General features: G+C 56.8%; 95 protein-coding genes and 12 pseudogenes (1 of these 107 running past the window's edge). 49 read left to right on the forward strand and 58 right to left on the reverse strand.

The window, feature by feature from the left end:
* A pseudogene (locus ACTJK5_RS21305) lies at positions 1-122 on the forward strand (AraC family transcriptional regulator); the annotation flags it as partial.
* An 11-nt stretch (positions 123-133) separates the two neighbouring features.
* Here ACTJK5_RS21305 and ACTJK5_RS21310 read toward each other — a convergent pair.
* Positions 134-481, reverse strand: a pseudogene (locus ACTJK5_RS21310) (LysR substrate-binding domain-containing protein); the annotation flags it as partial.
* A 363-nt stretch (positions 482-844) separates the two neighbouring features.
* Positions 845-1,989, reverse strand: a pseudogene (locus tag ACTJK5_RS21315) (IS3 family transposase).
* A gap of 61 nt (positions 1,990-2,050) precedes the next feature.
* Here ACTJK5_RS21315 and ACTJK5_RS21320 point away from each other — a divergent pair.
* A pseudogene (locus ACTJK5_RS21320) lies at positions 2,051-2,800 on the forward strand (magnesium and cobalt transport protein CorA); the annotation flags it as partial.
* Positions 2,801-2,927: 127 nt separating this feature from the next.
* Here the strand turns inward: ACTJK5_RS21320 and ACTJK5_RS21325 are convergent.
* From ACTJK5_RS21325 to ACTJK5_RS21375, 11 genes are all read right to left on the reverse strand, one after another.
* Positions 2,928-3,815, reverse strand: coding sequence for a ribokinase (locus ACTJK5_RS21325; RefSeq protein WP_153312677.1), 888 nt, complete (start codon positions 3,813-3,815; stop codon positions 2,928-2,930).
* On the reverse strand, positions 3,812-4,687 hold the full coding sequence (locus tag ACTJK5_RS21330; protein WP_153312678.1) for a MurR/RpiR family transcriptional regulator: 876 nt from the start codon (positions 4,685-4,687) through the stop codon (positions 3,812-3,814). Before ACTJK5_RS21330 ends, ACTJK5_RS21325 begins: the two co-directional genes overlap by 4 nt.
* On the reverse strand, positions 4,684-5,661 hold the full coding sequence (locus ACTJK5_RS21335; protein WP_153312679.1) for an ABC transporter permease: 978 nt from the start codon (positions 5,659-5,661) through the stop codon (positions 4,684-4,686). The genes ACTJK5_RS21330 and ACTJK5_RS21335 overlap by 4 nt, the downstream gene beginning before the upstream one ends.
* Before the next feature lie 16 nt (positions 5,662-5,677).
* On the reverse strand, positions 5,678-7,204 hold the full coding sequence (locus ACTJK5_RS21340) for a sugar ABC transporter ATP-binding protein (protein ID WP_440613167.1): 1,527 nt from the start codon (positions 7,202-7,204) through the stop codon (positions 5,678-5,680).
* Positions 7,205-7,264: 60 nt separating this feature from the next.
* Positions 7,265-8,329 (reverse strand): sugar ABC transporter substrate-binding protein, encoded by a 1,065-nt coding sequence (locus ACTJK5_RS21345; protein WP_440613168.1) that lies wholly within the window; start codon positions 8,327-8,329, stop codon positions 7,265-7,267.
* A gap of 77 nt (positions 8,330-8,406) precedes the next feature.
* Positions 8,407-9,378, reverse strand: coding sequence for a sugar phosphate isomerase/epimerase family protein (locus ACTJK5_RS21350; protein ID WP_440613262.1), 972 nt, complete (start codon positions 9,376-9,378; stop codon positions 8,407-8,409).
* A 231-nt stretch (positions 9,379-9,609) separates the two neighbouring features.
* On the reverse strand, positions 9,610-10,530 hold the full coding sequence (gene rbsK, locus ACTJK5_RS21355; protein ID WP_440613169.1) for a ribokinase: 921 nt from the start codon (positions 10,528-10,530) through the stop codon (positions 9,610-9,612).
* An 8-nt stretch (positions 10,531-10,538) separates the two neighbouring features.
* Positions 10,539-11,399 carry a carbohydrate ABC transporter permease gene (locus ACTJK5_RS21360; RefSeq protein WP_440613170.1) on the reverse strand — a complete coding sequence of 287 codons (861 nt, stop codon included), beginning with the start codon at positions 11,397-11,399 and terminating at the stop codon, positions 10,539-10,541.
* A gap of 68 nt (positions 11,400-11,467) precedes the next feature.
* The gene (locus ACTJK5_RS21365) at positions 11,468-12,583 is read right to left on the reverse strand and encodes a carbohydrate ABC transporter permease (RefSeq protein WP_440613171.1); all 1,116 of its coding nucleotides are present in this window, start codon (positions 12,581-12,583) and stop codon (positions 11,468-11,470) included.
* A gap of 100 nt (positions 12,584-12,683) precedes the next feature.
* Complete coding sequence (locus ACTJK5_RS21370; protein ID WP_440613172.1) at positions 12,684-14,345, reverse strand: ABC transporter substrate-binding protein; 1,662 nt, start codon at positions 14,343-14,345, stop codon at positions 12,684-12,686.
* 59 nt (positions 14,346-14,404) lie between these two features.
* Positions 14,405-15,466, reverse strand: a complete 1,062-nt coding sequence (locus tag ACTJK5_RS21375; RefSeq protein WP_440613173.1) for an ABC transporter ATP-binding protein — start codon at positions 15,464-15,466, stop codon at positions 14,405-14,407.
* 359 nt (positions 15,467-15,825) lie between these two features.
* Between ACTJK5_RS21375 and ACTJK5_RS21380 the strand changes: the two genes are divergently transcribed.
* A complete protein-coding gene (locus tag ACTJK5_RS21380) occupies positions 15,826-16,266 on the forward strand; it encodes an RbsD/FucU family protein (protein WP_440613174.1) in 441 nt (146 codons plus the stop codon).
* A gap of 337 nt (positions 16,267-16,603) precedes the next feature.
* Here the strand turns inward: ACTJK5_RS21380 and ACTJK5_RS21385 are convergent, their stop codons facing one another.
* Positions 16,604-17,359, reverse strand: coding sequence for a response regulator transcription factor (locus tag ACTJK5_RS21385; RefSeq protein WP_440613175.1), 756 nt, complete (start codon positions 17,357-17,359; stop codon positions 16,604-16,606).
* A gap of 491 nt (positions 17,360-17,850) precedes the next feature.
* On the opposite strand from ACTJK5_RS21385, the gene ACTJK5_RS21390 reads away from it, so the two are divergent.
* From ACTJK5_RS21390 to ACTJK5_RS21410, 5 genes are all read left to right on the forward strand, one after another.
* Positions 17,851-19,806: an autotransporter domain-containing protein gene (locus tag ACTJK5_RS21390; protein ID WP_440613176.1), complete on the forward strand. Its 1,956-nt coding sequence runs from the start codon at positions 17,851-17,853 to the stop codon at positions 19,804-19,806.
* Between the two features lie 255 nt (positions 19,807-20,061).
* Positions 20,062-22,158 (forward strand): sensor histidine kinase, encoded by a 2,097-nt coding sequence (locus ACTJK5_RS21395; RefSeq protein ID WP_440613177.1) that lies wholly within the window; start codon positions 20,062-20,064, stop codon positions 22,156-22,158.
* A 185-nt stretch (positions 22,159-22,343) separates the two neighbouring features.
* The gene (locus ACTJK5_RS21400; RefSeq protein ID WP_440613178.1) at positions 22,344-22,790 is read left to right on the forward strand and encodes a DNA-binding protein; all 447 of its coding nucleotides are present in this window, start codon (positions 22,344-22,346) and stop codon (positions 22,788-22,790) included.
* Complete coding sequence (locus ACTJK5_RS21405; protein ID WP_440613179.1) at positions 22,780-23,358, forward strand: PIN domain-containing protein; 579 nt, start codon at positions 22,780-22,782, stop codon at positions 23,356-23,358. Before ACTJK5_RS21400 ends, ACTJK5_RS21405 begins: the two co-directional genes overlap by 11 nt.
* A 147-nt stretch (positions 23,359-23,505) precedes the next feature.
* The gene (locus tag ACTJK5_RS21410) at positions 23,506-25,866 is read left to right on the forward strand and encodes a hypothetical protein (protein ID WP_440613180.1); all 2,361 of its coding nucleotides are present in this window, start codon (positions 23,506-23,508) and stop codon (positions 25,864-25,866) included.
* Between the two features lie 160 nt (positions 25,867-26,026).
* Here the strand turns inward: ACTJK5_RS21410 and ACTJK5_RS21415 are convergent, their stop codons facing one another.
* Positions 26,027-26,449, reverse strand: coding sequence for a type II toxin-antitoxin system VapC family toxin (locus tag ACTJK5_RS21415; protein WP_144622943.1), 423 nt, complete (start codon positions 26,447-26,449; stop codon positions 26,027-26,029).
* The gene (locus ACTJK5_RS21420) at positions 26,446-26,700 is read right to left on the reverse strand and encodes a type II toxin-antitoxin system Phd/YefM family antitoxin (protein ID WP_440613181.1); all 255 of its coding nucleotides are present in this window, start codon (positions 26,698-26,700) and stop codon (positions 26,446-26,448) included. The genes ACTJK5_RS21415 and ACTJK5_RS21420 overlap by 4 nt, the downstream gene beginning before the upstream one ends.
* A gap of 483 nt (positions 26,701-27,183) precedes the next feature.
* Here ACTJK5_RS21420 and ACTJK5_RS21425 point away from each other — a divergent pair, with 483 nt between their 5' ends.
* Positions 27,184-28,089, forward strand: a complete 906-nt coding sequence (locus tag ACTJK5_RS21425) for a diguanylate cyclase domain-containing protein (RefSeq protein WP_440613263.1) — start codon at positions 27,184-27,186, stop codon at positions 28,087-28,089.
* Positions 28,090-28,397: 308 nt separating this feature from the next.
* Here ACTJK5_RS21425 and ACTJK5_RS21430 read toward each other — a convergent pair whose 3' ends face one another.
* Positions 28,398-28,601, reverse strand: a complete 204-nt coding sequence (locus ACTJK5_RS21430; RefSeq protein WP_440613264.1) for an alpha-hydroxy-acid oxidizing protein — start codon at positions 28,599-28,601, stop codon at positions 28,398-28,400.
* A gap of 636 nt (positions 28,602-29,237) precedes the next feature.
* Between ACTJK5_RS21430 and ACTJK5_RS21435 the strand changes: the two genes are divergently transcribed.
* Both ACTJK5_RS21435 and ACTJK5_RS21440 read left to right on the forward strand, forming a co-directional pair.
* On the forward strand, positions 29,238-29,633 hold the full coding sequence (locus ACTJK5_RS21435) for a cupin domain-containing protein (protein ID WP_296020266.1): 396 nt from the start codon (positions 29,238-29,240) through the stop codon (positions 29,631-29,633).
* A gap of 94 nt (positions 29,634-29,727) precedes the next feature.
* Positions 29,728-30,173: pseudogene (locus ACTJK5_RS21440) on the forward strand (carboxymuconolactone decarboxylase family protein).
* Between the two features lie 64 nt (positions 30,174-30,237).
* Here ACTJK5_RS21440 and ACTJK5_RS21445 read toward each other — a convergent pair.
* Positions 30,238-31,161: an SDR family NAD(P)-dependent oxidoreductase gene (locus ACTJK5_RS21445; RefSeq protein WP_440613182.1), complete on the reverse strand. Its 924-nt coding sequence runs from the start codon at positions 31,159-31,161 to the stop codon at positions 30,238-30,240.
* 61 nt (positions 31,162-31,222) lie between these two features.
* Here ACTJK5_RS21445 and ACTJK5_RS21450 point away from each other — a divergent pair, with 61 nt between their 5' ends.
* Positions 31,223-32,167: a LysR family transcriptional regulator gene (locus tag ACTJK5_RS21450; protein ID WP_296020253.1), complete on the forward strand. Its 945-nt coding sequence runs from the start codon at positions 31,223-31,225 to the stop codon at positions 32,165-32,167.
* A gap of 195 nt (positions 32,168-32,362) precedes the next feature.
* Here the strand turns inward: ACTJK5_RS21450 and ACTJK5_RS21455 are convergent, their stop codons facing one another.
* The 7 genes from ACTJK5_RS21455 to ACTJK5_RS21485 form a co-directional block, all read right to left on the reverse strand.
* Positions 32,363-34,405 (reverse strand): SUMF1/EgtB/PvdO family nonheme iron enzyme, encoded by a 2,043-nt coding sequence (locus tag ACTJK5_RS21455; RefSeq protein ID WP_296020256.1) that lies wholly within the window; start codon positions 34,403-34,405, stop codon positions 32,363-32,365.
* 2 nt (positions 34,406-34,407) lie between these two features.
* Positions 34,408-34,788 carry a VOC family protein gene (locus ACTJK5_RS21460; protein WP_296020259.1) on the reverse strand — a complete coding sequence of 127 codons (381 nt, stop codon included), beginning with the start codon at positions 34,786-34,788 and terminating at the stop codon, positions 34,408-34,410.
* Between the two features lie 12 nt (positions 34,789-34,800).
* Positions 34,801-36,180 carry an ABC transporter substrate-binding protein gene (locus ACTJK5_RS21465; RefSeq protein WP_296020260.1) on the reverse strand — a complete coding sequence of 460 codons (1,380 nt, stop codon included), beginning with the start codon at positions 36,178-36,180 and terminating at the stop codon, positions 34,801-34,803.
* 8 nt (positions 36,181-36,188) lie between these two features.
* On the reverse strand, positions 36,189-37,028 hold the full coding sequence (locus tag ACTJK5_RS21470; RefSeq protein ID WP_440613183.1) for an ABC transporter permease: 840 nt from the start codon (positions 37,026-37,028) through the stop codon (positions 36,189-36,191).
* Between the two features lie 4 nt (positions 37,029-37,032).
* On the reverse strand, positions 37,033-38,043 hold the full coding sequence (locus tag ACTJK5_RS21475; RefSeq protein WP_440613184.1) for an ABC transporter permease: 1,011 nt from the start codon (positions 38,041-38,043) through the stop codon (positions 37,033-37,035).
* Positions 38,044-38,146: 103 nt separating this feature from the next.
* On the reverse strand, positions 38,147-39,709 hold the full coding sequence (locus tag ACTJK5_RS21480) for an ABC transporter substrate-binding protein (RefSeq protein WP_440613185.1): 1,563 nt from the start codon (positions 39,707-39,709) through the stop codon (positions 38,147-38,149).
* 233 nt (positions 39,710-39,942) lie between these two features.
* Positions 39,943-40,800: a sulfurtransferase gene (locus ACTJK5_RS21485; protein ID WP_440613186.1), complete on the reverse strand. Its 858-nt coding sequence runs from the start codon at positions 40,798-40,800 to the stop codon at positions 39,943-39,945.
* Positions 40,801-40,941: 141 nt separating this feature from the next.
* Between ACTJK5_RS21485 and ACTJK5_RS21490 the strand changes: the two genes are divergently transcribed.
* Positions 40,942-42,735 carry an ABC transporter ATP-binding protein gene (locus ACTJK5_RS21490; RefSeq protein WP_440613187.1) on the forward strand — a complete coding sequence of 598 codons (1,794 nt, stop codon included), beginning with the start codon at positions 40,942-40,944 and terminating at the stop codon, positions 42,733-42,735.
* A 122-nt stretch (positions 42,736-42,857) separates the two neighbouring features.
* Here the strand turns inward: ACTJK5_RS21490 and ACTJK5_RS21495 are convergent, their stop codons facing one another.
* Positions 42,858-43,556, reverse strand: a complete 699-nt coding sequence (locus ACTJK5_RS21495; protein WP_246666465.1) for a GntR family transcriptional regulator — start codon at positions 43,554-43,556, stop codon at positions 42,858-42,860.
* A 197-nt stretch (positions 43,557-43,753) separates the two neighbouring features.
* Here ACTJK5_RS21495 and ACTJK5_RS21500 point away from each other — a divergent pair, with 197 nt between their 5' ends.
* Genes ACTJK5_RS21500 through ACTJK5_RS21520 form a run of 5 tightly spaced genes read left to right on the forward strand, consistent with a single transcriptional unit; the run spans position 43,754 to position 48,636 of the window.
* Positions 43,754-44,416 carry an aspartate/glutamate racemase family protein gene (locus ACTJK5_RS21500; RefSeq protein ID WP_113327685.1) on the forward strand — a complete coding sequence of 221 codons (663 nt, stop codon included), beginning with the start codon at positions 43,754-43,756 and terminating at the stop codon, positions 44,414-44,416.
* Positions 44,413-45,777 carry a dihydroorotase gene (locus tag ACTJK5_RS21505; RefSeq protein ID WP_440613188.1) on the forward strand — a complete coding sequence of 455 codons (1,365 nt, stop codon included), beginning with the start codon at positions 44,413-44,415 and terminating at the stop codon, positions 45,775-45,777. Before ACTJK5_RS21500 ends, ACTJK5_RS21505 begins: the two co-directional genes overlap by 4 nt.
* Positions 45,778-45,788: 11 nt before the next feature.
* Entirely contained in the window at positions 45,789-46,715 is a 927-nt protein-coding gene (locus tag ACTJK5_RS21510; protein WP_440613189.1) for a dihydrodipicolinate synthase family protein, read from the forward strand.
* The gene (locus tag ACTJK5_RS21515; RefSeq protein ID WP_440613190.1) at positions 46,715-47,473 is read left to right on the forward strand and encodes an SDR family oxidoreductase; all 759 of its coding nucleotides are present in this window, start codon (positions 46,715-46,717) and stop codon (positions 47,471-47,473) included. The genes ACTJK5_RS21510 and ACTJK5_RS21515 overlap by 1 nt, the downstream gene beginning before the upstream one ends.
* A gap of 5 nt (positions 47,474-47,478) precedes the next feature.
* Positions 47,479-48,636, forward strand: coding sequence for a MalY/PatB family protein (locus tag ACTJK5_RS21520; RefSeq protein WP_440613191.1), 1,158 nt, complete (start codon positions 47,479-47,481; stop codon positions 48,634-48,636).
* Positions 48,637-48,892: 256 nt separating this feature from the next.
* Here ACTJK5_RS21520 and ACTJK5_RS21525 read toward each other — a convergent pair whose 3' ends face one another.
* The 9 genes from ACTJK5_RS21525 to ACTJK5_RS21565 form a co-directional block, all read right to left on the reverse strand.
* Positions 48,893-49,654, reverse strand: a complete 762-nt coding sequence (locus ACTJK5_RS21525) for an SDR family NAD(P)-dependent oxidoreductase (RefSeq protein ID WP_440613192.1) — start codon at positions 49,652-49,654, stop codon at positions 48,893-48,895.
* Between the two features lie 4 nt (positions 49,655-49,658).
* On the reverse strand, positions 49,659-51,341 hold the full coding sequence (locus ACTJK5_RS21530; RefSeq protein WP_440613193.1) for an SMP-30/gluconolactonase/LRE family protein: 1,683 nt from the start codon (positions 51,339-51,341) through the stop codon (positions 49,659-49,661).
* The gene (locus ACTJK5_RS21535; protein WP_440613194.1) at positions 51,338-52,321 is read right to left on the reverse strand and encodes an NAD-dependent epimerase/dehydratase family protein; all 984 of its coding nucleotides are present in this window, start codon (positions 52,319-52,321) and stop codon (positions 51,338-51,340) included. The genes ACTJK5_RS21530 and ACTJK5_RS21535 overlap by 4 nt, the downstream gene beginning before the upstream one ends.
* Entirely contained in the window at positions 52,318-53,400 is a 1,083-nt protein-coding gene (locus ACTJK5_RS21540; protein ID WP_112360068.1) for a sn-glycerol-3-phosphate ABC transporter ATP-binding protein UgpC, read from the reverse strand. The genes ACTJK5_RS21535 and ACTJK5_RS21540 overlap by 4 nt, the downstream gene beginning before the upstream one ends.
* 2 nt (positions 53,401-53,402) lie before the next feature.
* Positions 53,403-54,233 (reverse strand): carbohydrate ABC transporter permease, encoded by an 831-nt coding sequence (locus ACTJK5_RS21545; RefSeq protein WP_440613195.1) that lies wholly within the window; start codon positions 54,231-54,233, stop codon positions 53,403-53,405.
* A gap of 10 nt (positions 54,234-54,243) precedes the next feature.
* Positions 54,244-55,170, reverse strand: coding sequence for a carbohydrate ABC transporter permease (locus ACTJK5_RS21550; RefSeq protein ID WP_440613196.1), 927 nt, complete (start codon positions 55,168-55,170; stop codon positions 54,244-54,246).
* A 69-nt stretch (positions 55,171-55,239) separates the two neighbouring features.
* Entirely contained in the window at positions 55,240-56,511 is a 1,272-nt protein-coding gene (locus tag ACTJK5_RS21555; protein ID WP_440613197.1) for an ABC transporter substrate-binding protein, read from the reverse strand.
* Between the two features lie 24 nt (positions 56,512-56,535).
* Positions 56,536-57,702, reverse strand: coding sequence for a mandelate racemase/muconate lactonizing enzyme family protein (locus ACTJK5_RS21560; protein ID WP_440613198.1), 1,167 nt, complete (start codon positions 57,700-57,702; stop codon positions 56,536-56,538).
* Positions 57,699-58,607, reverse strand: coding sequence for a dihydrodipicolinate synthase family protein (locus ACTJK5_RS21565; RefSeq protein WP_440613199.1), 909 nt, complete (start codon positions 58,605-58,607; stop codon positions 57,699-57,701). Before ACTJK5_RS21565 ends, ACTJK5_RS21560 begins: the two co-directional genes overlap by 4 nt.
* 89 nt (positions 58,608-58,696) lie before the next feature.
* Between ACTJK5_RS21565 and ACTJK5_RS21570 the strand changes: the two genes are divergently transcribed.
* Together ACTJK5_RS21570 and ACTJK5_RS21575 are read left to right on the forward strand one after the other, a co-directional pair.
* The gene (locus ACTJK5_RS21570; protein WP_440613200.1) at positions 58,697-59,635 is read left to right on the forward strand and encodes a 2-dehydro-3-deoxygalactonokinase; all 939 of its coding nucleotides are present in this window, start codon (positions 58,697-58,699) and stop codon (positions 59,633-59,635) included.
* A 66-nt stretch (positions 59,636-59,701) separates the two neighbouring features.
* Positions 59,702-60,328 (forward strand): GDSL-type esterase/lipase family protein, encoded by a 627-nt coding sequence (locus ACTJK5_RS21575; RefSeq protein ID WP_440613201.1) that lies wholly within the window; start codon positions 59,702-59,704, stop codon positions 60,326-60,328.
* Between the two features lie 2,384 nt (positions 60,329-62,712).
* Here the strand turns inward: ACTJK5_RS21575 and ACTJK5_RS21580 are convergent.
* The 6 genes from ACTJK5_RS21580 to ACTJK5_RS21605 form a co-directional block, all read right to left on the reverse strand.
* Entirely contained in the window at positions 62,713-63,078 is a 366-nt protein-coding gene (locus ACTJK5_RS21580; protein WP_440613202.1) for an HVO_A0114 family putative DNA-binding protein, read from the reverse strand.
* Complete coding sequence (locus ACTJK5_RS21585; protein WP_440613203.1) at positions 63,075-63,209, reverse strand: toxin-antitoxin system TumE family protein; 135 nt, start codon at positions 63,207-63,209, stop codon at positions 63,075-63,077. The genes ACTJK5_RS21580 and ACTJK5_RS21585 overlap by 4 nt, the downstream gene beginning before the upstream one ends.
* A gap of 255 nt (positions 63,210-63,464) precedes the next feature.
* Positions 63,465-64,205: a hypothetical protein gene (locus tag ACTJK5_RS21590; protein WP_440613204.1), complete on the reverse strand. Its 741-nt coding sequence runs from the start codon at positions 64,203-64,205 to the stop codon at positions 63,465-63,467.
* A 123-nt stretch (positions 64,206-64,328) separates the two neighbouring features.
* Positions 64,329-65,468: a site-specific integrase gene (locus ACTJK5_RS21595; protein ID WP_153312715.1), complete on the reverse strand. Its 1,140-nt coding sequence runs from the start codon at positions 65,466-65,468 to the stop codon at positions 64,329-64,331.
* Positions 65,458-65,877 carry a type II toxin-antitoxin system VapC family toxin gene (locus ACTJK5_RS21600; protein WP_246666467.1) on the reverse strand — a complete coding sequence of 140 codons (420 nt, stop codon included), beginning with the start codon at positions 65,875-65,877 and terminating at the stop codon, positions 65,458-65,460. Before ACTJK5_RS21600 ends, ACTJK5_RS21595 begins: the two co-directional genes overlap by 11 nt.
* On the reverse strand, positions 65,874-66,113 hold the full coding sequence (locus ACTJK5_RS21605; protein ID WP_296017710.1) for a type II toxin-antitoxin system Phd/YefM family antitoxin: 240 nt from the start codon (positions 66,111-66,113) through the stop codon (positions 65,874-65,876). Before ACTJK5_RS21605 ends, ACTJK5_RS21600 begins: the two co-directional genes overlap by 4 nt.
* A 1,301-nt stretch (positions 66,114-67,414) precedes the next feature.
* On the opposite strand from ACTJK5_RS21605, the pseudogene ACTJK5_RS21610 reads away from it, so the two are divergent.
* Positions 67,415-68,001: pseudogene (locus tag ACTJK5_RS21610) on the forward strand (RHE_PE00001 family protein); the annotation flags it as partial.
* A 104-nt stretch (positions 68,002-68,105) separates the two neighbouring features.
* Here the strand turns inward: ACTJK5_RS21610 and ACTJK5_RS21615 are convergent.
* Both ACTJK5_RS21615 and ACTJK5_RS21620 read right to left on the reverse strand, forming a co-directional pair.
* Positions 68,106-70,448: a methyl-accepting chemotaxis protein gene (locus ACTJK5_RS21615; RefSeq protein WP_440613205.1), complete on the reverse strand. Its 2,343-nt coding sequence runs from the start codon at positions 70,446-70,448 to the stop codon at positions 68,106-68,108.
* A 759-nt stretch (positions 70,449-71,207) separates the two neighbouring features.
* Positions 71,208-71,516, reverse strand: a complete 309-nt coding sequence (locus ACTJK5_RS21620) for a hypothetical protein (RefSeq protein WP_440613206.1) — start codon at positions 71,514-71,516, stop codon at positions 71,208-71,210.
* A gap of 364 nt (positions 71,517-71,880) precedes the next feature.
* Between ACTJK5_RS21620 and ACTJK5_RS21625 the strand changes: the two genes are divergently transcribed.
* From ACTJK5_RS21625 to ACTJK5_RS21635, 3 genes and pseudogenes are all read left to right on the forward strand, one after another.
* Positions 71,881-72,453: a cupin domain-containing protein gene (locus ACTJK5_RS21625; protein ID WP_440613207.1), complete on the forward strand. Its 573-nt coding sequence runs from the start codon at positions 71,881-71,883 to the stop codon at positions 72,451-72,453.
* An 81-nt stretch (positions 72,454-72,534) separates the two neighbouring features.
* Positions 72,535-72,729: pseudogene (locus ACTJK5_RS21630) on the forward strand (RNA polymerase sigma factor); the annotation flags it as partial.
* A gap of 170 nt (positions 72,730-72,899) precedes the next feature.
* Positions 72,900-73,086 (forward strand): annotated as a pseudogene (locus ACTJK5_RS21635) (aldehyde dehydrogenase family protein); the annotation flags it as partial.
* Between the two features lie 1,029 nt (positions 73,087-74,115).
* Here the strand turns inward: ACTJK5_RS21635 and ACTJK5_RS21640 are convergent.
* Positions 74,116-74,578: pseudogene (locus tag ACTJK5_RS21640) on the reverse strand (transposase); the annotation flags it as partial.
* Between ACTJK5_RS21640 and ACTJK5_RS21645 the strand changes: the two are divergent.
* Positions 74,570-75,963 (forward strand): annotated as a pseudogene (locus ACTJK5_RS21645) (IS3 family transposase); the annotation flags it as partial. The pseudogenes ACTJK5_RS21640 and ACTJK5_RS21645 sit on opposite strands and share 9 nt — an antisense overlap.
* A gap of 120 nt (positions 75,964-76,083) precedes the next feature.
* Here ACTJK5_RS21645 and ACTJK5_RS21650 read toward each other — a convergent pair.
* A complete protein-coding gene (locus tag ACTJK5_RS21650; RefSeq protein ID WP_440613208.1) occupies positions 76,084-76,980 on the reverse strand; it encodes a LysR substrate-binding domain-containing protein in 897 nt (298 codons plus the stop codon).
* Between ACTJK5_RS21650 and glaH the strand changes: the two genes are divergently transcribed.
* The 3 genes from glaH to ACTJK5_RS21665 are packed head-to-tail and all read left to right on the forward strand — an operon-like array spanning position 76,979 to position 80,549.
* Complete coding sequence (gene glaH / locus ACTJK5_RS21655) at positions 76,979-78,028, forward strand: glutarate dioxygenase GlaH (protein ID WP_440613209.1); 1,050 nt, start codon at positions 76,979-76,981, stop codon at positions 78,026-78,028. The genes ACTJK5_RS21650 and glaH overlap by 2 nt on opposite strands.
* An 18-nt stretch (positions 78,029-78,046) precedes the next feature.
* The gene (gene lhgO / locus ACTJK5_RS21660; RefSeq protein ID WP_440613210.1) at positions 78,047-79,243 is read left to right on the forward strand and encodes an L-2-hydroxyglutarate oxidase; all 1,197 of its coding nucleotides are present in this window, start codon (positions 78,047-78,049) and stop codon (positions 79,241-79,243) included.
* 46 nt (positions 79,244-79,289) lie between these two features.
* Complete coding sequence (locus ACTJK5_RS21665; protein ID WP_440613211.1) at positions 79,290-80,549, forward strand: Glu/Leu/Phe/Val family dehydrogenase; 1,260 nt, start codon at positions 79,290-79,292, stop codon at positions 80,547-80,549.
* Between the two features lie 292 nt (positions 80,550-80,841).
* Here the strand turns inward: ACTJK5_RS21665 and ACTJK5_RS21670 are convergent.
* From ACTJK5_RS21670 to ACTJK5_RS21685, 4 genes and pseudogenes are all read right to left on the reverse strand, one after another.
* Positions 80,842-82,276: pseudogene (locus ACTJK5_RS21670) on the reverse strand (aldehyde dehydrogenase family protein).
* A 3-nt stretch (positions 82,277-82,279) separates the two neighbouring features.
* Complete coding sequence (gene gabT / locus ACTJK5_RS21675; RefSeq protein WP_440613212.1) at positions 82,280-83,632, reverse strand: 4-aminobutyrate--2-oxoglutarate transaminase; 1,353 nt, start codon at positions 83,630-83,632, stop codon at positions 82,280-82,282.
* Between the two features lie 129 nt (positions 83,633-83,761).
* Positions 83,762-83,908 carry a cupin domain-containing protein gene (locus ACTJK5_RS21680; protein WP_440613265.1) on the reverse strand — a complete coding sequence of 49 codons (147 nt, stop codon included), beginning with the start codon at positions 83,906-83,908 and terminating at the stop codon, positions 83,762-83,764.
* 84 nt (positions 83,909-83,992) lie between these two features.
* Entirely contained in the window at positions 83,993-84,256 is a 264-nt protein-coding gene (locus tag ACTJK5_RS21685) for a helix-turn-helix domain-containing protein (RefSeq protein ID WP_440613213.1), read from the reverse strand.
* A 279-nt stretch (positions 84,257-84,535) separates the two neighbouring features.
* Here ACTJK5_RS21685 and ACTJK5_RS21690 point away from each other — a divergent pair, with 279 nt between their 5' ends.
* The 7 genes from ACTJK5_RS21690 to ACTJK5_RS21720 all read left to right on the forward strand — a co-directional run bounded on the left by ACTJK5_RS21690 (position 84,536) and on the right by ACTJK5_RS21720 (position 92,749).
* Positions 84,536-85,906 carry a PAS domain-containing protein gene (locus tag ACTJK5_RS21690; RefSeq protein ID WP_440613214.1) on the forward strand — a complete coding sequence of 457 codons (1,371 nt, stop codon included), beginning with the start codon at positions 84,536-84,538 and terminating at the stop codon, positions 85,904-85,906.
* Positions 85,906-87,285, forward strand: a complete 1,380-nt coding sequence (locus ACTJK5_RS21695) for a sigma 54-interacting transcriptional regulator (protein WP_440613215.1) — start codon at positions 85,906-85,908, stop codon at positions 87,283-87,285. The genes ACTJK5_RS21690 and ACTJK5_RS21695 overlap by 1 nt, the downstream gene beginning before the upstream one ends.
* Before the next feature lie 27 nt (positions 87,286-87,312).
* A complete protein-coding gene (locus ACTJK5_RS21700) occupies positions 87,313-88,371 on the forward strand; it encodes an ABC transporter substrate-binding protein (RefSeq protein ID WP_440613216.1) in 1,059 nt (352 codons plus the stop codon).
* Positions 88,372-88,444: 73 nt separating this feature from the next.
* On the forward strand, positions 88,445-89,557 hold the full coding sequence (locus ACTJK5_RS21705; RefSeq protein ID WP_440613217.1) for an ABC transporter ATP-binding protein: 1,113 nt from the start codon (positions 88,445-88,447) through the stop codon (positions 89,555-89,557).
* The gene (locus ACTJK5_RS21710; RefSeq protein ID WP_440613218.1) at positions 89,554-90,423 is read left to right on the forward strand and encodes an ABC transporter permease; all 870 of its coding nucleotides are present in this window, start codon (positions 89,554-89,556) and stop codon (positions 90,421-90,423) included. The genes ACTJK5_RS21705 and ACTJK5_RS21710 overlap by 4 nt, the downstream gene beginning before the upstream one ends.
* 10 nt (positions 90,424-90,433) lie before the next feature.
* On the forward strand, positions 90,434-91,222 hold the full coding sequence (locus ACTJK5_RS21715; protein ID WP_440613219.1) for an ABC transporter permease: 789 nt from the start codon (positions 90,434-90,436) through the stop codon (positions 91,220-91,222).
* Between the two features lie 21 nt (positions 91,223-91,243).
* On the forward strand, positions 91,244-92,749 hold the full coding sequence (locus tag ACTJK5_RS21720) for an aldehyde dehydrogenase (RefSeq protein ID WP_440613220.1): 1,506 nt from the start codon (positions 91,244-91,246) through the stop codon (positions 92,747-92,749).
* 172 nt (positions 92,750-92,921) lie between these two features.
* Here ACTJK5_RS21720 and ACTJK5_RS21725 read toward each other — a convergent pair whose 3' ends face one another.
* Positions 92,922-93,464 carry a hypothetical protein gene (locus ACTJK5_RS21725; protein ID WP_440613221.1) on the reverse strand — a complete coding sequence of 181 codons (543 nt, stop codon included), beginning with the start codon at positions 93,462-93,464 and terminating at the stop codon, positions 92,922-92,924.
* A gap of 71 nt (positions 93,465-93,535) precedes the next feature.
* On the opposite strand from ACTJK5_RS21725, the pseudogene ACTJK5_RS21730 reads away from it, so the two are divergent.
* A pseudogene (locus ACTJK5_RS21730) lies at positions 93,536-94,454 on the forward strand (nucleotidyltransferase and HEPN domain-containing protein).
* 121 nt (positions 94,455-94,575) lie between these two features.
* Here ACTJK5_RS21730 and ACTJK5_RS21735 read toward each other — a convergent pair.
* The 4 genes from ACTJK5_RS21735 to repA form a co-directional block, all read right to left on the reverse strand.
* Entirely contained in the window at positions 94,576-94,896 is a 321-nt protein-coding gene (locus tag ACTJK5_RS21735) for a hypothetical protein (RefSeq protein ID WP_440613222.1), read from the reverse strand.
* Between the two features lie 187 nt (positions 94,897-95,083).
* Positions 95,084-96,298: a plasmid replication protein RepC gene (gene repC / locus ACTJK5_RS21740; RefSeq protein ID WP_440613223.1), complete on the reverse strand. Its 1,215-nt coding sequence runs from the start codon at positions 96,296-96,298 to the stop codon at positions 95,084-95,086.
* A gap of 200 nt (positions 96,299-96,498) precedes the next feature.
* Positions 96,499-97,533: a plasmid partitioning protein RepB gene (gene repB / locus ACTJK5_RS21745; RefSeq protein WP_440613224.1), complete on the reverse strand. Its 1,035-nt coding sequence runs from the start codon at positions 97,531-97,533 to the stop codon at positions 96,499-96,501.
* Entirely contained in the window at positions 97,530-98,753 is a 1,224-nt protein-coding gene (repA, locus tag ACTJK5_RS21750; protein ID WP_162746234.1) for a plasmid partitioning protein RepA, read from the reverse strand. Before repA ends, repB begins: the two co-directional genes overlap by 4 nt.
* A 636-nt stretch (positions 98,754-99,389) precedes the next feature.
* Here repA and trbB point away from each other — a divergent pair.
* The 13 genes from trbB (at position 99,390) to ACTJK5_RS21815 (ending at position 110,217) form a co-directional block, all read left to right on the forward strand.
* Positions 99,390-100,355 (forward strand): P-type conjugative transfer ATPase TrbB, encoded by a 966-nt coding sequence (gene trbB / locus ACTJK5_RS21755; protein WP_113327748.1) that lies wholly within the window; start codon positions 99,390-99,392, stop codon positions 100,353-100,355.
* A complete protein-coding gene (locus ACTJK5_RS21760; protein ID WP_296081864.1) occupies positions 100,345-100,722 on the forward strand; it encodes a TrbC/VirB2 family protein in 378 nt (125 codons plus the stop codon). The genes trbB and ACTJK5_RS21760 overlap by 11 nt, the downstream gene beginning before the upstream one ends.
* Positions 100,719-101,003: a conjugal transfer protein TrbD gene (locus ACTJK5_RS21765; RefSeq protein ID WP_113327750.1), complete on the forward strand. Its 285-nt coding sequence runs from the start codon at positions 100,719-100,721 to the stop codon at positions 101,001-101,003. The genes ACTJK5_RS21760 and ACTJK5_RS21765 overlap by 4 nt, the downstream gene beginning before the upstream one ends.
* A 10-nt stretch (positions 101,004-101,013) precedes the next feature.
* Entirely contained in the window at positions 101,014-103,470 is a 2,457-nt protein-coding gene (locus ACTJK5_RS21770) for a conjugal transfer protein TrbE (protein ID WP_440613225.1), read from the forward strand.
* On the forward strand, positions 103,442-104,245 hold the full coding sequence (gene trbJ, locus ACTJK5_RS21775; RefSeq protein WP_440613226.1) for a P-type conjugative transfer protein TrbJ: 804 nt from the start codon (positions 103,442-103,444) through the stop codon (positions 104,243-104,245). Before ACTJK5_RS21770 ends, trbJ begins: the two co-directional genes overlap by 29 nt.
* Entirely contained in the window at positions 104,242-104,445 is a 204-nt protein-coding gene (gene trbK, locus ACTJK5_RS21780) for an entry exclusion protein TrbK (protein WP_440613227.1), read from the forward strand. Before trbJ ends, trbK begins: the two co-directional genes overlap by 4 nt.
* Positions 104,439-105,617: a P-type conjugative transfer protein TrbL gene (gene trbL / locus ACTJK5_RS21785; RefSeq protein WP_440613228.1), complete on the forward strand. Its 1,179-nt coding sequence runs from the start codon at positions 104,439-104,441 to the stop codon at positions 105,615-105,617. The genes trbK and trbL overlap by 7 nt, the downstream gene beginning before the upstream one ends.
* A 21-nt stretch (positions 105,618-105,638) precedes the next feature.
* Positions 105,639-106,301 carry a conjugal transfer protein TrbF gene (locus ACTJK5_RS21790; RefSeq protein ID WP_062597696.1) on the forward strand — a complete coding sequence of 221 codons (663 nt, stop codon included), beginning with the start codon at positions 105,639-105,641 and terminating at the stop codon, positions 106,299-106,301.
* Between the two features lie 16 nt (positions 106,302-106,317).
* Positions 106,318-107,130, forward strand: coding sequence for a P-type conjugative transfer protein TrbG (gene trbG, locus ACTJK5_RS21795; RefSeq protein ID WP_440613229.1), 813 nt, complete (start codon positions 106,318-106,320; stop codon positions 107,128-107,130).
* A 2-nt stretch (positions 107,131-107,132) separates the two neighbouring features.
* A complete protein-coding gene (gene trbH / locus ACTJK5_RS21800; protein WP_112360123.1) occupies positions 107,133-107,570 on the forward strand; it encodes a conjugal transfer protein TrbH in 438 nt (145 codons plus the stop codon).
* Positions 107,571-107,584: 14 nt separating this feature from the next.
* Complete coding sequence (gene trbI / locus ACTJK5_RS21805) at positions 107,585-108,883, forward strand: IncP-type conjugal transfer protein TrbI (protein WP_440613230.1); 1,299 nt, start codon at positions 107,585-107,587, stop codon at positions 108,881-108,883.
* 368 nt (positions 108,884-109,251) lie between these two features.
* Positions 109,252-109,875, forward strand: coding sequence for a DUF433 domain-containing protein (locus ACTJK5_RS21810; RefSeq protein WP_440613231.1), 624 nt, complete (start codon positions 109,252-109,254; stop codon positions 109,873-109,875).
* Between the two features lie 81 nt (positions 109,876-109,956).
* Entirely contained in the window at positions 109,957-110,217 is a 261-nt protein-coding gene (locus ACTJK5_RS21815) for a hypothetical protein (RefSeq protein WP_440613266.1), read from the forward strand.
* 84 nt (positions 110,218-110,301) lie between these two features.
* On the opposite strand, the gene ACTJK5_RS21820 is transcribed toward ACTJK5_RS21815, so the two are convergent.
* The 4 genes in view from ACTJK5_RS21820 to traA are tightly spaced (at most 32 nt apart) and all read right to left on the reverse strand, a layout consistent with a single transcriptional unit that may run on beyond the window.
* Positions 110,302-110,898: a TraH family protein gene (locus ACTJK5_RS21820; RefSeq protein ID WP_440613232.1), complete on the reverse strand. Its 597-nt coding sequence runs from the start codon at positions 110,896-110,898 to the stop codon at positions 110,302-110,304.
* A gap of 14 nt (positions 110,899-110,912) precedes the next feature.
* Positions 110,913-112,079 carry a conjugal transfer protein TraB gene (locus ACTJK5_RS21825; RefSeq protein WP_440613233.1) on the reverse strand — a complete coding sequence of 389 codons (1,167 nt, stop codon included), beginning with the start codon at positions 112,077-112,079 and terminating at the stop codon, positions 110,913-110,915.
* Entirely contained in the window at positions 112,069-112,599 is a 531-nt protein-coding gene (traF, locus tag ACTJK5_RS21830; protein ID WP_440613234.1) for a conjugative transfer signal peptidase TraF, read from the reverse strand. Before traF ends, ACTJK5_RS21825 begins: the two co-directional genes overlap by 11 nt.
* Before the next feature lie 32 nt (positions 112,600-112,631).
* A protein-coding gene (gene traA / locus ACTJK5_RS21835) for a Ti-type conjugative transfer relaxase TraA (protein WP_440613235.1) crosses the window boundary here: on the reverse strand, positions 112,632-115,343 show its 3' portion. 609 nt of this gene lie beyond the right edge of the window; the window shows 2,712 of its 3,321 coding nt (coding positions 610-3,321); its start codon lies off the right edge, out of view — the gene reads right to left on this strand; it ends in the stop codon at positions 112,632-112,634.

Here is a 115,343-nt window from a genome sequence, read left to right on the forward strand (position 1 = left end):
CCATCGCCGACATCGCCCAGCGCGTCGGCTATGGATCGACAAGCGCCTTCAGCGTCGCCTTCAATCGGCATATGGAGATGCCGCCTGGGGCGTATTCTTGCGCAGTTGTTGCTGCGGCTTAACGGGCCCATCCTTACCCACCGATATAGGCGGCCAGCTCTTCAGGTGTTCCCTTGGGAAAAGCCTGTATGAGGAAATCGAGGAAGGCAGAGACCCGCGCGCCCAAGAGACGCCGCGACGGGTAGAGCGCCCAAAGCGCGATCTCGGAATTCTCGACGTCTCCCTAGTGCATCAAGGTGCCGACGGCGAGATCGTGGCTCACCAGCGAGATCGGAAGGCGCGCAGCCCCGACGCCTGCCCTCACCGCGTCGCGAACCATGATGAGGGACGACAGGACAAGGACGGGATCGATCCTGATCTTCGCGGGCCCTTTGGTGGTCATGATGTTCCAGGTCTCTGGACCTGCCCCTCCTCGAACTACCCTTGTTCACATACTTAACGAAGTCGTCGTTCCGAGATATCGTTCGAATTTGCTTGAGGAACCGATCAGCGGTCGCCAACCGCCTGCGGCGCACATCTCCCGTGAGAAATTCAAGGTATCTATACTCGTTGGACATAAGCTTATACCCAAGCCTGTACTTGAGCCTTTCTGCTTATGTCAACGTTCCGGTCGGGATGGGGGTAGTTCAGCTATCCTATGGCAAAAATTTATGCCCGTACCCGATGGCCGGCACAGAAAAAGGATTCCTTAAGTATCAATCAAGTTTGTCCTACTAATGCGACCTAACTGGGTCAATGTGTTTACTTGCAGGAATGGCCTGCTTCCGGTTTTTCGGACGCCGAGTTAAGCTAATCCCACCTTTGTTTCAAAGTCATTGGGGCTGATATAGCCTAGTGTCGAGTGGCGGCGCTTCGGATTCTAGAAGCGCTCGATGTAATCGAACACATCCGCTCTTGCATCATTCCTCGTGCGATAAACCCTCCGTGCTGTTCTCTCCGTTTTCAGTGATGCGAAGAAGCTTTCCATTGCAGCGTTGTCCCAGACATTTCCAGAGCGGCTCATGGAGCAGGTGATGCCGCGGTCGCTCATGAGACGCTGGAACTGCTCGCTCGTATATTGGCTTCCATGATCGGAATGATGCAGTAGCGCGTCTGGTTTGCCTCTGCGCCAGATCGCCATAATCAGCGCATCAGTCACGAGTTGGGAGGTCATGCTGGCATTCATCGACCAGCCAACGACAGGGCGTGAGAACAGGTCAATGACGGCCGCGACATACATCCAGCGTTCTGATGTCCAGATATAGGTGAAGTCGGCCACCCATTTCTGGTTCGGTCGCTCTGCCATGAACTGACGGTCCAGCACGTCGATATGATCACGGCACGGTCACCGGCATCTTTCGGCAAGCCACGCCGTCTCGGTCTGGCCCTGAGCGCATTCAAGCGCATCAGCCGCTCGATACGATGGAGGCCACAGGATAATCCTTCTTCCAGCACGTCATGCCATACGCGGCGAGCACCATAAGTGCGGTCGCTGATTTTGAAGCTCTGCCTGATCTTGTCCAGCAGAACCTCATCATAGCGAGCGCGTTCACTTACAGAACGATTGACCCAGGCATGGAAACCTGAACGAGAAACCCCTAGCGCTTCGCAGAGCCATGCCACCGGCCAGATCGAACGGTGCTTTGCAATGAACGCGAACCTCATATCGCGTCCCTGGCAAAGTAGGCTGCGGCCTTTTTTAGGATGTCGCGCTCCGCCTTCAACTTGGCGACTTCACGACGGAGCCGATCAATCTCAAGCTGCTCCGGCTTCATCTGGCCTTCCAGGAAAGGATTGGCTGGGATCGCCGCCGTATTCGCGAACCCATTTGCGCAACACATTCTCGTGGACATCAAGGTCACGGGCCGCCTGGGCAACAGCGACCCCACGCTCCTTGACCAACTTCACCGCCTCAAGCTTGTACTCGCGGCTGAACTTCCTTCTTTGCATTAATGCTCTCCGGTTCAGGAGAAACACCTTAACTCAGTGTTCATGAAACCGGCAGCAGGCCATCTACCGCGATCAGCTCCTCGTCGTCGCCAAGACCGCCCATCTGGAAAACGACAAGATCATTTACGGTGAGACCTGCATCTTCGTTGGCCAGCAGCACGTCATCACAGTCCGGCACGGATTGGCAAGATCGTACCAGAAACTACGCGAGCAACTCGAGCAGGCGCCGCAGCTCCTCTAGCACGGTCCCGACTATGTTCTCCACGGCATCCTGGATTTCATCGTGGACGGTTATCTGCCACTCGTCGAAACGATCGAAGATAGGGTTCTCGAAATGGAGAAGCATGTTCTCATTTCCTTCCTCGAACGGGAGCAGATTCGCAGGATTTTCCGGATGCGCAGGCAGGTCATCAAGTTTCAGAGGGTCATTGGTCCGATGGCGGAAGTTGCCAGCAAACTTACCCATCTTGAACTGCCGTGCGTCGACAACAATGCAAGGCCGCTCGTCAGGGACGTTCATGATCATGTTCGTCGCGTCGAAAACATTGTGATCGGGCTGCGCGATATTATGACATCCGTCTTCGAAGCCGGAAATCTTCTCGAGCAACAGCGGCAAGGCGCTATCACCCGGCAGCTTGCTGCATGGGCGGCGATCCTGGCGGTGCCAACTGCAATCGCCGGCATCTACGGCATGAACTTCGAAAACATGCCTGAACTCAAAACCTAGTATGGATACTGCGTCGTACTCGCGACCATTCTGGTGCTTTGCGCCATTCTTTACTACCGTTTCAAAAAAGCAGGCTGGGTGTAAAAATCTTGATTGGAACTGAACCTGCGAAACCCACAGCGTCCGCGGTAAAGTACTATTTTTACAAGTATTTTCGATGTACTTCGCGTTTATACGTGATCCTCATTTTAGACAGACTGATGGAGCGACCTCAAATGCGGTCAGCTTCTGGTGTTCCAACAAGCGTTGCTGCGGCTGCATTTGCCTTTTGAAGTGCATTTTTCATCGTTCTGCCGGACGCAATTTCTGCGGCGAGGACGCCAATGAACTCGTCTCCCGCTCCATGCGTACTTTCCACTATCACCTTGACTGCTTCGATCGCAATTTCCTCTCCGCTGCGACCGACATAGGCGACGCCTGAACCACCAGCGGTGACGACTACTTCTGGGTAGATTTTCGCCAGCTTTCGTGCAGCCTCCAAAGCGCCTTCGAGTGTCTCAACCACAGGAACACCCGCCAGCATTTCTGCCTCGATAGCGTTCACGACGAGTATATCGATGAGCGGCTGGATGTCGATGGAGAGAGCTCTGGCGGGGGCAGCATTGAGCAGAACACGGCCACCGGCCTGCTTAACGGCCCTTGCACCAACGACATTGGCCGCATCAGGAATTTCGTTCTGAAGGACGAGCAGCGTCGTCCTGGACAGCAGTTCATGTGCCGCGTTTACATCGGCTTCACCGAGAATTAGATTGCTACCCGAGACAATAACGGCACCGTAATCGCCCTCCTCGTCAAAGATTGCAACACTCATTCCCGTTGATTGGGAGGCGTCGCGCCGAACGAAGTGATGATCGACACCTTTGCGTTTCAAATTGGCAAGCAGGAAACGCCCGAAATCATCATCAGCGACGGCTCCGATCATCGAAGTGGCCACGCCTGTGCGGGCTGCCGAAACTGCCTGATTTCCGCCCTTGCCGCCGCTTTTGGGATGCCATGACGTTCCGGTCACCGTCTCGCCTTTCCGTGGCCGTGATGGCCCCATGACGGCAATATCGTAGTGCAGACTGCCGAAAACGGTGACGAGAGGCAAGGATGTCATGAAGGTTTATCTTTCCGCTTGGATTTGACGGCAGACATGGTCCGGTCAAGATTTCGTTCAGCCGATTGGTAGTCGCGTTGCGCAACCGCCATGAACACGGCATCGAGGATATTCAACTGTGCAATCCGGGCAGCTGCATTCTCGCCCATCAGGGGAGAGCCCTGCGCCGTAGAACAGAGGACGACATCTGCGGCTTGCGCCAAGGCAGATGAGTTGTAGTTGGTGACTGCGATGGTTTTCGCGCCATTCCGCTTGGCGACTTGAAGTCCTTCGATAATCGCCGTCGTGTTGCCAGAATGAGAAAAGCCAACGGCGATATCGCCCTCAGACAACAGGGCTGCCGACATAAGCATCATGTGCACGTCGTCAACCACGCTGGCACGCACGCCAATACGCAGAAACTTATGCGCGACGTCCCGTGCGATCTGCGCCGAACCGCCCACACCGTAAAAGTCCCTATGCTTTGCACTGTGTATAAGGTCGGCGGCCTTATCGAAGGCAACCATATCCAAAATGGAAAGTGTTTCCTCCAGTGCATTGATGGAAGTGCGGAAAACCTTCTGCACAATCTCCATGGACGTATCATCTACAGAAAGTTCCTGATGCATTTCTGCGGTCGGCTGGCGGTTATACTGGCTGACTGCCGTGCGAAAATCACGATAACCGGCAAAGCCGAGCTTCTTGGTGATCTTGACCACCATCGCTTCAGAAACACCGGCATCGTCTGCAATCTGTTTCAGCGACGTATCGTCGCTGAAATCACGCATGGCGAACACGGTATCGACAACCTTCGCTTCGAGTGGCGTCAGCAATGGCATCATCATGCGGATGCGTGGGCCGACGGCCTTAGTGTCGAAGCTTTCGGAATTCATTCTCTTCCCCTTGTCGCACGATCAATCATCATGGCAACGAGGATTATAAGACCAGTGGCGAGCAGTTGATAGAAGGCCTGAACATTCATCAACGTCAAACCATTGCGCATTGCCCCCAAGATGATTGCGCCCAGAATAGTACCAAGAATGCTGCCCTTGCCGCCCATAAGCGATGCGCCGCCGATAGCCGCTGCCGCGATGGCATCCAGCTCCCACAGATTGCCAAGAATGGGTTCAGCTGCGCCAAGGCGACCGATGAGGATGAGCGAGGCAAGTGAAGCCAAGACACCGGAAATCACATAGGCCGTGATTTTGGTGCGCGCGATGGGAACACCGGCGACATAAGCCGCCTCTTCATTGCCGCCAACTGCCATCAGATATTCGCCAATCGGCGTCTTCTTGAGCAGAATCCATGCAGCAATAGCCACGACAGCGACGATCAAAATAGGAGTTGGAATGCCGAAGAGAGTACCATTAAAAAGGGTGCGGAACCCTGCGGGAATACCGAGAACGGGATTGCCGCCCGTGTAGATCAGAGCGATGGCGCGGTAGGTGCTGAGCGTGCCGAGTGTGACGATAAAGGGTTGCAGGCCGACATAGGCAACGAGCGCGCCGTTGACAAAGCCGCAAAGCAAGCCCACGCCGAGGCCCGCGAGGATCGCCAACGGTATCGGTGTGCCCGCGACGAGCAGACTGGCGGTGATAACCGCCGAGATCGCAGCCGTTGGGCCAACCGAGAGGTCGATGCCGCCGGAGATGATGACGAGCGTCATGCCAAGCGCCAGGCAGGCATTGATGCTGGACTGCTGGAGAATGTTGACGAGGTTTCTCTCGGAAATGAAGCCCGGAACCAGTGCGGCAAACACCGCCATAATGACGATGAGGCCGATCAGCGTTCCCGCATCGCGCAGAGAAAACGAGAAGCGGCGGAACGCCGGAGCGGAGGTTGCGGGAGCATTTGAAGTGCTGGTCATGACTTGTCCTGTAGGTTCACACGGGTCGCGCAACGCGCGCCTCATCCGCATCCGCATTCGCCCCTGGAATGGCATGCGCGACAATCGCGCTTTCGCTTAGTTGATCACGTTCAATGGTCGCGGCGATCCGCCCTTCGCGCATCACCAGCACACGGTCAGACAGACGGATGACTTCCGGGAGTTCGGACGAGACGACGATGATGGAATGCCCCTCGCGGGCGAGGTCTTCGATCAGATGATAGATTTCCGACTTGGCGCCGACATCGATCCCGCGGGTCGGTTCATCAAACAGCAGGATTTGCGACTTGGCGGCCAGCCAACGCGCGATAATCGCCTTTTGCTGATTGCCACCGCTAAACAAGCGGATCGGGCGATCCAACTGGAAGGGTCGAAGATTGACACGCTTCAGCAAGTCCTTCGCGGTCGTTCGAAGCTTGGCATTGTTGATCATGCCGCCGGACGAAAAACGACTGAGGGAGGCCAGCGCCATATTGGTGGCGACGGGGCGCAAGGGAATGATGCCCTCACGCTTGCGCTCTTCCGGCACCAGTCCGATACCGGCAGCGATCGCATCGCGCGGGTTGGCGAAACTCTGCTCCTTGCCGTCGATGCTGATCGATCCTGCGCTCAGGCGGTCTACACCCGCCAGCAGACGCAAAAGCTCCGTGCGGCCAGAGCCGACTAGCCCGGCAATGCCGAGAACTTCGCCCTTACGCAAGGTGAAGGACACATCGCGAATTCTTGTGGCCGAAGAGAGGTTTCTAGCCTCGAGCTTGACGGTATCCTTGACGAAGGAATTATGCTCTTCCTGCATCAATTCGCGACCGACCATCTTCGCGATCACGTCGGTTTCCGAAACCTCGGCAAGATTGACAATGTCCACCAACTTGCCATCGCGCATAATGCTGGAGCGCTGGCAGATGCGGAAGACCTCATCCATCTTGTGCGACACATAAATAATAGAAACGCCGCTTTGCGACAGGCTGGCGATGACCTCGGCCAGACGATCGAACTCGCTGGGGGTCAGGCTCGATGTCGGCTCGTCCATGGCGATGACCTTCGCCTTGTCGAGAAGCGCGCGACCGATTTCAACGATCTGGCGCTGCGCGACCTTTAGCGACGATATTGGTGCCGAGGGGTCGATTGTTTTGTCGATCTTCGCAAGAGCTTCGGCGGCGCGGGCTTCCTGTTCGCGGCGGGACACGAACATGCCGCCCATATGCGTCAGCGAATGTCCGAGAAACATATTCTGGGCAACACTCAGGTGCGGCACCTGCTGAAGTTCCTGGTGTATCATGGCGACGCCGGCGGCACGCGCATCCATCGGCTTCTTGAAGGCGACAGCCTCCCCATCAACGAAGACGGTGCCTGATGTCGGGCGAAACACGCCCGACAGAATGCGCAAAAGCGTGGATTTGCCGGCGCCGTTTTCACCGAGAAGTCCATGGATTTCGCCGGGAGCGACGTCAAACGAAACGTCCGTCAGCGCGTTGACGCCGGGAAAGCTCTTGGAAATCGTCTCAAATCTCAGTCGTGGCGTCATGTTCCACCTCTCAGGCTGGATGGAGATGCCGGGTTTGGTCGGCACCTCCTTGAGCATTGATCACTTGGCAGTCTTGGCGTCTTCCATCAGCACGGCGCGCACATCGACGCCCTGGCCCTGATAGCGGCTAAGATTGTCTTTGGTGATGAGAGCCTGCGGCGTGGCGACAACGCGGGGCAGTTTCTGTCCGGCCACCAGACGAAGCGCTGTCTCAAGCGCAACTTCGCCGGTCAGAACTGGGAAGCTGTCAACGGTGCCCGTCAGTTCACCCGCCTTGATGGAGGCATAGGCATCGGAAATGCCATCCGTGCCGAAGACTGCGACCTTGCCAGCAAGACCCGCGGCCTTGACAGCTTCAACGATGCCAAGCGCCATGCCGTCGTTGTTGGCGTAGAAACCAATCAGATCAGGATGCTGGTTGAGGATGTTGGTGGCAGCATCATAAGATGTCTGGCGATCCCAGTTGCCGGGAACGCTGGCAACGACCTGGAACTTGTCGTTTTTAGTAATTGTGGATTTGAAACCGTCCGTGCGTTGCACAGCAGCGTAAACACCGGCCTGACCTTCGACAATGGCAACCTTGCCGCCCTGCGGACGGTTCTCGATAAACCATTTGGCCACGCGCACACCGTTGTCACGCTGGACGTTGCCGACATAATGTTCAGCCTGTGGAATGACGGCATCGTTGACGTTGACGACAGGAATATTGGCGGCCTTGGCCTGCTCTATAACCGGCTGGAGATTGGCATCCGTCTGCGGCGAAACGAGCAAAACATTGTAGCCCTGCGTGATCATGCCTTCGGCAATGGTGAGCTGACCCAGTTGGTCGCCTTCGCTCTGTGCGGCCTGATAGGCGACGGGAACGCCGACCTTCTTGCCGAAAGCTTCATATCCCAGACCCAGCGAGCGCCAATATTCATTGGTCAGCGTCTTGGACACCGCACCTGCCTTGGTGCCCTCAGGTAGTTTCGGGAAAGGCCCGAGCTTGGCTTCCAACTGAGACCAGTCCATGCGATCCTTTTCCGTATCGGAATTCAGCGGCGCAAGTTCCTGCGCAAAGGCTGCGCTGAACAGGAAGCTGGCGGTAAGCCCGGCAGCGAGTGTTGTCTTCAAAAAGGTCTTCATCGGTTTCCTCCCAGATAGAATATGTCCGCATGCCTTCGGCATGCGTTGTGACAAGGTTTTGGATTTTCGTGTGCAGATCAGCCGAGCATCAGTTCCTGAATGACGGCCTGCGCGGAAACGGCATCCTGACGTTCAACCGCACCGGACAGGCGATTGTCCTGCTCGATACGATCCACCACTTTCAGCATCCGCTTGACGGTCTGAATGTTGACTTCGCATTCGTGAACCGGGTCGAGGCCGGTCATGTCAGGGAAGGTGTCGAAATAGATAGCGCCATCATAACCGTCCTTGCGGATCTGGCGCAGAAGCTCGACCGTCTGCTGGGTATGCACGGCGCCCACCATCAGGCCGTCGTCACGCTTGGCGTAACCGTCATTGAGGTGAACGCCGAGAACGCGGCTGTAGCGAGCAATCAGGGCTGCAGCGAAAGCAGGCTGCTCGTCGGCATAAAGCACATGAGCAAAGTCGAGCGTCACACCCAGGTTGGGCATGTCAACATCCTTGATGGCCAGCAGCGTGGTCGCGCAATCTGGCATAAGGCTGTAGGAACGAGGCTCGTTGGGCTTGTATTCGATGCTGATGAGGCAATCCGGATCATGGGCGCAAACTTCACGAATTCCATCGATCTCGTGTTGCCACAGAGTGTGGTAGTCAGCCTGAAAGGCGTAATCGAAGCCATCCTGCCCCAGCCACAGCGTCATCAGGCTGCTGCCAGCGGCACGCGCAGCGTCGATACCCTTCTTCGTGAGATTGATCGCTTCCCGGCGCACAGCCGCATCAGGGTTGGTGAAAGCACCGATCTTGAACGCCGGATTAGTATAGTAGCGCATGGCAAAGCCATTAATCGCAAGTCCAAGATCGCCTATCTGGCGGGCAAGAAGCGCTGGATCATCGCCAACATGGTCGGGATAATTCAGATCTAGATCCGTCAAACCATCAACCTTCGCAGCACGCTTTGCCATCTGCAACATGGTCGGCTTGCCAGAAATATCAGGCCACTCGGCAGCAGGCTTCGAGGCGAAGGAATTCAGTCGGGTGGCGAATTTCAATTGGGTCACTGGTCTTGCTCACTTCAGTCGCTGTTGACACAACTTCACAAATTAAATTCATTTTGTAAAGCTATATATGTTGTGCATAGCATCAATTCGTGTCGGAGATAGAGTTTCATGACGATATTCCGTGCGTCAGGACGCGCGAAGTCAGCCGCCGGAGCTTTTTACAGCTATGGTGGCCTGACATGAGAAGAAAGGCCGCGAGGTGCGCAGCCAAATCTGATGGCGTCAGCGCGCCATCACTGCTTCGATTTCGGCAAGCATCGGCATTGCTGGGGCCGTCCCACGCCGGGTCACGGCGATACCGGCGGTCGTGCAACCGAGCCGCACCGCCCAGAGCGGCTCTGCACCACGCGAAAGCGCAGCCGCTAATCCACCCACGAATGCATCCCCCGCGCCAGTCGTATCGATGGCCGGACCGCAGGAGACGGCAGGCACATGAACGGATTGGCCCGGCGCATGAAACAACACGCCCCGCGCGCCAAGCGTGATGATGGCCGCGCCAACGCCGCGAGAAAGGAAAATATCGCCAGCGCGCTTGGCATCATCAAGCGTATCGATTGGAAAGCCGACAAGCGCGGCAGCTTCCGTTTCATTCGGAATAATGAAGTCACAAAGGCTGTAGACGTCCTCCGGGAAGGTCTCCGCTGGTGCCGGGTTGAAAATCGTTGTGACACTGGCGTTGCGCGCAATTTCCAGTGCATGCCGCGCGGCCTCCACAGGCTGTTCTAGCTGGGTGACGAAAACGGCGGATTGCGCAATTGTGTCGCGTGCCGCTTCCACATCGCCAACACCGATCGTTCCTGCTGCTCCCGCATAAACGATAATGGCATTGTCGCCGGTGCTGTCATTGACGTAGATGAAGGCGGCACCGGTTGGCTGATCGTCCATGACCGTCAGCTTTGCCGTCACTCCGGCCTCTTCATATGTCTTAAGAGCCAGATCGCCAAATGTGTCGCGGCCAATCTTGGAAATGAAAGACACTTGCGCACCGGCACGCGCCGCGGCGACGGCCTGGTTGGAACCTTTGCCGCCAGGACCGACTGAGAAGCCGCTGCCAGTAATGGTTTCGCCCACAGTAGGCATGCGGGGCGCAAGATAGGCGGTATCAGCAACGAAAATACCGAGAATGGAAACGCCTGACTTCATTCCAGACCTCATTTTACGGCGCCTGCGGTGAGGCCCTTCACGATATAGCGCTCAAGAAAGATGCCGACGAGAACGAGCGGCATTATGGCCGCCGTAGCAATCGCGGCCATCGACCACCAGTTGATGCCCTGTGAACCTGTTTGGCTGGCCACCATCACCGGTAGCGTCTTGGCATTCGAACTCGTTAGCAGCGCGGCGAAGAAATACTCGTTCCAGCATAGAATGACCGAAAGGATGAAGGCCGCAACCATGCCGGGCAAAGCGATGGGCAGAACGATGCGCAGAAAGGCACCCCAGATCGAACAACCATCCACCAGTGCTGCCTGCTCAAGCTCGACAGGTATCGTATCGAACTGATCGCGCATGATCCATATGACGATGGGCAACACCATCAGCGTATAGACGAGGATAAGGCCGACCAGCGTATCGAGCAGCATCAGATGTTTGTAAAGAACCAGAAAGGGCATCGCCAAAACGACAGGCGGCAATATGAGTTGGGACAAGAAGAAAAAGGAAATATCCTTATTCTTCATCCAGAGAAATTTGTAGGAAAACCGGCTGAGGCCGTAGGCCGCCAGCGAGCCGATCAGTACGGCCAGAAACGATGCGCCAGCCGAGGCTACGATACTGTTGAGAAAGCGGCGGATAAATTCGTCACGAACCGTCGATTGCGCAAAAATCGTATCGGGAGAAAGACCCAGTGAGCGCCAGCCTTTCCAATCCGGCGTGAAGTCAACGAAAGGAACGAGATGCCCTTGCGTCACATTGACTGCCGTCTTGAAGGACGTTGTGATGGTCCAGTATATTGGAAACAGCGACACGAAAGCCCAGAACACCAAAGCCGCATAGATCAGCAGACTGCTGGTCATGAACTGCGGTCGGCGGGACCAAAAGCTTAATTTAGGGGTGGACATTTCAACATGTGCTGCCATGGGCTTCAGCCTCGATTGTCCCGTTGCATCCAGCGGCTCGCCCCTTTCAGGATGAGCGCGACGAAAATGACGATGATGACGAGATAGAATTCCGCAAGCATGGTGCCGTAGCCGACATTGGAGCGGTCTCGGTATTCGCGGAAGATGAAACTGGAAACGGTATCGGTCGCTCCGCCCGGTCCACCTGCAGTTACGTTGATGACGATATCGGCCAGTTTCAGCTGAAAAATGATACGCAGAATGATGACCGTTATGCTGACTGGCAGCATCAGCGGAAAGGTGATTTCCTTGAAGCTCTGCCAACCGGACGCCCCATCCACCTTCGCCGCTTCCTTGATTTCGGAGGGCAAGGCCTGAAGACCCGCAAGCAGCAGGATCATCATGAAGGGAATGGAGACCCAGGCATCCATGGCCATGATCGAAGTCCGCGCCACCCATGGCGTCGAGAAGAATGCCGGATTGTCCCAACCGAGGTGGCGCGCAAGCGTCGCCGCCGGGCCGAAACGATATTCCATCAACGATTTGCCGATCATCCAGCTCACGGCAACGGGGCTCAACATCAACGGCAGCAGGAACGCGACACGAAAGAATTTACGCGCTTTGATCTCCGCGTTCAGCAACAATGCGAGCCCGAAGGCGATGGCATATTGCACCAGAACCGACAGAACATAATAGACCATGTTCAGCAGCGCGTTCCAGAAGTAGCGATCTGCAAACAGTGTTCTCAGATTATCAAGCCCGTTGAAACGGCGGCCCGCCACAGCGCTCAGGTTCCAGTCGGTAAAAGCGATGTAGAGGCCGAAGACCGTGGGAAAAACCACCATGGCCACGGTGAAGAGAACGGCTGGCAAAACGAAAGCTGCGCGCTGCCCCGCCTCCCCGCGGATCATGACTTGCGCCGCGCAAAGCGCTGCAGCCCATATGATGTAGGCAAACAGCAATGGTTGCCAGCTGACGAAACCAAAGGTCGTGATGCCGGCTGCGTCAGCTATCTGCGCAAGCAGGGCGCCAAAGAGCAGCACCGTCGCGGCCATGAGCAACAGCTTTCCACGCCGCGCGGAGCTTCGTGGAACGACGGTCCGCCGTACAGGGCTGATGGTTTGCGTGATCGTATGCGACATAAACAGACCTCTGGGCTGGTAAGCCGAACGGAAGACTTGGCGACTCAGGCGGCAAAACCAACCGCCTGAGCAATTGCAAACTAAAGATTTGCACCACGCATCATGCCCCGAGCGAGGCCTTGTAAAGTGCAATCTGCTTGTCGCGCCCGAGCTGATCCGTCAGCTTTTCCCACGCCGCAGCGATGGCGTCCGCTCCGGCCTGTGCGCTGGCTTGTCCTGCAAAAACCTTGGCAAGCTCGTCTTCCGCGATGCTGTAATATTGGAAGATACCGGGAATACGCGGCTCGATGGCAGCGTTGGGGTGATTGTAGGAGTTGGACTGCGAGGCGAGGTAGTTCGAGATGAAAGCCTCGTCATAACCCGCCGTCACCCATTCCTTGATGTCGAACTGGCTCTTGCGATAGCACTGGAAGCCGGATGGATAGGCCGCCGTCCAAAGCGCGATGTCCTTGCCACCCAGATGGGCCGCCGCGCTCCAGGCCGCCTTTTTCTTTTTCTCATCGCTGTCGACCCGCGACATGACGTAAACGCCCCACCCGAGATAGGCCATGTTCGGGGCGTGGTTCGGACCGCTCGCCAACTTCTCCCATTTGCCGGTTTTCGAATTATAGACATCGTCAGAACCCGGCAGGATATCGAAACCAATGGTGTCGCCCACAACAGAACTATCGCTGGTGCGTGCGGCAGCACCGACATCACCCCACCACGAGACCATCGAGCCGGTTCCAGCAAGAAACTGCTGGAAGGCCGTAGTGCCGGGGTCGGCATTTAGCTGGTCGCCCGCTTCAGATGGCAGAGCATCGATAACGTCCTGAATGGCACGAACCCAGGCAGGATTGTTGATGCGCGGTTTCATCGTGTCAGCGTCGAACAGCCAAGCCTTGTCATCCGGATGCTTGGCATATGCCGTTGCACGGCTGCCGAGGAAGTAGAAGCCGAAACCACCCCAGGCCTTTGGCGCATCGAGATAGCCAAGAGCATCACCGCCAGCGACGGTCTTGCCCTTGAGGAATTTGGTGACTTCCTGCACCTTCTGCCAGGTTTTCGGCACGCCCCACTCGCCCTCATGGCCCTCGTCCTTCCAGGCTTTGGCAAGATCGGCGTCGGTGAAGTAATCGGTGCGATAATTGAAGTTGTGGCAGTCGCCATCGACAGACACGCGGTAGGTCTTGCCATCCCATGTGCCTACGGGCGCTTTCAAGTAATCTACATAGTCGTCCATATCGATCTGGGCCTTGACCCAATCCGGCATCTCGGAGGCCAGCCCCTTGCCGCAAACATCTCCCTCGAACGGCGCACCCATCTCGAGGATGTCGAAATCGACTGTGCCAGTGGCGATGGCCTGTTGCAGACGCGGATTATAATCCGCCTGCGCCAGATCGATCCATGTGATCTTCGCGCCGGTAAATTCCTCCCAAGGCTTCAGGAAGCCGCGAAACAGAACATTGTGAAGGTTCTGGTTGTTGAGGCCCATGAAGGAAAGCTCGACACCGGCGAATTCGCCCTGCTTGACGTTTTTCTTCGTCGCCCCCAGACACATTTCCCCGACCTTCTGCCAGTCAGCATCAGTTGGAGAGCCCTTGCCGACGCCCGGCACCTGTAATATCTGACTGCGCAAGGATGCGTCCTGCGCATAAGCTGCTCCGAACGGACCCATCATACTGCCTGCAGCTGCCACGGCACCCAGGCTTGCACCGGTTTTCAAGATGGCACGGCGGCTCAGGCCGATAGCCATCATTCTCTCGAAATCACTGACTTTCATGCGGTTCTCCTCCCGTTGATTTGCTATCGTCGCTTTTCTCCTCACGGCGACGACCAGATTCACTCCAGCCTCAATCCGCTTTCCCCATCGAAAAGATGGACCAGCGCAACATTCGGCGTCATTGCAATCGTGCCGCCCGCGGGCTCTTCCACGCGCTCGCGAAACACGCCGATGATCTTCTGCTGACCAAGCTTGGCAAAGACTTGCGTTTCAGAGCCAGTCGATTCCGCTACCGTCACCTGCGCGCTGACAGTTCCGCCAAGCGTGAAATGCTCTGGCCGGATACCATAAAAGGCAGACCTTCCCTCAGAACCGGCAGGCGCACTTGATAGGGGCAAGCGAATGCCATCATCCGTTTCGAAATAGGGCCCAGCGGCATTGCAAATATGGCCTTTGATGAGGTTCATGGATGGAGAACCGATGAAACCGGCAACGAAGGTATTTGCGGGCTTATCATAAAGCGTCAGCGGCGAACCGATCTGTTCCACGCGCCCGTCTCGCAGCACGACAATACGGTCGGCCATGGTCATGGCCTCCACTTGATCATGCGTCACATAGATCATGGTGGTTGCCAAACGTCGCTGCAATTCCTTGATTTCAGCCCGCATCTGCACGCGCAGCTTGGCATCGAGGTTGGATAATGGCTCGTCGAAGAGAAAAACTTTGGGATCGCGAACAATCGCTCGACCCATAGCCACACGCTGGCGCTGGCCACCAGAAAGCTGGCGCGGGTAACGGGCCAGATAAGGTGTAAGATCGAGTATCTCTGCGGCCTTACGGACGCGGGAATCGATATTCACCTTGGCCTCTCCACGCATTTTTAGCGCAAAGCCCATATTCTCCGCGACTGTCTTGTGTGGATAGAGCGCATAGCTCTGAAACACCATGGCAATATCGCGATCCTTCGGAGGCAGGTCGTTAACCACTTTTCCGTCGATCTGGATATCCCCAAAAGTGATCGGCTCAAGCCCAGCGACCATCCGCAACAAAGTCGATTTTCCGCAGCCGGAAGGCCCCACCAGGACGACGAATTCGCCGTCAGGTATTTCAACGGTAACGCCATGGATCACTGTCAAGCTTCCATAGGCTTTCCCGACATTGACGATGTTCATCGATGCCAATAGCTGTTCTCCTCCACCGGCATCGCGCACTCCTCGCGATACTGCGCCTCCCCTAAATGAGCGAGTACAGCCCGCCAGCTGCACTCGCCATCATCATGTGATCCTTGGGAGGACACTTCCGTTGACCGAACTTCACACATATTTATATTTTTGTAAATTAGTGTTTCGCTGACTTTTTTATAATCCTTCAAACTAGCTTGAGAACAGAGGTTTTATCAGAGAATGAACGGGAAATATTTGTCACGCAGCGCGATATTACGAGTCTTGCATATACCCCCTTGAACGGAAATAATTGCAGACATTACAAAAATCAAATACCTCGTGAAGATTAAATCTGCTGTTCCTGGGAGGAGAAAGCGGTGCTCAAAGGTATCGACCCCATTATCAACGCAGAACTGATTCATGCCCTGATGTTGATGGGACATGGCGATCAGTTGGTTTTATGCGATATCAATCATCCTGCACAAACCATCGCGCGTCAAACGACTTACGGCCGCCTGATCGATGTTTCCGGCTGCGGCCTGGAGCGCGCCGCACAAGCGATTTTAAAGCTTTTCCCGCTGGACACATTCGTCGATGCACCAGTCAAACGCATGCAGTTTGTCGGCGATCCCGACCGCCAGGTTCCGATATTCGCAGCCATGCAGGCGGTTATCGACCGTTCCGAGGGCCACCCCGTTTTGGTAGAACCACTGGAACGCTTCGCGTTCTACGAAGCCGCCAAGAAATCCTTCGCAATCGTCAGAACTTCTGACCCCGGGCCGTATGGCTGCTTCATTTTGAGTAAAGGAGTCGTATGACTGTCAGCCGGCGGCGCGAGAAGCAGTTGTATGTTCTTCCTTTAACATAAACCGGGGACTGGCAATGTGTCCGCGCGGAGCGGTTTGGATAACATCAGTGGGCTTCCACACCATATGTCATCAAAAATGAATTTTGGCCGTCGAACTAGAACTATAGCTCTTGAAAGGAATCGAACCTGCGACACCGTAGTGCTCAGCGCTGCACCTTAATCGCCGAAAACGCGGGTAGCCCTTGGCTCAAAATCAGGGACCGCCTAAGATTGAATATCCCACGGGGCATGGTCGGTACTGACCGCGCGGCCGTATATGAGATCAAGCTAACTGATAGGATACGCCTCTAGGTGACACGTATGTTGCCTAACAGACGATACCCTACGTTGCGCACAACTTGTAGCGGCAGTTCCACACCCGCCTTACGCAGCCGGGCTCGGAGCCTGGCAAGCGCAACGTCCGTCACCCGGCTCGAAGGCAACAATTGATCTTCGCCAAAAATCTTAGCTACGTGTGAGCGCGATACAACATCGCTTGAGTGCGTAGCGATGTATTCGAGAAACGCAGCTTCTCTTGCAGAAACCTTAAGATGCACTCCGTCCGGCGTGATCACGACCTGACGTCTTTGATCCAGCGTCAACTCTCGTAAAGCACTTGATGTATCTGGTGATCCGGTGGGACCTGGTACGGAGCGCCTCCGTCTGGCCAAGTTCGAAATCGCAAGCCCTAGTTCCTCAACGTCTACCGGTTTGACCAGGTAGATATCTGCCCCCTTACTGTAACCTCGCACCCGATCATCTCTCGCCGTGCGAGCAGATAGGATAATTATACCAGCATCGCTCCGCCGTTTCGCGAGTTCAGCAAGCTCAAAACCCGAGATATCTGGTAGGTTGACATCAAGTACGATAACATCATGAGAATTGGACGCGACGCCTGATCGAAAGGCCGCTCCCGAGTCAGCCTCGGTGACTGACATTCCGTTTTGGCTCAAGTAATCGGCGAGGCTCTCTCTCAAGAGCTGGTCATCTTCCACGAGCAGAACGCTTATTCCATTTCGATCCGCCTTGGCGGAGAGACTGGTAATTTGAACACTTTGCTTCATCCGTGTGAGCTTCAATTTCCATTCAGAACAAAGCGGAAGGCGACCAAATAGACGTTGGGAGTGTCTCCTTGCTAATCGGTGCCTCGCTTCTAGGTGACAATTGATATCTTGTAAGAACCAATAGCGCTCTCAGCAGCTTTTGCCAATCCTTTGCAAACTAAGTTGCGGAATTGTCACGGTATTTTGCAACTCTTGCAACGTTGGTAACATTCGTTACATTTCATAACTAACGCCATCAGCGTAGACACACTACTCGTCCGTAGAGGTTTCATTCCGCGAGTCGCGGTTAACTCAGACGAGGCAAGTTCATGTTAAATTCGAGGGCAATATCGCGTCTACTGCGATCTAAAGTTTCCGTGTTCGCCATACTGGCGAGTTTCGTTACTGGAGGCGCGTTTGCTGCTCCAGTTGGGAACATACCAGTTGGGCTGAGCACAGACGGCAACACATACCTTGAGGCCGTAGACGATAGCACAGGTTATTATTTTCGGTTGGTTGATACCGCCACTGGATCCAGCCGTATAATCAAATCTCCAGTCTATGGATATAATTTTGACAGTGCTGTACTGAGTAGCAAAGGCACATACTTTGCCGGGGTCTACTATGACCAGGTCGACAAAATTTACAAACTCTCGATCTCCAGCACCGATGGCCAAGACGGATCCGGATACGCGGTTCCGGATACGTTTAGTCTCTCCGCGATATCTGACACCGGCGTCGCGGTCGGACACACCTATCAAGGCCAGGGGATGGTCTTCGACCACGGATATCTAAAGATCCTAGCGGACTATTCGAGGGGTTCGCAGCCTTTAGCGATCTCGACTGCTGAGAATATCAGCCGCGACGGTACTACTGTTGTCGGTTCATTTGCCAGAGACGTCACTCAAAACGTTCATGCTGCAGTTTGGAACCTCGCTTCGCAGAAGTTCTTAGAGGTTGATCCTGGACTGTTCAATCACTCTGTTGCAACGCTAGTAAGCGCCAACGGAGATGTAGTCGCGGGCCAGGGAGCTACTATTTCCAATCCGCAGATTGCATTCAGGTGGACTGAAGCAGGCGGCCTCATCGAAATTCCCGGCTTAAATACGGACAGCAATACCGTCCTTAAATCAATGTCAGCGGATGGCAGCGTTCTGGTGGGTTATAGCTTGGTCCCGGGCGGCGCCCATGCAATTCGTTACGTGGCGAAGTCCGATCCCGCTGCTGTGGGTACGACGACGGATTTAGGAACCCTTGGGGGCGCTTACTCGATCGCTAACTTCGTCAGCTCGAATGGCAATTATGTTGTCGGGACTTCCGGTGACTCGGAAGGCGCCAGACGCGGGTTTCGTTGGACTGAGAACAGCGGGGAAATGTTGTCTATCGAGCAATGGCTCGCAAATGCTGGGGTAAATGTAACCTACGAGACGGCTAACGCGCTCTCGGTATCAGACGATGGAAACATCGTTGTTGGTCAAACACAGAATGAGAAAACCTACCTTGCCCGTGTGGGTAGCGGAAATGATTCCAGCGGCATCATTCAAGAAGAAGAGTTCTTTCCCACTGTGGCTGCGGCCAACACAATTATCGTGCAAAACAGCGTGTCTGGCGCTAACACGATCATGTTTGGAGCACAGGGCAACCCAATGCGAAATCTTCTTTCTGAAGGGCAACGCTCAGCTTGGGGTACGGTCGATAGTGGTTACGACAACAACGACGCCGCAGCGGGTGGTTTGGCTCTAGGCGAATTCGGTCTAGGCTACGGCCTCGCTGATGGCGTAACAGCGCGTCTTTCGGTCGGGGGCACGTTTACAGATCAAGATCTAGATAAAGGCGGTTCCGTCATACAGCGAGGTTTCTACATTTCTCCCGAAATGTCGGTGGATGTCGGCCGAGACCTTTACCTGACTGTCGGCGGATATTGGGGCCGTTCAGCGATTGATTCCAGTCGAGGGTATCTCAACGGTGGTTCACTGGACTATTCCAGCGGAGCTACCGACGCGCAGACCTGGGGCGCAAAATTCCGTTTCGACTGGTTGAACGCCTTTATTGTTAGCAATACGAACATTACGCCATATCTAGGTTTGTCCTATGCCCATACGACGGTTGATGCCTACACCGAAACAGGTGGGTCCTTTCCTGTGAGCTACGATGAGAGCAAAGACCACTCGACAATTGCCCGGATAGGTGCTGATTTCGTTCATCCACTTTCAGACGAGGTACGGATCCTTGCTAAAGCAGAAGCCGACTATCAATTTGAAGATCAGTCCGCTGCAGGCACCGGGACATTAATCGGAATCAACAGCTTTACTCTCTCTGGACGAGACCTGAAGCAGTTTTGGGTTCGGGGAGGTGTCGGCGCCGAGTTCGAAGTTGGCCCAGGCACTGCTTCGGTTATGGTAAATATTACTACGCAAGGCCAAGATCCAGATGTATGGGTTCGGACCAATTATACGGTAAAATTTTAAGAGTGAGTTTCGTCGGATCCGCTAAGCGTCCTCAAGGCGAACCCGCGCCTTGGGGAATCTAGATTACCGAGATACGTGTCATCGAAGAGCGTGCGCCGTCGAGTGTAACCGCAGCAAGTTGCCCGGAGGGCAAAGCCCTAGTCCGAACTCGGGATCGCCTCCAATCCTTAGGAGAGGCTAACACGTGTGAGATCGAGCTTGACAAGCTATAGGACGAGGTCGCTCCAGGGCGCCATCCTACTCTTTACGAGAGCATTGGGTGTCAAAATTATCAAGTCGACGCATTTGGTTTATCTATTCCTGGTCACGGCGCTTTCGCTCGTTATAAGTGCCACCTCAATTTCCGCTGAAGCTGAGCGATCATCTGCACCGCTACTTAGCCTCAATTCGCCGGTCGACGGCGCGGTCTCGCTGGACGGTTTTATCGACGTTGCTACCACCAATGAACGTCTTGAGCTACGGGACGTTTTTCGGCTCAAGACGCGTTTCCACCGCATACCTGGACACGACTTAAATCTTGGCTTTGTGCAAACCTACGTCTGGCTGCGCTTTCGCGTTTACGTTCCCGTGGGCTCTAAGGCTCCAAGAGACCTGCTGCTATCAATCAAGCCAAACTTCACCGATGAGCTGACGGTCTTCGTTAATAACGTGAGAGACAAGGCGTCAGGGCAGGAGCTGAGGAGTTATGAAATGGGGGATCACGCTCCCAACTCCGAGGCCGGCTTCGACACCTCGACGAACGTGGTTCCATTGCAACTGTTGCCTGGTCAGACGACCACCGTATATGTCCGTGCTCGAAATCAAGACGCAAGCTTGAACGTCTCGTTAGAATTGATATCTCCCCATTATTACAGGCATTGGTCTCTTACACAAAATGCGATGCAGGGCGCGTGGTTCGGGGGAATGACTATCCTCTTAGTAATCCAGTTCTTCTTCTACTATTTCGACAGAAAGCGATTCTATATTTTACTCGCTGCGGACATCTTCGCGGTTTGTTGCACATATTTTGGGAGTTTGGGTTTCGCGCGCATAGCCTTTTTTGATCAGGGCGGACTTGGAAATGACTATTTCACAAGTTCGTCGTCCTGGCTCGGACTTGCCGCCGGCTCGATGTCCATCGCGTCAATATTGGCATTACGTGAGCGGTACCAGGTTTTACACAAATTCTTTATTTTTGCGGCTTGCCTTGGGGTGGTTGGGGTGGCATGCGTCTTCCTAGGTGTAAACCGTCACTTCGTTTTAATTGCAGGTCCGACGATTTTTTTGCTGACATCTTCAGCTGTCTTAGTTGCAACACTCGATTTCCTCAAAAGACCATCGGCCCAACAAGCACTTAATTTTTCGGCCTTCGCGATATTGTGGGGCGGACTAGCTGCAACAAACGGCCAGCGATACGGCCTTTTTTCGCTACCGAGCTGGGTGGCGAACTCTTACGCGGTCACGAGCATTATCTATTTTACTCTGTTGACAGGCTCGCTGGCGGTACGCTTGCGAAATGCTGAAGCTTTTGCACGCGAAGCCGACCGTAGAGCTATGCACTCAGCTTATAATGCAGAGCAACGCGCAAAAGAATTGGTCAAAGAACGAACAAAGGAATTGGAGGCGGCGAAACTCATTGCTGAGAGAGCTTTGCTCACTGAACTGGAAGCACAAGAGCAGCAAGTCCGCTTTATGGAGGTCATCTCACACCAGTATAGAACGCCGTTGGGTATAATTAAGACTAACCTGGAAAGTGTGCGGCAGACTCTTCCCGAACGCGATGAACGCAACAGACAACGTCTTGACAGAGCAAGTACTGGGATTTTCCGATTAGTCGAGCTTCTTGAGGTGAACCTTGCAAGAAGCAGAGTTCAAGGACTTGCCTACAGTCCGTCGTTTGAACAAATCGTCGTGGGTGAACTCATTTCAGCCGCCGTGGCCAGTTTGCGAGATCTCATTCAGGGGGCATCAATTATTGCCTCCGTGAGTCCTGAGGCGGAGCAGGCCAAAATTTTCGCAGACGGAGAAATATTAAAACTGGCGATCATAAATCTGTTGGAAAACGCTGTAAAATTCTCTGCGCCTATCGGCGCTTCTTCCGTCTGGTTGGCTGTTACCATATCAAACAACGAACTAAAGATAGAAATTACAGACGAGGGGATCGGGATACAAGGCGAAGACATGAAGTCTCTTTCGCAAAAGGGAACACGCAGCGAGCGCGTATCACATATCGATGGCACAGGAACGGGTCTTTATCTAGTCCAGCGCGCTGTGGACTTACACAGTGGCCGAATAAGCTTTAACAGCGTGCCCCAAGGCGGAACGCAGGCAACGGTCCTTCTTCCGCTCAGTGTCGCTAAAGACATCGGTTAAGCTGCTAACTTCCTATACCGGACATCGTAATCGTGACGCCGTACGCGGGGATTTTTATCGCCTTGATGGGAATCGAACCAGCGTTCCGAAAACCACCCCCATTACACCATTGCAACCAACCCGCACTTTCAGTTATTGCAGTTAGAGGCCTTATTCGCTATATTGGCGACTAAGGAGATATCGTCATGGCCAGCCAGATTGTTCATTTCGCCAGACTGTCAGATCGCGACCGAAAAATAGCAACGCCCTTGCCAAAGCTGGTTGCAGGCGACAGGCTGGAACTCCACGTTCGGGATGCAGGTGGCAAGGAGCAGACGCTTCCGATCCCGCCCTCGGCCGCCGCGGCTGTTGAAGCCCTTCTGGCGCACATGCTGCGCGGAGAGCGCGTTGCCGTGCTGGCCGAGGACCAGGAACTGAGCCCGAGCGAAATTTCAGCCATTCTCGGCATCTCCCGCCCGCTCGTCGTCTTGCGCATGGACCGGGGCGATCTGCCATTCCGCTACGTCGGCAAACACCGCCGCGCCCTCTTTAAGGATGTGCTCGCGTTGAAGTCGAAGCTCGACAAACGACAAACGGCGATGGAAGCGTTAGCCGAGGACACAGAGGACCTGATCGAGACCTATGGCCTCTGATCCGCCCGTCGCGGTCTACGATGCCTGCGTCCTCTACCCCTTCCACCTGCGCAACATCCTTATCCAGTGCGCCTTCGACGGTCTCGTCGAAGCGCGCTGGACCGACGATATACATGATGAGTGGATTCGCAATCTCGCCGCCAACACACCAGGTTTATCGATCGAACGCCTGGAAGCCACGCGCGACCGGATGAACGCGGTCCTCCCAGAGGCAGCGGTGGCGGACCATCACCCGCTTATTGCGGATCTCACGCTACCGGATCCCGACGATCGACATGTCCTCGCGGCAGCCATCGCGGGCAAAGCCTCCGTCATTGTTACCTGGAACCTGAAGGACTTTCCCGCTAGAAACCTTGTCGCCCATGATGTGACCAGCAAGTCGCCAGATGATTTCCTAACCGATCTCCATGCGGCGTTTCCGGAAGCCCTCATCTCCAGTGTTAGAAGTGCGAAGCATAATCTGCGTAGGACAATCCCATCGGTTGAGGCGTTCATCGACGTGCTTCAACAAGGCGGGTTGAAGAAGTTTTCAGGGGTGCTCCGCCGGAACATAACCGGATTGAAGTAAGCCGGCGCAATCCTCGAAAAATTGACGAGAACGTCCGATGGCTTCCCAGGGTTATCGTCGCCCTCGCCAGCTTCACGGATTCTTAACTATCTGCCCCTAATTCCGCACGCCCTCGGCCTGAGGCCCCGAGAAACTGCGGAATGACACATGCCAAACGAAGACCTTTCCAGACTTCATTTTCAGAAAAAGATTTCGACCTACTGTGATGTCCGTATTGCGCCCGTCGCGCCGGATTGGGTCGTAGAGAACATTCGGCCGTACCTTCTGGGTTTGATCACTTTTCGAAAGACACCTGCGCTTGTGAGTAACCGGTATGACTGGCGGCAGATCGCACACGATTGTGGGATCGATGAAGCGCTAACGATAACGTTGAAGAAGCAACTGCGACCAGCGCTGGATGCGATCATGCGTTGGCTGAAGGAGCCGCCTGTAGAAGACGACGCCCGAAAAGGCAGAAGACTGCAAGCGGCGCCGAAAGCCGCTGCCCCGCGAAAGTTTGCCCCCTCCCCAACGAACCAGCATCACGAAGTCGAAGAGGTCGAGAACTCGCCCTCCCCTGGTCGCCCCGGCCCTAAGCCGAGGCCAGCTTCTGACAAACCAGAACCATTGTTCGAGGTGAACGAAGACCCGAGTTCATTCGCCGATGCACTCGCCTATCAAATGCGCCGCTTTGGCGAGAGTTACTGGCAACTCCACCGGGCGGTCGTTCGGCTAGACGAAACCTTTGACGCGAAGACCTTGCTGTCGTGGATTGAGGGCCAGCGTGTGCCTCGCTCGGTGGCAAGCTTCGATATCCTTTGCCGGATCGAGCGTAAATATGGCTTGGAGCGAGGCTACTTCAAAGCGAAACTGCCACATCAATCCAGATCGCTGTATGGCCACGATCTGCAAGACATCAGTCCGGCGGAACGGCGCCGGCTTGCCTGGCATCTTCCCGACGACTTCGGCAGCCTGCCTTTTTCAAAGCGCGAAGAGATCCTCGAATGGGTCCGGCGCGTCATCATCTCGGGGTCGACGGATTACAGACGGTTCCAGGCGGCAGCGACGAAGCAGCGCTACGCGATCCGGTTCCCTGGGGTCACATATGGCGGGAGTGCACTCACTCCTCGACTAGCGGCTTCTAGCTGGCTGCGAGATGAGGACGAAAAAGGGCTGTCGACCGAGGCGCTCGAGGATCCAGATCTGCTCTCCGGTGTCGTTGATGCACCCCCTCGGCTTGCGATGGAGATGGCGGACCTGATCCGCTTCAAGACGTCGACACTGACCGAGATAGGCTACCGCAGGAATGGCGTCTGGAATGAGGAGACAGCCAGCCAGAAGATCGAACATCTCGGGCTGATGTTTGGGGCACTTGCGGCGTCCCCGAACGGGGTTGTCAAAGGTCGAGGCGTGCCGCTCAGCCAACTCACCTTCGGTCTCCTGATCTTCCCTGGCGTGTGGGACTGGTATTTGCAATGGCGGGAGCGCCGCCGCGGCTTCTTCACCAAATGGGAGGAAGACATGCTGATGGTGGCCATGGCCCTCACTCGCGCTCAAGTCGGCTGGATCCGCCAACATCCCGAACTGTTGCGCAACGTGAAGCCGATCGAAGGACTGATCACGACAGACGAGATTGCAGCTGCTCGTCGAGATTGGCACAGTGCGTGCGAGGACTTCCATCGCCATGCAGCCAATCGATCAAAAGAAATCCAGCGGGTGATGCGGGTCCACCGCGATCCGTTCGAGCCTATCATGTGCGTGCTGGAGGCAGATAGCCCGCTCGCTGAATATCGCAAGATCACCGAGGAGATCTTGAAGCGAATGCCCGATGAGCACCGTTACCCGAGAGCAGCCGCTGAGGCCGTCCGTTCGTTCCTGATGCTAAGGCTTGGCTTACATCTCGGCCTCAGGCAGAAAAACCTTCGGCAATTGCTGCTCTGCCCGCGCGGACAATTCCCGACGGCAGAACGCCGGCTCGAAGACACGAAGCGCGGCGAACTGCGTTGGAACGAACGAGAGCGTGGGTGGGAGGTCTTCATCCCGTCCAACGCGTTCAAGAACTCGGGCTCATCTTTTTTCGGGCAGAAGCCGTTTCGTCTGGTGCTGCCGGATCTTCTTGATCTCTACACTTATCTCAATGCCTATATCGAGCGGCATCGGAAGGTACTCTTGGGGTGTGCACCCGATCCCGGCACGCTTTTCGTCAAAACCGTCAAAACGACCAGCATCGATGCGGCGTACAATCAGACAACATTCTACGAGGCTTGGCGGTTGGCGATTCAGCGCTACGGCATATACAATCCATATACCGGCCGCGGCGCGATTAAAGGTCTGCTACCGCATGGCCCCCACAATGTCCGAGACGTCCTCGCCACACACATCCTAAAGCAGACAGGATCCTACGAGCAGGCAAGTTATGCCATCCAGGACACGCCAGACGTCGTGCAGCAACACTACGGACGCTTTCTGCCGCAGGACAAAGCAGCATTGGCAGCGCGGATCCTAAACCAGGTGTGGGAGGCAGCCTAGTGAGCTGGAAATTTCGCTTAGCATATTGCAGGGAGATGCCAATAACTTCCGCGTCCGTCTGGGCCCTGCCGGTCGCTTCCGCCTTGAAGGGATATGAACCGGCGACACGTCAGTTACTGCCCACCTCGCCGCGACGATCCGGGCCCCTGCGGTCCTGGTCTCAGACGTTCCACGGGTCCACAAGGACTACCCCTGTTCCCTGGAAATCCTGAATGTTCCGCGTCACCACCGCCAGCCCGTGGACGAGCGCCGTGGCCGCAATGATTGCATCAGCTTCATTACGGCGATCTGGTATGTGCAAATGGGCGCAACGAGTAGCAACCGCATCATCGATTACAATGGTACGCTCAGCAAACTCTGGACGAACACGGCCATCCATCCATGCGCGTAAACGAGAGCCCTGCGCAACGTCGCGGCGCTGAATGCTGAGTATCCCGCGCTCAAGCTCTAAAACTGTTATCGCAGAGATGCACATATCACGGGCATCGTGCGCAACTATCCAAGCAGTTACGTTCGGATCGGCTTTACCGTCGCCCACCTTTCTGAGTTCGGAAACAACGTTTGTATCGAGCAAATATTTCAAGACAGATCAATTTCGCGGGCTGCTATGCTCGATCGAGGAGGATCGAAATCGATGGCCGACAAACCCGGCATTGATAGCGTATCGACAAGATTATGGCGTTTCCCTGTCAGACGCTCAAACTCACTGTAAGTCATCAAGACGTGCGATGGCCTGCCCCGATCAGTAATAACGACAGGTCCAGCCTCAGCAGCCTTCTTTGCTCTGCCGACATCGTGGTTCAATTCGCGGCTAGTCAACCTGATGGTACCCATACGAAACTCCATGTAGAAACGTACCTACATATATGACTCGCGCCCTCAATACGCAATGTCCCGTGGGAAATTAGGTTCTTCTTCAGGTTTTAGCTCTTGGAAGGTATCGAATCCGAGATTTTCGCTACAAAAGCTGTAAAGGGTTGCAAGTGCTGTTGCGTGTCGCACGAAGGGACGGAGAGCGCTCTCCCCCCACCAGAAGCGTAAATTGAGACGCTAAAACCGAAATTTTAAAGTTTCAGGAGTACATAGTGGCTCATTAACAGTAATTCATTCTGTTATGTTCATGACAAACAACATAAAATATTGATTCTAAATGTACCTCTAAATTAGTTAGTATTGATGATGCGGTATTCTCGATATTTACGATCATAATTGACCGGTAATTCCTCCACTATGTTTGGCAGAGAGATTGATTTGGGTGTTATGCCAAAAGAGCAATTCGAAGAAGCCACGGACTCGCATGACGGCGTCCTTGGCAACATGACCGTTTTCACCAATGAGCTAATGGCACTCTTGGCATGTTCGCAACAGGGCTACGCCTTGTTCGACAGCGATGATGTGTTGCGCTTCGCCAACAACGCCTTTCGGGCAGCCCTTGGCATGGAGGTCGGTGAGTTCCCGAGCTGGTTGGAACTGATGAGGAACGGGTACCGCTCGGCGACAGGCACGTCTATCGAGACGTCAGATTTCGAATTATGGCTGCGTTCAGCGAAGTCGCGGCGCGGAAAGCTTCCCTTCCGTACGATCGAAACGGTACTTAAGGACGGACGCTGGGTGTTAACAACGGAGACGACCGTCGCCGGCGGGTGGATGCTCTGCGTCGTCACCGATATATCCGAACTCAGTGTCGAACTGCGCGATCTCCGCCAGGAACGCGACGGGGCGATGAAAGCAGCTTTGAGCGACGAACTGACGGGACTGGGTAACCGACGTTTCGCGATGGAAGGACTCAACCAGATACTTGGGCCAAACAAGGCAGAGGCGCTTGCCGTCATCATCTTGGACATTGACCACTTTAAGGCTGTCAATGATCGATTCGGGCATGCTTACGGCGATGAGGTTTTGAAGCACTTCGCCTCGAAGCTATCTGCAGTTTCAAACCGCGATGATCTTGTGGGGCGGATCGGTGGAGAGGAGTTCTTGTTGGTGCTGCGTGGTTCGCGAATGTTGAGTGCAGAAAGTGCGCTTCAGCAACTCTTGGCATCGCTAGCAGATCGCTCGCCATTCGCCGATAGACCGGCCTTCCGTTACAGTTGCTCTGCAGGTGTTGCAATCGCCCGCCCAGGAGAAAGTGCCAGCGATATGTTACTTCGCGCAGACGCCGCGCTCTACCAGGCCAAGAGTGACGGGCGCAACCGCTACGTGATTTCCCAAGCGCAGGTTTGAGCGTCGCTAATGCCTAATTATCCGCGCTTACCTCACACATAATCGTCTTATCTTTGCGTGTTTCTGCGCCAACAATTAGCACGTTCGAAAGAAACGCAATAAGAACGTTTTCTGTGGATGTCTGCGACTGAGTTGATCCCCATTGATCTGCGTGCTGACCGACTCTCGTGGACATCGCCAAGGCTGGCTCTCTGATATTTCTCAAGCTCGACAAGCGACTGCTTGTCGGTCATGAGGTGCCGGAGTTTCTTGTAGAGAGAGTTTATCACCGCGAACACGCCATCTGCACCTGCGTCAATGCATCTGTGTCAAGCGATGAAAGGCGGAAAGGGAACGCCAGCCTTTTCTGCAGCGCAAGCCAACGCTACTTCGCCGTCCGACCAGAAGCAGCCGTTGAGGCCGTTAGCCGCGACCATAATTGACCGACTGATTCTTTCGGACAGTTCGATCGATAGGTCTCTTCTTTCGACATCGGTCAGCCGTTTGGGCTGTAAATTGATGCGATCGAAGATCGATCGGTAAAGCTCGCGGCAACATGGTGACGATCACACCGGCGATATTTCGGGGAACGAAACCCGTGGATTCATGGTTATATATGTCACGGTCTGGGCAGCGCTTGGAAGGCGGCTTGTTTTCGTGGTAGGTGATGACTATGATGCACCATTCTCCCGCTCCCGGTGATATCGGCTAGTGCATTCATGAAGCGGAACTGGATATCTTGTCCGCTCCCACGCACCCTCAACCGCATTTTTGGAATATTATGGAGGTCTTCCCTACCGAGAGAAGAGGCTCCATCTTAACCTCAGCAACCGCCCGTCGATGGCCCGCATCGCGTTGCCGCTATGGGCATTTCGCCTTGAGCCGAATCGAACTTACGACAGCGCTGTTGTTTTACGTCGATCTCATCCAGACTCTTCAGGTTGTCAGAGACTTAGAATCCCAGTTCTTAATCGCGTTCGTCGGTGCCTCGTCAATCATAAGAGGACCGCCTCGAATTTCGGAATGCTGTTGTCCTCGCATATCTTCTTTCGTCTCGCTGCAAAAGTGTGGGTCTGCACAAGGTGAAAACAGCAGTGTAGTAGCTCACGATCAACCCGCAGACCTGACAAGCTCTGCCCTTCTATCCCGCTACGGCACTTGCGGTCTCTCTGGCCACAGCTTCCGCTCATGACGTCGTCAAGCCTGGACTTGCGTACCACACGAAGAATGCAAAGGTGACGCTGGTTTACGAGCATCCCCTCCCGGACGTTTCCGGCAAGAGCGTGAAGGGCGTCCTCGTCGAATACGGCCCCGGCGGCTACAGTTCGGCTCATACGCATGCAAAATCCGCCTTGACCTATGCGACGGTTCTCGAAGGCGCCATCCCAAGCGCCGTGAACGGTGGCGAGACGAAGACCTTCATCGCCGGGCAGAACTTCACCGCGCTGCCGGGCGACCGCCACAACGTCAGCGCCAACGCCAGCAAGACCGAGCCGGCGAAGCTACTCGCCGTCTTCGTAGTCGACACCGATGACGACGCCCTGACGACGCCGCGCAAGCCGTAGCGCTAGCTACCAGATCTACCTCCTCGACTACTGCACAAGCAACGACGGTTTACCCGGCGAACGGAGAACCGTGTCCACGAGAAAGGAAAACGATATGACCCGCATGAACTGGTCCGAAGTCGCCCCCGACGGCGCAAAGGCGCTCTTCGACGTCCATCACTACGTCACCAAGAAGACGAACCTGCCTGAAGAGCTGATTCATCTCGTCTTCCTGCGCGTGTCGCAGATCAACGGCTGCGCCCATTGCATCGACATGCATCGTCGCGATCTGCGCAAGATGATGTTCGTCAATAAAATCACCTCGTCCCGGTGTGGGACGAGGTGCCTCACCTGTTCAGCGACCAAGAACGTGCCGCTCTCGCCTGGGCCGAGGAGGTGACCAACGTCAGCCAGACCCACGCCTCGAACGAGGCTTATGCCGCGGCCGCGACAGCCTTCGAACCGAAGGATCTCGTCGATCTGACAATCACGATCGCCGCGATGAACGCCTTCAACCGCTTGGGCGCGCCATTCCGGCGTCCGGTGGCGGCCAAGGCCTGATCAGCGTCCGGTCATCGCTCGACAAGCACCCTGCCGTTCCGGACAGGTCGACAGGGTGTTCCGCTCACAGAGGCAATCCCAGTAACCGCGTCGCCATCTCCCAGAGCCGGACCGCGTTGTCCTCATCAACCGCGTATCTCGCCACGCCTTTGAAGGGCCCAGGTCCCCGCTCGTCAACGACCGAGGCCTCCTGGCAATCGTCGAAATATCGACCGGAAATGCCTTCAACGAGCGGCGAACCCGCCAGCAGCACCGACGTGGCTGCCCCCTGCTCTATTGTCTTGCGCAAATGCTCGGGGGTTCGCAGGCCTCCGGTGTGCTTCTGGAGCCCCGTGGCAATCGCTCCGGGATTGAGCGCGTTGGACGTTATCCCGTCGCGGACCCAGTTCTTGGTGATCCCAACGGACAGCAGGATGCAGGCTGTCTTCGATTGCCCATAAGCAAGCAGCGGATCGTATGGAATGAAGCGGAAGTCCGGATCGTCCCAGAACACGGGCGCGAACAGGTTGCCGGTCGAGGCGACGGAAACGACACGGGCACCATTTGCCTTGGCCAGATGCGGCCGCAGGCCAAGGGTCAGCGCGAAATGCCCCAGATAGTTCGTGGCAAACTGCATCTCCCGCCCTTGCGCAGTCCGCTGCAATTCCGGAATGGCCATGACGCCCGCATTGTTGATGAGAAAATGCAAAGGCTCGTTCCAGTTCTCCGAGAATTGCTGCACGGAAGACAGATCCGCGAGGTCGAGGCGCCGAACGCGCAGTTGAGCCTCGGGCATACTCTTTTTCAGCTCAGCGACTGCCTTCTCCGCCTCATCCGGGCGGCGGGCTGCAATCGTCACAGCAGCTCCCGCGGCCGTCAGAGCGCGGCTCGTCTCCAGCCCGATGCCAGCGGCGCCACCGGTTACGATGACGTTCCGGCTGGCGAGGTCGACGCCGTCCAGAACGTCGGCGGCCGTAGATGAAAAGCCGAACTGTATCGGTAAAGTCATGGTTGTACTCCTTCAGTAATCGACTTGTCCCGAAGATAAGCGCATGGCATTCATGAACTAGATGACCACCGTTATACGCAATGATGAGATAATTCGAACAGTGGGCTTGCTCCCTCCTGGCGAGCTAGCGGCCTTCCTTGCCGTCGCCGAGCACGGAGGTTTTCGCGCTGCGTCCCGAGTTCTGGGCCAGACGGCGTCGGCGTTGAGCCATGCAGTCGCCGGACTCGAGAGACGTCTCAAGGTAAAGCTCTTCCACCGTTCGACGCGGAACGTATCGCTGACTGAACCGGGCCGAAGGCTTGCCGAGCGGCTTTTGCCCGCGATCGGGGAAATAGGACGGGCCGTTGAGGAGCTTCACGACCAGGCCGCCTCGCCGTCCGGGCTTGTGCGGATCAACTGCGACGCCAACGCCGCCGAGCAGGTGCTAATGCCGCTGTTGACCCGCTTCATGAAGCTGCAGCCCGCGATGCGGTTTGAGATCCGGTCCGAGGGAAGACTGGTCGATATCGCTGAAGGAGGATTCGATTGCGGCGTCCGCGCGGCCGAACTGGTTCCTGGAGAGATGGTTGCCATCCCGATCGGTCCGGACCAGCAACACATAGTGGTGGCATCGCCCGCGTATCTCGACAATGCGCCACCCGTGGAGAGTCCGTCCGACCTAGCACTTCACCAATGCATCCAGCTCCGCATGGCAGGCGGGTCGATCTACCGCTGGGAGTTTCAGCGGCGCGGCGAAAATGTCGTCGTGGCGACAACCGGCAACCTCGTCGTCGACCAGTCTAGACTTCTCCTTGCGCCGGCTTTGGACGGTTGCGGGCTTGCCTATGTGACGCGGTGGATGGCGGCTGACGCACTCGCGGACGGAAGACTGCGGCAGGTGCTTGCCGACTGGACGCCGCCCTATCCTGGCCTCTGCCTGTACTACCCGAGACATCGCCACCTCGGTACGGGTATGCGCGCGTTTCTAGATTTTCTGAGATCCTCGCAGTCAGATTTAAGCTCTTGATGGGATATGAACCGTCGACACGTTCCTGCGCACCTTGAGGGCGCGAAGAACCGCACACTCGTCTGCTTAATCTAGGAAGTGGTGACGCCGTAGTTCACGCGTGCCGGCGATTCCCACCGAAGGAAGTTGAGCAAACGACCCGTGGAGGGTACTTTCCGCTCATCTCTTAACATAGTTTCCGTTGGGTGCGGACCGCTAATGGCTCTTGTTGCTGACGACAATGCGAAAGCCGTTGCCGCGCCAGAAACCGTCCGGCTCCAGACTGCCGCGATAGGTGCAGCACGCTTTCAGCTTTCCGCTGGAAAAGCACCCGCCTCGCAACACCCGCCTGATGGATGGAGCGGCGTCGCGGTCCTCGCGCCCATCATTTAACCAATACGGATATCGGAAGCTCGGCGTCGCCATATCATCGCCCCATAAGGTGGTACACCATTCCCACACTTGGCCAGCCATGTCGTAACAGCCATATGGCGAGCGGCCTTTTGGAAAAAGACCTACAGTACAGGTATCGTTGAAACCGGTTTCTTCGGAGTTGGCGACGTCATCTGCCCAGAGATGGCCCCACGGATAGACGACCGCCGCCCCTTCTTCCATCTGGTCGCCCCGCGCGGCACGTTCCCACTCAGGTTCGGTTGGAAGGCGCACGATCTCGTCGGTCCCGATACGCCCATGAGATCGCCACTTTCCGGTGAGCCAATCGCAGTAAGCTCGCGCATCGCGCCACGTCAAATCCGTTGCCGGGGCCGATTGCCTCTCCGCGTTGGAGCGATCTTGGCTTTGCCACAGGCGCCCGGTCTCTTCTATGAAGCCCGCATAGGCACGGTTCGTAACGGGATAAAGACCGATCTTGAATCCCGCCACCTCGACGCAGTGTGGCGGAGCGGAGTTTGGATGCGTTGAAGAGCCGAAGGTGAATGTGCCGCCCGGAACGTCCGCCAAAGCTTCTAGATCCCGGGTATCGCCCCAACGCGAAACGATGCGGCCTGCCACCTCCCGCTCTGCCGCGCTGAGAAGACCCCGCTCGATGATATCGAGAAGATGCGGCATGATCTTCTGTTGCAACGGGCTCTGCCCACTCAGCAATCCGGCTGACAAAAGCACACCGCGGAGATCGCCACTGGCGACCAAGGCTTCGATAAGACTGCCACTCGTGAATTTTGCATTGAGACGCGCCGCAAGGCTTAGAACGACCGGCGTCCACAGATCAGGGTCCTTAGTGAACTGCGAGGCGGCGATCTCGGGCGCCTTCTCGGCGAGATATCGTGCGGCGAGCAATTGTCTGGCGCGAACAACCGGGAAAAGGCCTCCATCATCTGAGTGGCCAGCCACGGAGTCGTAAGCCAGACCGCACAGTAAATCTGCGGTCTTTTCGTCCTCTGTGAGCTTTTCGAGCCAACGATCAACGATGCCTTCAGTTGTATCCTCTTGCCCGCCGCCCTTCATTGCCATGACGAACTGAGCAGGGTTGGCCGCCCCTTTTGATAGCACGCTTGCATTTCCAGCCGGAGCACATCCGGTGAAGCGGGTCACAGCCTGAAGTCTCTGAGTCTTGAGAAAGGGAAGCAGTTCGTGGCGGGCAAATACCGAGGGAAGCGAGATGCGTTTTGCAGCCTGCGATTCGATCAATGCGAGAATGCGCGTCTTCGGATTATGCAGCTGAAAAGCGGCTGCGTCTTCCAGAATGACAGACGCTTCCCGCCCTGCCGCCTCTACACCATCGAGAATGATGAGCAGTGCCTCATCCGGTTCCTGCAAGGCGCTCAAATCCGGCGCGGCGTGAGCAAGCTGAGTGTAAAAACTCAAGCCTGCCGTGACCTTGACGAAAATCGGCAGGACTTTCCCTATGCCCCATTCTTCAGGGTGAACCGCGCCCTGATCGTTACGGACAACATCATTTTTCGGGATGTCGCCTTGGGCAAGGGAGAAGGCCAGATGCTTGGCGAACGTGCTCTTGCCGCTCCCCGTCTCGCCGATCAGCGCAAGTGTCGCGTTATCGCGCACAAGTTCCAGCGCAGAGAAATAGACGGCAGGCTCGGGCTCGGCTTGATCCTTCAATTTGCGTAAGCCCTTCGCGGCCTTGTCTTCAAAGCTGAAGTTCACGAGCAATGGGATATAGCCTTGCTCAAGGGTCGCGACTGCGCCATTCGGCAACGATAGAAGCGGCTCCTCCCCGAAGGCTTTCGTGTTTATCAGCAGTTTCGCGCGTAAAGAGGCTTTGTCGTCTTTTGTATCGGTCATAATCAGAACAGCTTTGCAATATCCGGGCTATGAAAGCGCTGGATTTCGATGGCGTAACCAGCGGGATCTTCGAAGAAGAAATGGTCGCAGAACCGACCGCGCAACAGTTCAGACTGGCCTTTGACGCCGGCTTCCGTCAACCGCTGGTGCCAGCCTTCGACATCCTGCGCGACGATCGTCAGTAGAACAGCACTGTTTGCCTGATGCTTCAGGTGGCCACGATTACCGTCAACGATGCCGAAATAGCACTTGCCCGCGATACGATATATCCGCGCCAGTCCCTGATCGAGCACCAGTTCGAAGCCGAGAACATCTTCATAGAATGGCACAACGGACATGATGTCATCGTAATAAAAGAAGGTGATCGAGTAATTTTTTTCCAAGTCATGCGTCCTTTAGAAAATGTTGAGTGTGCCTTTGTGGTCGATTGACAGGCCACGCTGATTTTTTCGCGCTGCAAACACATCGACCGGATGGACGAGATAGAGCCAGGGCGGATTTTGCTGCAGACGCCTGAGGCACCTGGCATAGGCCCGGGCCCGATCAGAATTCTCGGCCGTCTCGTTTGCGGCGGCAATCAGGGCTTCTGTCTCGTCGTCATGATATCCCTGCCACCAGACAGCCTTGGTAGCGCTTGAAATCTTGTCGTTCAGAATGCGGTAGGTGCTATGTGGCGAGGAGTCAAAAATCGCCATGTCGCCCATCTCCTTGCGTCCGATCTGACGGGCATATTCAGGTCTGTCGAGTTCTGTTTTAATGCTCACCTTCAAGCCCACTGCCTCAAGCGACTCCGCGACAAATCGACTGATTTCAGGTGCTCTCTCGGGCATGAAGGTGGGCGTTCGCAGCTCGATTTCGGCACTTGTATCCAGACCGTCTAGCAGGCGTCTCGCCTTTTGCCGATCGAACGGAATGGGCGAAAGGTTGGCTTGGACGGCTCCCATATGAAAGGGACTGACGACTGTGGATGATGGAACTGCGAGGCCATGGAAGATACCATCTGCAATCGCTTGGCTATCCACCGCATGATTGACGGCGAGCCTAGCTGCGGGCGACTGAAAAATGCCCTTGCTGCAATTCAGGTAATACATCACCGACAGAGTGTTGACCGCTTTGCCCCACTGATAGTCCGGAGAAAAATCCAGAGCTTTGTCAACGCGCTCCAGATTGGAGGCAGCATCGACGTAGCCCGAGCGCAATTGCTCGTAGCGCATATCGGCGTGTTTCTCTGCCAGCGCGAGGATACGATCAGGGCCGCTTGCGCCATTGGTCTTCTCGAGAAGGACGTTTTTCTGCGGCTCATAGTCGGACACACGATAACGGCCCGTACCAAGAACCGGACGGCCATTTGCATCGAGCCGGCAGATATAGAACTCGGAAAAAATATCGACAATGTCGGCGATGGGCTTCGGATTGCTGACACACAGGATGGCATCGCTATCGGCAGAAATGCGCGCATCTTTCAGGTAACGGGCGTAGGACCATTTCATTCCAAACGTATCGACCGCATCCAGGATACCATTGAGGAAGGAGATGATATCTTCTGCCACACATCGCTTGCCGTCATGGAAGACCGCACCTTCGCGAATGTGGAAAGCCCAATTACATCCGTCTTCCGTATGGGTCCAATGCGAAAACAGGCCTGGCGAAACGGACCCCTTGTCCCATCGCAACAGGGGCTCGAATACCAGGTTCTTCAGCGTCAGCACGCTGGTGTCGTCCGTCACCCGCGTCGGCGGCAGGAAGTCGATTTTTTCCAGACTTATGGTCAACATGGCTGGCTCTACTCAAGCTCACTGCGGCGGCGTGGGTTGAACCAGTCCGCCAGACTGTCACCGATCAGATTGAAGGACAAAACCGCAAACAGGATTGCCATGCCCGGTGCTAGCGCCACCCATGCCGCACTTCGCACATATTGAAGATTGGCGGAGACGTCGGCGCCCCACTCAGCCATAGGGGGCTGTGCACCAAGGCCAAGAAAACCCAGGCTTGCCGTCTGCAGGATTGCGCTCCCAAGCGCCAGGGTCGACTGCACCAAAAGCGGACCCAGTCCGTTGACGAAGATATAGCGAAAGAGGATGCGCTGAGGCGGCAAGCCCAATGAGACGGCGGCTTCGACATATGGCTTCACCGAGACGCTCAGAGCCTGGCTTCGCGCAACGCGCGCGAACTGTGGCGCCAGCGTGATCGCTACAGCAAGCATGGCGTTTTGCAGGCTTGGGCCGAATGCCGCAGCGAGCGCAATGGCCAACACCAAGGCTGGAAAAGCCAGAATGGCATCGACAATGCGCATGATGATGCTGTCCACCCAGCCCCCAGTAAACCCCGCCAGCATCCCGAAGACCACGCCGATCACGAAGGCAACCGCCACCACGCCGACCCCGATCGTAAGCGTTGCCCGCCCGCCATACATGATCCGTGTCAGCACGTCCCGACCGAACGCATCGGTTCCGAGCCAATGAGCGAATGTCGGACCTTCAAGCTTGTGCAGGATATCTAGTTTCGTGGGCGTATATGGCGTGATCCATGGGCCGATGGTAATGGCAACGACCAACAGCAGCAGTATCAGGAGACCGACGAGCGCCAGCGTGTTGCTTTTCAGAAATAGTAAAACGTCTCGCATGGCTCTACTTCATTTTCTTGCGCACACGCGGATCCAGAACGCCAAACAGCAGATCCACTACGATGGATGTCAGCACAAAGAGCAGCGCAAAAACGAGCGTGGTGCCCTGAATGACAGGATAGTCCCGGTTCTTGATGGCCTCGAACATGTATCGTCCGATGCCGGGCCAGGCGAAGATTGTTTCGGTCAGGATGGCGCCGCCAAGCATTTCTGCAAATTTCAGACCTATGACGGTAATGGCAGGCAGCAGCGAGTTGCGCAGGCCATGCCTGAGAATGACATCGCTGCGCCTCAAGCCCTTGGCTTTCGCCGTGCGGATGAAATCCTCGCCCATGACATCCAGCATAGTGTTGCGCACGAAGCGACCAAGCGTTGCGGCGAGGAAAGCGGCGAGAACGGCTGTCGGCAATACCAGGTGCTGGATGGCGCTCCATGCCGCGTCAACGTTCCCGGTCACGATACCGTCCAGAACAGCAAACCCAGTTATGCGCTCAGCCGTAATGAACGAGCTCGTCCGACCCGAAACAGGCAGCCACCCGAGATAAGTGCCGAAGATAAGCTGTAAGATCAGAGCCAGCAAAAAAGCTGGCATCGAAACGCCGACAAGCGACGCAATGCGGGTGACGTGGTCGAAGATCGAGTTTGGCTGTGTGGCGGACAGGACGCCAAGCGGAATACCGACGATGATGGCCACAATTACCGCGAGGACCGAGAGCTCGATGGTCGCGGGCAAACGGGAGAGAATTTCGTGTGCAACCGGCTGGCCAGTCTTGAGCGAGATGCCAAAATCGCCTCGAAAGAGCCCCAAGACATAATGGACGAATTGAAGAAGGACAGTCTGATCGAGGTCGAGTTGGGCACGCAGCGCCAAAATCTGCTCCTGCGTCGCACCAGGTCCAAGGAGTGTGACTGCCGGATCGCCCGGTATCATGCGAACGAGCGAAAAAACGATGACCAGCACAATACACATCACAGGTATCAACGCGATCAATCTGCGTATGATGAAACTCGCCATCTTCTCGCTTCACTCAATATTGGAGGACGTCATTCCAGACGCTCGACGTCATTTAGGCGTGATCAGAAGGCGGACACCCGCAGCGCCCGCCCCCTGCTCTTCGTTAGTTCTTGTAGACCGACCAGTATTCATTCAGGGGCGGTGCACTGTTGACGACAAGTCCTTCGACGTTCGCGCGCGCAAACACGATCAGCTTGGGGCTGAAGAGATAGGCTGCAGGCACGCGCTTGGCGATTTCCTCCTGAACCTGGAAGTAGAGCGCCTTGCGGGCTTCCATATCCGGCGTCTGCTGTGCCTTGAGGATCAGGTCATCGAGTGATTTGTCCTGCGGCATGCGGAAGGTCATGGCCGTATCGGCAAGCGATGACAGATAGCCGATGGTGATATGTGCGTCAGGATCATTGTACCAGGGCTGCCGTCCATCCAAAGCCACGTCGAACTGACCGGAGGTCTGCAATGCGCGAAGAGCCGGGAATTCGGTCTGCTCAATCGTTGCATTGATGCCGATATCTGCGAGGTTCGCCTGGACGAAGGTTGCGACTGCGCCCCAGAGCGGGCCTTGGAAGCTGTAGAGTTTGAGAGAGATGGACGATGGATCGACATTCGCCTCTGCAAGCAGCTTCTTTGCCAGTTCCGGATCGTAAGTCGGGGCCAACTCTTTCATTTTAGGATTGAAGGCCCAACTGTTCGATGTCAGCGGTCCATAGACCCGCTCCGCTGTACCCCCGAAAACGCCCTGCAGGAGTCCGTCATAATCAATTGCGTGGGTGATCGCCTCACGAACCTTCACATTGGCGAAGGGTCCACCAGTCTTCTTGTTGTTGAACTCAAGCTGACGGATGATCTGACTGGGGCTTTCAATGACCTTCACGTCCTTGTTGGACTTTAGCGCTTCTATATCCTCGGCTGCGATGGCCGAGAGCTGACCTTGCTGCTGAACAATGTCGACGCCGCCGCTTTCCAGCTCCAGCCTGCGCGTGGAGGCATCTGGAATGACGCGGTAGATGATCTTCGAAAGCTTTGGCGCGCCACGGAAGTAATCGGGATTGGCTTCGAGCACGACATTGGTATCCGCTTGAGCCGCCTTGAAGACGAAGGGGCCAGTGCCGACCGGATTTGACGCGAATTTATCACCGAACTTTTGAACTGCGGTCGGGCTTACGATGGCCGCCTGAGGCTGCGCCAGAATAGACAGAAACGCCGGATAAGGCGCCGATAGCGTGATTTTTACCTCCGTCGGCGAGACGACGGCAATATCCTTAATCAGATCAAATGTGGCTTTTACGTAAGGGTTAGAAGCTTTGGTACGCTCGAGCGAGAACTTCACAGCGGCAGCGTCGAACGGAGTTCCATCCTGAAACTTCACGCCATCGCGAAGCTTGAAGCTGAACTCCTTGCCATCAGGCGACACCGTCCAATTGCTCGCAAGTCGGCCTTCGAGTTTGGTGAAGTCAGGCGCCGTCCAAGCGACCAACGTGTCGAACACATTCAGGATAATTTCACTGCCAATGGGCTCGGCCTTATTGGTACCTGGCTCAAGACTGACCGGGTCGGATGGCACAGCCACCACCAGGGTTTTCAGTTGTTCCTGCGCATTTGCGGCAGCCGCACCCGCCAAAATCGGCAAAGCCACGGCCGCTGCTGTAAATCCCTTCCAGATCTTCATTCGCCTGCCCTTTCCAAGCATGGAGCACCAGCCCCGTTCCCGCGTTGAGCGCGTTCAATCGCGCCTTATCCATGTAGTATACTACGAGATATATCAGCACGAGCTCAGCATGTAAAGTAATCCGCCTCGACTTTAAACAGAGAGAAAATTCGCCTATTTTTTACGCATGGGTGAGAATATCCTGCCCAGATTTCTCAGTCTTCCGTCGCAATCCTGCTCATAAAAGCGGGACGTCAGACCGGAGATGCACCCGAGGTGACGGGCCGGGCCGGGTCCGCGACCCACGCCGACCAAGACCCAGGATACATGGAGGCACCGACCCCAATCGCTGCCAGCGCCAGCACCGTGTGGGCAGCAGACATTCCCGCTCCACAATAAACGCCCACGTCCCTAGAGCCATCCACACCAAGTGCACGGTACATTTCCGTGAGCGTCGCACTATCGGCGAAATTGCCGTAGTCGGTGACGTTATCCGGCGCGGGCGCACTGACCGCATGGGGAATATGCCCTCTCGGTGGTTGCCCTTCGACAGATGGACCGCCGATGTAGTTTGGACGGATGCGTGCATCCAGGAGAACCGCACGCCTCGCGAGCGCAAGAGAGCCATCGGCATCGAGTTCCGGCATGTTGCCAGCAGAGAGGCTGATTTCACTGGCGACGGGCGTCGCAATCGCTTCTGTCACGGGAAGTCCGGCGACCTGCCAAGCCCGAAAGCCACCATCCAGAACCCGGACGTCCGGTAGCCCTGCCCATTTCAGCACCCACCAGGCGCGCGCGGCCGTCATGCTGCGATCGCCATCATAGACGACGATCGTGCTCTCCCTGCGCAATCCCCACTTGCGCGCCTTCTGCTCCAGGACCGTGATATCGGGTAATGGCCGCTGGCCACCCTCGACCGTCGCGGGCGATTGGAAATCGGTGTAGGCTTGGGTATCGATGGCGCCTTCAATCCGAAGGCCCTTGAAAGACGGCTCACTTGTATAGGGATTGATGGAATGGACGGCCAGAATCGTTACGTCGTTGCCTGCCTCTCTAAAAGCTTGAAGCTCGACAGGTGTCAGAAGAACGGATTTGCGGATATCATCTGCCATGCCGCGTTTACTCCTCGTGATATCTGACGTCTCAAGATCCTCCCCCATAAGAACGCGCTTGGCAAGCTCAAATATCTTACGTAGTATATTACAAAAGCTGGTTTTCGTCCGGCATATCATTTCTCGTTTGGAGCAGCTTGCGTGTCCATTCTGACCGTTGAAAATCTCACGACATCCTTCCGGCGAAATGGCATCTGGACGCCGGTCGTCAACGATGTGAGCTTTATGGTCGACGCTGGTGAAACGCTGGCTATTGTCGGCGAGTCGGGTTCGGGCAAAAGCGTCACTGCCATGTCGATCATGCGCCTCCTGCCTGAAAAGACCTCACGCGTCAGCGGCAGCGTCAAGCTCGGTGATCGTGAGCTTTTGACGCTCTCCGAGAAGGAGATGCAGGACGTTCGCGGCAATCAGATTGCCATGATTTTTCAGGAGCCGATGACGTCGCTCAACCCTGTCATGACCGTAGGCAGGCAAATAGCCGAAGCCATGCGACGGCACCGTCAGATCGGGCCGAGCGAAGCGAAGGCAGAAACGATCAGGCTTCTGGACCGTGTTCGCATTCCTTCGTCTGCGAAACGCTTCGATGAGTATCCACACGAACTTTCGGGTGGCACACTGCAGCGCGTCATGATCGCCATGGCGCTTTCTTGCCGTCCCAAACTGCTCATTGCCGATGAGCCGACGACTGCGCTCGACGTGACCGTGCAGGCTGAAATCCTGGAACTGATAAAGCTATTGCAGGCCGAAGAGAACATGGGCGTGCTGTTCATTACGCACGACATGGGCGTCGTTGCGGAAATCGCGGACCGGACGCTGGTCATGTTCCGCTCCAGAGCATTGGAGACTGGCCCCACGAAGGAAATATTCGACAGCCCCGCTAATGGCTATACCCGCGCTTTGCTTTCTGCAGTGCCGAAGCTCGGGTCTATGGCGAATCATCCACAGCCCGCCACCTTCCCCCTGGTCGATGTCGAAACTGGCAAGGTGATACCGGAGAGGCTGACCTCGCTGCCGCTAGAAACGCCAATTTTGGAAGTTCGCAATCTGGTAACGCGATTTGCGGTCAGAACCGGAATTCTTGGTCGCGTCACGTCCCGCGTCCACGCGGTAGAAGACGTCTCGTTTGACCTGAAAGCGGGAGAGACACTGGCTCTGGTCGGTGAATCGGGCTGCGGGAAATCCACGACCGGCCGTTCGGTCCTGCGCCTCGTGGAACCCGTCAGCGGCACGATCAAAGTGGATGGTGAAGATGTGAGAGCGATGCCGAGAAAGCGCCTCACACGAGCCCGTCGCCAGATGCAGATGATCTTTCAAGACCCGTTTTCAAGCCTTAACCCGCGCATGCGCATTGGCGACGCCATTGCGGAGCCGATGATTGCCCACGGCATTGCCAGAAGGCGGGAAGCGCATGAGAGGGCAATCAACCTTCTGGAAAAGGTTGGACTGAAGCCCGATATGGCAAACCGCTTCCCGCACGAATTTTCAGGTGGCCAGCGTCAGCGCATCAGCATCGCTCGCGCGCTGACGCTCAATCCCCGTCTCATCGTCGCCGATGAGGCCGTTTCGGCTCTCGATGTCTCCATCAAGGCGCAAGTTGTGAACCTGATGCTCGAGATACAGGAGAGACTGAATATCGGCTATCTCTTCATCTCTCACGACATGGCTGTCGTGGAGCGTGTCAGCCATAGCGTGGCCGTCATGTATCTAGGAGAGATCGTGGAAATTGGCTCCCGATCGCAGATCTTCGGCAATCCACAGCACGATTATACCAGGCGGTTGCTGGATGCCGTACCGGTCGCGGATCCCGACAGACGCCAGCAACGCAAACTCAGGATCGGCGCTGAAATCGGGAGCGCTGTTCGGCCCGTCGATTATGTGCCGGTGAAGTCCATATATCGCGAGGCCGCACCGGGGCATCTGGTCAAGCAAAACTGACGCATCGCCAGAACATCGGCCTCGATGCCGATAAGCTCGATGTTCCACTTAACGGTTCCAGCACATCGCGATCACTGCGTATCGTTATCGCTGAACCACCTCTCGCTTTCGCGCGCCATGCCTTACAGCGTCAGTCTGACCTGCGAATTGGAGATCAACGCATCCAGCAGCCCTTTGCGCGTGTTTTCATTGTGATCCAGCATAGCCTGCTTGGCGTTCTCGCCATCACGCTTGCGCAGGAATGCGACGATGCGCAGATGGTCCGCCTCCGTCTCAGGATTAAGGTCGCGCACCCGCGTGCCCATATAGAAGAAGCGGGCACATTCCTCGAGATGGCTGATGACCAGCGAGGCTAGGCGCGTGTTGCGTGATCCTCTCGCGATAGCAGCGTGAAACAACTCGTTGGATGTCACGAATGTCTTGGTGCTGTTATCCTCACCGACAACATAGTTTGCCTGCGCCAGTTGATCGAGTGCACCCAATTCCTGCTCCGTCAGGTTCTGAGCGGCAAGCGCGGTGGCTGTCCCTTCCAAAACACCACGAATAGCGAAAAGATCGTTCACGTCCTTCAGTGTTACAGGCGTGACACGATAACCGCGCCTTGGGAACGCCTCCATCAAACCTTCTACACAAAGACGCCCCAGCGCTTCGCGCACCGGCGTTTTGCTCATCTGAAGCTGTTCGGCTAGCTCCGGCTCGGAAACCTCGACGCCTGGAGCAAGTTCACCGACAATGATGCGCTCGCGCAACGTGACGTAAGCCTGCTCAGTCAGCGATTTCGCCCGCTTTTCCTGAGGGGCAGACCTTTCAGAAATGTTCAAACATGCCTCCATGCGCAAAGCGCGCTGTTTCGTCTTTGTCAGTCATGTGCAGCCTGCGAGTCAAAGCTTTTCAAATCTAGGTTCGTTTTTCCACATCGTGCGAAAGTCGCTTTGACAAGCGTGAGATGCGTAATATACTACGTGGTATATTTTAAATCTGCAACACCATCACGGTGTGCCATGTCGCGGGTGTAGGCGTGTCAGAAATCCTCATCATCAATCCGAACAGCTCGAAGGGCGTCACGCAATCGATGGAGGCGTGCCTTGAACCTGTCCGGGCGCGCTCCTCTCACGCGCTTCATTGCGTTGAGCTGGCAAAATCGCCGGCGGGTATCGAAACTGACGATCACGTTACCCAAGTGATACCGAACATCATTGAAGCCGTATCGACATCGCAGGCTGACGCCTTCATTCTGGCCTGCTTTTCCGATCCCGGCATTGCTGAGGTCCGCAAGCATGTGGACCGCCCGGTCTATGGCATCGCGGAATCGGCTTATCTTGCCGCGCACGCACTGGGCAACAGCTTTGGGATCATCTCGCTTGGACAATCCTCGATCGACCGCCACCTTCGCTACTTGAAGACTCTGAAACTGGATCAACGGCTGGCGGGCGACCGTTCGATCGACAGGACGGTCAGCCAGCTTGTCGCCGCGAACGTGGTCGACATCGTCTCACAAACCGCGCGTCTGCTGCGGGACGAAGACGGCGCAGATGTCGTCATTCTCGGTTGTGCGGGTCTCGGCGGTTACAGAGATGCGCTTCAGCAGAACCTTGGGATCCCGGTCATCGATCCGGTTCAGGCCGCAGCCACCCTGGCCGTCACCCACCTTGATTTGGCATATGGAAGGACAAGACGATGAGCTTCGACCTTATTGTACGCGGCACCGCAGTACTGCCTGAGGGCCCGCTAGACCATGCCTGGATCGGCATCGGCGACGGCAAGGTCCAAGCCATTGGAACCGGCGATGCTCCACCATCTGCCGAACTTCATGACGCGGGCGGCGACCTCATCATTCCCGGCGTTGTAGACGGCCAGACCCACGCATGCTCCTATGGCGGGCTTCCGGGCATTCGCTCCACGACGCGATCTGCAATCGCTGGCGGTATCACGACCATCGTGGATATGCCCTATGACAACCCTGCTCCCCTCAACACAGTCGAGCGCTTGAACGACAAGGTCGAGGCAATACGCGAACACGCGCATGCCCATGTTGCGCTATATGGAACGATTTTGCCGGAGCAAACCACCGACGACATCAAGCCTTTGATCGAAGCAGGTGTGGTTGCTTTCAAGATTTCGACATTCGAAAGCAGCCCGACCCGTTTCCCGCGCATCGCCGCACAGCAGATCCTTGCGACATTTCAGGCATTGTCCGACACGGTCATCCCGCTAGGCGTGCATAATGAGGACCAGGAAATCGTTCGTGCCCATATCGCTCTGGCGAAAGCTGCCGGTCGCGATGGCATTGAAGCTCATTCGGAAAGCAGGCCGCCGGCCGCAGAACTGGCGGCAACTGCGCAGTTTCTCGAGCTGGGGGCGGCTGCCGGTGCTCATGCCCACATCGTTCACCTGACAACGGCGCGTGGTTTTCAACTTGTCGACAATTATCGGGCAGATGGCTACGCGGCGACCGGTGAATTATGCGTGCATTATCTCTGGTTCGACCCGGACAGGGACGGCCCTGAGCTTGGCGCCAAGATGAAGGTGAACCCTCCCATTCGTCCAGGCCAGATAGATGCGCTATGGGACGAAATCATCGCTGGCCGCGTCGCCTTCGTCAGTTCAGATCATTCCAGTTGGCCAATCGACAATAAGTTCACACCCTCCATCTTCGACGCAGGCGCTGGCGTTCCAGGTCTCGAAACACTTCTTCCCGCCTTCTACACGGCGGCAGAAGCGCGGGGACTGGACGCGCCGCAGATGACGGTCGAACAGCTTTGCGAACGTCCTGCGCGCTTCTTCGGCCTTTGGCCAGAGAAAGGCGCGATCCGCGTCGGCGGCGATGCAGACCTTACTATCCTGTCGCGCGAAAAGACGATCTGGGATTCATCCAAGGCTCATGACGAACTGAACTGGAGCCCCTTCGATGGCCGTGAATTTTCGGTCAAAGTCGTGCGCACCTATCTTTCAGGCCAACTGGCCTTTGATGGTAACGACGTCGTCAATCAGCCTGGCTCGGGCCACTATGTCCGCCGTGGCCAATCCAACTGGTTTGAATAGGATTCCTGACCATGCCCCTTATCAATTCTTCAACCAAAGGCGTCTTCGTCATTGCCGTTACCCCATTCAACGAGGACGGTTCGCTGGATCGTGCCAGCGTCGATCGAATGGTCGATTTCTATTATGAAAAAGACGCAGATGGTCTGACGATCCTTGGCATGATGGGTGAAGCGCCGAAGCTCACCCAGGCGGAGTCGATAGAGGTAGCACGACAGACGATAAAGCGCTCCGCGGACAAAGCGGTCGTCGTCGGCGTGTCAGCCCCCGGTCTCGCTGCCATCGGCGAATTGACCAAGGCGGTCATGGATCTGGGTGCTGCGGGTGTCATGGTTGCGCCGCCGTCTTCGCTCAAAACGGATGAGCAGATCATCGGCTATTATCGCAACGTCGTGCAAACGGTTGGCGCCGATGTTCCGGTTGTGCTGCAGGATTTCCCGCTTTCGACCGGCATACAGATTTCATCCAAAACGCTTGGGGTCATTCTCGAGGCACATCCGAGCATTGTGATGGTGAAGCACGAAGACTGGCCGGGACTTCAAAAGATTACCGATCTTCGCCAGGCCGAAGCCAACGGACGCCGACGCACCTCTATTCTCTGCGGCAATGCCGGTGTCTTTCTCACCGAGGAAATGCAGCGAGGTGCAGACGGCGCGATGACCGGCTTCCCCTACCCCGAGATGATGGTCGGCGTCTGCCGTCTCAGCCAGGAGGGCAGGTTCGACGACGCCCAGGATCTGTTCGACGCCTACCTTCCGCTTATGCGCTACGAGCAGCAGCCGGGCCTTGGCCTTGCTGTGCGCAAATACATTCTGATGAAACGCGGCGCGATCGCAAGCGCCGCGCAGCGACGCCCGGGCGCTGCGCTGAGCAAGACCGCGATTGCGGAAGTTGAAAAGCTGATCGAGCGTCAGACGAAAAAACTGGAGTTGTTGAACTAATGGATCTCGGAATCTCTGGAAAAACCGCTCTCGTGCTCGGTGCAAGCCGCGGCCTCGGCGCCGCAATCGCCGCCAGCCTCGCTGCTGAAGGCGTGAAGGTCTATGCTGCCGCGCGAAACGCGGACAAAATTGAGAATTTGGAAAACGTGGCGCCTCTGACGGTAGATCTTTCAGACAAGGCATCCGTTGGTGCGCTGATCGAGAAGCTTCGCGCAGCCGGCGGCGTTGATATTCTGGTCAACAACAGCGGTGGTCCAAAAGCCGGTCCCGCATTCGGTCAGAGCGCCGATCATTGGGTATCTGCCTTCGAGACGATGGCAACGTCTATTTTTACCATTACCGACGCCATGCTTGAGGGCATGATTGAGCGCAAATGGGGACGCATTATCACCATCGGCTCATCCGGGGTCGAGCAGCCCATTGCTAACCTCGCGCTATCCAACGGCGTTCGCGCAGCCGTCGCAGGTTGGTCGAAGACGCTCGCGGCCGAGGTGGGTCAACACGGGGTCACGGTCAACATGATCTTACCCGGACGCATCGACACAGATCGTGTTCGGGAACTCGACGGCATCAAGGCAAAAAACACCGGTGCCGATATCGAAGCGGTGCAAAATGCATCGAAAAATGACATTCCGATCGGTCGTTATGGCAAGCCCGAGGAATTCGCGTCAGTCGCAACGTTCCTTGCCAGTACGAAAGCCAGTTATGTGACAGGCTCCTCCATCCGTGTCGATGGCGGGATGATCAAGGGGATTTAGTGACGATGACCGATTTCGATCTGGTGCATGACCGTCTAGGCACCGGCAGCTCCAAATGGAGTAAATATCCCGCCGATGTTTTGCCCATGTGGGTTGCGGACATGGATTTTCCAGCAGCTCCGGAGATCATTGAAGCCATCAAGCACAGGCTGCAACATCCAATCCTCGGATATGGTGTTGCGAAGGACGAATTGCGCACTGCCATCGTTGAAGACCTTGAAACCAAATATCAATGGACAGTTGCTCCCGAAGAGATAGTTTTCCTTCCAGGTGTAGAGCCTGGTTTCAACATGGCGATGAAGGCGTTTCTGGAGCCTGGCGATGGGATCACTGTGCAGACACCAGTCTATCGCCCTATCCTCAGCGCTCCAAGTCACTGGGGCCTCATGCGTCGCGATGCAGCTCTGACCTCCGGTGTGCGCGGGTGGGAGTTGGAGCTAGAGCCATTCAAAACTGAGCTTGGAAAGTCAAAGGCATTCATCCTTTGCAATCCACAAAATCCCACTGGCAAGGTATTTAGCCGAGAAGAACTCACATCAATGGCTGATGCATGCCGGGAACAAGACGTCTTGGTCATTTCTGATGAAATTCACTGCGAACTTCTCTTCGATAGCCGCCGCCACATTCCATTTGCCTCACTGTCGGATGACGCTGCCCAGCGTACCGTTACACTCATGGCTGCAAGCAAAACCTACAATATTGCCGGTCTGAAAACCGCCTTCGCCATTATAAAAAATAGGCGGATGCGCGAGACCTTTTCAGCCTCACGGCTTGGTATGGTGGACAGCGTCAATATTATCGGACTTGAAGCCACGCTTGCGGCCTACACGCAAGCTGGTGAGTGGAAAACTGCGATGCTTCGATATCTCGAATCTAACCGAGACTTCCTGTCGGATGAGATCAACCGCCGCTTCCCATCGATCAATGTGATCAAGGCCGAAGGCACGTTTCTCGCCTGGCTGGACTGCACTGCCCTTAAGCTGGAATCTGATCCACAAACCTATTTTCTCGAGAATGGCAAAGTCGGCTTTAGCGCCGGTTCCGAATTTGGTCCCGATTATGCCAATTTTATTCGGCTGAATTTCGCCTGCCCACGCGCACTTCTGGTAGAGGGTTTGGATCGCATCGAGAGGGCGTTGAAAGCTACCAACAGTCGACCCTAACGCCGAGACACTTATCCGGAGGGGACTTCTCCCTCGTCTGGTCCAGCAAGCCAAGCACCGACCGCTGCTCATGGTGCTCGACCTCAGCGAGACGGTCAACGTCCGATACACACCTCTAGAAGAACCAGCCTGCAAGTTCGTCGCAACATATGCGACAATCATGAGTTCGGCGGAAGGCATCGACGCGAAGCAGCGTCGGCTCTTGTCAAGGCCAAGGAGTGTCCATTTCGTAAAGGTTGCCGTTGCCGGCAATCAGTCAATATCCCCCGGTTAGTAGAATGCTCTCTCCGGTCATAAAACTGCACGCCTGAGATGAAAGGAAGATGGCGGCGCCGACTAGTTCCTCCGCCTGTCCTGCACGCCCCATCCAGTTCAGCGTCCGCACGTAATTTTCCCAGCCTTCCGGATCCTCGTCACGACGGTGGGCGTTGCGGTCGGTGTCGATAAGACCAGGGGCAAGTGTGTTGAGCAAGACATTATCACGCGCGTAATCACGCGCCTGGCTTTGAATCAGATTATGCTGCGCAGCCTTTGTCGCTGCGTAGGCGGTAACGATACCTTTTGGTCGAACTTGATTGACCGAACCAATAGAAACCACCCTGCCCCATTTGCGAGCCGCCATACGCGGGAGAACGGCTTGCAGCATCTCCACTGTCGAGCCCAGATTGACCGCCAGCTGAAAGGCAAGATCTTCGGACGTCAGTTCTGAGAGCACGGCGTTGATCTGCGCGCTGGCATTGATCACTAGAATATCGATAGGAGCAATTGCTTCGGCCCGCTCAACCAGATCACGACCGGCACCGGGCTCGGAGAGGTCGCCTGCCAGTTCATGCACTGCACCGCCGCTTGCGGCGATCTGGCGTTGCATGGCTTCAGCAGCTCCTGGCTTCACGCCATGGAGGATGACGCGAGCGCCCGCTCCCGCCAACCCCTGCGCAATGGCGGCGCCGATGCCGCGGCTCGAACCCGTGACGAGTGCCGTACGGCCTTTCAGTCCAAAGACACTTTCGAGCTGCATCTATTTATCCTTTGAAGACAAATACGCCGGCGCCGGTGGTTCCGGGGCGGCAGGAGAATAGTCCGCCGGAGAGCGGCGCGTCGGCAAGTGTGGACGCAGGCAAGCGCGTGCGTGCACTTGTGATGAACAGCGTCGACAAATCTGGACCGCCGAAAGCGATGCTGGTGGGGCGTGGCACCGGCATATCGATCACCTGATCCAGCTTCCCGCTAGGAAGGTATCGGCGCACCGACCAACCGTCCCAAATCGCGCACCAGACGCCTCCCTCTGCATCGACAGCAAGACCGTCGGGCCGACCGTCAGCGACAGGGATGCGCGCGAACTCGCGACGGTTCGACAGCGACCCGGTCAATGGGTTGCAGTCGTAGGCATGTATCAAACCAGGGACAGTGTCAACGAAGTAGAACGTCCCCCCATCGGGGCTCCAACCGAGGCCGTTGGAAACTACGATTCCGCTCTCTTTTGGTTCGAAAGCTCCATCAGAATTAATACGATAGAGCGCACCCGTGGGCTTCGATGCATCGATGCGCATCGATCCGACCCATATTGCCCCATCGGGCCCGCATTTTGCGTCGTTCAGACGATTGTCGGCAATGTCCGCCTCCGGGCTGACAAATGGCGTCAGCCGTCCGGAAGCGAAATCGAGCCATTCTAAGCCGTCCTGCGACGCCACGAGCAATCGTCCTCCGTTGACCGGGATGACCGCACTGACAAGCTTCCCGGTCTCACAGGTTTCGTTGCGCCCAGTGGCCGGATCGAAGCGGTGCACCGCCGGATGGAGAATATCCACCCAGTACAGGGCTTGTTCCCCCTCGTGCCAGGCTGGGCTCTCCCCCAGTTGGGCACCCCAGGGTAGCGTGCAGCTGAGCTCAGCGTTAGGGCGACCCGTTGCTGAACGCGGGCGTGGTCGTGAGCTGATCGCCACTGCCCCGGCTGCGCCTGTGATCCGCCGAGCAGCGGCAATCAGTTCGCGACCAGTGGGATGAATATTGGAGGGATCGAGCCGCGATGACGGCCCCAATGCGACGAGCACGCCCATTGGCGTATTGTCGCGGCCCATAACAGGGGCAGCCACCGAATTTACTCCGGGTAGATGCTCCTCATAAGAAATTGAATACCCTCGCGCCCGCGTCAATGTGAGATCGGCCTGTAGCGCCTCAAGGGTGGTGATGGTTTTGGCTGTCTGCAAGTCGAGCGCCAAGCGATCCAGCAGGGTACGACCAACTGCGGGATCCTGGAAGGCGAGTAGCGCCTTGCCTGGCGCCGTGCAATGAAGCGGAACGCGACGCCCCACTTCGACGCGCACTGAAAGACCATTCGGTGAGCGCTCCGCGAGATACTGCGTCATCGTGCCGTCAAGCTTGCAAAGCGCCACCGTCTCCCCGAGTTCAGCCGCGAGCCGCTCGAGTTCCGGCGATGCCGCAGAGACGAGATCGAAGCTCTCCCAGACCTTGTGGGACATTTCCAGAAAGCGCTGGCCGAGAACATAGGTGCCACGTGCCTCATCCTGGCGGACGAGACCATACGCTGTGAGCGTGCGTAGGATTCGCGCAAAGGTCGGCTTTGGCAGACCAGACGCGCGCAACAGATCCGCAAACCTTAGCGGCTCCGGCGCGTCGGCGACCATGTCGAGCAGCGTCAGTCCCTTGGACAGCGCTGCCGTGCCACCCGGCGTCTCCGGTTTCATTGCCCCTGCTCCATCGCGCCTCGCCGCCGCCTTGCGGCCGCCGCGTCGTCCAGCATCCCGTCCATCGTCCATTGCGCTTCAAACCCCAAGGTGTTTCTGATCCGCTCGTTGGACGTATGGTAATAGACGCCGTCGCCGGGAAAATCGACTGTCACGATGGGAAGGCCGGTCAGCGACGAAATCTTCGGCAGAAGCTCCGCAAAATCGACCGGTTCATCGGCACCCAGATTGAACGTGCCACCTGCGGCCTTCGGATGGTCGAGAGCGAGCAGGATGCCCGCCACCATGTCACGTGTATCCGTTATATGCATGCGGAACGATCGGCCGTTTTCATTTCGCGCGAGTATATGCGAAGGCTCTCCGATATCGTGAGATCGCAGCAAGTCGGCGATGGCTGTGTTTCCAAAACTCAATTGCTGGCGAATACGCGGGCGCAGGAAAAACCGAGGGCCGGAAAAGAAACTCTCCTCATCTAGCAGTTCCCCTGCATCCTGGGTGTGAGAGAAACGCAGGATAACGGTTTCCATGCGGCCCATCCGCTGATGAAAGTGGACCAGCTCTTCTCCCAGCAGCTTCGTAAGACCATAGGGCGAATTTGGCCGCAGCGGGTGATCTTCGGTAATTGGTAAGAACTCCGGACGGTTTTCCGGGTACACCTCACCGGAAGAAGCAAAGATGAACCGCCGCACTCCAGCCAATGAGGCCGCGTCCAGAAGCCGACGTGTGCCCTCGACATTGACAGCGAACATGCTGTCGCGATCAGCGGCCAACCAGGACATGAAGGCTCCTAGATGCAGGACATCGCTCACGCCGTCCATGGCTTTGAAAATAGCCTCGGCATCTTCGAGCGAACCAACGATTTCCTCACCCACGGTTCCAGACGGCCTCAAATCGAGGCCGCGAACGATGCGGCCCCGTGAGCGCAGAGCCGCGACCACGGCGCGTCCGACACGGCCTGCCGATCCGGTGACCAGGATCATAGGCGTACTCCAGTCTTTGCGTCGAAGAAGTAAAGCTGAGCAGGGTCGAAACCAAGCCTTAGGGCCTCATCGCCAGGAAGATTGCCGGTGTGGGAGACGCGCGCTATCAGCCCCTTCGACTTACCGTCTTCTCCATCGGCTACCCTTGCGGCTTCGTCGTCGAAGTAAACGTATTTCTCCGACCCCAAACTTTCCACCAGTGTCGGGCGGACGGTGAAAGTCACGGGCGCGTCGCCCAGTATCAGGTGCTCAGGTCGCAGACCGACAACCACATTGCCCTCACGGGCCTTCGCAGATGGCATGGTGATTGTTTGGCCAAACAGTTTTAGCGCACCGTTGTGTAGCTCCGCATTCAGAAAATTCATACCCGGCGAGCCGATGAAACCGGCAACGAAGAGATTGGCCGGATTGTTGAAAAGCTCGTCCGGCCCGGCGATCTGCTGAATGACGCCGCCCTGCATGATAACCACGCGGTCCGCCATGGTCATGGCTTCCACCTGATCATGTGTGACGTAAACTGTGGTGACGCCGATGCGTTTGTGCAAAGCGCCGATTTCGGCACGCATGTGGACACGTAGCTTTGCATCGAGGTTGGACAATGGCTCATCCATTAGGAAAGCCTGCGGCTGGCGCACGATAGCGCGACCAAGAGCGACGCGCTGCCGCTGGCCCCCGGAAAGGTCCTTGGGCTTACGATCAAGATAGGGCGTTACTTCCAGAATGCGCGCCGCATCGTCTACACGGCGGTCGATCTCTGCCTTGTCGGTGCCGCGCATCTTCAGACCGAAGCCAATATTCTGGCGCACGGTCAGATGTGGGTAAAGTGCATAGTTTTGGAACACCATGGCAATATCGCGGTCTCCGGGCGCAAGATCCGTGACTTCGTTATCACCGATAAAAATTTGTCCCTCGCTCGCTGGCTCGAGACCAGCAAGGATTTTTAGCATTGTCGACTTGCCGCAGCCTGATGGCCCGACCAGCACCACGAACTCTCCGTTCTCGATTTCGAGCGAGAACGGCCTGAGCACATTAAGGGCACCATAAGACTTGCTGACGTTGCGAATGGAAATATTGGCCATGCTTATTTCTCCGCGCCAGCGGTCAGGCCGCCGACCAAATAACGTTCAAGGAACAGGTAGATTGCGATGATCGGCAGCGCGATGAACACGGATGCGGCGGAAATGTCATTCCAGTAGGTGACGTATTCGCCTTGCATCGTGGTGATGCCGAGATTAGCCGTCCAATTGTCCGGCGAGTTGACGAGAAAGGTGCGGGCATAGGCATAGTCGGCCCAACTCAGCACGAAGGCATAGAGTGCGGTGGCGGCCAGACCGGGCGTTGCGATGGGAAGCACAACGCGCACCATCGCGCCAACTGGTGAACAGCCGTCGACCATGGCGGCCTGTTCCAGTTCTTTAGGAATCGTATCGAAATAGCCTTTTAGCATCCATGTGGCGAACGGAATGATCATAGTCGAATGCGCCAGCACCAGCGTCCACAGGCTACCGATCAGGCCGAAGCTGGAGAAGATCGAAAACAGCGGTATGACCAGCAAGGTTGCGGGCAACATCTTCGCCGTCAGAACGAAGAGACCCATAGTCGCGCCGCCCCTCATGGAATAACGCGATAGTGCGTAACCGGCGCTGACCGAAACCAGCATCGACAGCGCCACAGAACCGATGGCCGCCAGCATCGAATTCCAGAGCCAGAGCAGGATAGGTTTTGCGGCCCAGACACGGGCAAATATGTTCCACTGCGCGTCTTCCGGCCAGAAGGTCGGCGGCAGTCGGTATAGCTCATCGGTGGTGGATAGCGCCGTGACGAGAAGCCAGTAGACCGGGAAGAGGATCATGACCAGCGTGAAGATGACGGTCGCGTAGAGAGCAAGGCTCTGTAAAAATGTCCGTTTCATCAAAGCCCCCTCAATAGATCGATTTCGAACGCCGGCCGAGCATCAACAGGCTCGCGACGATGCAGATCACCAGCGTCAGCACGCCGACGGCGGCGGCGCGGCCGAAATTGTGATACTGGAAGGCCTGGTCATAGGTCATGATGGACAGCGTCTGCGTCGAACGCAGCGGCCCGCCACCGGTCAGAACCTTGATGATCGAAAAGTCGCGGAACACCCACAGCAGCGTGAGCACCAGCGTCACGCCTAGAACCGGCATCAACAGCGGCATAGTGATCCAGCGGAACCGCTGCCACACACTCGCGCCATCCACCTTGGCGGCCGCGTAATAATCAGCGGGAATGGATTGTAGACCGGCAAGGCACATGATCGACACGAAGGGAAAGCCCTTCCACACCATGGTAATGGCAACGGCCCAAAAGGCCGCCGTGGAACTGCTGACCCAAGGTATCATCTGGTCGGTGAAACCGAGCTTGATCGACAGCCAGCCGAACAGGCCAAAGGAGGTGTCGAACATCCACGCAAAGATGACAACCGCAATGATCTCCGGCACGGCCCAAGGCAGTGCCATTCCCAGCCGCGCAACGGCTCGCCCCTTGAAGCGATTGTTGGCGAGAAGCGCCGTGCTCAGACCAACGGCAACGCTGCCTGCGGTAACGACAATCACCAGCTTCAGCGTTACCCAACACGCCAACCAGAATTCCGGCGACGAAAACAGCCAATTATAATTGGCAAGTGAGAATGGACGGCTAGCCCCGCCAAGCCTCGGTATCTTGACCTGCTGAAACGACAGGTCGATGGCGAGAACGAGAGGCCAGACGATGATGGCGGCAACCATCAGGACCGCGGGCGCGATCAGGATATAGCCGAGGAGATGTTGCCGGCTGGGACGCGCAAGATCGAAAAGCTTGCGACGCCCAGCCCGAACGGGTTCGGTCATGGATGGTCCTCCTGCCGGATGCGAATGATGGCCACAGCCCTTCAAATGGGCCATGGCAAAACGACGGGATTAACCCTTAATGGCTTCGGCCTTGGCCTGCATGGTTTTGGCCACTTCTGCCGGATCGAGATCCTGAATGATCATCCTCTGGCTTTCTTCCATCACCATCTTGCTAAACTCATTGTAGAAGAGCTCAAGTCCAGTTGGGATGCGGTCGATACCCGCATCGGATGCGGCCTTCATCGTCTCGATCAGCACAGGGAAATGCGGGATGGTCTTCTCCACGCCCGAGACGTCGGCAGTCGGGCTTGGCGGTGTATTCCCGCCGAGGGTGGCGTAGCTGCGCTGGAATTCTGGTGACATCGTCAACTTGATGAAATCCCATACAAGGGCTTTCTGGTCGTCGGAAATATCGGCCGGCATTGCCAGCACGTTGGATGAACCGCCGAGCGGCGGGTGAAGCGGCGGTGCGACATAAACGATGTCAGCCTTGGCCGAACCCTTTTCGGTTGTACCGTAGAGCCACGGTCCATCGAGGCGCATCGCCATTTTGCCATCGGCAAAAAGCTTGCGCACGTCGCTGGCGCTCATATCCACCGGGCTGACGCCGCTCTTCATCACGGTTTTCCAGCGTGAAAGACCCTCGACCATTTGTGGCGTGTCGATGGTGATGTTGCCATCCTTGTCCGTCCAGTAGGCTCCGGCGTCGAGGATGTAGTTCAGCATCTCTGTCAGATATTGGCCCGGACCGCCCTTAGTTTCATGGCCAGTGCCGAACTGATCGACAATGCCGTCGCCGTTCAGATCTTTCGTTGTCGCTTTCGCAGCGGCCAGGAACTCATCATAGGTCTTCGGAACCGCGACGCCCGCCTCATCTAAAATCTTTCTATTGTAAGCCATCACGAACCCAAAATAGTTGGTCATGATGCAGACGGTTTCGCCATTCCATTCGCATTTTTGCTGTCCGGCCCAACCCTTCATGTCGATGCCGTCCTTCTTCAGCCAAGGATCGAGAGGCTCGAGCCACCCGCTATCGGCAAACATCTGAAACTCGAAAGACGCCAGATGCACGATTTGCGGTGGCTGATTGGCCGCAAAAAGCGTCGTCATCGTATCTGCGTAGGAACTACGCTCAGCTTTGGTGAACTCGATTTTCACGCCCGGATGCTGATTCTGGAAGGCGGCGATGGCGGAACGCCACCATTCGCCGGTACCGGCATCATCGGTTTGCCAAGAGATGAATTTCAGCACCGTATCAGCCATGGCAGGCGCAAATGCGCCCATTGTCATCAGCATCGCGGTCGCTGTGCCAAGCGCCAGCTTCTTTATTCCTTTGGTCATGGGTTCCTCCTCCAGAAAACCAGTTCAGATACGTTCAATAAGTGCGAGTGCCGCCTCCGACGGCTTGACGCCAAGTCCCGGTCCGGAAGGCAGGTAGTAGCTGCCTTCGCGGCAATCCATGTCGCCAGCAAGCAGGCGGCGGTTGGGCTCGAATATCGAGTGCTGAAACTCGTGACCCTTCAGGGTCGCCAATGTTGACGAAGCCTGCAGGCTGGCGGCGAGGAAGATGCCCGCACCAACGGTTGCGTGTGGGATGACATCGATGCCATGCTCGGCCGCAAGAGCGCCAATGCGGACGAAATTGGTGATGCCCTTGTGTCCCATCTCTGGCTGCACGATGGAGATGCGGCAGCGCTCGACCCGGGCGCGCATGTCCCAATGGGTGCGCCATTCCTCGCCAACGGCAATCGGAACGTCTGTTCCCTTCGAAACCTTTTCCAGTCCGCCTATGTCTTCGGTCCAGACCGGGGCTTCGGCAAACCAGGGGTCGAAAGGTTTCATTTCGGCAATGAGCTCCAGCGCTCGTTCCGGCGTCTGGTTCCAGTGCATATCGGCGGCAATCTTTGCCTTTGGGCCGAGGACCAGCCGAAGGTTGGCGATTTCGGCCGCCGGGCCATCGTCAGCCACCGGTGTGGCGAATTTGAAAGCATCAAAACCACGATCCTGCCAGTATTTTGCAAGGTCGCCCCGCGCCTTCAATGTCTTTTCAGGCAAACCGGAAACATAGGCAGGGAAGCTTTCCACACCTCCGCCAAGAAGCTCGCGAACCGATTTCCCAGCTTCCTGCCCGGCGATGTCCCAAAGCGCAATGTCGAGTGCGGCAAGCGCATCGACGTAAAATCCTCCGGTATAACCGCGTACCCGCATCATATCGTACAGGTCGTCATAGATCGCAGCTGGATCGGACGCATCGCGCCCAATGACGAAACCGGCCAGAAGATCGTTGATCAAAGCGGCCACCGCGCCCGGCGCTACGATACCATAGGTCTCTCCCCAACCTACAATGCCGGACTTTGTCGTCATGCGGACCAACACGCTCCGGTCAAACGTAGGATATACGGTTCGATTACCCTTGCGAACGATGTAACCATTGGGATTGACCACCTCCCCTTCACGGAGCGCGCCGAGATAAGGAACTTTTCGCGGCTGCGTCAGCGTGAAAACTTCGATGGTTGCGACGGGGCTATTCATGCGGCCTCCGGTGTAACAAGACCGAGTTCGACCAGATTAGCGTCAATATCGGCAATGGCTGCCGCATCAAGTTCGGGTGTTGGAGCGCGCACGCTGAGGCTATCGATCACGCCGCGACGGGCCAGCACGTATTTTGTCAGTCGCATACGGTAGACCGCCTGCAACACCAGAAGCGGCAAAGTGCGGACATAAATCCTGCGAGCCTCTTCCTGCCGCCCGGCAACAAGCGCCCGGTCGATGGCCACATGTTCCTCGGCGATCTCAAGCGCAGGCATCGCGGCCGTAGCACCTCGGGCATATTCGTCGAGAATGTAGCGAGCGCCCCCGCCACCGATAACACCCTGAAGCGTCGACGGGGCATTTGCGATGATGTGGCTGATAGCTGGACCGGCGGGAAGGGTTTCTTCCTTGACGTACGTCACCTGCGGCAGGGCGTTTACAATCTCAACGATCGCCTGCGGCGAGAGGTCTGAGCCGCGAGGTGCAGGTGCGTTTTGCAAGATGATTTGTACGTCAGGGAGCGCCCCAATGATTTTGCCGAGGAAGTCGATCAATGCCGATGCGTCCGTGCCGACCGATTTGGGTGGTTGGACCATGAGGTGCCTGATGCCAAGTGATGATGCAACCCTCCCATGTTCGACTACGTCGCGCCAGTCGGCAGCACTTGCGCCTGCCACCACCGGGACCCTTTCGGCCACCGCATCGACGACGATCTTCAGCAACGTGGCGCGCTCCACCGCATTGAGGGTCTCCACTTCACTTGCAAAACCAGGGAACACGACACCGTCCACGCCTTTATCCAGCGCGAAGGCCACGAGGCGCTTCATACCCACCTCGTCAACATTGCCATCGTCCAAAAATGGAGTCGGCAAAACGGGCAATATCCCTCTTAGGCCAGCAACCATGATCTACCTCCATATTAGGTATCATATGTTGATACATTGATTTCACTAATTGACACTACATATCCTCGCGCTTTATGACAAGCCCCAAGATGAACGAAAGAAGAGTGCGCGACATGGCGGCGGAAACAGCGACATCAATTATCGTGGATTGGGGAACGACCTCTTTGAGGGCAGCCCTCGTCGGAGAAGGCGGCGAAGAACTTGATAATCTTGAGACCGGCAGCGGCATATCAAGTCTCGTTGAAGGCCAACACGAGGCCGCGCTCATGGACGCACTTACGCCCTGGTTCTCGAGCCACGGGGCCTTGCCGGTCGCCGCATTGGGGATGATTACGAGCCGAAACGGTTGGGTCGAGGTTGCCTATGTACCGTGCCCCGCGGGTCCCAGTGAACTTGCTGCTGGCGCCATTCGAAGATCGCTACCAAACGGCTCCGATCTCTTCTTTTTACCCGGTCTCAATGACCCGGCCCGAAGGCCCTTTCCCGATGTGATGAGGGGCGAAGAAACGCTGATCGTGGGTTACGGTCTCGAAGAGGACACCACGCTCATCATACCCGGCACCCACAGCAAATGGGCGCGCGTGAAGGAGCAAAGGATCGATGGCTTCCAGACATTCGTGACAGGTGAAATCTTCAACTTGCTCATCAATCATTCCTTCATCGCCCGAGGATCTGCGCAGCCGCCGGTCGACGATCCGGATGCCTTTCGCTGGGGCCTGACAGAAGCCAAGCAATCCGGCGCCATGTTGTCACTGATGTTTTCGGCGAGGACCGGTGGGCTCGCTGGCCGGCTTTCGCCGGAGCAGCTGCGCTCTTATGTGCGGGGGATGGTCATAGGCCAGGAGTTTCGCCAAGCTCGCGAGGCAGGATGGTTCACGGAGGGAGATGATGGAAAAATAGTCGGAAATGACGGGTTGAATGATCTCTATCTTGTTGCCGCAGAGGTCTTCGGGCTCAAAACTTCGGTCGCCGCGGATGACACTCTGGCGAAAGGAGCGCTGACTATCCTTGCGCAAACGCCATCGTGACCTCGATCATTCGCTGGTTGGCAGCTCTCGCCGTCATTCTCCCAAACCAGATATTCCGAGGCTACGATGTACAACTTCCCACCTAGTATAGGCACCAGTCGCCACGAAAACGATATCGTGGCCATTCTCGCCCGCCTGCAACGTATCGGTCTTCCAGACAACCCGATCGCCTTGTATGGCTCCTCGTCGTTCCGGATATGGAGCTCTGTCACAGAGGACCTTGGCTCCCTAGATATAGTCAACCTCGGGTTTGGTGGAGGCACCTACCTTTCTGCTTGCCACTACCTGGACAAGCTTCTTGTCCCACTGAACCCGACCAAGGTGCTGCTGTATTTCGGAGAGAACGATATAGCCAGCGACGGTCTTAAGGCCGAAACAACCCTTCAGCACCTACAGGATCTGCGTCGTCGTATATCAGAAGCATTGCCGCGCGCGGAGGTAACTGTGCTGGCGATCAAGCCAAGTCCAGCGCGCTGGATCTATCGCCATGAGTTCGGCCTCTTTAACCAGCAGGTTCAAGACTGGTGTCATAATTGCGAGCAAACAACCTGGCTGGACCCTAACGCCGGTCTCCTCGGAGAAAATGGGTTGCCAATGTTCCGCTATTACTTGCCTGATCTGGTTCATCTCAATACGGCAGGGTACGCGGTTTGGTCTGAGGCCCTCAAAAAATCTCATAGCTTGCTGAACTGAGGTCAGCCGACCCATCCACAATCTAGTCGTGGACAGGGATGGATCTGCATTATGCGGCGGGGTCAGGATAGGTTTTTCCGCCTGGGCCAGCACAACGTCTACTGGGGAGTGGTCCTGTGGCGTCAAGCGGGCAACGAGGGCATGTTGCCGCATTAGGATTTCATTTCATTTACGGTCCGAAGAGTCTTGAAGTCATCTTCACAGGCCAGGCTCTTTGAGGGTCACCAGAACCTCGAAAAGAGAACGATAAAGCCTGCGCAGATCCCTGCCCCAAACCCGTCGAGCGATGCGATACAATAATCTCTGCGGGTGCGGTAGTTGGGTCCATTATCCATATGCATCAATGATTGACCCGTTTCGTTGCTGCTTGTCGCTCAGGCTCAGCTCTAGAAATACATTCGAGCCAAGGTCAGGTTGAACGCATGCCGCTGCACCCACATACGGGGCTTCTTACATCCCGCTCGCATTTAACGTCACCTGGCCTTAGGAAGTAGTCGCGATAGTTCTAGGGTAAGATTCGCCACTGGGAGGGAGCCGTCTACCTCGCTCCAATAAAACTGCTCATAATAGTTGCCTCTCATCGGGATGGTTTTCCTGCAGCGCGCACCCGTCATTAGGTCGGTCAGTATGAACCTCAAGCCGGGCGAGTAGGAGACTTCTTGCAAACCTTGTCAGCTGACAAGGTATCGAGCTGTCGGGATATCACCTCGGGTCCACCAAACCTTGTCAGCTGACAAGGTTTACCCTCAGATGCCGCGAACCCGCCTACCCTGCACAGCGAATTATGCAAGCAGCCCCCCACTTCTATTGGAACATCCGTGCTCAATCAAATCGCGAAATTGCCCGCAACGACTACCCCAGACAGTAGGTTACGCCGGGACTGGCTCCTGTGACAAGCAACCTACCTGGAGGCCGACTTCAGATTTTGACACCACGGAACACGAAGCGCACAAAAGCGCACCACGCAGTTCCAATTTCACCGATGTAGACAAACCTAGATCGCTCAACCTGACTACCAAGCGAATTAATCGGTCCAAATTGAAATCGATATTCGCAAAACCTAGAGCACTGGTTAATGCAACTAGCACAGTTGGCGACCCTTGGGCAAACGTCGCAGAGCCCTTCCTTCAATCAACCATCGCATTCCAACCCGCAAGGACGCGAGCGTTTCAAACATTTTGTAAAATCCGAAAACCAATTCGCATTTCTTCCATAACTCCTGCATCCGTGTTTCGCGAGTGACCCTCCGCCACCTCATTGCGAGACCTTGCAAGACGACCCCTCCACTCAAGATGTTTCGCATTCTGCTTTCCACTGCATCTTCGATTTGAGAATCTCTTGGCAATCGGGCCGGAACCGACGAGACACTCCCCTCCCCAGCCCCTCCACCGCCACTTAGATTTTGAGAACCGCATCTAATGGGGATTGAGCCCTTGCGGTAATGTGGCGCCAGGTCGCCAAATCACACTGAAGACGCGGTTGCTGTCGATCCTGGCCGCGCCCGGACATCTTTAGTGAGCATCAATCGCCCTAACCGCGAAGGGATATCGTAGTCCTGGTCACCCGACTTCGTTTTGGTCCAACCGATTTCAATGGCGAGTGAGGGCCCAGAAGGCAACTCGGCACATCGATCATCTGCCCGAAATTCAGTTACTTGGCCCTGAGACCAGCAACTTCACTTCGCCGATGCCCGACACAAACAAAGGCGACTATCTGTATCGTCCGGTCCTAGCCTTCGGGTAGGCTAACGATGGCGCAGATTGCTCTCGGTTTCTCCAACAGCTCACCTGAGGCGGCCTTGCGCACTCGCGGCGACGCTTCGCGGGACAGTATCAACTGCCTGACAATGCTCGCTTAAGAGTAGGGGAGGTGAGGGCAAACAAGACCGGGAGCTGGTGGAGGTCAAACCCATCACATCGCGTTCTCGCCGCGCCATCAATGGCGAGGCGCGTGGCTCCATCGTCGGTTAGCAGCTCGGTGAGCAGGTGTCTGGCGTCACGACACTAAAGTGCTCGTCTGTCCCACATTGAGACGTAGGGTGAACACCGGATGACGACAGAGAGATCGCTAAGCATTACACGTTGACAGCTGCGGTTGCTGTCAGCCCGGCCGGCGGCAGTGACCCATCGTGTCCCAGCCAAGACCAAAATGAGCTGATGGTAGTCATCCCTTGGGAATGAAATCGAAAGCCATAGCTGAAAGGCCCAGGCGTTGATCTACCTCCCCCAATGGCCAACCGCTGTCCGTCTTCAATTTCCGGGAGGGCGGGGGAGTGCGAGGGTAAGGGCCGAAGGGGGTTCCCCTCGCCCCGCATCGCCTCGACTTCTCGGCCTGCGATCAAATCCCCGAACGTCCCCGCGAATGGTGCGCTGGCTTGGCAGCTTTCACGCGGCGGTTTTCGCGGTCACGTCGAACTCGAAGTGGATACCATCATAGAGGAACTCCACTCCCTTTTCGTGACGGTCGATCACTCCGCTATTGATGAGCATAGTCACATCGCGATAAACGGCCTGAACATCGCGGTTGACGCGACGAGCAACCTCACGGATCGCCAAAGGACCTTGCGCGGTCAGAACTTTTACGATGTCGAGCCGCGATGGCGCAAGAATACGATGCATAGCCTCGTAGCTCTCAAAACCAAGGACTGGGGGCGCATCTTCAAGCGTGTCCGACGCGGCGCGCTCGGCTTTTGCTAGAATTTCGGCTTCAAGATCATCAAATGTCGTCAACCTTACAGTTAGTTTCGTCATGATATGATCCTTTCCATGTCGGCCTTGAAGGCTCGAAGCAGGTCACGAAGACCGGTGAAGTCTATCTGCTCTTCGCGACCTTCGATGTGTCTATGGTCGCCCTTGCCGCGCTCATTGTCGTAACGCAGCACACAAGTTCCTTCGACCACAAGCGCTAATCGGTAGTTATATGGATGAGCGCTCCGGGAACCGGCTCGGGCAATCGCCACACCACGATCTCGTAGAACGAGCGTTCAGAAAGAACGATACGAGATTTTCTGGATAAGCACTGCCTTCATGTTGTTCATCCTAACAACATCTCGCACTGTTGTCAGCCAGAACAACGGGCGATTAGATAAAGAAACCCCGCCGCAGCGGGGAGACGCTGCGGCGGGCGACGGCTGACGTTACTCAGCCGCCTTGGGGAACTGCATCAGTTCATCTTCCAGCTGATCGGCCTCACCAGCGTCATCGGCTACACCATGCACCTCGTCGTCGCTGTCATCATCGACGCTCAACCGCTCAGCAACAATCGCCGCTGCCTTTGCTGGCCGGATGGGGGAGTGGAGACATGCGGAGCCTTTGGTCTGCGCCTCTGCATAGGCTGCGGCCTCTGCCTGCTTCATGCGACCAACGCCACTTGCGAAGTCCGCTCCCTTGATGTCCACCAGCGCCGCCTCGATCCCATCGCGGGTGAGGTGGTGGAAGTAGCTCTCCGCCGCCGCCTCGAGATAGTTCGTCATATCGAGATCGAGCGCATCCGCCAGCACCTCGGCATGGGCACGCCGCGTCTTGCGGAAGTCGTACTTGTCCTTTATCGCACCGATGGAATGGGCCGCTGCGAAAGCCAGAAGTTCGACAAGCTCGTGCTGGTCGCGTTCAAGGCACCATTCGAAGATATCGGCGGGGTTGCCGGGGACATGATCACCAAAGCGCTCGGCTAGTTTGCTAAGGCCAGTGAGGGCCAGACTGCTTCCCGGTGCCTTCATGCTGGCTTCAACCGATTTGCTGGTCAAGACGATATCGAGGCAGGAATGATCGCGGGAATGCGTCAGGACGGTCTGCAACAGGAGCCCATGCACCACACTCGCCAGGGCGACGTAATGATTGTTGGCAAATTCCAGCCGCAGGGCTGCTGTGCGCTGCACCGTCAGGTCTTCGACAAGCGTTGCGAAGTGGAGGACGGTATGCGCCTACGTTACTCGGGCGCCGCGCATACTCCAAGACTCACGACTGGCGAGTATGAAGTAAACAGCTGCTATGGCTTTCTGTCACAGCATCCGAGCTGCGCGACCATTTCGCCGTGTCGAACTGTTGTAATAACTTGATGCCTGCTGCACAGATCGATGCCGCGACTGCTCCATGGCTTCTGGCAGAGGAATGCCACGATTGGCGGCCTCGGTAAGATACCCTGATCGCAGCCCATGCGCGGAAAACTCTGCCGGGTCGAGACCAGCAAGCGCCGCGCGGTGCTTGACGACATCATTGACCGACTTTGGATCGAGCGGTCGAGGAGACAAGTTTCCCCAACGATCGATTTTACGAAAGATCGATCCTGACTTGATGCTGGCTGCCTCCATCCAGGCATTAAGCGCCTCTACCGCTCGACCCGTGAGATAGACGATCTCATCGTGATCAGCGCCAGAGGTTTTGGTACGGCCGAGATGGATGGATAGCGAGGGGAGGGGAGGGCCATCCTGGCGCTCGATCGGCGGCTCCTGTGTCAGTTGCTCTTTGCGTAGTCCGGCAATTTCACTACGTCTGCGGCCACCCGATGCGAATGCCACCATGAGGATAGCCCTGTCGCGGAGATCACGCAGACTGTTGCTACCGCATGACGCAAGAAGCTTCGCCAACACATCTCCCGTCACGGCTTTTGCGCTCTTGCGCTTGCGTGGTCGTGGTGTCGCGCGAACCGCGAGGCGAATGGCTTGCTTTAGGGCAGGGGAGGCGAACTCCCCCGCCGCGCCGCGCCATTTGGTAAGCGTTGACCATGACGCAAGACGCCGGCGCACGGTGTCTGGCGCATGCGGACCGAGTGACCTGAGGAACCCCTGATCGCGCAACAACCGATCGACATCCTGCGGCATGCCGTGGCCAGGATCGTCACGCCGGCGCTCCGCGTCCCACAGATGATGGGCAACGAACTTCAGAAGTAGCGCTTCGGGAGCTGGCCACGGAAGACTCTTGCCAGTCGATGCCAGACACCATGCCTGGAGATATGCTAGGTCCGAGGTCAGTGCGCGAAGGGTGTTCTCGCCCATGCCTTCGTTAACCAGATGCTTCAGCGTTTCGATGTCCTGATCGGTCAGAAGCTCGGCCAGCTCATCGCGGCGCTCAATCGGCAGGACGGCGGCGATGGTGTCGAGCTTTTCGGCCCGTTCGGAAATCGTTCTATCGTCAGTCGCCATGGGCGAAAGGACCCAGAACTTGGACATCCTGCTTTCGGGCTGCTGCGGCGAGTTTGCGGTCAAGCGTGGCTAGCGCCAAGCTTCTGTTCATGGCAAGAGCAAGATAGGCGGCGTCATAAGCACTCAGCAAATGCTTGTTCGAGAGGAGAAGCACCATCCCATCACTGCCTATTCCGGCGTCGTCCAGCGGAAGACGCCTGATCCGCTCCATCCCAACAAGTGCATCGCCCGGTCCGATGCGGCCACGCCGCTCTGACATCGCAAGAATATTGCGGATCTCAAACCAGAATAGCGAGGGGATAGGGCAGGTTGCAGATATCGACCCTATGATAATTTCAGCCTCGGCGGTAAATTCTTCTGGCAGTAGCCATGCGGCTGCCACAGACGCGTCGATGACAAAACTCATCATCGACGACCTTCATCGCGCCAGGATAAAATTTCGTCATGTGTTGATGGCGTCGCCCTTGAACGCGCAGCACGTACCTCATTCATCAACAGTTGCAAGTCACTTTCCTTTCGGATTCTCGACATGCGCACGATTGGGTCATTGCCGCGGGAAATGATCACATCCTCACCCGCTTCAACTCGCACCAACAGTTCGGACAGATGCGCCTTCGCTTCAGATACTTTGACGGTGGTGCTCATGGTGGCTCCGATAACAACGGTTTAACCAAAATTACTGGACTGTGCCTACATGGTCAACCGCAGAGTCTTCTAACCTCCGATAAATGGTACTTATCAAAGGTTATACACCCGACCATGACCCATACGAAGTGCTGAATCTTATTGGCGAGATAGCTTTCATTTAAGCTTTAGTTAACCATTATTCCAATGGGTTACGATCTCGCGAAAATCAGCATGATAGACCTGATGCGACGTAAGCGGGGGCAGATTTGGTAGCAATGCCTGGACGATAGCCATCGGTTGCCTCTTGGCGCAGCTGTTGTCATGGTGGAACTGACCAAGAGCAGTGACCACCTGCCACTGGACTCTAACCAGCAGCAATGAGCGCCCGTCACTATACGGTCATGAGCTAAACAGTGTTGCCGCCGTTCGATACAAAAGGATCAAAGCTATCAACCAAGGCAAGCGATTTGATAGCTCCTGAGCCTAGACGCAAGGGCGGGCAGACGAGTTCGCCTCGGAAGCGTGCATCGACAGTCCAGTGTTGGTATGAACGGAAGGTGACATCTTTGACCGAGTTTTTAGACGGTGGTACGCGAGACCGTCGGGATCAATACAGTGGCGGGCGCACCATTTGTGTATGTTTTGATACAACAACCCCAATACATCTGGTTTCTGCAAGGTAAGGTCTGAGACTTCCATTCCTGGAATACGAAGGTCGTCGTCTACCATCCTCACCCCCATCCCAAGAATGGCTCCAGCTTCATAGAATAGCTTTCCTCTGGTGCCGATGCCGATGCCGATGACCTGTCGTTCAGTGGTGATTGTTGTGAAGGCTAGAAGTATCGCTTTTGGTAGCGAGCGAAGGAATGCGAGTCTGCGTCGTTTTTCAATCACTTGGTCCGCACGCGGCTCGAAACCGTCTGGGACCACACCAACAAACCCTCCGTCGCATCGCAAGCTTATGCCTTCAAGGTCTTCAACGACCTCTTTGAGCCGCCGGCTTTCCGTTAAAGAGGGCCAGATTTTTAACGCTGTTAGGTTGGCTCCGATATCTGAGAGGAGTAGTAAGCCAACGTGTGGATTCCTGTAGTGGTGATTTAGGGCTGCATATATAGCATCAGCTATTTGACTGTCTGACATTGTTGTCTGCCGCCGAGATTTGGTTTGACGATTCAAATCAATTGGTCGGTCGATCGTCGATGCGGAGACAATAACGGAAAAGAGTAAAGTCCGTTTTCATAATCAAAGTTAACACGTAACAACCGTTATCATTCAAAACGATATTCTATGAGCCATGTAGGTGTCCCGCGTCGCTTTACGCGGCGGATAGAGACGCACTGGTCTATGATCTTGACTGGGATGAGGATGTGCGGCTCGACGAGTGGCGCGGCGTGCTGCGACAGTCCGAAGCCCTGCCTCCGGTGCTGCAGGCGATCGTCGCCCTCGATGCCTGGAACGAGATTTCAATCCTGCAGCATGCACCCTGGCTCGGCCGGCTGTTGCCGGCTCGATTCTTCGGGAGGCCGGCATCACCACCGGCGCCCACCTCGCGGCCATGAATCTCGGCCTGAAAACCATTCCGGTCGATCGCCGCCTGAGCCGCGATCGCGAAACGCGTCTGCTCGCCATCGCCCACGGGCTTTTGGCGGCCGCCGAGATCTGCATGAAAGAGCACGACCGGCTGGTGCTAGCTCGCACTCTGTTCGAGCGGAAGCTGGAGGGGCGGCGGATGTCGTCGAGACTGCCAGAACTGGTCGAGCTTGTGATGGCAAAGCCGCTCGTGTCGGCAGGGATGGTGGCCAAGACGCTAGACGTCACGCCGCAGGCGGCGCGGCGGATCGTTTTGGAGCTCGGCTTGCGGGAGATGACGGGGAGGGGGAGGTTTCGGGCGTGGGCTGTCGTTTGATTCGCGATCAGGTGCGAGACGAACTGTGCCTCTCTGCTTCACTTCACTCGGAGCATGCCGCTCTCTCGAGGAGGATATACGATCGATTACGACGAGACGAACAATCATCGTCGGGTCCATATTCGCGAATCCGTCGAATCCTCCCAGTCCTTCTGGGCGAGGGCCGCGAATTGGCCGCCGCTAAAGGCGCTGGTGAGGCGGTTGGCGAGCGCCTTTGCGCCTATGGGGGCGTGGGCAGCGGCGGCGGGCGGTGCGGATCGGACGGCTGCGCCGGCGGGCGCGATGCGGAACTGGGCGACGAGGCGGGCGAGTTCGTCGGCTTCCGATGCAAGCCCGTGGCTGGCGGCCGTCTGTTCTTCCACCATGGCGGCATTGTTCTGCGTCGTCTGATCGATGTTGTTGACGGCCGAGCTGATCTCCTGAAGACTTGTCGTCTGTTCGCGCGATGACCGTACAATCGCCACCACGTTCTTGTCGATCTCCTGAACCTGCTCGATAATCGCGATAAGCGACTTGCCGGTTTCGCTGACGAGCCCGACGCCGCTGGCGACCTGTTCGCCGGACTTATTGATCAGCGCCTTGATTTCCTTGGCCGCGCCGGCGGAGCGCTGGGCGAGTTCGCGCACTTCCTGGGCAACCACGGCAAAGCCCTTGCCGGCTTCGCCGGCACGCGCCGCTTCGACGCCGGCATTCAGCGCCAGCAGATTCGTCTGGAACGCGATTTCGTCGATCACGCCAATGATGTTGGTGATCTCGCGGGCTGATTCCTCGATGCTGGTCATGGCAGCGATGGCGCGCCGCACCACATCGCCGGACTTTTCAGCGCCGACCCGGGTCACGTCGATCAGTGCGCCGGCATCTTCGGCCTGTTTCGTGGCGTCGCGCAGCGAACTTGAGATCTCTTCCAGGGCAGCGGCGGTCTGCTCGACGGAGGCGGCCTGCTGCTCGGTACGGCGGGCGAGGTCGTCCGAGGCCGAGCGGATCTCGCTGGTACCAGCCCGGATCGCATTAGCATTGTCGCCAACGATGCGTAGCGCCCGTTCCAGTTTCTCTACGGAGGCGTTGAAGTCCAGGCGGACCTCGTCGAGCGCCCCGTCGAAGACCGTGTCAATGCGGTGCGTCATGTCGCCTTCGGCAAGCTTGTTTAGGCCTTCGGCCAGGGCCGCCACGGCGAGGCGGGTCTGGCGCTCGCGGTGCGCGGCTTCCTCGGCTCGCTGGCGGCGTTCGCTTTCGGTCAGCGCGCGGTCGCGTTCGGCCTGCGTCTCGAGGTTGGTCTTGGCAACGATGGCATTGCACAGGACATCGAGCGAACGTGCCATCTCGCCGATCTCATCCTTGTGGCGAGACTGCGATAGATCGACATCTGTATTGCCCCGCGCGATTTCGCTGGTCGCCGTGATGACACCGTTCAACCGCTTGTGGATTCGCGAGGCAAGGTACCAGCCGATTGTGATCATCAGGGCTGCGGCGATGAGGATGATGACAATCGAGGTGATGGCCAACGTCGTGACGTTGCCGAACACGACCGCCTTTGGCACGCTCGCAATAGCAAACCACGTCGCGTCCTTGGCCATCGGCACCGGAACGGCCACCGCGAGGTCGGTTACGCCGTTGACACCGGTGATCTCGACGGCCTTGCCGGGATTGGCAATGAGGTTGCGCCAAACCGCTGCGTCTAGGCCGGAGTTCTCAAGCGTCTTGCCCAGCAGAGCGGCATCGGGGTGGCTGACGATGGTACCGCTTGCGCTGAGCAGCGTAATGTGGCCGGCACCGAGCGGCTGGAGTTTCGCCATCTCCGCCGAGAGCGTGTTGAGTTCGCTATCAACCCCGACCACGCCCGCAAACTTACCATCGATGGCCATCGGTGCGATGTACGACATCATCCTCACAGTCTTGTCACCGATCCGGTAGTCGTATGGATCGGTCAGCATTTCGTCGCCGGTCTTCTTCGGGACAAGATAAAAATCGCCGGCGCCAGGCTTTTCGTAATCGACGACCGGCAGGACCTCGATCTTTCCGTCCGCCGTGCGTGTCGCATAGGGGATGTAACGGCCGGTGGCGTCGTGTAACGGCTTGTTGCGGAATTCCGAATCCTTCCCGTCGAAGGCGTTCGGTTCCCAGATGAGGCCGATGCCGATCAGATCGGGATTGTTGGCGACGAGCTTCTTCAATGCTTCAGTCGCCTGGTCGCGGGTAAGAGAGCCGCCCGCTGTCAAAGCCGTCAATGTCGAGCTCAGACTCCAACCGATCTGCTTGATCCGCGCGAAATGGCTCTCGACCTTCCCGGCGCTCGCCTGGGCCGCGTTGATGAGTTCCGACACCGACCGCGCTTCGACGGCACGATAGGACATCGTCAGAAGCGTTCCGGCGCTTACGAGCGTCATCAAGACGCCCGCAGATATGATGGCCGTCATATTGCGCGCAATTGCGGTCTTGGGCAGGAGCATAAGGCCTCCTTCGATGCTGATTTGAGGTTCATCAGGAGCTCAAGTGAGCCAGCATCCCCAAGCTTGGCTTCACCTTGTTCTTTGCGTCCGTAGGTAAACACCAGACTCTTAATAAATCGAAAATCAAATTCTACCGGTCTGGTTAGGTCATTGTAGGGGCTCGTGCCGGCGCAGGAGGCCTTCCACCTCATCTAGCCCACTTTAGCCTTGCGGGTCGAATAGGTTTTCGGGTGGACGATAGGCGTCGAGATCGACGAGGCGACCCAAATCACCGAAGCTAGCCGGCAGAATAGTGCCGCGGGAATAATCATCGATAACAAAGATTCAGTTTAAGCGCACCGCCTCGACGAGCGACGCTGGCGCCAGCCGGTTCGCTTAGGATTATGCCTTGACTGGCATCGCCCCGAGATCACTAGCGCCGACGTCGGAACCTAAGTGGTGGGAGAGAGCTTCGCCAGCAGGTTGCTCCCAACAATCATTCCGTCCCGGCGGTAGGAGAACAGCAGCAGGCTGACTTCAGCCTGGAGGCTCAACACGCAGGAGATGAACCATGACTACGATAATGATGCCCTTCGAAGCGATCGGGCCAAAGGCGGTTGTCAGGATTTCGCCGAGCGGATCCGTAACTTCCCCTGCGAGAACCTTACCAATATCCTGAACTGCGAGGAGCAGCGCATAGCACACGAAGACCGATGCGCCGACACCAACATGGTCATTCGCATCGCCTTCAGGATTTGCTTTCCAGGGTTCGGCGTTTCCTCAGCGACATCCCCGCAAGCGTCGAAACCATAGCACGAAAACAGACCCACCAGCGCGGCCGTTAGGAACGCCGGCAAACAAGATCCACTGCCTTGACGCCGGAGTATCGAAGACGATCGAAGCTGGCTGGACGCGACGAAAGGCCAATAGATAAACGCGGACGACAATTGCGCCGACGAGTTCGCAAATAAAACCGAACATGGCAATGCGGACGAGAAGCTTTGTTCCGAGCATGTTCAAGCCAGTCGACACGGCGACAAGCGCCAGCGCGATGACCGTTGTGACCCCGGGCTTGAGTTCGAAGTCCAAAATAAGCGCGAGGAGGGGACCCAGCACGATGTGTTGGCCAGTGCTCGTAAGTTGTGCGTCGTCCGACGCGTTCTGAATATCTTTTGACGTAGTTCACCCTCTGTTTGACACGGAGCCTGACGTGCGCGATTGTCGGGGCACAAAATTCTGGCTACATACTGAGAACAAACAAAATCAATAGCTTGTCGGAAAGCCACATTACGCCGCGCTGCAATGCTGCAGCGCAAGCGCAAATTCGCTTAGGGCTTTTTCCGCGCGCCCCGGGGTCAGCATCCTGTCTTGCTGCTGGCCTCCGCTATGTGATAGCGACGAGCGAAGTTGTTCAATATTATGAGCAGCGCAGGCGAGATATGGAACAAGCATCATGACCGATGACGATTTCGACGTAGGCAGCCGGCTCAAGGCGCTGCGCACAAATGCGAACATGTCCCAACGACAACTTGCCCAACGCGCGAGTGTTCCGCACGCTCAAATTTCGATAATCGAACAGAATAAGTCGAGCCCATCAGTATCGACCCTGAGAAAGATCCTTGGGGGGCTCGGGGTGAGCATGGCCGATTTCTTCGAGAAGGACCGGTCTGGCATGCAGGCAGGACCATTCTTCGATGCAAACTCCCTTGTCGACCTGACGTCGAAGATAAGAACCCATGGATATTTGTCCCTTCGGCAGGTTGGCGACGCCAAGGCGAACAATCTGCAGATTCTTCACGAGGTTTATGGGCAGGGCGCCGACACCGGCGAGGTCTTGCTTCAGCACCCTTCCAACGAGGGCGGGATTGTCATCGAGGGCGAGATCGAAGTGACAGTGGGGGATCAGGTGCGTGTATTGCGTGCCGGTGAGTCCTACCTGTTCGACAGCCGCATCCCCCATCGGTTCCGGAACTTGTCGGCTGCGACCACCGTCGTAATCTCCGCCTGCACGCCTCCCTATCTCTAGCGCTCAATATAGTGGGCGTATTACTTACTATTCGCACGAGCCTGGGTGAAAAGGTCAATGCGGCTCGCGCAGCGGCTGGAGATGCGATTTCAGTCTCTCCGACCTCGTCTGCATCGCTATTGCGCACGCATGGCGGGATTGGCGATTGATGGTGAGGACGTTCTGCAAGATACTCTGGTGAAGGCACTTGCGGCGCGTGAAAGAGGCGCGAGCGTCGACAACCTCGAGAACTGGCTATTTCGCATCGCCCATAACGCCAGTCTCGACTTTGTACGCGCCCGGTCCAGAAATATTGCTGTTCCGTTCACAGAAAATTTGAAGGCAGCACCGATTTCAGAGACAGAAATCGTCGCAAGGGCAAGACGCACAGTCAGGTTCCATCTGATTGCATTGTTCACTGTCCGTTCGTTGAGTTGGCCAAAATCGCAGCTTCGGGCCGACTGGGCCTTGTTACTGGTTCCGCATGGGCACCGGTGGACATTCTTGTCCCGCGATGGGCGTTGTGAACCTCCTCATTTGCAAGGGGTCCGTCGCCCGCCAAGCTTTGATAGCCCCGATGTCAACTCACTCACCTTCACCGGTTCTACCTTGACAGGCAAACGCGTCGTCCTCGCTTCCATCGAGCATGCGCGCCCCCCATTCGGCGGCTACAAGCAGTCCGAAAACGGAAAATACGCCGATTTTTGGAATGCATGAATTCCTCGAGATAAAGGGCGGCGGCGTCTTCGGCGACTAAGGTGCGAGGAACCTCCAGTCGACCTCGCTCGATACGCGCGAATGGCGCGGGTATTTTTGTGTCGTTCCGGGCTCACATTATAATCTGGTTTTGGCATTAGAATTGCGGAATTCGGTATTGGATGCGATCAATCGAATTGCTGCATAATCTCTCCTATAGACAGCCTTCGGGCTAGGCCTTGAATAGGAGAAGCGATCATGTGCGAGGCGGCGGCAACGGCAATTCAACTAGGCAGCCAACAGCAGCCACGTCCCTGCAAGCGGGAACGCGACTTTGCGGAACGAAACGGAGTGGTGCCGGTTTGCGGCCGCAGGACAATGTGCGCGGCTTGCCTTCTTATACAGCAACCTGCGGCAGAGATGGCAGAGCCCAGCTGAACCAAAGGATAGTCGTCATTCATAGTCGACTGGCAGATGGTCAGGTAGCCCCTCCCGAACAGCCGGGCCTGATAGGGATTTTGTCAAAAGTGGCGACGCCAGCGGCCAAAGGACGCTTGGTCTGTGTCACTTACCCGGCCCTTCGACGTCTGTTGGAGACGGCTCACGTCACGAAGAACCGAGGACAGGCGAGACTTGAAAGTGAACATTTTCAACAAGAACCTCTTTCATGGAGTAACTGATGTCAGACTGGGATGTATCCTTTGCAGATGATGTACTAAGTGCCAAATCGACGTGTCACGAGGAATGTGAATGCGGTTCTTCAGCGTCGCCTTGTTGGGATCGTGTGGCGATGCTGAGCGTCGAAGGGAGGTCGCGGCCAGATTTGAGTATACGATGGCAGTGGGTTCCTGCTGAGGACCAGAAATCCGGACATTATGCATGGACGACGAGGCGGTCGCCGCGGTCGAAGGTAGAATGAACGCGTCCCAAGGGGGATGAAATCCGCAAAGGGGCTCAAGCGATCGACTTGCTCGGGCAACTTCAGTTGACCAACCAGAGGCGTGCGCCTGCAGCTTTGATGGCGCTTCGGACGGCAGCCGCCTTGTGGCTACCGAGATTGTCCATGATGACGATGCCGCCGGGCTTGAGGACGGGCACCAACTGCTGTTCGACATAGGCGCGAAAGCACTGACCGTTGATCGGTCCGTCAAAGACAAAAGGTGCTGTCAGCCGGTCGTTTCTCAAGGCACCGAGGAATGTCAGGGTGCGCCAGTGACCATGCGGCGCAAACGCTCGCAGACGCGTGCCTTTTGGTCCCCAGCCTCTGATCGGCGTCATGTTGGTCTTGATCCAGGTCTCATCAATGAAGACCAGTCGGCCTGGATCGAGGTGCTGCTGCAGGGCCTTCCATCGCTGTCTTCTGCGAGCGACGTCGGCACGAGCCTGCTCAAGGGCAAGCAGCGTTTTTTAAACGTAGCCCTTGGCTGCGGAGGAATTCCCACTGCGTGTTCAGGCGGTAGCCCGCGCGCCAAAATATTCAGAGGCCCAAAAGCAGGCTGCACTTGAGCACTTTTGCACCCATGATCGTTGCATCTCTGCGACGACGAAGGCGCTCGGCTATCCCGGTCGAGAAACTCTCACCAAACGGGTTCGTGAGGCCTTTCCGGAGACAAGAACGTCAATGGCCGGTCGATCATGGCATCCTGGCTATTGCGAGGAGGTCCGGCAAGCAGGGGTCATCGGGCTATGCAGTGGTGATGAAACCGCTCAACAGGTAGCTGACCGACTGGGCGTCTCAAGGCCGACATTGTACAGCTGGAAGGACCAGCTTCTCGATCGTGAGGCCCCGTCATCCATGAAACGCCGTAAAGCCAATCCTAAGGTGCCTGAACGTGAAGAGCTCGAGCAACAGCTTGAAGCCCTCCAGCGTGATGTCCGCCAGTTACAACTCGAACATGATCTCCTGAAGAAGGCCAACGAACTCATAAAAAAGACCTCGGCGTCGATCTGCAGATCCTGAGTAATCGGGAGAAGACACAACTAATTGACGCCCTTAAGGAAAATTATTGCTTGCCGGAACTGCTCACACAGCTGCGAATTGCCCGAAGCTCCTACTTCTACCACCGCGCCCGCTTGTGTCTGGCAGACAAGTATGCCGCCGTCCGCCACAGCCTTGCGGCGATCTTTGAAGCTAACCGCCGTTGCTACGGTTATCGCCGAATGCAGGCGTCGTTGGCCAGGCAGAGCGTGATTATCTCGGAAAAGGTTGTGCAGCGATTGACGAAGCAGGAGCAGTTGATCGTTCCCAGACCACGTCGACGGCGGTTCGGGTCCTATCTGGGAGATATCAATCCAGCGCCCGAGAACATAATCAATCGCGACTTCCATGCAAAAGCGCCGAACCTGAAGTGGCTCACAGACATCACCGATTTCCAGATCCCCGCCGGCAAGGGGTACCTTTCCCACATCATCGACTGCTTTGACGGCATGGTCATCAGTTGATCAATCGGAACCCAACCAGATGCGGGGCTGGTCAACACCATGCTGGATGCAGCCATCGTGACCGTAACCGACGAAGATGAACGGCCAATCATCCATTCTGATCGCGGAGCCCATTATCGCTGACCTGGCTGGCTCAACAGGATCAGCAATGCTCAGCTCGTTCGCTCGATGTCCCGAAAGGGATGCACGCAAGACAACGCCGCGTGCGAAGGCTTCTTCGGCCGCCTGAAAACGGAGCTCTTCTATCCACGAGACTGGGAGGCCATTACGATCGAGCAGTTCGTCGCCGAGGTGGATGCCTACATCCGATGGTACAATGAGAGGCGCATCAAAATATCGCTGGGATCACTCAGCCCGCTCGAGTATCGTAAAAGTCTCGGCCTGAGCTTATGAAACAGTCCAACTTTTTATCCGTACCCCACCGGCTCACTTCCGCATGGAAACCAACAGACGGCGCCATCCTGTTGCGTGAGCCGAGCTCGCTTTCGGGGCTGGGCAAATAGGTGCCGGTGATTATGTCAGCAGCACTTCTGTCGAGCGGGCGACCGTGATAAAAGCCTGAACCGCAGGATCCGTGCGATCCTTGCGATAAGCTATAGCCAGTCCCACAGTCCTGTCGTAGCTCTTTGCTACACAGTATGCGATGTTCGCCATTCCGACGCATCTCAGCGAAGCCGGTACAAGCGCGATGCCGCTGCCGCTGGCAACGAGACTAAGCGCCGTTAGAAAGTCGCGCACGACAAGGGTCTTCTGGGGTTGAAGCGTCGTTTTCGCGATAAAGTCCGCGACATATTCCATAAAACCGCTTCGCTCGTCGAAGGCGGGAACGATGAATGTTTCGGTATTTGGCAGACTGACTTCGTCCTGGGCGGCAAGGGGATGGTTCTTTGGTACTGCCAGCAGGAGCTTCTCGTGGCAGAGAACCTCTGCGGCGATCCCATCCGGGTACTGCGCGCGGGGGCGAATGAAAGCTATGTCGACCCGCCCCTCGCTCAGAGCTTCGACCTGCTTGGGTGTTTCCATCTCTGCCAGACGGAACGAAATTTCCGGCGCACGCGCCTTGAAGCGCGAAATGATTGCCGGCATCACGCCTGAGAACGCGGCGGAGGCGACATAGCTGATCTCGATATGACCGAGTTCGCCGCGACCTGCCTTCTTTCCAACGATTTCGGCACGCTCCACCTGCTCTATGACCCGACGTGCCTCAAGTGCAAAGAGCTTGCCCGCTTCTGTTAGTTCGACAAGGGCGCGCTTCTTTCGTTCGAGCAGTCGTACGCCAAGGCCTTCCTCCAGTTGCTTGATCTGCATGCTGAGTGCTGATTGGGCGATATGCAGCCGGTCCGATGCGCGGGAGAAATGCAAATCGTCCACCACCGCCAGGAAATACCGAAGTTGCCGTATATCGAGCATGAATGGCCTTTCATCTGTTTACACGATTAAAACACATGAAATCAGAATTGGAAGTGATTTCTCAGGAGAGCGATCATTGTCTTGCCGCCGGTCGTCCGGCACCAGCAAGGAGATCAAATCAATGGCTAGCGTCGTCGCAAAGCAGTCCACCCATCAGCCCAGCTTTTCTATTGAACAGCACCCGGTCCATGCGCGTTTGCGCCACATCGCGCTCGATCCGTCCGTAATCCGGTCTTTCCTCGATGACGTCCGTGACGTCAACGTGCAGAACCTTCAATACGTCCCTTTCATGCGGTTCATCCTCGCCAAGAAACTCGATGATGCTTTTGGCGGAGAGCTTGGCGGCACTATCAAGGGAATTGTCGCGGACCGCGCGACGGGTGGCTTCACTCTTGGCGTCGGGGGCGCGACCCAGGACGACCAGGACTACGTAAAATTCGGAACCGCGATCGGGCATCTGCTCGGCCCTGGCAACCACGACTCCATGTCTGGCACCTATTTCGCTCGCTTCCTGGTGAAAGACACCGACAGCAGCGATTCCTACCTGCGGCAGGCGTACCGGCTCTTCACGCTGCACACGGACGGCACCTTCGTCGATGAGGCGACGGACTGGCTTCTGATGATGAAGTTTGCTGAAGACAATGCCGTGGGCGGGGAGTCCCGGTTGCTGCATATCGACGATTGGGCCGAGCGCGATCAGTTCCTGAACCACAAACTCGGACGCCACCCTTTCACCTACAAGGCGCCGGGATCAAAGAATGTGGAGTCGACGGTCGACAGGCCGACCTTCTTCGAAAACGAGTACGGGCTGGCAATTTCGTTCATTGACCAGTTTGCACAGCCGCAAACCGTGGAAGAGGCGCAGTATCTGCACGATCTGTCGGCGTCTATGGAAGCGTCCGCCTCGACGAAGGAGATCCCGCTTCCGGTCGGCGATCTTGTCGTCCTTAACAATTACTTCTGGCTGCACGGCCGCGCTGCGTTTCAGAAGCACCCCGGCCTTCATAGGGAGCTGATGCGGCAGCGTGGTATGATTGTGGCTCGCTAAGATCGCGTGGACCTCGGCATGGAAAAGGGAATCATCGTCATAGGCGGGGGGATTGTCGGCCTCTCGACCGCAATGCAGCTCCTCGACAGTTTTCCTCAGGTGCAAGTCACCGTACTGGAGAAGGAAGACGTGCTTGCAGGCCATCAAACAGGCCACAACAGCGGGGTTATCCATGCCGGGGTCTATTATGCACCGGGCAGCCTGAAAGCCCAATTTTGCAAAGAGGGCGCCCAGGCAACCTATGAATTCTGCAAAGAACACAACTTGCCAACTGACCAATGTGGCAAGCTCATCGTCGCGAGCGATGCTGTAGGCTTGGAGCGTCTCGATGCGCTCTACGACAGATGCCTGAAGAACGATCTCCTTCCCGAGCGGCTGGACGAGAGGGCGCTTCGCGAGCGCGAACCGAATATCGAGGGGAAAGGCGCAATATTCGTGGGCTCGAGCGGGATCGCTGACTATCCTGCGATCGCGCGCCAGATGGCAAACCTCATCACACAGAAGGGTGGCAAGGTGTACACGTCGGCCCGCGTGACCGATGTCCGTGAGGAACCGAACGGTGTTTCCATCGAGTGTGCAAAAGAGACATTCCGCGCCGACTACGCCATTTTCTGCGCGGGCCTCCATGCTGATCGCCTGGCGCGAAAGTGCGGCGTCGATGTGGACTTTCGGATCGTGCCGTTCAGGGGCGAATATTACCGCCTGCCGAGCAAGCTCGACAACATCGTCAAGCATCTGATTTACCCGGTTCCTGACCCCGCCCTGCCATTCCTCGGTGTTCACTTGACGCGAATGATTGGCGGTTACGTAACTGTTGGCCCCAACGCCGTCCTCGCCCTTGCTCGCGAGGGTTATGACTGGTCAAGGGTGAGCTTGCGGGATCTCGCCGACATGGCGACCTTCGGGGGCTTCTGGCGCGTCATAGCACGCAATCTTGGTTCCGCGGCGAAAGAGTTCGGCAATTCCCTTTTCCGCCAGCGCTATCTCGCCGAGTGTCAGAAGTACTGTCCGAGCCTTCAGATCGACGACTTGGTGCCTTATCCAGCAGGCGTTCGCGCGCAGGCGGTGCTGAAGGACGGCACGCTCGTGCACGATTTTCTCATCCGGCGCACCACGCGCACACTGCATGTATGCAACGCACCTTCGCCGGCGGCGACAGCGGCACTTCCGATCGGCCGATATCTGGTTGCTCAGTTCCTCGAACTTAGCAACTAGGCCCAGCCGGGGCACTAACCGTGGATTATTCACAAGGGAGGCTAACGTGAAAGAAGAATCGCTACTATTCCATGCTTTGGAGAACTTCGACCAGACGGCTTCGGGTTTGCGAGATCGCATCCCCGATGAAATTCTCGGTCGCATGCGGGAGTTCAAGAGCCGGACTGAAATCACTCTCGCACCAAGGCTGCAAGACGGGAAAAGCCATGTGATCAAGGCTTTCGTCGTCCGTCACTCAGACGCCCTCGGGCCAAGCAAGGGTGGAATTCGAATGACGGGGACCGTCACGATCGATGACGTATCGGCCCTGGCAATGGAAATGACCTGGAAATGCGCGCTGATTGGCGTACCTTTCGGTGGCGGCAAGAGTGGCATTGTACAAGAGAGCCGGGAATTGAACGCTCTCGACAAGGAAACCGTCATTCGCAGCTACACCAGAAATGCTGCTTGGATGATCGACCCTTCCGTTTACATTCCAGCGCCCGACATGGGGACGAGCGAAACGGACATGGGCCATATCAAGGACGCGATCAGTTGGTCACGAGGGATGGCAACGACGACCGGATGCTACGTAACCGGCAAGCCGGTCTTGCTCGCCGGGATTCCCGGACGACGGGAGGCTACCGGGCGAGGTGTTGCAATTACCGTTGCAAGCGCACTGAAGCACCTATCGGTCCCGATCGATGGCTCGACGGCAGTCGTACAGGGATATGGGAATGTCGGCTCGGTCGCCGCCCGGCTCCTCGCGGAAAAAGGCGTAAGGATCATCGCGATCGGCGACATTGATGGAGCTGTGATTTGCACGTCCGGCATCGATCTCGACGCACTGGACAAGCACGTGGCCCGAACGGGGTCGGTCGTGGGTTTTGAACCCGCAGTACCTGCTTCGTCCCAAGAGATACTGGAGCTGGAGTGTGACATTCTCATACCGGCCGCTGCGGGCGGCGTGATCACTGCGGAGAATGCTCCGCGCGTCCGCGCGAAGCTTATCGCCGAGGCCGCAAACGGCCCGACCACTCCCGATGCTGATCGGGTGCTGGTTGGCAAGAGATGTCTCGTCATTCCGGACATCCTGTGCAATGCTGGTGGCGTGTTTGTCTCCTATCTCGAATACAGCCAGGAAACGCAACACGAGCAAGTCGAAGAAGCTTACGTCAACGAAAGGCTCTCGCGGCGCATGAACAGGCAGTTCGACGCAGTCCTGTCGCGTGCTGATTCAAGAGGATCATCGCTTAGGAGCGCCGCCATGGAGCTGGCTTTGGAAACGGTGGCGAAGGCCATGATCGCCAAGGGCGCGTTACCGTAAACAACCACGCGACGCGGCGGAACGCCACCACGGCGCCGGCACCGAATGTGTCGGCGCCGTCTTTCTTTTTGTTCATTGGATGGGTGGCAAACTCACCATAGGGATCCGCTCCCTCGGCGTGCGGACCCGTACCAGACGGCCCCACATAGAACTGGGCACTCGACAAGAGAGGCAATTGGTTGCGGCAGCAAGCGTTCGGACGACGAAGCGTCTATGAGTGAATATCAAATCGCTGGCAACAAAGAGCCGGCGCACAAGGCGCCGGCAAGGGTTGTCGACAGGGTAGGTAGGTCTATGGGTTTGTGTAGGAGGTCTTGACCGTGGTGAAGAATTCCGCGGCATAACGACCTTGCTCGCGTGATCCGTGGGAAGAGGCCTTGCGGCCACCGAACGGCACATGGAAATCGACACCGGCCGTTGGCAAGTTGACCATCACCATTCCCGCCTCGGCATTGCGTTTGAAGTGTTCCGCATGCTTGAGACTCGTCGTGGCGATGCCTGAGGAGAGACGAAAGGGGGTATCGTTGGCAATCGCGAGCGCTTCGTCGTAGTCCTTCACGAGGATGACAGCGGCTACGGGGCCAAAGATTTCTTCACGCGAAATGCGCATGTCATTCGTGGCCTCGGTGAAGAGCGCCGGCTGGAGATAGAAGCCAGGCATGCTGCGCTTGAGCAGCTCACCTCCGAAGGCAAGCTTGGCACCTTCCTGTCGACCGATCTCGATATAGTCGGTATCCAGCTTCAACTGTCTCTCATCGACGACTGGGCCGATGTGGGTGCCCGCCTTCAGAGCATCCGTCGACGACGATGCTCTTCAAACGCTCGCCAACGGCTGAAACGAAGCGGCCATGGATGCCTTCAGTCACGATGATACGAGAGGACGCGGTACAACGCTGGCCGGTGGAGAAAAACGCCGAATTGACGGCGGCTTCGACGGCAACGTTGAGGTCCGCATCATCGAGTACGACGAAGGGATTTTTCCCACCCATTTCGCGCTGGTACTTGCGATTATGCTTAACGGAAGCAAGTGCCACGCGGCGGCCTGTCAAAGTGGAGCCGGTGAAGGTGATGGCATTGACGTCCGGACTGTCAAGCATGGTTTGGCCAACAACGGCGCCACTACCCATGACCAGGTTCAAGACGCCCATCGGCAACCCCGCACGCATCAGAATGTCAACCAAGGCCCATGCGGAGCCCGGAACCAACTCGGCGGGCTTGAAGACCACCGTGTTGCCATAGGCAAGCGCAGGGGCAATTTTCCACGCCGGAATGGCAATTGGAAAGTTCCATGGCGTAATGATACCCACTACTCCAACCGGTTCACGCGTGATCTCGATGCCAATATCTGGACGGATGGACGGAATAACTTCGCCCTATAACCGCAGGCATTCACCTGCAAAGAAGTCGAAAATCTGGCCAGCGCGAACCGTCTCGCCTACGCCCTCTGTGAGCGTTTTGCCCTCCTCGCGGGACAATAGACGACCAAGCTCTTTCTTGCGAGTGAAGATCTCGTCCGCCGCCTTTCTGAGGATTGCGTGGCGCTCGACGATGCCGCTGCGGGACCATGCCGAAAATGCCTTTTTGGCGGCCGATATTGCCGCCGCCGCGTCCTCAGCGGACGCTTTTGCATATTCTCCGACAATCTCGTTTGTATTCGACGGGTTTATGTTGAGGGACCCGTCCGTGCCAGTCCAGTGCCCGTCAATCAGATTTTGAAATAAGGCCATGACTTAGCGCGGCTCCGCCATGGCGCTCGCAATCTTTGAGAAGGCTGCTTCGATCGAGGTCTCCAATATGTGCAGTGCCTCATCGAGCACCGGTTCCTCGATTGTCAGCGGAGGAAGAAGCCTGATGACGTTGTATCGGATGCCGCAGGAGAGGATGATGAGGCCGCGCTGCTCGGCCTCAGCAACGATCTGCGACGTGAGCTGCGGCGCGGCAATCTTACCGTCCTTGTCTTCCACAAGTTCGAAAGCAATCATCGCACCGCTCACGCGGACGTCGCCAATACGCTCCATGCCCTGCCGTGCAGCAATTACATCCAGCGATGCGCCGACTTTCTCACCGATCCACGCCGCTCGCGCGCAAAGCTTTTCATTCTCGATGACGTCCAGGACTGCGTTTGCGGCAGCAACGGAAATCGGATTTCCCGCGTAAGTGCCGCCGAGGCCACCGGGATGAGCCGAGTTCATAATCCTGGCTTTGCCGACGACGGCAGAAAGCGGGAAACCACCTGCGAGCCCCTTTGCAAGCGTGACAAGGTCCGGTCTGACCCCGGAATGTTCTACGGCCAGCATAGTACCTGTGCGAGCCATACCCGCCTGGATTTCGTCTGCGATAAGCACGATGCCATGCTTGTCAGCTCGCTCACGCAAACCCTGCAGCAATTCCGCAGGAGCCGCGTTGAATCCGCCTTCGCCCTGCACAGGCTCGATAATAAATGCCGCCACCCGATCTGGCTCCACGTCAGAGGCCAGCAGATTGTCCAGGGCCAGCAAGGTCGCTTCGACGTCAACACCGGAGAATGCCGCTGGGAACGGCACATGGAAGATTTCTGCGGGGAAAGGACCGAATCCCTTCTTGTACGGTGCAACCTTGCCGGTCAGCGCCATCCCCATCATAGTTCTGCCGTGGAATGCGCCTGTGAAGGCGACCACTGCAGAACGCTTGGTATGGGCGCGCGCAATTTTGATAGCGTTCTCAACCGCCTCGGCGCCGGTCGTGACCAGCATGGTGCGGTTCTCTTCGCCGGTATCAACGATCCGGTTGAGGCGCTCGGCGAGTTTGATGTAGCTTTCATAGGGCGCCACATGGAAGCAGGTATGGGTGAAAAGTTCGGCCTGTTTCGCCACAGCGTTCATTACATACGGATGACGGTGGCCGGTATTAGTCACCGCGATGCCTGCGGCGAAATCGATAAACCGTCGACCGTCGACGTCCCAGAGCTCGGCGTTAAGTGCTTTATCGACGAAGATCGCTTTGGTCGCGACACCAGAAACTACTGCATTTTCCTGCCGCGCGCGAAGCGCCTGACGATGACTCATCGAGATCCCCTCCTTTGTTGAGCGGACCTCGAATATCATTGTTCAATATATGAAGCAACAAGCTTCATATATTGAGCGCTACAAATAGGGGAGCGTGCAGGGGGAAATCACGATCGCGGTCGCGGCGGATAAGTTTCGGAACCTATGCGGGATACGGCTATCGAAAAGTTAAGATTGGCCAGCACGCAATACGCGTACTTGGTCTCCCTCCGTCACCTCGATTTCGCCTTCTATGACAATTCCTCCCTCGCTAGAAGGATGCTGCAACAACACCTCGCCGGTCTCTGCTCCCGGCCCATAGATTTTATGAAGGATTTGGAGATGTCTATCTTGGCGTCTCCCGCCTGACGAAGCGAAAGATACCCATGACTGCGGATTTTCGAGGTCAGGTCGATCAAGTCATTGGAATCGAAAAAAGGCCCGCTCTGCAAGCCAGATCGGTCTTCTTCGAAGAAATCCGCCACGCTTACGGCGAGGCTCCCAAGGATTTTCCGCAGCGTCGAGACCGATGGGCTCGACTTGTTCTGCTCGATTATCGATATGGGCGTGCGGGACATGCGCGCATTCAGCTAGCTGCCGCTGAGACAACCCGGCGTTCGTTCGCAACGTCTTCAGTCGGCTGTCCACGTCAAAATCGTTATCGGCCACGGTGGCTTGTTCCATTTCTCGCACCCAACTGCTCACTATCTTGAACAGTTGCGTCCGTCGATATCACAGAGCGTGTTTGCTCGTCGATTTATGATACGGTTGAGCCATTGCACCTGCTTCCCATATTTGTCGTAGCCGTCAGCCCTTGGCTGGCGATCCCATTGATCCCTTGATCTATGTCGGTTGTAGCGCAGGCCTGACCCCTTGTGCGAGCAGGCCGTACCTGTCGCAGATACCGAAGCTCATATTTCCTCCGACCTGACAAATCCGCGCCAACGAGGATGGCTATCTCTGATGAGCACCGCTAGCCATGATCCATTTCGTTGCCTTAGTGCGCAGTTACGCAGCATTTTGATGCGTTTTTGCGTTCTCTTTGCCCGACATACACTTTCTTCGCTTGTGCAGGATATTTATGGTTTGCAGCCGCCTCTCCTTGTGGCTGGATCATTGCGAATTCGTAGCAAGCCACTGTGGGAAGGGATCACCCTTTATTTACTGCAGGAATGGAAGATGAAGAAGCCGCCCGTGTCCCTAAGTTCCTTCGGCGACCTCATGGTCGACTGGATTAACCAGAACGGACAAATATCCGAAATGAACGATTTCGAGGCACGCCAACTCGGAATCGAACTCAACGATATCGGCATCGTGACGCTCGATCGCGTCTATAGCAGCACATCGGCGCACACGCTGCGAATGATCGCAATAGGTGAAAGCCCCCGCGAAGCCACCCTTCCTGTCTGGGTGAATTCGTCCTCGTATAGTGAAGTACCGATGCTCGCCAGCCTAATCGACGATGGCGAACGAGGTATCATGGTTGTCAAGCAGACCCTATCGCCCGCCGTGCTGGGCCTTGGACCGGAACTGTTGGAGCGCGTCGAAATCCTTTCGCAAATGATCGGAGCAGCAACCGAAGCCTGCTGGTGCATCGAATTTCTCGAACCCGTCGACACATCGCTCGCTGAAGAAGAGATAGTTGACCGCGTCTTTGCCAATCAGAGCCGGTGGCGAGCCTGCAATGAAGCAATGGCCCGGCTATACCGGGTGCCGGAGGGCCTCGACTTCAACACGCAGCCCGTGTCGCGGTATTTCCCGACGACGGATGTAAATCGCCAGATGGTTCGCGACCTCGTGCGGGCGAACTACCGGCTTGATCACGCAGTGGCGGTTGACCGCAGGCACGACGGTAGCGAGATGCTGGTCGAAAACGATTTCCGGGCGGCGATCAAGGATGGTTTCCTCATTCGCCTTTGGGGAACAACGCGCGACATCGGGCCTCATCGCAGGCGAGAACAGCAGATGTCAGACCGGCTCGATTCGATGCGTGACATCCTTAGTGCTACTCCCGATCCAATTCTTGTTATTTCGGAGGAAGGGCTCCTTCTTGCAGCGAATCCTGCTGCGGAGACTGCTTGGGGCCGAGCCGCGGATCAGATTCTGGGCCGTGACCTGCAGAGTTTCGTCGAAACGCGGACCGCAATCGAGAAGGTTCGACAAGCCGCCAGCGATGGTGAGGAATGCGATCTTTCGATTTCGGCGGCCGATGGCAGCCGCGAGACGTGGCGTTTCCGGTCGGCCCGGATGGAAGGTGAAATTCGTCGCTATGTATTAACGGCACGGCGCAAGTCGAAACGGCGCGCGCGCCACCTCGGTGAGGAGGCCGTGTGATGAAATTCTACGCTAACGACGTCGCCAGTGTCCACAACCGTCGCCTACGTCCTGCATTTGTCGATGATCTGCAGTTCGGAACTTTCTTAGAGGCCTTGCCGGACGGTGTCGCGTTGCTCGAGGCAGACGGAAGAATCAAGCTCGTCAACAACAGGCTGGAAATCCTTCTCAACGTCGCTCGCGGTGACTTGGTAGGGTCAGAGTTGGGGAGACACGTCAAAACTGCTGGACCGATTATCCAGAAGCTGTGGGCCGCGGTCCAGCAGCTAAAGCGCATCGAAGTGTCTGGCGCACTGAACTCGCAGCGCAATGTCGTGGCGTCACTCAGCATCCTGCGCGCTTCGGACGGCGGCGCCTACGGTGCCCTCCTGGTGATGCGTGAATCGACCCGCCATCTCAGGGTGCCCGGAGGGTCGGACAATTTTCGTTATGAGCAGGGCGTGGAAAGCGGACGATCAAACATCGTCAGGACTCCTACCATAGAGGCAATCGCGAGCAAGGCGGCCGTAGCGTTGGAGCGAGGCGCCAGCGTCCTCCTCACTGGCGAGACCGGCACAGGCAAAGGCGAACTGGCACGCCTGATCGGCAATGCCAATGACGCTGCTTTCGTCCATGTGAGATGTGGGCTCCTGTCTGAGGACCAATTCGAAGCGGAGATGTTCGGCGTCGAACCGGGTTCGCCGCTAGATACGTCCACCCGCGGCAAACTTGGCTATGTCGAAGCCGCCGACGGCGGTGTTCTCTTTCTTGACCAGATCACCGACCTGTCTCTCCACGCTCAGTCCAAGCTCGTTGCGTTCCTCGAGACACAGACGTTCAGCAGGCTCGGATCGCTGCAGAGACGCCAGGCACGCATAAAGCTTGTCGCGGCTACAAACCAGGACCTGCCTGCCCTTGTCTCGAGCGGGGCGTTCAGGAATGATCTTTATTATCGAATAGCAGTAATGACGTTCGCGCAACCGTCTCTCAGGACCCAGCCGGATCTTCTGGCCGCTCTGATCGACCATCATCTTCGACGGCTCAACGTAGGGCGCAAGCCGCCGCTCCGGCTCTCGCCCGAATTCCTGGAACGGCTGACCACCTATTCGTTTCCCGGCAATATCCGCGAGCTGGCGAATATCATGGAACGCGCGGCAGCCGCCGCGGAGGATCTGGCGCGTAGCGAACATTTCATCGCCCCGAACGCCGACACTGCCCCAATTGCGGCAGCGAAGCCGTCAGCGGATCTAGAGGCGCCCACCAACTTGAAGGACCTTGTGCAGGAATTCGAAGCCTGGGTCCTCGAGAAATCCATCGCCCAGAATGGAAGCAAACGAAGCGCCGCCAGGGCGCTCGGGATCGATATCGCCACCCTCGTCAGAAAGACGAAACGGAAATGACAAACACCAAACAACAGGGGAATAAACATGAGAATACCGAGGAAATCCGCAATTTTAGTGCTCTGCTCTGTAAGCGTTGGCGCGCAGGCGCTCGCAGCATCCGCCGCCGAGCTCAACGTCTTGACTTGGGAAGGATATGCCGGGGAAAAGTTCATTTCCAAGTTCGAGGCGGTTTCCGGCTGCAAGGTAACTGCCTCCTATGTGGGCTCGAACGACGACTTCGCTGCCAAGTTGGCGGCCGGTGGTGGCGTCTACGATATCATCACGCCATCGCTCGACACCGTGCCGATGATGCGCCTTGCAGGCTTTGTCCAACCGATCGACACGGCAAAAGTTCAGGGTCATGACGGCATCTATCCGACATTCGCCAAGGCCGGCGACGTGGTGGCCGACGGTGCCACCTGGGCCGTACCGCTCATCTGGGGTTCGGTGTCACTGATCTACCGCCCCGACAAGTTCACGACCAAACCGGACTCCATTGCCGTCCTTTTCGACCCCGCCAACAAGGGCAAGATCTCGATGTGGGATGACAAGTCCGCGCTCTACTGGACAGCCCGCTATCTCGGCTATGACAACGTCTTCGACCTTACCGACGAGCAGCTCGAAGCCGTAAAAGCCAAGCTCATCGAGCAAAAGCCGCTGGTTCGCAAATACTGGGCTTCTGCCGGCGAATTGACCGAGTTGATGGCCAACCAGGAAGTCTATGTCTCCAACGCCTGGACCGGTCTGACCAGCAAGGATGTGAACAATCTCAAGAAGGGCTTCGAGGTTGTCGAGTTCACGCCGAAGGAAAAGGCCGAGGGCTGGATGGATTCAATGATGCTGGTGAAGGACTCGCCGAACCAGGACTGCGCCTACAAGTTCATGTCCTACATGCAATCGGCTGACGGCCAGTGCGGCATTGCCGAAGGTACCGGCTACTTCCCGGTCAATCCCAAGGCCGTCGCCGGCTGCATGGACGACCAGATGAAGAAGGATCGGAAGGTCGGCAATATAGAATTCGTCAAGAGCCTGGTTATGTGGCAGCAGCCAAAACGCCTCGACAAATACCTGGAAGTTTGGAACGCCGTCAAAGCGGCCCCATAATCCGAGTGAAAGGGCGCCTCGCTGAGACGGCGGGGCGCCTATGATCAAAAAAGCAAACATTCGTGGGGAACCCATGACTTCCACCCAGATTGTGGCGCTCGCCAGCGTCACGAAAGCCTATGGCATTTTTACGGCACTACATGCCACCGATCTTTCGATCGCCGAAGGCGAGTTCGTCACTCTGCTCGGACCTTCCGGCTGCGGCAAGACAACCACGCTCCGCTTGATCGGCGGCTTCGAGCAGGCCAGCAGCGGGCGCGTTGAGATCGATGGGAAAGACGTGACCCAAAGCCCGCCCTATCGTCGGCCTGTGAACACTGTATTCCAGGACTATGCGCTCTTTCCCCATATGAGCGTCGCGGACAACATCGGCTACGGTCTTAGTGTAAAATCGAACAATGTTCCGAAGTCGGAGCGCGACCGCCGCGTGGCCGATGCGCTCGCCATGGTTGGGCTCGACGGCATGGCAAATCGCCGTCCCGGCCAATTGTCAGGTGGGCAGCGCCAGCGCGTTGCTATGGCAAGGGCTATCGTCCGGCGCCCGCGTGTCCTCTTGCTGGACGAACCCCTGTCAGCACTTGATGTCAAGCTGCGGGAGGGAATGCAGGTGGAGCTCAAGCGCCTGCATCGGGAGCTCGGCATTACCTTCCTCATGGTGACGCACGACCAGACCGAAGCGCTGGCGCTGTCGGACCGGATCGTGGTGATGAACCAGGGGCGCATCGCCCAGATCGGCTCTCCCACCGAACTCTACGACAATCCGGCAAGCCCCTATGTCGCCGACTTTATCGGCGCGACAAACCTGATCGAGGCAAAGACTGTCGGCCGCGAAGGAGAAGTGACCGTCTATCGGCTGCCCAACGGCGCTGCCGTTCGAAGTCGCCGCGCGGGAACGGCAAATCCTCCAGCCGGCAGCATGGTCACCATTGGAATCCGTCCGGAACGGTTTCAGTCGGTACAGACCGAAGACACCAATGCGCTTGAATGCACAGTCCTGGAAAGCCTTTTCCATGGCGATCGAGTGCGCATCGAGCTCGAGCTCGAAGGCATCGACAAACCGCTCTTTGTAGAGCTGCCACGGACCGCGGTTCCCTCCGCGTCGGGGAGCATCGCCCCACGCGACCGGATAGTGTTTTACGTCGATCCCACCGATGTTTTAGTCTTTCCTGACGGAGGCGACCGATGACGCTGATGCGCCGGACACTGCCGGGCTTCGCCGCCCTTTTTTCGCTCCCGCTCGCCTGGGTGTTGCTGCTGCTCGTCATACCTTATGCGTTCATGATCTCGGTGAGCTTCTGGACGCGCCAGTTCCCACTTTTCTATCCGGATTTCCAGTTCGGCAACTACGCGCAGATCTTCTCCGATCCGCAGTATACCACCGTCATTCTCCGGACGTTGAAAATCGCCTTTCTGGTTACCGCCTGCTCCTTGGCGCTAGGCTATCCGCTGGCCTATTTCCTCGTCTTCACAGTCCGGTCGCCAGGGATGCGCAACCTGCTCTATATGTCGGTCATCGTGCCGCTCTGGGTCTCCTACCTGTTGCGCGCCTATACCTGGAAAATCATCCTCGGCACCGACGGGGCCCTGAACTCCCTTCTTGTTTCTATGGGAATTGTCGACGCCCCGCTCGACATCTTTCTCTATAATCAGACCGCCATGGTCGTTACGCTAGTGTATATCTTCGTGCCCTTCATGGTCATGCCGCTCTACACCGTGCTCGACAATATCCCCCGCCGCCTGATCGAGGCGTCCGAAGACCTTGGTGTCGGCCCATTTATGACCTTCTGGAAGGTTATCTTTCCCCTTTCGCTCGGTGGGGTGATCGCCGGCGCGACTATGACCTTCTGCCTCGCCTTCGGCGATTTTGTTGCACCCGTCCTCGTCGGTGGACCCGACGGCACGATGGTGGCCAATCTCTTGCAGACGCAATTCGGCGCAGCGCTCAACTGGCCTCTCGGCTCGGCGCTCGCAACCCTTGTCCTGGCGCTGGTGCTGATCATGCTCCAGGTTTCCAGCCGGCTGGACAAAGCCGGTCGCATCGACCTGACGTGAGGAGAAAACCATGCACGCTTTGAGATGGTGGCAGAAAGGCATGGTCGGCGTCAGCCTCGGCGTTCTGGCCTTCCTTTACCTGCCGATAGTGATCCTCGCGATGTTCTCCTTCAACGACAGCAAGGTGACATCCTTTCCGCTCGCCGGGTTCACGCTTCACTGGTACGAAGCGTTTCTCGCCAACGAGCAGATGCTGCGAGCGCTCGGGAACAGCCTCGTCGTCGCCCTGTTCGCAACCGCACTCAGCGTCGCCATTGGCGTGACTGCAGCGCTCGCACTCGATCGGTACACGTTTCCAGGCAAGCAGCTCTTCCAGAGCGCCATCTTGTTGCCGCTCAGCCTGCCAGGCATCGTCACGGGCATCGCCATGCTGAACTTCTACAAGCAGATCGGCATTCCTCAGAGCCTGACGGCGGTTGTGATTGGTCATGCCACTGCACTCCTCGGGGTGGTCGTTTCGCAGGTCATGGCGCGTCTTGCCAAGATCAACCGACGACAGTTCGAAGCGTCGGCCGACCTCGGCGCTACGCCGTTCGAAACCTTCCGTCGTGTGACGCTTCCGGAAATCCGCAGTTCGATCATCGGCTCGGCACTTCTCTGCTTCACGCTGTCCTTTGACGAAATCCCGGTCACCTACTTCCTGACGGGCCGTGAGGTGACACTGCCGATCTACATCTATTCCACCCTCAGGCGTGGCATCACGCCGGAAATCAACGCGATCGGCACGCTCATCGTTGCCGCGTCCTTTGTCCTCATCATCTTGTCGGTCACGCTTTTGCGCGAACGCCACCAATCATAGACTATCCAAGGGAGAGAAAGCATGGATACACTGACCCACACACTCGACTTCTGGCGCGGCAAAGCATCGTCGCTCAAATTCCGCACCCTGCACTTCATAGACGGCGCCTATATGCCGTCGGCGGATGGGCGCACCTTCCCCAGCGTCAATCCGGCAACGGGCGAGACAATTGTCGAGGTTTCGCGCGGCGGGGAAGCCGAAGTCAATCGGGCGGTCGCCGTCGCTCGCAAGGCTTTCAAATCCGGCGTCTGGTCGCGGATGGACCCGCGCGCGCGCATGGCGGTACTGGAAAAGTTCTCCGCACTTGTCGAGGCCAATAGCGAGGAATTCGCCGTTCTCGACAGCATCGATATGGGCAAGCCGGTGATGGATATGATGAATATCGACATCCCCGGCTCGGTGACATCGCTGAAATTTTTCGCGGAAACGATCGACAAGATTGAGGGTGCGGTGACCAACACCGCGGCGAATGCCTTGCACTACATCCTGCGTCAGCCGCTCGGCGTGGTGGGCATTATCGTGCCGTGGAATTACCCGCTGATGATGGCCGCCTGGAAACTCGCTCCGGCGCTGGCGACGGGCAATTCGGTGGTGCTGAAGCCGGCCGAGCAGTCGCCGCTCTCGGCAAACCTGCTCGCCGAACTCTTCATCGAAGCAGGCGGCCCGGCCGGTGTACTCAATGTGGTGCATGGGCTTGGCGAGGAGGTCGGCAAGGCTCTGGCCCTGCACAACGACGTCGACAAGATCGGCTTCACCGGATCGACCGAAGTCGGCAAGCTTCTAATGATTTATGCCGGCCAGTCGAACATGAAACGCGTTTCGACCGAGTGCGGCGGCAAAACTCCGCAAATCATTCTCGGCGACTATGACGATCTGGATACGGCGGTCACTTATGCGGTCAACGGTATCTATGGCAACCAGGGAGAGGTTTGCAACGCGGGTTCCCGCATCCTTGTCGATAAGAAACTTCATGATGATTTCATAGAACGATTTGCCGCCAGAACGAAGCAGAACTTCGTGCTTGGGGATCCGCTCGACCCGTCCACCACGATCGGGCCGCTCGTTACGGCATCACACCAGCAGCGGGTGCTCAGCTATATCGATATCGGGCGCAAGGAAGGCGCATCGCTGGCGTTCGGTGGCGGTGTGTTGGCCTCTGCACCTGCTGGAGCCTATGTGGAGCCAACCCTTTTTACAGGCGTCAACAACGGGATGCAGATCGCGCGGGAAGAAATCTTTGGGCCGGTCGCCACAATCATTCCGGTAAACGGCATCGACGACGCAATCGAGATTGCCAATGACTCGATCTACGGATTGGCCGCTTCAATTTGGACCCGAGACATATCCAAGGCCCATATCTTCGCCCGGGACATCGAGGCCGGTGTCGTCTGGGTCAATTGCTTCGACCACGGCGACATGACCTCCATCTGGGGCGGGTACAAGCAGACCGGGAATGGCCGCGATAAATGCCTTGAGGCATTGACGCAGTACACCCAAACAAAGTCGGTCTGGATCAATCTAGGATAGCAAAAATGGACTGCTGCGCTAACGCAGCAGTCCAGTCTTTTATCGCGGCGGTATTTTATGATGAGGAATATTGAAGATCTAATACAGAAATGGAGCATAGGAGATAAGGAGCTTGGTGCGGAGGTTGTTGACCTCCTGGAAGAACATCTGCGTGGCGCCCTGATCAAGACTATCAGGCGGTTACACCGTTGTTGATCGACAACTCAGGGATAGAACCGCACGAAGTCTTCGCCATTAACGGCGGCGTGGTCCAGTCCTTCGACATCGATGACAACCAATCGCTGCATAAGCTCTTTGAGTCTAAGGTCTGCGAAGCGTGCCATCTCATGCGAGCGCTGGCAGGCTTTGAGAGCAGGTAATTGTGGAGGGATAAGCTGCCTCTGGTTGACAGACCTTTAAATATCTCGCCAATTTTCCCACCGAGCACCGCGAAGTTCGGCGAACTGCCCTCATGAGGCTTGCCGAAAGGAAAATCTACCCGGCGCGGGGTTCCAGGTCCAGGATGAGAATGATAATCGGCGGCGGCGATCGCTGGAGGGCCGTAAAGTGGCCTTATGCGATGAAGTATGTCTTTCAGGAAGTTAAGATATCTGAACGACCTGTCGCCGGTTCGATTCGCTTCAAGAGCTTCACTATACCTAAAAAGCCTGAAATCACCGGCTGATTTGCAAAAATCCCCCAGCACTTTTGCCATTTGATGAATGTTACGAAGCATATAATGTCCATGAATACCACCAGCGCGATAAGATCGCGGCGATAATCGGAAGCCAGTTAGACCCCGTTCCCATGATGAAATCCTCCCTCGATCATATCCCGCATAGAAAGCAGCGAGAGCTCGCGCGTGCGCTGGAGATCCTGCACGAGGAGTTCGAAGATGCGCTGAACGAAGGCACGGCCGACTTCAAGAAGCGCGGACGCATTCTCAAGATCATACTGTTCGGCTCCTACGCCCGCGGCACCTTTGTCGATGAGCCCCATACGATGAAGGGCTATCGCTCGGATTTCGATTTGCTGGTGATCGTCAACAATCGCAAGCTGACCGACCATGCGACCTATTGGTACAAGGCGGCTGACCGGATTATCCGCGACAGCTTCATCGAAACGCCAACGCAGTTCATCGTTCACTCACTACGTGAGGTGAACAAGTTGCTGAAGGAAGGCCACTATTTCTTCTCGGATATCCGAAAGGACGGCATAGTCCTTTATGAACTGGATGACGAGCCGCTGGCTGAGCCGAAGCCTCTGACAGCGGGAGAGCGCCTGAGAGTGGCGCGGGAGCATTTTGATGAAAGGCTTGAACTTGCTCTCTCGTTTATGAAAGTCGCGCGCTTTTGTATCAGTGAAAAAGATCTTCGGCTTGGCGCTTTCGAACTGCATCAATGCATCGAGCAAGCATACTCCTGCGTCATCCTGACCCTAACCAACTACGGGCCGGCCTCCCACAATATTAAGTTCCTTCGCTCTCTTGCCGAGGAGCAGGATCTGCGCCTTGTGGAAGCGTTTCCACGCGATCACCACCGTCAAAGAGCTTGGTTCAACACGATCAATGAAGCTTACGTTAAGGCTCGATATTCGAAGCACTTCAAGATCAGCGAAGAGGCGCTAGTCTGGCTGGCTGAACGCACCGAGCATTTGCTCGAATTGGTGAAGGCTCGTCTGTGACGAGCATATCGAAAAGCTACAACGAGATGTTAAGCCTAGTTAGGCTCCCGCATCCAGGCTGCAACTCTAGAGTATTCCTCGGTTTTCGCGACCACCAATTGCCGCAACTTTGCTTAAAACGGCCAAACTTCCCTCAAAAAACCGCCGTCACGCCGACAGGCCTTCTACTCGGCAGACTCAACGAAGCTGATCTCGGTTTTGCTCGAGAGAATGATATGGAGGTCTCGGATCATACCGGCGGCGCGAAGGAAAGCATCCCGGACTTCTTCCTCGCTGTGCCATCCATTTTCGATAGAGAGAGCGAGAGTGTGAATGTCGAGAACTCGGTCGCGACCGGGACCCGACGGCATGCCAATCGTTTCGCGTAAGTCGCGGATCGTCGCCACTGCCCGCTCAAGCATCCGTCGCATTTGATACGTGTCTAAAAGGCCAAGTCTGTTGGCATCGAACACGAGTTCAGCAATGAATTTATTCGTCAGTGTCATGGTCCGAATGTCATTTGGCACGGAGCTAGCGTCAATATTAATCCAGCTAACCCGGTGCTCCAGACGATTGTTTCGAATTATGCTGTGACGACGGCGCATCAGCCGGTCCCTTCCAATGGTAACTTTATCGGTTGCGCTCAAAATGAACCGCCGCGCCACAGCCTCCGAACTACCAACGAGCGATCTTTCATCCCGTTGCCTTGTCCGACTGCCCGGCGGCACGCAACAGCGCCATGAGCACAGGCCCTAGCGAAAACTCGCCACGCTTTGCCCTGTTCGTGAGATCTCGCAAATATCCGCCAGGCGAATTGATATGACCACCGCGCTCAAGGATACAGGCGATTGTCACCGCCGCATTTTCCGGCCCCATCGCCTCGCACGCCTCCTGATACGCGGAGGGGCTAACACCCAACATCGATCTCACTACCACCGCGGCCGTCATGAGTTCGCGCCAGTTACTGATCTTGCCATCGGGACCGTAGTTGGAGATTTCAGGGCAAGCCCGAAGTACAAGTCCGATAGGGAACGCCTTGATCGGCACACTTTCGGCTCGCTTCTTCTCGCTCGGCTTCGCTCCCTGCTCTTTTTCAGAGCTAGGTTCAAGTTCATTAAGGGGATTGGTATTTGAATTCTGTACGTGACGCTCATTATGAGCATCATTGGTGCTCGTATTTGCAGAAATATCTTCGAAATTCAGGAGTTTGAGTACATCCTGACGCAAGACGCTCATGTCAGCGGCAATATTCCTCAGATCGTTGAGGGTAGGATTGCGTGGAATCCGTCTAACAAGGTCAAGATAGCGCTCTTCCATTCGAACCCAGTCACCGACAGCACCCTCTTCAAGTGCAGCCGATATCAGCTTACGGATGTCGCGCCGGCAGATCGTCAGGGCCTCTTTTTCCCGACGAAACGCTAACCGCTCTGCAGCTACCTGTTGAGCGAGCAAGGCGAGTTCTTCCGCGCGCGTCAAGAGCGGTGAAATATCGAAGCCATAGGCGTGCTCTATCGAACCATCTTCGTCCTTGCGCGCGTATCGCTTACCGTTTGCGCTATCCTTGCGAATGATCAGGCCCGCTTCGACAAGAAGAGCCAGATGCCGGCGCAGCGTTGCACCTGCAATGCCATGAGCACGAATGGACAATTGAATGTTCGATGGGAAGACGACCAGTTGCGCATCCTGGCGTAATTCGTTTTCTGGGTAGAAGCTGAGCAGCGCGTCGAGCACCGCGAGGCTGCGATCCTGTAGCCCTAGCGTTTCACGCGCCTCTGACGCGTCACGGAAGACCTTCCATTTGTCGGCTGTTTTGCCCTGCTTGATTTTCGTCGTGGCTATCTGCCGCTTCACAAGCGCAAGCGTTACCGGCCGCCGCCCAAAAGGCGTCGATACCTGTCCGTCTTCCATGTCCTCGCCCCATCAAAAAGGCAAAAGAAGAACGCTCACCAAAACGGTGCCAAATACTCTTGACTGGGATTCAGGGAAATGCGATTCTCTCGTTGTCACACATCGAGAAGGGCTTCCATGACGGCAACGTTTCGGGGGCCTTTTTCTTTTGCGCGTTTTCCTTCCTTTGAAGTCAGTTTCTCGGTTGGCTTGCAACCAGATTAATCTTTTGATCGCTCACGCTCGAAGCGCTCCGCCAACTCTGGCAGTGTCGCCTCAATGAATGAGAGGAATTCCGCGCCGGCAATGGTGCTGGCTGAGATACGCATATCTTTTTTGGTCCGCACGAACCTACCGAGCTCTCGCCCAGCAGTGTTTGCAATCATGGTGCCGGTGCTTTGAGCCGGCTGCGATGTCCGCAGTGCATTGAAAGCCGCGAGGAACTTCTGGTCAGAAGCCTGGCGTTTAGCCGTTGCCTCAGAAAGCGCCAAGCGCAGTTGGTCATGCAGTTCGGTTTGCTCAGAAAAGATTTTGGCAAACTCAGCCCACCTTGGACGTCCAACCTTCGGAGCTCGGCCGATCGCTTCGATAACGTCTAGCGGAACCGTGCGATAGACGGCACGCATTCTCGCAAGTTCGGGATCATCAATCGATAGCGCGGCCTTGATATCGCGTGGCTTGACGTCGGCGTCGTCCATGCGAGAAGCAAACAATGCGCGCTCGATCCAGGTGAGATCCTGGCGGTCGGCATTCTCAATACCTTGCGAAATAACCAGCTCGACATCGGAGATTTCGACTTCGATCGCCTTGACCGGAATCCCGAGTTCCTTGGCTGCACGTAGACGGCGATGGCCGTAGATAACCTGATATCTGTCCGGCGAATACGGGGACCGGCGAACCTGGATAGGGACCTTCTGACCCTCTGATTTGACCGAGTTGCGAAATGTCTCGAAATCCGACGCGTCGTCATCGGGTAGACGATCGGGAAATGGCGATGGGTCGATCATGGAAGGATCGATTTCGCGGATGGCGCCACCACCCGATTCCAGAAGCGCTTTCAGGCGATCGCGCTCGGACTTTATGTCGTCGATCGCCCGATGCGCCGCGCCGATGACACCAGCGCCGACGCGCGTAGGGACTGGCGCAGCTGGCTGCTGAGGCGTCTCAGACGCCGTCGTCGAGAGTCGATTTTCGAGCTCAGCCGACAACAAACCAAAATTCGCAACGATGGATTTACGCGACGACTTAGAGGTCATGTGCGCCCCCAGCTATTGTTGATGAGTTTTACGATCGCTTCATTGACGGCATCGACCGCCTCACGAGCGCGCTTATGCGTGTCACGGCCGATCTGCCCCATCTCAAGCTCATAAATAGAGCGTTTCGCGAGCCCTGCTGCCTCTACAGCAGTGCTTTCGATCAGAGTCGGGAGAAGTACGTCTGACCCAAAGAGGTGACGCATCATAGCAACGACCTGCGACTGCGGCGCATCATTGGGATCGTGACGAGTGACCAGATAGCGAATGAAATCCTGATCGAGCTTGGCGCCACTCTCGTTCAAGACGCTGATCAAGTCGCCCATCATCAAAAGGAATTGGCTCATCGATGCCACATCGAGCATCGCCGGATGAACGGTGATAATCATGCTGGTGGCAGCATAGATCGCGCTCAGCGTCAGGAAGCCGAGAGATGGCGGAGTATCCAGAATGACGACATCGTAATCTGCATCGACCTCCGCGAGTGCAAGCTTCAGACGCTCGAAGAAGATTGCTCCGGAGCCAGATTTTTGCGCCAGAACCCGCGGTGTTTCATGCTCATATTCCATGACCTCGAGGTTACCTGGGATCAGGTCGATGCCATCGAAATAGGTTTTGCGAATGATGTCGCGGATCGGCCGGCGTTCCGTTTCGTCGTAACGCAGTGCGGCGTAGATGGTCTCGTTTGCACCGACGTCAAACTCCGGCTGCGCACCGAAGAGAGCCGACAGCGATGCCTGCGGATCGAGATCGAGTGCAAGCACGCGATAGCCCTGCAGAGCAAGATAGTGCGCTAGATGGACACAGGTCGTGGTCTTCGCACTACCGCCTTTGAAGTTTGCGATGGCGATAACCTGGAGATGCTCGCCGGGGCGCCTTCTTGGGGAGAAACGGAGCGCTTCAGATGGCTTTTGGCCTGCAAAGAATTCCCGCAGCTCGTTGATCTGTGAAAGGGAGTAAACGCGGTGATTGTTTTCAAGGCGGCCCGGCAAAGGCCCGCGACCCTCACTCGACATGAGTTTGAGAGTGGAATCAGGTATGGAAGTAAGCTTGGAAACTTCATTTGTGAGGAATGGACGCAGGCTCTTCTCCGACTTCGGAGGATACATGCGCGTGCGGAGTTCCTGCAATTGCTGGGACAAAAGGCTAGCGTGCCGCGCGATCTTGCTGCCGGCATCTTCCTTCTGTCCACCTGTCATCTCTGCTCGTTCCGCTATCGCCATAATTTCCTCTTGGCGGGCAATTGCCGGTTTGCCGACTTCAACCCGCCAAAGGTACATCACGATTCTGCGTTGTCGTCCAGCGTTATAGCGTTAACGAAACCTTAATCCACCAGTATAACGCGAGTGGCTCCAGTCCGTTATCGTCGTTCCAATTCAGCAACTTAGCACCATTTAAACCAGAATTTATGACGCAACCGCTACTAGCACATTTGCTAGTAAGTTGCGCCGCAAGCCGCCATTTCACGTCAGTCCGAAGCGCCACAGTTCAGTATGAGGCGGCACACCGATTCGGGACGAATATCGAAAGCAGTAATAGACGCTTCTCACTCGACGACCGTCACGATCGTCGCCGCCACTTGGTTGCGTAACGACAGGGGATCGGCCCGGCTCAACCTGGAGCTTACGGCCGGGCCAGGGTCAATATCGTCTATTTCCTCAGGGGCAGGCACGCGAACAACAATTCAGAAATGGCATAGCGACGCTGATCACTAACACTTTTGCCAGTGGATTGATCGACCGGCCATATCGCAACCTTCTCCAATCACATGAGAGGAGCTTTGCCAGACCCATGACGGACATCGAGTTGAGCAGCAGGCACACGAAAGGCACAACCTTTTCCTCAAGTGAGCCGCAGCAATGACGCGTCCTTCCTCACTGCCGCGCCTCATCCGGAAATTAGAAGACGCTCTTGGTAGCCAGGTGTGCGACGCTTTAAGCGATCCCAACGTCGTCGAGGTAATGGCAAACCCCGATGGTAGACTCTTCATTGAGCGTCTCGGATCCGGCATATCCCAAGCGGGCAAAATTACCGTAGAGGCCGCGGAAACGGTCATCGGCAGCATCGCTCATCTGCTCGGATCAGAAGTCGATGACGCGCGTCCGATTGTATCGGGTGAACTGCCAATAGGCGGACACCGCTTCGAAGGGCTGCTGCCCCCCATCGTTTCTGCGCCGACCTTCACGATCCGACGACGCGCGTCCCAGCTCATCAGGCTCGATGCCTATGTAGCAAGCCAAGCGATGACGTCTGCCCAGGCCAGAATTATCCGGAACGCCGTGACATCTCGCCTGAACATACTTGTGTCCGGAGGGACCGGCTCGGGCAAGACGACACTTGCCAATGCGATCATCGCAGAAATCGTAGATCAGGCACCAAACGACCGATTGGTCATCCTTGAAGATACCGCGGAGATTCAATGCGCTGCGGACAATGCTGTCAGCCTGCACACCAGTGACGCAGTCGACATGTCGCGTCTCCTGAAAAGCACAATGCGCCTGCGACCAGATCGGATCATCGTTGGCGAGGTCCGTGATGGCGCGGCGCTTACCATGCTGAAGGCCTGGAATACAGGGCATCCGGGCGGTGTCGCGACGATCCACGCAAACAGCGCACTCTCCACCCTCCAGCGCCTTGAGCAGCTGACTGCCGAGGCCAGCCACCAGCCGATGCAGGCTGTTATCGGAGACGCGGTCGATCTGGTCATTGCGATTGAGCGAACCGCAAAAGGCAGGCGCGTCAGCGAAATTGTTCACATAACCCGCTTTGCAGAGGGCCAGTACGAGACGGAAGCCTTCGCAGAGGAGAGCCGAGATGCCGCATAAGAGATCACTCCTGGCGCTTTCCGCCATGGCCTTGTCTGTTGCTTTCGCTACTTCCCCCGCCTTTGCCAGTTCCGGAGGAAGTCTTCCTTGGGAAGGGCCGCTTCAACAGATTCAGCAGTCAATCACTGGCCCCGTCGCCGGCTATATCGCATTGGCAGCCGTCGCAATCGCCGGCGGAATGCTGATCTTCGGTGGTGAGCTCAACGATTTTGCTCGTAGGCTGGTCTATGTCGTCCTGGTCGCTGGCATCTTGCTCGGCGCGACGACGATCGTCGGCCTATTTGGCGCCACAGGTGCGTCGATCGGCATGCCGAAAGAGCGGGTCACGCAGGTCGTTTCGGACGGAGCGGGGGAGGAGGCGTTGTGAGCCTCCAACGCAATCGTATCCATCGCGCGCTGTCACGTCCAAACCTCTTGATGGGCGCCGACCGTGAACTGGTGCTGATCACCGGGCTTGCAGCCGTGATTTTGATTTTCGTCGTGCTGACCGTCTACTCGGCGCTCTTTGGCGTGGCCATATGGATCGTCATCGTCGGTCTGCTCCGCATGATGGCCAAATCCGATCCGCTGATGCGGCAAGTCTATGCCCGTCACATTTCCTACAAAGCCCACTATCGGCCAACGGCCTCGCCGTGGCGCAAATACTAGAGGTGTCCCGATGGCTGCCCTCACATGTTTCCGCGAGACCGGCCCCTCGTTCGCTGATCTCGTTCCCTATGCCGGGCTAGTCGACAACGGCGTGCTCCTCTTGAAGGACGGCAGCCTTATGGCCGGATGGTACTTCGCAGGCCCGGACTCCGAAAGCGCAACCGACCACGAGCGCAACGAGCTATCCCGGCAGATCAATGCGATCCTCTCGCGTCTGGGAACAGGCTGGATGATCCAAGTCGAAGCGGTCCGCGTGCCGACCGTTGATTATCCCTCGCCAGCCCAGTGCCATTTTCCAGATCCCGTCACCAGCGCCATCGATGCCGAACGCCGGACCCATTTCCAGCGCGAGCAGGGGCATTTCGAGAGCAAACATGCGATCATTCTCACCTACCGGCCGCTCGAGTCGAAGAAGACGGCACTAAGCAAGTACATCTATTCGGACGAGGAGAGCCGGAAGAAATCCTACGCCGATACCGTCCTGTTCGTGTTCCTCAACGCGATTCGGGAAATCGAACAGTATCTGACCAACACCCTGTCTATTGCCCGCATGCAGACCCGCGAGGTCCGCGAGAGAGGTGGGACACGGATCGCACGCTATGACGACCTCCTGCAATTCGTTCGATTTTGTATCACGGGGGAGAGCCATCCGGTTCGCTTGCCCGACGTCCCGATGTATCTCGACTGGCTCGTGACGGCAGAGCTAGAGCATGGTTTGACGCCGAAGGTCGAGAACCGGTTTCTCGCGGTGGTCGCCATCGATGGCCTGCCAGCCGAGAGCTGGCCCGGCATTCTCAACAATCTCGATCTGATGCCTGTGACCTATCGATGGTCGTCACGGTTCATCTTCCTCGATGCGGAAGAGGCGCGCCAGAAGCTCGAACGCACGCGCAAGAAATGGCAGCAAAAGGTTCGCCCTTTTTTCGACCAGCTTTTCCAGACGCAGAGTAGATCGGTCGATCAGGATGCTATGACTATGGTCGCCGAGACCGAAGACGCCATCGCTCAAGCCTCGTCCCAGCTTGTAGCATACGGCTATTACACACCGGTCGTGATCCTATTTGATGAAAACCGCGACACCTTGCAGGAAAAGGCGGAAGCCATCCGTCGACTGATCCAGGCGGAGGGGTTCGGCGCACGCATTGAAAGCCTGAACGCGACGGATGCGTTTCTCGGCAGTCTGCCGGGTAACTGGTACGCCAATGTCCGTGAGCCGCTGATTAACACAAGCAATCTGGCGGACCTCGTTCCGTTGAACTCGGTATGGTCAGGCAATCCGGTGGCGCCATGCCCGTTCTATCCGCCTAATTCACCGCCGTTGATGCAGGTGGCCTCGGGCTCAACGCCGTTTCGTCTCAACCTGCATGTCGACGACGTCGGCCACACCCTGATCTTCGGACCGACGGGCTCGGGTAAATCAACCCTTCTCGCTCTCATCGCCGCGCAGTTCCGCCGATACGAGTCCGCGCAAATCTTCGCATTCGACAAGGGCAACTCGCTCCTTCCACTGACGCTTGCTGCCGGCGGCGACCACTACGAGATCGGCAATGACATGAGCGGGGAGGGGAAAGAACTAGCGTTCTGCCCGCTCTTTGATCTTTCAACGGATGGCGACCGAGCCTGGGCGACCGAGTGGATCGAAATGCTTGTCGCTCTCCAGGGCGTCACCATCACGCCGAACCATCGCAATGCAATCTCACGCCAGATCAGCCTGATGGCGACAGCACCTGGAAAATCGCTGTCGGACTTTGTCAGCGGCGTGCAGATGCGAGAGATCAAGGATGCCCTTCATCATTATACCGTCGACGGGCCCATGGGTCAGCTTCTCGACGCGGAAGAAGACGGCCTCACGCTTCGCGCGTTCCAATGCTTCGAGGTTGAAGAGCTCATGAACATGGGCGAGCGTAATCTCGTCCCTGTCCTCACCTACCTGTTCCACCGGATAGAGAAGCGGCTCGATGGCTCTCCGAGCCTGATCCTTCTCGATGAGGCTTGGCTGATGCTCGGTCATCCCGTGTTCCGTGACAAGATCCGTGAGTGGCTCAAGGTTCTCCGCAAAGCCAATTGCGCCGTTGTTCTGGCGACGCAATCCATCTCCGACGCCGAGCGCTCCGGCATCATCGACGTGCTGAAAGAATCCTGCCTGACCAAGATCTGCTTGCCGAATGGTGCCGCGCGTGAGCCGGGCACCCGCGAGTTCTATGAGCGGATTGGTTTCAACGAGCGCCAGATCGAAATCGTCTCGGGCGCCATCCCTAAGCGCGAATACTACGTCGCCACGCCACACGGACGGCGGCTTTTCGACATGTCGCTCGGGCCGGTGACGCTGAGCTTTGTGGGCGCATCCGGAAAGGAAGATCTGAAGCGGATCCGTGCGCTGAAGGCGGAACATGGCCAGGATTGGCCTACCCATTGGCTTGAATTGAGAGGAGTTCACGATGCCACGTCGCACCTCAACGTCCAGTAGCTGGATCATCATAACCATGACCGCGGCAATCGCGCTGTCGCCTATTGCTTCCGCCCATGCCGGGTCTGCGACGGGCGCTGCCACTGAATGGACCCAGCTTGCCAACAACGCGCAGCTAATCGACCTCCTGAAAAGCTCCGGAATTCAGGTCGACAATCAATTGACCCAAATCACTCAACTGGCCGAGCAGATCCAGAACCAGCTGAAGATATACGAGAACATGCTGCAGAACACCGCACGGCTACCCGACAACATCTGGGGCAAGGTCGAAAGCGATCTCAACCGTCTGCGCAGCATTGTCGATCAGGGGCAAAGCATTTCATTTTCAATGGGCAATGCCGACGATGTCCTTCAACAGCGGTTCAAGAGCTATTCGGACCTGAAGACCAACCTGCCGAACGCCGAGACATTCTCGAACACCTATCAATCGTGGTCGGACACGAACCGCGACACGATCGGCAGCACACTGAAGGCTGCGAGCCTCACAGCGGATCAGTTCGACACGGAGGAGGGCACGATGAGTTCGCTGCGATCCATGTCGGAGTCGGCCGATGGACAGATGAAGGCGCTCCAGGTCGGACACCAGATCGCCGCCCAGCAGGTTTCCCAGATGCAGAAGCTGCGTGGCCTGGTTTCCCAGCAGATGACGATGATGGGCACGTGGCTTCAAAGCGAGCAGTCGGACAAGGACCTCGCGCAGGCCAGACGAGAGAAATTCTTCAATGCCGATGTTTCCACGATCCCAAGCGGACAGAAGATGGAGCCACGCTGGTGAGCCGCTCAGTCCTCATTGTCACGGCTCTGGTCATACTCGCTGCAGCGACTTCCGCCACGACCTTCTATTTCGTCCATGCAAACACTCCGGCGTCATCAAAGATAAGCGAGGAGCAACGGGTCACTCGTGAGAAATTCTTCGGCACAGCCAGGGAGCTGCCCCCGATCGAAAAAGGTCAGGAGATGCGTCCGAGATGGTGAAGCGGAATCTCGAGAAGGCTGTCTTACTCGGAGGCATTGCCTATTTTACCCTCTCCACCCTAGCGTTTGCACAGCATGGGCAAGTTCTGACAGAGCTCGAGAACCAGGTTTCTGCTGCCGCTAAGGGATGGGAGATAACCATCATGGATGCCGCAAGGTCACTGTTCTGGATCCTTGCGGGGATCGAGGTCGGTATCGCCGCGGTCTGGCTTGCTATACAGGCCGCATCCCTTGAGAGTTGGTTCGCCGAACTCGTCCGTCGGATCATGTTCGTAGGCTTCTTTGCGTTCGTTCTGAGCCAGGGCCCAGCATTTGCGAGGAGTGTCGTCGACAGTCTCTACCAAATCGGCGCAGGGGGCGGATCTGCCTCACCAGCCGAAGTTTTCGACGCCGGTATCCGCGTAGCATCGCAGATGTCCACGCAGGCTAAGTTCGGGGTTTTCGAAGACAATGTGCTAGCTATGGCCGCAGTCCTAGCAATGGGCATCGTCGTCATATGTTTCTCACTTGTCGCCGCAATCTTCGTCTCCGTTATGGTCGAAATGTATGTGGGGCTGCTCGCAGGGATGATCATGCTCGGTCTTGGCGGCTCGTCCTTCACCAAGGATTTTGCCATCCGCTATTTGGTCTATGCCTTTGGCGTCGGCATGAAACTCATGGCGTTGGTCATGATTGCAAAGATTGGATCGGAGGTTCTTCTCGGCCTGGCTCAAGCACCGACAGCGGAATCCGATCAGTTCATCACCACGCTCGCGATCGCGGGCATTTCGGTGGTGGTGTTTATCATTGCCATGTACGTCCCCAACATCATCCAAGGTGTCGTTCAAGGAGCATCGGTCACCGGCGGAATGGAAACCATCCGGCACGGCGGACAATCGGCATCGCCTGTTCTTGGTGGGACGTCGCTCGCGGTTGCGGCTCTTCGCGCTGAAGCCGCTGCAACTCAGTCAGCACGCGCATCAGGATCCTCTGTGTTCGGTGCAGAATTTCGCGGTGCGGGAGCCGGGGCCACGTCTGCTGGTAAAGCAGCCGGCTTGGCCGCAAGGGAGAAGGCGATCGGTTCGCCCGGAGCCTATGCCGGTTCGACCATGGGGTTGGCCAACGCCAAGCTCGATCAGAGCCGAACCGGACAAAGCGGTCCCAAAACGCCGCCAGAACGAAACGACAAGTAATCATCAGAAAGGCGACACGCGATGGCAGCAAACCGGCCGCCCGATAGTCCCTACCTTGCCGCGCGGCAGGAATGGACGGAACGATATGGATCCTACGTCCAGTCCGCGCGGGCATGGCGGATAGTGGGGATACTTGGACTGTCGATGGCCGTGATCGGCTTCACCTATGCCATGTATCTCAGCACACAGGTCAGGTTGGTGCCCTACATCGTTGAGGTCGACAAGCTCGGCACGTCGGTTACAGCCGGCTTCCCCCAGCAGATCGAGTATGCCGATGCCCGCGTCGTGCGCGCGACGCTGGGCAATTTCATCACGAGCTTGAAGTCGATCACGCCCGACGCGGTGGTGCAAAAGCAATATATCGACCGCACCTATGCTTTACTCAGAACATCGGATCCCTCGACCCAGAAGATCAATGCCTGGTTTCGCGGCAATTCGCCGTTCGAAAAGGCCAAGACATCGACTGTCGCCGTTGAGGTCAACAACATCGTGGCGCTGTCCAACCAGACCTACCAGATCGACTGGACCGAATACGAGCGCGATCGCAAGGGCAAGGAGACCGGCACGCGCCGCTTTCGCGGCATCGCGACGGTCGCGCTCACCGCGCCACAGGACGAGGCGATCATCCGCCTCAACCCGATCGGTCTTTATGTCCAGGACTTCGAGTGGACCGCACAGCTTTAAGGGCAGGGAAATTCACATGCACAGAACAGGATTGATCGCGGCCGCCGGCTGCATGGCCGGACTCGTCCTTGCGGACTGCGCGATAGCGCAGAGCATGACGTCGAACGAGGTGAAGGGGACCAACATCTCGCGCAAATGGCGGGGGACGCCCGGTCTCGTGACGACCGGGCCCGATGGGAAAGTCATCTTTCTGTTTGGCGAAACCCAGCCCTCGGTTGTGTGCTCACCGCTTCAGGTTTGCGACATCGAGCTGCAAGGCGGCGAGATCGTCCGAGACGTGCTTGTCGGTGATACGGTCCGCTGGAAAGTCGAGCCGGCGACATCAGGGGCAACCGGCGGGCAGGCGATCCACCTGATCGTCAAGCCGTCAGAGGCCGGCCTCGTCACGTCGATGGTCGTCACGACCTCTCGGCGAACCTACCATATCCAGCTCAAATCCCATCCCAGCCAGTACATGGCTCGGATCGGTTTCGAGTATCCAGAGGATGTATCGACCAAGCTGCCTGACATCAATGCCCGGCTTGAGACCGGCGGCATTCCGGGAAGCTCACCGGACAAGCTGAACTTCTCCTATTCGGTTAGAGGCAGCGCGTCGTGGCGGCCAAAGCGCGTCTATTCCGACGGCACCAAGACCTACATCCAGTTTCCCCGATCAATCTCGGGCCAGGATGCACCAGTGCTGTTCATCGTCAGCGGTGGCCAGAACCGCATCGTCAACTATCGCATGAAGAACGACATGATGATCGTCGACTACGCCGTTGACAAGGCCGTGCTCGTCTCAGGTGTTGGTTGGCGACAGCAGAAGATCACGATCCGTCGGGGAGGCTGAAAATGAAGAAGACCACAGCTGCTATCATGATCGCCTCCATCCTCTCCAGTTGCCAGACAACGGAAGAGTCGTTGAGCACAAGCTCTACTACGATCGCCGTCACCGGCGGCACCGCAAGTGCAATCGCTGGCGACATGGCAAGCCGCCTTGCCGAAAAGGTTGGTCCGGCCGCGACTACGACCCTGAAGATGGACAAGGATACATCCGACTATGCGGCTGCGCTTGAGGCTGCTCTGAAAGGATGGGGATACTCGGTCATTACCGACGGCAAGGTTGGTAAGGATCAAAAGCCCGTCGAGGTTGCGTGGTCGATCGACAGTTTCGACGGACAGGTCCTTGCCCGGGTCAGCACACCGGCCATCGCGCTCGGACGCGCCTACACGGCGACATCAGGCGGCGCCACGCCGGCCAGTCCGCTTTCGATTATGCAGCGAAACTGAGGGGAAGAGAGATCATGGTTCAATCGCTCCAGCTCGGTACGGCGGGTAATGCTGACGATGAACAGAGCATGCGGCGTCTAAATCGCCTGCCGATCATCGTCGTGATCGTCATCATAGTTCTATTCTTTGGAGTCGTGATTGTCGGCCTGTCATGGCGTGGTCTTTCCTTCAATCGTGGAAACGAACTCGACACTAGCTCCGCGACACCGGCGACCACATTTGGCGATCAGCTGAAACGAGGCGTGACGGACGGGATCATCGGCGAACCGGAGCAACGCGAAGTGTTTCAACCGACGCCGGTCGTTGTCGAACGCGAGCCCGTGAGAGATGCTGTCGTGGAGCGGCGAAACGAGATTCGGACGGAACGGCAATCGCAGCTTGAGCCGGAAGCCGAGTGGAAGGCGCGGCTGAAGCGAGAACAGGACGAGCACGTCATTCGCGAAACCCAGCGTCAGAGGATGGCAAGCCTCCAGGCACGGGCAACAGCGCTCGATTCTCCGCTTAAGGTTGACGTTTCCGAACTCCAGAAGAACGCTTCCGAAAGCAGGACGGACACCCGGCAACCGCTCAATGCCACGACGAACAGTGCATCCGATCTCTATACCGCCGCGATGAGGTCCGGTCTGCTCGGACAGAATGTCGATCAAAACGGTCAGACTTCGAAGGAAGACTTTTTCAATCAGGACATCAAGGATCTTGGCTACCTACCGAACCAAGTGGTGCCGCAGCTCTCGCCCTACGAGTTGAAGCGTGGATCGGTGATACCGGCCACGATGATTACCGGCTTGAATTCAGATCTCCCGGGCAGGATTTCGGCGCAGGTCAGCCAGAATGTCTACGACAGTGCCACCGGCTACCGGCTGCTGATCCCGCAGGGAGCGAAGCTATTTGGTCGGTATGACTCCAAGGTATCATTCGGCCAGGAGCGGGTACTCGTCGTTTGGACCGACCTGATCTTCCCTAACGGGTCAACGCTTCAGATCGGCGGCATGTCCGGGACGGATGCCGAGGGGTACGGGGGTTTCAAAGACAAGGTTGATCGTCACCTCTGGCGCACCTTTGGGTCCGCCGCGCTTGTTGCCATCATCGGCACGGGGATCGATATGTCGATGCCGGAAAGCTCGACGCTGGCCACACAGGATACAGCTACTGATGCGGCACGCCGGAATTTTGCCGAGAGTTTCGGAAGAGTGGCCGAGCAGACAATTTCAAAGAACCTAAATGTACAGCCTACCATCAGGATCCGACCTGGCTACAAATTCAACGTGTTAGTCGATCAAGACATCATTTTTCCGAACTCATATCGCCAATAGAATGCACCTCGTTTTAAATCGCTCATCTCCAATGTAATTGAACCGCGGTGGATGCGATTGTGCGCCTCGCCTCCGTTTAAGAGCTATCGGCCCTCGATTAGGCGTACTGCCATACATGAGTGCAGCCTCGCTGCGCTCAGACCGTCGCTGAACGTGGGAAGCGCAGCCCCTCTGTCATCGTGATAGATGAGATTGCCCAACCGCCTGGTATGTGCCACGTCGAACTGGACCCTCAACTAAGAGGCGTGAGCAAAACGCTTTTCCTTGTCAGGCAGATGTTCTCAGTCCGCTTGTTTTGACAGCTCGTGGAATGGCCTCTTCAGTTCCCACACGAAGCCTATTATATGTTCTCCACAAGGAGAACAATTATGACCCGGTTGGTTCGCTTCTACACGCCTGCGGAAGCAGCCGCCGTCAGCGAGATCGCCGTGAAATCGGTGCACAACGCAATCGACAAACGGATCATCGCCCGGCGCCTTGCTAAAGATGAAGGGCGAGCACTGTCTGACGATGACCTACTGCGGCTCAAGCTATGGTATGGGGTCGGCTCGATCCTGTCAGCCGAGCGTCGCCAGAGACTCTTCGACACGATAGACCAGAATCCGGATGCCGACACTGTTCGAGCGGATGACTATCTGATCGTGGACGTCGCACGCGCACGCCAACAGCTTGCGGCACGTGCGGAGGCACTTCGGGAAGCGGAGCGGGTTATCGAAAGCGTAAAGGGTGTTCTTGGCGGCGAGCCGGTGTTCTGCAAAACGCGCGTTCCGGTCAGGGCGATCGCCGCCATGAAGGCCCAGGGCACAACCACTGAGGAGATTGTCGAGGGCTATCCTTCGCTCACCGCGCGCATGGTCGAACTCGCGGAGATCTGGACTGCCGCTCACCCGGCACGAGGCCGGCCTCGCAAACTCTCAGACCTTGGCGCGACCGTGAAATCTGCAAAGCGTCTCTCACTTCCGAAGGCCATCATCAAAACTTCCGGCAGCTAATATCGTTAAGTTCCTGATTGTGAATGCCTGCACACCTCTCTCGTGGCCGTTGCTCAAGATAACGGCCACGATGGCTTCCATGTGAACTGGTCGGGATTGAGCGGTGAAAAGGATTGGGATCTGATGCCTCGCAATGTTGCGGAGGACTACACCTTCGTCACCAACAACGCGCGATTTCAGAAAACTCTACGGCAGCGAAGAGATCCATGCCGGCTTGGTCATCATCGTGCCTCAAGTCGTTCCGGCATCGCAGCGCGACCTATTCACACTCATCTTGGAGGAGATGGTAAGCGGCGAAGAACTTCTGAACGAGGTGATCGAGATCACCATCGAGGGCGATGAGGCGGTTATCACACGGTACTCTCTGCCGGCAATCTGAGAACATCCCAACTCGCCCATTCCAGAAGCTCAGGTCCAGTCCGGCCACTATTTCTGTCCTCCGACCCTCGTTAGATCGATCCGGATGCCGGCGTCGTCGGGCTTGATCGGCGTTTCGGAGGGTGCATCATCCTTGGCCTTGTCAGCATTCTCGACCTCCACCTCCGACCGCTGCACGACCGCTCCACCCGGATCCTCAGCTTGAAACACGCTCTCACCCTCGAACTTACCGGTTCGCCAGGCGTGGATCGCGTCATCGAACAGCTGCGGAAAAACCTCTTCGCTGGTCGGGTTGCCGTACCACTTCGCAACGATCCGAAGGATCTTGGCGAACATCCTTGTGCCCATCCTCAGATTGGCGCAGGGCTCGACCAAATCGACCTTTAACTCAGAAGCATGCTTCAGACCAATGCCCGCCGGGATCTGGGTGAAACCAACCCGCACGATAGAGCCAGCGATGTTTTCACGGACGATCTCGATCGCTTCCTCGGGTGTTTTCGGTTTGGGAATGAGTATCAGACGGCCACCGGACTTCACCGTTATGGCAAGCGGATCGTCCGAACCGACCGCCTGGACAAACTGCTCGACGATTACAGGCTTCAACGAAGGATCGGCACATTCCTTGATCAACGCAGCATCAAGCATGCAAACTCCATGTTTCAGATGTTGAATGAGATGACGAGAGGAAGATCAAACAGGCGGGCCCAAGCCTCGCTGCTCGCCCGTTGAATGTCGATGATCGACGTCCCCGCGGTCCACCAACCGTTTCCGACTGCAATGATAAGGTCGGGGCGGTGGAATGCCGATTGCAAAACTGGCCAGACGAGGAGTTGTTCGTAGCAGATCAGCGGCGCGACTTTTGAAGTGCCGACCTCTACGACGGGATTCGCGAAGAAATGTGCCCGCGCGCCAGATTCATCATCACCACCAATCCAGGCTCTCCAAGGTTGCCACATCGATCCGGGCACCGGCATTCGCTCCCGGTAGAGAACCTCCGTCTTCCCAGCGGATATTCTCACGAGCACGTTGTCGTAGCCGGGACCATCGATGAGGGCCGCTCCAGCGATGACCGTGATATCGGTCCCGGTGAGCCCTTTCTGCCAGAAGCGAGCGACTGTCGGCGTCCAGAAACCGAGAGCACTCTCCGGCAACAGAACAGTTGTGCCAGGCGGCTGGGCAAGAGCAACGTCGATCAGCTCCTTTTGCCGATTGAGGCTACCTTCGCGTCCTAAAGACGCGCCCATTTTAAGGTCGACACCCATCCACGACGCAGGTAGGTTTGGTGGCGTCCACTGAGCGGCGGACCAGAGCCAGAAGCCTATCATGGCCATGGCTGCAGCCGGCCTGTATCGCGTTGTCATGACGGCGAGGCCGGCTGCCATCACTATCAGACCACACCATCCCCACCTTGGGAACAGAACGCCTGCGGCGGTGATCGGATGCGCCCATCCCAGAATGCCAAATGGTGGAACCGCCATCACCAGACACGCGGCGACGTATCGCGAAGATTTCTGCCAGCCCTCGCGATTGGTCCAGAGCACCAAATGGACTGTCACATAGACGGAAGAGGCGGCGAACCAGAGCAGGAGTCCGGGCCAGATATCGTGACCATAGAAGTTCGCCACGCCCCCCGGTAGTCCACGCGATGCAGCGAGGAAATACGCTGCGGAGATCCCGGCCGCCTGAAGTCGCGTCCGTGCGAGGGACCAAAGTACGGGGAAGGCACATGCAACGGGGAGAAGGAGCGCATGACTGCTCCAACCGATCCATCCGGCGCCAGCCGATAATGTGAAGAGGACACCCGTTCGGAGGAAATCACGGTGCATAGGTCCAGACCTCCTGCGCCAATCCGAGGATGCCAGCCATCGACAAAGGACCAAAGTACCGGCTATCGAACGAACCCGGGAACTCGGAATGGAGAAAGACCGTGCCGGGCGGAACGACACCACCGACATAAGGCGTCATCTCGCGCCCTTGGCCATCCATGCGGGAAACCCTCGAATGAGGGAGCGGGCGGCCATCGACGCGCACGACGTCACTGATTTGGATCGCCTGTCCGGCTGTCGCAACAACCGTTTTGATCAATGGCGCGACGAGGCCTTCGCAGAGCCCGTAGCGGAGATATCCCCGCGCCCGCGCCTTGCGCATCGCGTCGGTGTCCGGTGGGCAAATGAAGACTAGATCACCGACCAAGATCGGGCGATTGGGCTTGACAATCCGCCACAAACCCAAGGGCTCGCTGGGTGTAAGATTAACCCGAAAACCTGCACCTCCGAGAAGCAGAATGAGGCCAAGCGTTATCAAGCTGACGCTGCAGAACCGATAGAACCAGACGAGCCGTCTCATGCGCCAGGGCACTCTTTGTCGATGGTGCATCTTCATTGGAGAGTGAGCCCCTGAGACCTTGTCTGCCGAATTGCCTCAGTCTGTTTGAGTGCCGTCACGCTGCGCTCGTAGGCAGACAGTTGCTGCACCGTCCTCATCGTGTTCCAGGCCTGCTGCACCTCACTCTTCTGGGCGGCGTTCATGCCAGACGTCACGCGCTGGAAAGCCTCGCCGTTGGCGTCCTTCGCTGCGAGAGGCAGGAACGTCCTTTCTCCGAAGCGTTCGGTGACTGCCTTGGCGAAACCTTCGAGTTCGGCCTTCACCATTTTGTCGGCGAGCGCATATTCGAGGCTAGAGGGCAGGTCGTTGCGGTCTATGGCGTCACGGACGCGCTCCAGCACGCTTTTCGCATTGGACGAGAGGGCCGGGATCTCCAGCGCGACCTGCCTGCGGACCGCAAGCTCCTCTGCGTGATTTCGCCGTTCGGCATCGACACGCTGGCGGAGATAATCGCTGATGCTGTCGGCGAGCGGCGTGATATTCTTCAGCGCCCGGTCCCGGTCGATCTTGTCGCCGCTGCTGGCGAGTAGACCCGTCTTGCCCTTGAGTGCACCAAAGGTTTCAGGCTCGCTGGCTATCCTAGCGATGGTCCTTTCGGCAACCACCTGGTCGCGCAACATCGCGTCGACGTTGACGGCTTTGAACGCGCTTTCCGGCTGCGCGTAGACGTGATGGAAGCGCATCGAGACTTCTTCCCATTGCTTCTTCAATGCCGGATCGGATGCAAGCTTGTCCTCAACTGCCTGATCGATCGATTTCGGGAAGGTGGTGATACCGGCCACCATTGGTTTGTTCTCCTTTGCTAACGTTCGAATTGTGCTGGCCGTCGAGGAGGCAAAGCCGAGCTTGGTGCCCATGGCCGTGAGCCGGCCGGCGAGATCGACAAGCTTTTGCTTCTGCCGGATCGTCCATTCGAGACGATCACGCGCAACGGTTGTGGCAACGTTGACGATGTGAAGGCCGCGCGCCTCGGCAAAGCGCAGTGCCTGCCGGTAGATGCTGCCGTCGGCGTAATCGAGCGTCGTTCCTTTGGAATTCCTGCGCGACAGGATCTCGACCAGACCGCCAGCCTTGGCGAAAGATCGGCGACCATAATAGACCCCGAGATCCTCACGGTGACGGGTCATCGCCACATAGGTGAGGTGACGATCCAGTGAGAGGGACGCCAGCACCTTGACCCGGTCTACCGTCGCGCCCTGGCTTTTGTGCACCGTTGTGGCATAGCCATGATCGACATTGTTGTAGAAGCGCTGTTCGACGATTACCTGGCGCAGGTGCTCACCCTCGCCGATGACGGACACTAGGCGACCAGGTGTCGCTTCCACCACCGTGCCCAGCATGCCATTCTTGACGCCGATCGCCCCTTCGTTTTTCAGGAAGACAATCTGGTCACCGGCTGCAAAGTTGCGGTTGCCATCTGCGGTTTTGAACACAAATCCCTGCTCTATGATGCCGCGCTCGATAAGCTTGTCGCGCGCCAATTCATTCAGCATTCGGACGTCACGGCGCAGATGCGCCAGGATCAACGTGGGCTTGGCAGGATCGTACTCTCGATCCCAGTCGGCGATGAGGTTGGTAACCGCATCAGTCTTCAGCTCGGAGCCGATCATCTTTCCATTCGACTGATAGGCTGCGACGGCTTTGCCGACATGACCGCGCGCCAGATCGAGCGACGCGTCGCGCATCCATTGCTCACGCTGGCGATAGATCGTTTCGAGTTCCGCATAGCCGATGCGATCGGCAATGGCGCGGAAGGCAGCACCCGCTTCGATCGGCTGAAGCTGTTCTGGATCGCCAACAAGCACGAGTTTGGCGCCGGCTTTTGTGACGGCTTCGACGAATGTCGCCATCTGCCGCGACGAGACCATGCCGGCCTCGTCCAACACGAAGACCGTTTTATCGTCGAGTCGCCCGCGACCTTGGCTCCAGCGGAGTTCCCAGGACGAAAGCGTGCGTGAGACGATACCCGCCTCCCTCTCCAAACCTTCCGCCGCCTTGCCGGCGAGGGCACCACCAACGACACGATAACCGGCTGCTTCCCATGCCTCACGCGCCGCCTTCATCATCGTTGTCTTACCTGCGCCAGCACGGCCAATCACGGCGGCGATCCGCTCGCCACCGGCAACGTGTTCAATTGCGGTCTTCTGCTCTTCGGACAGCCGTTCGTGACGTCCAAACGTCGCTTCGAGCACGGTCGGCCGGACACCATGCGACGACTGCTGCGAGAGCCAGATCGCCCGGTTGGCCATCTCGGCTTCGAGACGGAGCAGCTCGCGTGTCGTATATTTTGCCGGCGCACGGACCCCAGTCGCGAAGTCAATGCGTTCGCGATCAAGCCGGATGGTTTCGGGGCTCTGCAGGATGCGCGCCATCAGGCTTTGGAAGAGACCTGCATCGTCGATATAGCGATGAAGGATCTTGGCGACGTCGCGTTCGTCGAAGACACTCTTCTCCCGGGTGATAAGATCAAGCACGATCTCCGGACGACGCTGGATCCGACGGGCGTTCTCTGTTCGTCGCTCTTCCTGCAACTCCAGTCGTTCGAGCGCAGCTTCTTCCCCCGCAGGTCCATTCCCACTGGCTGTTTTCCTCTCAATCGCCTTCGTGCCGACGCCAAGATGGATAGTCGGCGTCAGCTCAATGCCCTGCTTCTCAAAGGACCGGCCATCGATCCTGATATCGAGGCCGGCAAGCGCAAGATGTCG

Source organism: Agrobacterium sp. 22094 (assembly GCF_052046015.1).
Taxonomy (GTDB): Bacteria; Pseudomonadota; Alphaproteobacteria; order Rhizobiales; family Rhizobiaceae; genus Agrobacterium; species Agrobacterium cavarae.

Bases quoted from the DNA above. Each gene is read 5' to 3' on its own strand.
- ACTJK5_RS21685 (WP_440613213.1), bottom strand. From the start codon at position 84,256: ATGGAACAAGCCACCGTGGCCGATAACGATTTTGACGTGGACAGCCGA.
- ACTJK5_RS21710 (WP_440613218.1), top strand. From the start codon at position 89,554: ATGACGCTGATGCGCCGGACACTGCCGGGCTTCGCCGCCCTTTTTTCG.
- ACTJK5_RS21385 (WP_440613175.1), bottom strand. From the start codon at position 17,359: ATGAAGCAAAGTGTTCAAATTACCAGTCTCTCCGCCAAGGCGGATCGA.
- ACTJK5_RS21575 (WP_440613201.1), top strand. From the start codon at position 59,702: ATGTACAACTTCCCACCTAGTATAGGCACCAGTCGCCACGAAAACGAT.
- ACTJK5_RS21790 (WP_062597696.1), top strand. From the start codon at position 105,639: ATGGCAGCAAACCGGCCGCCCGATAGTCCCTACCTTGCCGCGCGGCAG.
- ACTJK5_RS21555 (WP_440613197.1), bottom strand. From the start codon at position 56,511: ATGACCAAAGGAATAAAGAAGCTGGCGCTTGGCACAGCGACCGCGATG.
- ACTJK5_RS21455 (WP_296020256.1), bottom strand. From the start codon at position 34,405: ATGACCGATACAAAAGACGACAAAGCCTCTTTACGCGCGAAACTGCTG.
- ACTJK5_RS21505 (WP_440613188.1), top strand. From the start codon at position 44,413: ATGAGCTTCGACCTTATTGTACGCGGCACCGCAGTACTGCCTGAGGGC.
- ACTJK5_RS21705 (WP_440613217.1), top strand. From the start codon at position 88,445: ATGACTTCCACCCAGATTGTGGCGCTCGCCAGCGTCACGAAAGCCTAT.
- ACTJK5_RS21530 (WP_440613193.1), bottom strand. From the start codon at position 51,341: ATGAAACCGGAGACGCCGGGTGGCACGGCAGCGCTGTCCAAGGGACTG.
- trbH (WP_112360123.1), top strand. From the start codon at position 107,133: ATGAAGAAGACCACAGCTGCTATCATGATCGCCTCCATCCTCTCCAGT.
- ACTJK5_RS21485 (WP_440613186.1), bottom strand. From the start codon at position 40,800: ATGGCAGATGATATCCGCAAATCCGTTCTTCTGACACCTGTCGAGCTT.
- ACTJK5_RS21400 (WP_440613178.1), top strand. From the start codon at position 22,344: ATGGCCAGCCAGATTGTTCATTTCGCCAGACTGTCAGATCGCGACCGA.
- ACTJK5_RS21570 (WP_440613200.1), top strand. From the start codon at position 58,697: ATGAACGAAAGAAGAGTGCGCGACATGGCGGCGGAAACAGCGACATCA.
- ACTJK5_RS21335 (WP_153312679.1), bottom strand. From the start codon at position 5,661: ATGACCAGCACTTCAAATGCTCCCGCAACCTCCGCTCCGGCGTTCCGC.
- ACTJK5_RS21340 (WP_440613167.1), bottom strand. From the start codon at position 7,204: ATGACGCCACGACTGAGATTTGAGACGATTTCCAAGAGCTTTCCCGGC.
- ACTJK5_RS21330 (WP_153312678.1), bottom strand. From the start codon at position 4,687: ATGAATTCCGAAAGCTTCGACACTAAGGCCGTCGGCCCACGCATCCGC.
- repC (WP_440613223.1), bottom strand. From the start codon at position 96,298: ATGGAAGACGGACAGGTATCGACGCCTTTTGGGCGGCGGCCGGTAACG.
- ACTJK5_RS21520 (WP_440613191.1), top strand. From the start codon at position 47,479: ATGACCGATTTCGATCTGGTGCATGACCGTCTAGGCACCGGCAGCTCC.
- ACTJK5_RS21540 (WP_112360068.1), bottom strand. From the start codon at position 53,400: ATGGCCAATATTTCCATTCGCAACGTCAGCAAGTCTTATGGTGCCCTT.
- ACTJK5_RS21735 (WP_440613222.1), bottom strand. From the start codon at position 94,896: ATGACACTGACGAATAAATTCATTGCTGAACTCGTGTTCGATGCCAAC.
- ACTJK5_RS21510 (WP_440613189.1), top strand. From the start codon at position 45,789: ATGCCCCTTATCAATTCTTCAACCAAAGGCGTCTTCGTCATTGCCGTT.
- traF (WP_440613234.1), bottom strand. From the start codon at position 112,599: ATGAGACGGCTCGTCTGGTTCTATCGGTTCTGCAGCGTCAGCTTGATA.
- ACTJK5_RS21715 (WP_440613219.1), top strand. From the start codon at position 90,434: ATGCACGCTTTGAGATGGTGGCAGAAAGGCATGGTCGGCGTCAGCCTC.
- ACTJK5_RS21690 (WP_440613214.1), top strand. From the start codon at position 84,536: ATGAGCACCGCTAGCCATGATCCATTTCGTTGCCTTAGTGCGCAGTTA.
- repA (WP_162746234.1), bottom strand. From the start codon at position 98,753: ATGGCGATAGCGGAACGAGCAGAGATGACAGGTGGACAGAAGGAAGAT.
- ACTJK5_RS21405 (WP_440613179.1), top strand. From the start codon at position 22,780: ATGGCCTCTGATCCGCCCGTCGCGGTCTACGATGCCTGCGTCCTCTAC.
- glaH (WP_440613209.1), top strand. From the start codon at position 76,979: ATGAATGGCCTTTCATCTGTTTACACGATTAAAACACATGAAATCAGA.
- trbJ (WP_440613226.1), top strand. From the start codon at position 103,442: ATGCCACGTCGCACCTCAACGTCCAGTAGCTGGATCATCATAACCATG.
- ACTJK5_RS21470 (WP_440613183.1), bottom strand. From the start codon at position 37,028: ATGCGAGACGTTTTACTATTTCTGAAAAGCAACACGCTGGCGCTCGTC.
- trbL (WP_440613228.1), top strand. From the start codon at position 104,439: ATGGTGAAGCGGAATCTCGAGAAGGCTGTCTTACTCGGAGGCATTGCC.
- ACTJK5_RS21720 (WP_440613220.1), top strand. From the start codon at position 91,244: ATGGATACACTGACCCACACACTCGACTTCTGGCGCGGCAAAGCATCG.
- ACTJK5_RS21420 (WP_440613181.1), bottom strand. From the start codon at position 26,700: ATGGGTACCATCAGGTTGACTAGCCGCGAATTGAACCACGATGTCGGC.
- ACTJK5_RS21475 (WP_440613184.1), bottom strand. From the start codon at position 38,043: ATGGCGAGTTTCATCATACGCAGATTGATCGCGTTGATACCTGTGATG.
- ACTJK5_RS21480 (WP_440613185.1), bottom strand. From the start codon at position 39,709: ATGAAGATCTGGAAGGGATTTACAGCAGCGGCCGTGGCTTTGCCGATT.
- ACTJK5_RS21700 (WP_440613216.1), top strand. From the start codon at position 87,313: ATGAGAATACCGAGGAAATCCGCAATTTTAGTGCTCTGCTCTGTAAGC.
- repB (WP_440613224.1), bottom strand. From the start codon at position 97,533: ATGACCTCTAAGTCGTCGCGTAAATCCATCGTTGCGAATTTTGGTTTG.
- ACTJK5_RS21345 (WP_440613168.1), bottom strand. From the start codon at position 8,329: ATGAAGACCTTTTTGAAGACAACACTCGCTGCCGGGCTTACCGCCAGC.
- ACTJK5_RS21760 (WP_296081864.1), top strand. From the start codon at position 100,345: ATGCCGCATAAGAGATCACTCCTGGCGCTTTCCGCCATGGCCTTGTCT.
- ACTJK5_RS21425 (WP_440613263.1), top strand. From the start codon at position 27,184: ATGACCGTTTTCACCAATGAGCTAATGGCACTCTTGGCATGTTCGCAA.
- ACTJK5_RS21600 (WP_246666467.1), bottom strand. From the start codon at position 65,877: ATGATGAGTTTTGTCATCGACGCGTCTGTGGCAGCCGCATGGCTACTG.
- ACTJK5_RS21465 (WP_296020260.1), bottom strand. From the start codon at position 36,180: ATGTTGACCATAAGTCTGGAAAAAATCGACTTCCTGCCGCCGACGCGG.
- lhgO (WP_440613210.1), top strand. From the start codon at position 78,047: ATGGAAAAGGGAATCATCGTCATAGGCGGGGGGATTGTCGGCCTCTCG.
- ACTJK5_RS21810 (WP_440613231.1), top strand. From the start codon at position 109,252: ATGACCCGGTTGGTTCGCTTCTACACGCCTGCGGAAGCAGCCGCCGTC.
- ACTJK5_RS21325 (WP_153312677.1), bottom strand. From the start codon at position 3,815: ATGACATCCTTGCCTCTCGTCACCGTTTTCGGCAGTCTGCACTACGAT.
- ACTJK5_RS21615 (WP_440613205.1), bottom strand. From the start codon at position 70,448: ATGCTCCTGCCCAAGACCGCAATTGCGCGCAATATGACGGCCATCATA.
- ACTJK5_RS21580 (WP_440613202.1), bottom strand. From the start codon at position 63,078: ATGACGAAACTAACTGTAAGGTTGACGACATTTGATGATCTTGAAGCC.
- gabT (WP_440613212.1), bottom strand. From the start codon at position 83,632: ATGATATTCGAGGTCCGCTCAACAAAGGAGGGGATCTCGATGAGTCAT.
- ACTJK5_RS21450 (WP_296020253.1), top strand. From the start codon at position 31,223: ATGACCACCGTTATACGCAATGATGAGATAATTCGAACAGTGGGCTTG.
- ACTJK5_RS21605 (WP_296017710.1), bottom strand. From the start codon at position 66,113: ATGAGCACCACCGTCAAAGTATCTGAAGCGAAGGCGCATCTGTCCGAA.
- ACTJK5_RS21370 (WP_440613172.1), bottom strand. From the start codon at position 14,345: ATGAAAGTCAGTGATTTCGAGAGAATGATGGCTATCGGCCTGAGCCGC.
- ACTJK5_RS21365 (WP_440613171.1), bottom strand. From the start codon at position 12,583: ATGTCGCATACGATCACGCAAACCATCAGCCCTGTACGGCGGACCGTC.
- ACTJK5_RS21360 (WP_440613170.1), bottom strand. From the start codon at position 11,399: ATGACCAGCAGTCTGCTGATCTATGCGGCTTTGGTGTTCTGGGCTTTC.
- ACTJK5_RS21625 (WP_440613207.1), top strand. From the start codon at position 71,881: ATGACCGATGACGATTTCGACGTAGGCAGCCGGCTCAAGGCGCTGCGC.
- ACTJK5_RS21515 (WP_440613190.1), top strand. From the start codon at position 46,715: ATGGATCTCGGAATCTCTGGAAAAACCGCTCTCGTGCTCGGTGCAAGC.
- ACTJK5_RS21650 (WP_440613208.1), bottom strand. From the start codon at position 76,980: ATGCTCGATATACGGCAACTTCGGTATTTCCTGGCGGTGGTGGACGAT.
- ACTJK5_RS21410 (WP_440613180.1), top strand. From the start codon at position 23,506: ATGCCAAACGAAGACCTTTCCAGACTTCATTTTCAGAAAAAGATTTCG.
- ACTJK5_RS21820 (WP_440613232.1), bottom strand. From the start codon at position 110,898: ATGCTTGATGCTGCGTTGATCAAGGAATGTGCCGATCCTTCGTTGAAG.
- ACTJK5_RS21560 (WP_440613198.1), bottom strand. From the start codon at position 57,702: ATGAATAGCCCCGTCGCAACCATCGAAGTTTTCACGCTGACGCAGCCG.
- ACTJK5_RS21770 (WP_440613225.1), top strand. From the start codon at position 101,014: ATGGCTGCCCTCACATGTTTCCGCGAGACCGGCCCCTCGTTCGCTGAT.
- ACTJK5_RS21565 (WP_440613199.1), bottom strand. From the start codon at position 58,607: ATGGTTGCTGGCCTAAGAGGGATATTGCCCGTTTTGCCGACTCCATTT.
- ACTJK5_RS21545 (WP_440613195.1), bottom strand. From the start codon at position 54,233: ATGAAACGGACATTTTTACAGAGCCTTGCTCTCTACGCGACCGTCATC.
- rbsK (WP_440613169.1), bottom strand. From the start codon at position 10,530: ATGAAGTCAGGCGTTTCCATTCTCGGTATTTTCGTTGCTGATACCGCC.
- ACTJK5_RS21525 (WP_440613192.1), bottom strand. From the start codon at position 49,654: ATGCAGCTCGAAAGTGTCTTTGGACTGAAAGGCCGTACGGCACTCGTC.
- ACTJK5_RS21535 (WP_440613194.1), bottom strand. From the start codon at position 52,321: ATGATCCTGGTCACCGGATCGGCAGGCCGTGTCGGACGCGCCGTGGTC.
- ACTJK5_RS21595 (WP_153312715.1), bottom strand. From the start codon at position 65,468: ATGGCGACTGACGATAGAACGATTTCCGAACGGGCCGAAAAGCTCGAC.
- ACTJK5_RS21550 (WP_440613196.1), bottom strand. From the start codon at position 55,170: ATGACCGAACCCGTTCGGGCTGGGCGTCGCAAGCTTTTCGATCTTGCG.
- ACTJK5_RS21725 (WP_440613221.1), bottom strand. From the start codon at position 93,464: ATGCTTCGTAACATTCATCAAATGGCAAAAGTGCTGGGGGATTTTTGC.
- ACTJK5_RS21445 (WP_440613182.1), bottom strand. From the start codon at position 31,161: ATGACTTTACCGATACAGTTCGGCTTTTCATCTACGGCCGCCGACGTT.
- ACTJK5_RS21825 (WP_440613233.1), bottom strand. From the start codon at position 112,079: ATGCACCGTGATTTCCTCCGAACGGGTGTCCTCTTCACATTATCGGCT.
- trbB (WP_113327748.1), top strand. From the start codon at position 99,390: ATGACGCGTCCTTCCTCACTGCCGCGCCTCATCCGGAAATTAGAAGAC.
- trbI (WP_440613230.1), top strand. From the start codon at position 107,585: ATGGTTCAATCGCTCCAGCTCGGTACGGCGGGTAATGCTGACGATGAA.
- trbG (WP_440613229.1), top strand. From the start codon at position 106,318: ATGCACAGAACAGGATTGATCGCGGCCGCCGGCTGCATGGCCGGACTC.
- ACTJK5_RS21695 (WP_440613215.1), top strand. From the start codon at position 85,906: ATGAAATTCTACGCTAACGACGTCGCCAGTGTCCACAACCGTCGCCTA.